The 113,387-nt window shown below is 61.9% G+C and carries 107 protein-coding genes and 1 tRNA gene (1 of these 108 cut by a window edge); 43 read left to right on the top strand and 65 right to left on the bottom strand.

Going from position 1 to position 113,387, the window contains the following annotated elements; genetic code table 11:
- Positions 1-465 carry the beginning of a histidine kinase gene (locus AC3IQ7_RS01990; RefSeq protein ID WP_099377762.1) on the bottom strand. Its footprint begins 795 nt before the window's first position, so only the first 465 of its 1,260 coding nucleotides appear in the window; the start codon lies at positions 463-465; its stop codon lies beyond the left edge, outside the window.
- 285 nt (positions 466-750) lie between these two features.
- Between AC3IQ7_RS01990 and AC3IQ7_RS01985 the strand changes: the two genes are divergently transcribed.
- From AC3IQ7_RS01985 to AC3IQ7_RS01975, 3 genes are all read left to right on the top strand, one after another.
- Positions 751-1,176, top strand: coding sequence for an organic hydroperoxide resistance protein (locus AC3IQ7_RS01985; protein ID WP_099377761.1), 426 nt, complete (start codon positions 751-753; stop codon positions 1,174-1,176).
- A 229-nt stretch (positions 1,177-1,405) separates the two neighbouring features.
- Positions 1,406-1,882 carry a GNAT family N-acetyltransferase gene (locus AC3IQ7_RS01980; RefSeq protein WP_489208215.1) on the top strand — a complete coding sequence of 159 codons (477 nt, stop codon included), beginning with the start codon at positions 1,406-1,408 and terminating at the stop codon, positions 1,880-1,882.
- Entirely contained in the window at positions 1,879-2,550 is a 672-nt protein-coding gene (locus AC3IQ7_RS01975) for a Dph6-related ATP pyrophosphatase (protein ID WP_489208214.1), read from the top strand. Before AC3IQ7_RS01980 ends, AC3IQ7_RS01975 begins: the two co-directional genes overlap by 4 nt.
- 66 nt (positions 2,551-2,616) lie before the next feature.
- Here the strand turns inward: AC3IQ7_RS01975 and AC3IQ7_RS01970 are convergent, their stop codons facing one another.
- On the bottom strand, positions 2,617-3,093 hold the full coding sequence (locus AC3IQ7_RS01970) for an FKBP-type peptidyl-prolyl cis-trans isomerase (RefSeq protein WP_099377758.1): 477 nt from the start codon (positions 3,091-3,093) through the stop codon (positions 2,617-2,619).
- Positions 3,094-3,238: 145 nt separating this feature from the next.
- Complete coding sequence (locus AC3IQ7_RS01965) at positions 3,239-5,116, bottom strand: potassium transporter Kup (RefSeq protein WP_099377757.1); 1,878 nt, start codon at positions 5,114-5,116, stop codon at positions 3,239-3,241.
- 238 nt (positions 5,117-5,354) lie between these two features.
- On the opposite strand from AC3IQ7_RS01965, the gene rarD reads away from it, so the two are divergent.
- Both rarD and ettA read left to right on the top strand, forming a co-directional pair.
- On the top strand, positions 5,355-6,239 hold the full coding sequence (rarD, locus tag AC3IQ7_RS01960) for an EamA family transporter RarD (protein ID WP_489208212.1): 885 nt from the start codon (positions 5,355-5,357) through the stop codon (positions 6,237-6,239).
- A 93-nt stretch (positions 6,240-6,332) separates the two neighbouring features.
- Positions 6,333-8,000, top strand: coding sequence for an energy-dependent translational throttle protein EttA (ettA, locus tag AC3IQ7_RS01955; RefSeq protein ID WP_034783756.1), 1,668 nt, complete (start codon positions 6,333-6,335; stop codon positions 7,998-8,000).
- 71 nt (positions 8,001-8,071) lie between these two features.
- Here the strand turns inward: ettA and AC3IQ7_RS01950 are convergent, their stop codons facing one another.
- Complete coding sequence (locus AC3IQ7_RS01950) at positions 8,072-8,653, bottom strand: porin family protein (protein ID WP_034752848.1); 582 nt, start codon at positions 8,651-8,653, stop codon at positions 8,072-8,074.
- Between the two features lie 235 nt (positions 8,654-8,888).
- Between AC3IQ7_RS01950 and AC3IQ7_RS01945 the strand changes: the two genes are divergently transcribed.
- Complete coding sequence (locus AC3IQ7_RS01945; RefSeq protein ID WP_099377755.1) at positions 8,889-9,470, top strand: putative pterin-binding protein; 582 nt, start codon at positions 8,889-8,891, stop codon at positions 9,468-9,470.
- Between the two features lie 15 nt (positions 9,471-9,485).
- Here AC3IQ7_RS01945 and AC3IQ7_RS01940 read toward each other — a convergent pair whose 3' ends face one another.
- Positions 9,486-9,848: a hypothetical protein gene (locus tag AC3IQ7_RS01940; protein WP_034783761.1), complete on the bottom strand. Its 363-nt coding sequence runs from the start codon at positions 9,846-9,848 to the stop codon at positions 9,486-9,488.
- Positions 9,849-10,113: 265 nt separating this feature from the next.
- Here AC3IQ7_RS01940 and AC3IQ7_RS01935 point away from each other — a divergent pair, with 265 nt between their 5' ends.
- Positions 10,114-11,568: a sensor domain-containing diguanylate cyclase gene (locus AC3IQ7_RS01935; protein WP_489208211.1), complete on the top strand. Its 1,455-nt coding sequence runs from the start codon at positions 10,114-10,116 to the stop codon at positions 11,566-11,568.
- Between the two features lies 1 nt (position 11,569).
- Here AC3IQ7_RS01935 and AC3IQ7_RS01930 read toward each other — a convergent pair whose 3' ends face one another.
- The 7 genes from AC3IQ7_RS01930 to AC3IQ7_RS01900 all read right to left on the bottom strand — a co-directional run bounded on the left by AC3IQ7_RS01930 (position 11,570) and on the right by AC3IQ7_RS01900 (position 18,652).
- Positions 11,570-12,397, bottom strand: coding sequence for a Rossmann-like and DUF2520 domain-containing protein (locus tag AC3IQ7_RS01930; protein WP_489208210.1), 828 nt, complete (start codon positions 12,395-12,397; stop codon positions 11,570-11,572).
- Between the two features lie 9 nt (positions 12,398-12,406).
- Positions 12,407-12,994: a DUF924 family protein gene (locus AC3IQ7_RS01925; protein ID WP_489208209.1), complete on the bottom strand. Its 588-nt coding sequence runs from the start codon at positions 12,992-12,994 to the stop codon at positions 12,407-12,409.
- A gap of 16 nt (positions 12,995-13,010) precedes the next feature.
- Complete coding sequence (locus AC3IQ7_RS01920; RefSeq protein ID WP_099377751.1) at positions 13,011-13,751, bottom strand: MgtC/SapB family protein; 741 nt, start codon at positions 13,749-13,751, stop codon at positions 13,011-13,013.
- Complete coding sequence (locus AC3IQ7_RS01915) at positions 13,752-14,006, bottom strand: hypothetical protein (protein ID WP_077398459.1); 255 nt, start codon at positions 14,004-14,006, stop codon at positions 13,752-13,754. It abuts the gene before it with no gap.
- Positions 14,006-15,817, bottom strand: coding sequence for an aminopeptidase P family protein (locus tag AC3IQ7_RS01910; RefSeq protein ID WP_489208208.1), 1,812 nt, complete (start codon positions 15,815-15,817; stop codon positions 14,006-14,008). The genes AC3IQ7_RS01915 and AC3IQ7_RS01910 overlap by 1 nt, the downstream gene beginning before the upstream one ends.
- A gap of 101 nt (positions 15,818-15,918) precedes the next feature.
- Positions 15,919-17,967, bottom strand: coding sequence for a DUF4132 domain-containing protein (locus tag AC3IQ7_RS01905; protein ID WP_489208207.1), 2,049 nt, complete (start codon positions 17,965-17,967; stop codon positions 15,919-15,921).
- Positions 17,954-18,652, bottom strand: coding sequence for a Crp/Fnr family transcriptional regulator (locus AC3IQ7_RS01900; protein WP_099401140.1), 699 nt, complete (start codon positions 18,650-18,652; stop codon positions 17,954-17,956). Before AC3IQ7_RS01900 ends, AC3IQ7_RS01905 begins: the two co-directional genes overlap by 14 nt.
- Positions 18,653-18,832: 180 nt before the next feature.
- On the opposite strand from AC3IQ7_RS01900, the gene AC3IQ7_RS01895 reads away from it, so the two are divergent.
- The 9 genes from AC3IQ7_RS01895 (at position 18,833) to AC3IQ7_RS01855 (ending at position 28,185) form a co-directional block, all read left to right on the top strand.
- Positions 18,833-20,764 carry an AMP-binding protein gene (locus tag AC3IQ7_RS01895; protein ID WP_489208206.1) on the top strand — a complete coding sequence of 644 codons (1,932 nt, stop codon included), beginning with the start codon at positions 18,833-18,835 and terminating at the stop codon, positions 20,762-20,764.
- Positions 20,765-20,778: 14 nt separating this feature from the next.
- Entirely contained in the window at positions 20,779-21,594 is an 816-nt protein-coding gene (locus AC3IQ7_RS01890) for an ABC transporter ATP-binding protein (RefSeq protein WP_035828489.1), read from the top strand.
- A gap of 19 nt (positions 21,595-21,613) precedes the next feature.
- Positions 21,614-22,510 carry a branched-chain amino acid ABC transporter permease gene (locus tag AC3IQ7_RS01885; protein ID WP_322426878.1) on the top strand — a complete coding sequence of 299 codons (897 nt, stop codon included), beginning with the start codon at positions 21,614-21,616 and terminating at the stop codon, positions 22,508-22,510.
- Positions 22,511-22,553: 43 nt separating this feature from the next.
- A complete protein-coding gene (locus AC3IQ7_RS01880) occupies positions 22,554-23,612 on the top strand; it encodes a branched-chain amino acid ABC transporter permease (protein WP_034752817.1) in 1,059 nt (352 codons plus the stop codon).
- Positions 23,613-23,677: 65 nt separating this feature from the next.
- Positions 23,678-24,997, top strand: coding sequence for an ABC transporter substrate-binding protein (locus tag AC3IQ7_RS01875; RefSeq protein WP_489208205.1), 1,320 nt, complete (start codon positions 23,678-23,680; stop codon positions 24,995-24,997).
- A gap of 67 nt (positions 24,998-25,064) precedes the next feature.
- Positions 25,065-25,910 carry an ABC transporter ATP-binding protein gene (locus AC3IQ7_RS01870; protein ID WP_099377745.1) on the top strand — a complete coding sequence of 282 codons (846 nt, stop codon included), beginning with the start codon at positions 25,065-25,067 and terminating at the stop codon, positions 25,908-25,910.
- A gap of 17 nt (positions 25,911-25,927) precedes the next feature.
- Positions 25,928-26,287, top strand: coding sequence for an MmcQ/YjbR family DNA-binding protein (locus AC3IQ7_RS01865; RefSeq protein WP_489208204.1), 360 nt, complete (start codon positions 25,928-25,930; stop codon positions 26,285-26,287).
- The gene (locus tag AC3IQ7_RS01860; RefSeq protein ID WP_489208203.1) at positions 26,284-27,540 is read left to right on the top strand and encodes a phenylacetate--CoA ligase family protein; all 1,257 of its coding nucleotides are present in this window, start codon (positions 26,284-26,286) and stop codon (positions 27,538-27,540) included. The genes AC3IQ7_RS01865 and AC3IQ7_RS01860 overlap by 4 nt, the downstream gene beginning before the upstream one ends.
- Positions 27,541-27,603: 63 nt before the next feature.
- Positions 27,604-28,185, top strand: coding sequence for a hypoxanthine-guanine phosphoribosyltransferase (locus AC3IQ7_RS01855; RefSeq protein ID WP_099377742.1), 582 nt, complete (start codon positions 27,604-27,606; stop codon positions 28,183-28,185).
- A 48-nt stretch (positions 28,186-28,233) separates the two neighbouring features.
- On the opposite strand, the gene AC3IQ7_RS01850 is transcribed toward AC3IQ7_RS01855, so the two are convergent.
- The 3 genes from AC3IQ7_RS01850 to AC3IQ7_RS01840 all read right to left on the bottom strand — a co-directional run bounded on the left by AC3IQ7_RS01850 (position 28,234) and on the right by AC3IQ7_RS01840 (position 30,398).
- Entirely contained in the window at positions 28,234-29,187 is a 954-nt protein-coding gene (locus tag AC3IQ7_RS01850) for an NAD(P)H-dependent flavin oxidoreductase (protein WP_099377741.1), read from the bottom strand.
- A 99-nt stretch (positions 29,188-29,286) separates the two neighbouring features.
- On the bottom strand, positions 29,287-30,210 hold the full coding sequence (locus AC3IQ7_RS01845) for an MBL fold metallo-hydrolase (protein WP_489208202.1): 924 nt from the start codon (positions 30,208-30,210) through the stop codon (positions 29,287-29,289).
- 8 nt (positions 30,211-30,218) lie between these two features.
- Positions 30,219-30,398, bottom strand: coding sequence for a DUF1289 domain-containing protein (locus AC3IQ7_RS01840; RefSeq protein WP_489208201.1), 180 nt, complete (start codon positions 30,396-30,398; stop codon positions 30,219-30,221).
- Between the two features lie 332 nt (positions 30,399-30,730).
- Here AC3IQ7_RS01840 and AC3IQ7_RS01835 point away from each other — a divergent pair, with 332 nt between their 5' ends.
- Positions 30,731-31,144, top strand: coding sequence for a CopG family transcriptional regulator (locus AC3IQ7_RS01835; RefSeq protein ID WP_034783786.1), 414 nt, complete (start codon positions 30,731-30,733; stop codon positions 31,142-31,144).
- A 54-nt stretch (positions 31,145-31,198) separates the two neighbouring features.
- Positions 31,199-32,458, top strand: coding sequence for an extracellular catalytic domain type 1 short-chain-length polyhydroxyalkanoate depolymerase (locus tag AC3IQ7_RS01830; RefSeq protein ID WP_233516114.1), 1,260 nt, complete (start codon positions 31,199-31,201; stop codon positions 32,456-32,458).
- On the opposite strand, the gene AC3IQ7_RS01825 is transcribed toward AC3IQ7_RS01830, so the two are convergent.
- The 3 genes from AC3IQ7_RS01825 to AC3IQ7_RS01815 form a co-directional block, all read right to left on the bottom strand.
- Positions 32,451-33,602, bottom strand: a complete 1,152-nt coding sequence (locus AC3IQ7_RS01825; protein ID WP_099377737.1) for a response regulator — start codon at positions 33,600-33,602, stop codon at positions 32,451-32,453. The two genes, AC3IQ7_RS01830 and AC3IQ7_RS01825, sit on opposite strands and share 8 nt — an antisense overlap.
- A 31-nt stretch (positions 33,603-33,633) precedes the next feature.
- Positions 33,634-36,690, bottom strand: coding sequence for a response regulator (locus AC3IQ7_RS01820; RefSeq protein ID WP_489208200.1), 3,057 nt, complete (start codon positions 36,688-36,690; stop codon positions 33,634-33,636).
- Positions 36,691-36,787: 97 nt separating this feature from the next.
- Entirely contained in the window at positions 36,788-36,985 is a 198-nt protein-coding gene (locus AC3IQ7_RS01815) for a cysteine-rich CWC family protein (protein ID WP_489208199.1), read from the bottom strand.
- A gap of 231 nt (positions 36,986-37,216) precedes the next feature.
- On the opposite strand from AC3IQ7_RS01815, the gene argB reads away from it, so the two are divergent.
- Positions 37,217-38,110: an acetylglutamate kinase gene (argB, locus tag AC3IQ7_RS01810; protein ID WP_010393729.1), complete on the top strand. Its 894-nt coding sequence runs from the start codon at positions 37,217-37,219 to the stop codon at positions 38,108-38,110.
- A gap of 65 nt (positions 38,111-38,175) precedes the next feature.
- Positions 38,176-38,250: transfer RNA gene (locus tag AC3IQ7_RS01805), tRNA-Thr, on the top strand.
- 67 nt (positions 38,251-38,317) lie between these two features.
- Here AC3IQ7_RS01805 and AC3IQ7_RS01800 read toward each other — a convergent pair.
- Entirely contained in the window at positions 38,318-39,187 is an 870-nt protein-coding gene (locus tag AC3IQ7_RS01800) for a TraB/GumN family protein (protein WP_322426554.1), read from the bottom strand.
- 95 nt (positions 39,188-39,282) lie between these two features.
- Between AC3IQ7_RS01800 and AC3IQ7_RS01795 the strand changes: the two genes are divergently transcribed.
- The 3 genes from AC3IQ7_RS01795 to pabB all read left to right on the top strand — a co-directional run bounded on the left by AC3IQ7_RS01795 (position 39,283) and on the right by pabB (position 42,560).
- Entirely contained in the window at positions 39,283-40,017 is a 735-nt protein-coding gene (locus tag AC3IQ7_RS01795; RefSeq protein WP_489208198.1) for a pyrimidine 5'-nucleotidase, read from the top strand.
- A 101-nt stretch (positions 40,018-40,118) separates the two neighbouring features.
- Entirely contained in the window at positions 40,119-40,694 is a 576-nt protein-coding gene (slmA, locus tag AC3IQ7_RS01790) for a nucleoid occlusion factor SlmA (protein WP_034752791.1), read from the top strand.
- 21 nt (positions 40,695-40,715) lie between these two features.
- Entirely contained in the window at positions 40,716-42,560 is a 1,845-nt protein-coding gene (gene pabB, locus AC3IQ7_RS01785; RefSeq protein WP_489208197.1) for an aminodeoxychorismate synthase component I, read from the top strand.
- Between the two features lie 84 nt (positions 42,561-42,644).
- Here the strand turns inward: pabB and AC3IQ7_RS01780 are convergent, their stop codons facing one another.
- Positions 42,645-43,004: a DUF1428 domain-containing protein gene (locus AC3IQ7_RS01780; RefSeq protein ID WP_070258351.1), complete on the bottom strand. Its 360-nt coding sequence runs from the start codon at positions 43,002-43,004 to the stop codon at positions 42,645-42,647.
- A gap of 115 nt (positions 43,005-43,119) precedes the next feature.
- Positions 43,120-43,713 (bottom strand): glutathione peroxidase, encoded by a 594-nt coding sequence (locus tag AC3IQ7_RS01775; RefSeq protein WP_489208196.1) that lies wholly within the window; start codon positions 43,711-43,713, stop codon positions 43,120-43,122.
- Positions 43,714-43,894: 181 nt separating this feature from the next.
- Here AC3IQ7_RS01775 and AC3IQ7_RS01770 point away from each other — a divergent pair, with 181 nt between their 5' ends.
- On the top strand, positions 43,895-45,031 hold the full coding sequence (locus AC3IQ7_RS01770) for an extracellular catalytic domain type 2 short-chain-length polyhydroxyalkanoate depolymerase (protein ID WP_489208195.1): 1,137 nt from the start codon (positions 43,895-43,897) through the stop codon (positions 45,029-45,031).
- 5 nt (positions 45,032-45,036) lie between these two features.
- On the opposite strand, the gene gabD is transcribed toward AC3IQ7_RS01770, so the two are convergent.
- The 15 genes from gabD to AC3IQ7_RS01695 all read right to left on the bottom strand — a co-directional run bounded on the left by gabD (position 45,037) and on the right by AC3IQ7_RS01695 (position 61,904).
- Positions 45,037-46,491, bottom strand: coding sequence for an NADP-dependent succinate-semialdehyde dehydrogenase (gene gabD / locus AC3IQ7_RS01765; RefSeq protein WP_489208194.1), 1,455 nt, complete (start codon positions 46,489-46,491; stop codon positions 45,037-45,039).
- 92 nt (positions 46,492-46,583) lie between these two features.
- Positions 46,584-47,426, bottom strand: coding sequence for a PPK2 family polyphosphate kinase (locus AC3IQ7_RS01760; RefSeq protein WP_099377730.1), 843 nt, complete (start codon positions 47,424-47,426; stop codon positions 46,584-46,586).
- Positions 47,423-47,845: a CoA-binding protein gene (locus AC3IQ7_RS01755; protein WP_489208193.1), complete on the bottom strand. Its 423-nt coding sequence runs from the start codon at positions 47,843-47,845 to the stop codon at positions 47,423-47,425. The genes AC3IQ7_RS01760 and AC3IQ7_RS01755 overlap by 4 nt, the downstream gene beginning before the upstream one ends.
- 64 nt (positions 47,846-47,909) lie before the next feature.
- Entirely contained in the window at positions 47,910-48,563 is a 654-nt protein-coding gene (locus AC3IQ7_RS01750; protein WP_099377728.1) for a bifunctional 2-keto-4-hydroxyglutarate aldolase/2-keto-3-deoxy-6-phosphogluconate aldolase, read from the bottom strand.
- A gap of 13 nt (positions 48,564-48,576) precedes the next feature.
- A complete protein-coding gene (locus AC3IQ7_RS01745; protein WP_489208192.1) occupies positions 48,577-49,473 on the bottom strand; it encodes an SMP-30/gluconolactonase/LRE family protein in 897 nt (298 codons plus the stop codon).
- Between the two features lie 14 nt (positions 49,474-49,487).
- Positions 49,488-51,218, bottom strand: a complete 1,731-nt coding sequence (gene araD, locus AC3IQ7_RS01740) for an L-arabinonate dehydratase (protein ID WP_489208191.1) — start codon at positions 51,216-51,218, stop codon at positions 49,488-49,490.
- Positions 51,215-52,228, bottom strand: coding sequence for a 2-dehydro-3-deoxygalactonokinase (locus AC3IQ7_RS01735; RefSeq protein ID WP_099377726.1), 1,014 nt, complete (start codon positions 52,226-52,228; stop codon positions 51,215-51,217). Before AC3IQ7_RS01735 ends, araD begins: the two co-directional genes overlap by 4 nt.
- A gap of 84 nt (positions 52,229-52,312) precedes the next feature.
- Positions 52,313-53,086: an aldose epimerase family protein gene (locus AC3IQ7_RS01730; RefSeq protein WP_322426548.1), complete on the bottom strand. Its 774-nt coding sequence runs from the start codon at positions 53,084-53,086 to the stop codon at positions 52,313-52,315.
- Positions 53,083-54,282 carry a XylR family transcriptional regulator gene (locus tag AC3IQ7_RS01725; protein WP_035823502.1) on the bottom strand — a complete coding sequence of 400 codons (1,200 nt, stop codon included), beginning with the start codon at positions 54,280-54,282 and terminating at the stop codon, positions 53,083-53,085. Before AC3IQ7_RS01725 ends, AC3IQ7_RS01730 begins: the two co-directional genes overlap by 4 nt.
- Before the next feature lie 32 nt (positions 54,283-54,314).
- Positions 54,315-55,457 (bottom strand): sugar ABC transporter permease, encoded by a 1,143-nt coding sequence (locus AC3IQ7_RS01720; RefSeq protein ID WP_034783811.1) that lies wholly within the window; start codon positions 55,455-55,457, stop codon positions 54,315-54,317.
- Complete coding sequence (gene xylG / locus AC3IQ7_RS01715; RefSeq protein ID WP_322426546.1) at positions 55,454-57,025, bottom strand: D-xylose ABC transporter ATP-binding protein; 1,572 nt, start codon at positions 57,023-57,025, stop codon at positions 55,454-55,456. The genes AC3IQ7_RS01720 and xylG overlap by 4 nt, the downstream gene beginning before the upstream one ends.
- A 76-nt stretch (positions 57,026-57,101) precedes the next feature.
- A complete protein-coding gene (gene xylF / locus AC3IQ7_RS01710; RefSeq protein ID WP_099377905.1) occupies positions 57,102-58,076 on the bottom strand; it encodes a D-xylose ABC transporter substrate-binding protein in 975 nt (324 codons plus the stop codon).
- Positions 58,077-58,167: 91 nt separating this feature from the next.
- Positions 58,168-59,955 (bottom strand): IlvD/Edd family dehydratase, encoded by a 1,788-nt coding sequence (locus AC3IQ7_RS01705; protein WP_489208190.1) that lies wholly within the window; start codon positions 59,953-59,955, stop codon positions 58,168-58,170.
- Complete coding sequence (xylB, locus tag AC3IQ7_RS01700; RefSeq protein ID WP_489208189.1) at positions 59,952-60,719, bottom strand: D-xylose 1-dehydrogenase; 768 nt, start codon at positions 60,717-60,719, stop codon at positions 59,952-59,954. The genes AC3IQ7_RS01705 and xylB overlap by 4 nt, the downstream gene beginning before the upstream one ends.
- Before the next feature lie 27 nt (positions 60,720-60,746).
- The gene (locus AC3IQ7_RS01695) at positions 60,747-61,904 is read right to left on the bottom strand and encodes a fumarylacetoacetate hydrolase family protein (RefSeq protein ID WP_489208188.1); all 1,158 of its coding nucleotides are present in this window, start codon (positions 61,902-61,904) and stop codon (positions 60,747-60,749) included.
- A 430-nt stretch (positions 61,905-62,334) separates the two neighbouring features.
- On the opposite strand from AC3IQ7_RS01695, the gene chvE reads away from it, so the two are divergent.
- The 3 genes from chvE to mmsB all read left to right on the top strand — a co-directional run bounded on the left by chvE (position 62,335) and on the right by mmsB (position 66,219).
- Positions 62,335-63,357 (top strand): multiple monosaccharide ABC transporter substrate-binding protein, encoded by a 1,023-nt coding sequence (gene chvE, locus AC3IQ7_RS01690; RefSeq protein WP_223278970.1) that lies wholly within the window; start codon positions 62,335-62,337, stop codon positions 63,355-63,357.
- Positions 63,358-63,470: 113 nt separating this feature from the next.
- On the top strand, positions 63,471-65,012 hold the full coding sequence (gene mmsA / locus AC3IQ7_RS01685) for a multiple monosaccharide ABC transporter ATP-binding protein (protein ID WP_489208187.1): 1,542 nt from the start codon (positions 63,471-63,473) through the stop codon (positions 65,010-65,012).
- The gene (gene mmsB / locus AC3IQ7_RS01680) at positions 65,002-66,219 is read left to right on the top strand and encodes a multiple monosaccharide ABC transporter permease (protein WP_489208186.1); all 1,218 of its coding nucleotides are present in this window, start codon (positions 65,002-65,004) and stop codon (positions 66,217-66,219) included. The genes mmsA and mmsB overlap by 11 nt, the downstream gene beginning before the upstream one ends.
- A 64-nt stretch (positions 66,220-66,283) precedes the next feature.
- On the opposite strand, the gene AC3IQ7_RS01675 is transcribed toward mmsB, so the two are convergent.
- Positions 66,284-67,915 (bottom strand): NAD(P)-binding protein, encoded by a 1,632-nt coding sequence (locus AC3IQ7_RS01675; protein WP_489208185.1) that lies wholly within the window; start codon positions 67,913-67,915, stop codon positions 66,284-66,286.
- Positions 67,915-69,426, bottom strand: a complete 1,512-nt coding sequence (locus AC3IQ7_RS01670) for a polyamine aminopropyltransferase (RefSeq protein ID WP_489208184.1) — start codon at positions 69,424-69,426, stop codon at positions 67,915-67,917. Before AC3IQ7_RS01670 ends, AC3IQ7_RS01675 begins: the two co-directional genes overlap by 1 nt.
- 59 nt (positions 69,427-69,485) lie before the next feature.
- On the opposite strand from AC3IQ7_RS01670, the gene AC3IQ7_RS01665 reads away from it, so the two are divergent.
- From AC3IQ7_RS01665 to rsgA, 7 genes are all read left to right on the top strand, one after another.
- Positions 69,486-69,872, top strand: a complete 387-nt coding sequence (locus tag AC3IQ7_RS01665; protein WP_034783828.1) for a DUF350 domain-containing protein — start codon at positions 69,486-69,488, stop codon at positions 69,870-69,872.
- 27 nt (positions 69,873-69,899) lie between these two features.
- Positions 69,900-70,940, top strand: coding sequence for an SPFH domain-containing protein (locus tag AC3IQ7_RS01660; RefSeq protein ID WP_489208183.1), 1,041 nt, complete (start codon positions 69,900-69,902; stop codon positions 70,938-70,940).
- A gap of 10 nt (positions 70,941-70,950) precedes the next feature.
- Positions 70,951-72,414 carry a DUF4178 domain-containing protein gene (locus tag AC3IQ7_RS01655; protein WP_489208181.1) on the top strand — a complete coding sequence of 488 codons (1,464 nt, stop codon included), beginning with the start codon at positions 70,951-70,953 and terminating at the stop codon, positions 72,412-72,414.
- A complete protein-coding gene (locus AC3IQ7_RS01650) occupies positions 72,411-72,581 on the top strand; it encodes a hypothetical protein (protein WP_199534316.1) in 171 nt (56 codons plus the stop codon). Before AC3IQ7_RS01655 ends, AC3IQ7_RS01650 begins: the two co-directional genes overlap by 4 nt.
- Positions 72,582-72,583: 2 nt before the next feature.
- On the top strand, positions 72,584-72,955 hold the full coding sequence (gene speD, locus AC3IQ7_RS01645) for an adenosylmethionine decarboxylase (protein WP_489208180.1): 372 nt from the start codon (positions 72,584-72,586) through the stop codon (positions 72,953-72,955).
- Positions 72,956-73,018: 63 nt separating this feature from the next.
- Positions 73,019-73,573, top strand: coding sequence for a hypothetical protein (locus tag AC3IQ7_RS01640; RefSeq protein ID WP_099377711.1), 555 nt, complete (start codon positions 73,019-73,021; stop codon positions 73,571-73,573).
- Positions 73,574-73,848: 275 nt separating this feature from the next.
- Positions 73,849-74,913, top strand: coding sequence for a ribosome small subunit-dependent GTPase A (gene rsgA, locus AC3IQ7_RS01635; RefSeq protein ID WP_489208178.1), 1,065 nt, complete (start codon positions 73,849-73,851; stop codon positions 74,911-74,913).
- Positions 74,914-74,972: 59 nt separating this feature from the next.
- Here rsgA and AC3IQ7_RS01630 read toward each other — a convergent pair whose 3' ends face one another.
- The 13 genes from AC3IQ7_RS01630 to mnmG form a co-directional block, all read right to left on the bottom strand.
- Positions 74,973-75,392, bottom strand: coding sequence for a F0F1 ATP synthase subunit epsilon (locus AC3IQ7_RS01630; RefSeq protein ID WP_058050961.1), 420 nt, complete (start codon positions 75,390-75,392; stop codon positions 74,973-74,975).
- Between the two features lie 62 nt (positions 75,393-75,454).
- Positions 75,455-76,855, bottom strand: coding sequence for a F0F1 ATP synthase subunit beta (gene atpD, locus AC3IQ7_RS01625; RefSeq protein ID WP_010393778.1), 1,401 nt, complete (start codon positions 76,853-76,855; stop codon positions 75,455-75,457).
- 29 nt (positions 76,856-76,884) lie between these two features.
- Entirely contained in the window at positions 76,885-77,760 is an 876-nt protein-coding gene (atpG, locus tag AC3IQ7_RS01620) for a F0F1 ATP synthase subunit gamma (RefSeq protein ID WP_046681852.1), read from the bottom strand.
- 62 nt (positions 77,761-77,822) lie between these two features.
- Complete coding sequence (atpA, locus tag AC3IQ7_RS01615) at positions 77,823-79,364, bottom strand: F0F1 ATP synthase subunit alpha (protein WP_077398373.1); 1,542 nt, start codon at positions 79,362-79,364, stop codon at positions 77,823-77,825.
- Positions 79,365-79,442: 78 nt separating this feature from the next.
- On the bottom strand, positions 79,443-79,988 hold the full coding sequence (locus AC3IQ7_RS01610; RefSeq protein WP_034783838.1) for a F0F1 ATP synthase subunit delta: 546 nt from the start codon (positions 79,986-79,988) through the stop codon (positions 79,443-79,445).
- A 2-nt stretch (positions 79,989-79,990) separates the two neighbouring features.
- Entirely contained in the window at positions 79,991-80,461 is a 471-nt protein-coding gene (locus AC3IQ7_RS01605; protein ID WP_034752697.1) for a F0F1 ATP synthase subunit B, read from the bottom strand.
- Between the two features lie 43 nt (positions 80,462-80,504).
- Positions 80,505-80,783 (bottom strand): F0F1 ATP synthase subunit C, encoded by a 279-nt coding sequence (gene atpE / locus AC3IQ7_RS01600; protein ID WP_034752695.1) that lies wholly within the window; start codon positions 80,781-80,783, stop codon positions 80,505-80,507.
- A gap of 59 nt (positions 80,784-80,842) precedes the next feature.
- Complete coding sequence (gene atpB / locus AC3IQ7_RS01595; RefSeq protein ID WP_051959258.1) at positions 80,843-81,652, bottom strand: F0F1 ATP synthase subunit A; 810 nt, start codon at positions 81,650-81,652, stop codon at positions 80,843-80,845.
- Positions 81,653-81,703: 51 nt separating this feature from the next.
- Entirely contained in the window at positions 81,704-82,072 is a 369-nt protein-coding gene (locus AC3IQ7_RS01590; protein WP_099377709.1) for an ATP synthase subunit I, read from the bottom strand.
- Between the two features lie 270 nt (positions 82,073-82,342).
- Positions 82,343-83,227, bottom strand: a complete 885-nt coding sequence (locus AC3IQ7_RS01585) for a ParB/RepB/Spo0J family partition protein (protein WP_099377708.1) — start codon at positions 83,225-83,227, stop codon at positions 82,343-82,345.
- Positions 83,228-83,291: 64 nt separating this feature from the next.
- Positions 83,292-84,062 (bottom strand): ParA family protein, encoded by a 771-nt coding sequence (locus AC3IQ7_RS01580; RefSeq protein WP_046681849.1) that lies wholly within the window; start codon positions 84,060-84,062, stop codon positions 83,292-83,294.
- Between the two features lie 158 nt (positions 84,063-84,220).
- Entirely contained in the window at positions 84,221-84,865 is a 645-nt protein-coding gene (gene rsmG, locus AC3IQ7_RS01575) for a 16S rRNA (guanine(527)-N(7))-methyltransferase RsmG (protein WP_099377707.1), read from the bottom strand.
- Positions 84,862-86,811 carry a tRNA uridine-5-carboxymethylaminomethyl(34) synthesis enzyme MnmG gene (gene mnmG / locus AC3IQ7_RS01570; protein WP_099377706.1) on the bottom strand — a complete coding sequence of 650 codons (1,950 nt, stop codon included), beginning with the start codon at positions 86,809-86,811 and terminating at the stop codon, positions 84,862-84,864. The genes rsmG and mnmG overlap by 4 nt, the downstream gene beginning before the upstream one ends.
- 316 nt (positions 86,812-87,127) lie before the next feature.
- Between mnmG and sugE the strand changes: the two genes are divergently transcribed.
- From sugE to AC3IQ7_RS01550, 4 genes are all read left to right on the top strand, one after another.
- Complete coding sequence (gene sugE, locus AC3IQ7_RS01565; RefSeq protein ID WP_035823456.1) at positions 87,128-87,448, top strand: quaternary ammonium compound efflux SMR transporter SugE; 321 nt, start codon at positions 87,128-87,130, stop codon at positions 87,446-87,448.
- Positions 87,449-87,459: 11 nt separating this feature from the next.
- Positions 87,460-87,819 (top strand): NADH-quinone oxidoreductase subunit A, encoded by a 360-nt coding sequence (locus AC3IQ7_RS01560; RefSeq protein ID WP_099377705.1) that lies wholly within the window; start codon positions 87,460-87,462, stop codon positions 87,817-87,819.
- A gap of 85 nt (positions 87,820-87,904) precedes the next feature.
- Complete coding sequence (locus tag AC3IQ7_RS01555) at positions 87,905-89,062, top strand: iron-containing alcohol dehydrogenase (RefSeq protein WP_489208177.1); 1,158 nt, start codon at positions 87,905-87,907, stop codon at positions 89,060-89,062.
- 44 nt (positions 89,063-89,106) lie between these two features.
- The gene (locus AC3IQ7_RS01550; RefSeq protein ID WP_489208176.1) at positions 89,107-89,898 is read left to right on the top strand and encodes an EAL domain-containing protein; all 792 of its coding nucleotides are present in this window, start codon (positions 89,107-89,109) and stop codon (positions 89,896-89,898) included.
- Between the two features lie 46 nt (positions 89,899-89,944).
- Here AC3IQ7_RS01550 and AC3IQ7_RS01545 read toward each other — a convergent pair whose 3' ends face one another.
- The 7 genes from AC3IQ7_RS01545 to AC3IQ7_RS01515 form a co-directional block, all read right to left on the bottom strand.
- Positions 89,945-92,014 carry a 3-hydroxybutyrate oligomer hydrolase family protein gene (locus tag AC3IQ7_RS01545; protein WP_489208175.1) on the bottom strand — a complete coding sequence of 690 codons (2,070 nt, stop codon included), beginning with the start codon at positions 92,012-92,014 and terminating at the stop codon, positions 89,945-89,947.
- 76 nt (positions 92,015-92,090) lie between these two features.
- Complete coding sequence (locus AC3IQ7_RS01540) at positions 92,091-93,071, bottom strand: branched-chain amino acid ABC transporter permease (RefSeq protein WP_035823444.1); 981 nt, start codon at positions 93,069-93,071, stop codon at positions 92,091-92,093.
- A 31-nt stretch (positions 93,072-93,102) separates the two neighbouring features.
- Entirely contained in the window at positions 93,103-93,987 is an 885-nt protein-coding gene (locus AC3IQ7_RS01535; protein ID WP_034752662.1) for a branched-chain amino acid ABC transporter permease, read from the bottom strand.
- Between the two features lie 164 nt (positions 93,988-94,151).
- Positions 94,152-95,360 (bottom strand): ABC transporter substrate-binding protein, encoded by a 1,209-nt coding sequence (locus AC3IQ7_RS01530; RefSeq protein WP_099377701.1) that lies wholly within the window; start codon positions 95,358-95,360, stop codon positions 94,152-94,154.
- A 76-nt stretch (positions 95,361-95,436) separates the two neighbouring features.
- Entirely contained in the window at positions 95,437-96,159 is a 723-nt protein-coding gene (locus tag AC3IQ7_RS01525) for an ABC transporter ATP-binding protein (RefSeq protein ID WP_099377700.1), read from the bottom strand.
- Complete coding sequence (locus tag AC3IQ7_RS01520) at positions 96,159-96,929, bottom strand: ABC transporter ATP-binding protein (protein ID WP_034783853.1); 771 nt, start codon at positions 96,927-96,929, stop codon at positions 96,159-96,161. Before AC3IQ7_RS01520 ends, AC3IQ7_RS01525 begins: the two co-directional genes overlap by 1 nt.
- A 133-nt stretch (positions 96,930-97,062) precedes the next feature.
- Positions 97,063-98,688 carry a GMC family oxidoreductase gene (locus AC3IQ7_RS01515; RefSeq protein WP_489208174.1) on the bottom strand — a complete coding sequence of 542 codons (1,626 nt, stop codon included), beginning with the start codon at positions 98,686-98,688 and terminating at the stop codon, positions 97,063-97,065.
- A gap of 1,452 nt (positions 98,689-100,140) precedes the next feature.
- On the opposite strand from AC3IQ7_RS01515, the gene AC3IQ7_RS01510 reads away from it, so the two are divergent.
- Positions 100,141-100,917 carry a 5'-methylthioadenosine/adenosylhomocysteine nucleosidase gene (locus AC3IQ7_RS01510; protein WP_489208173.1) on the top strand — a complete coding sequence of 259 codons (777 nt, stop codon included), beginning with the start codon at positions 100,141-100,143 and terminating at the stop codon, positions 100,915-100,917.
- A 75-nt stretch (positions 100,918-100,992) separates the two neighbouring features.
- Here AC3IQ7_RS01510 and putA read toward each other — a convergent pair whose 3' ends face one another.
- The gene (putA, locus tag AC3IQ7_RS01505; RefSeq protein WP_489208172.1) at positions 100,993-104,646 is read right to left on the bottom strand and encodes a trifunctional transcriptional regulator/proline dehydrogenase/L-glutamate gamma-semialdehyde dehydrogenase; all 3,654 of its coding nucleotides are present in this window, start codon (positions 104,644-104,646) and stop codon (positions 100,993-100,995) included.
- A 206-nt stretch (positions 104,647-104,852) separates the two neighbouring features.
- On the opposite strand from putA, the gene AC3IQ7_RS01500 reads away from it, so the two are divergent.
- Positions 104,853-105,308, top strand: a complete 456-nt coding sequence (locus AC3IQ7_RS01500; protein ID WP_010393827.1) for an Lrp/AsnC ligand binding domain-containing protein — start codon at positions 104,853-104,855, stop codon at positions 105,306-105,308.
- 205 nt (positions 105,309-105,513) lie between these two features.
- On the top strand, positions 105,514-107,073 hold the full coding sequence (locus AC3IQ7_RS01495; RefSeq protein WP_322429095.1) for a methyl-accepting chemotaxis protein: 1,560 nt from the start codon (positions 105,514-105,516) through the stop codon (positions 107,071-107,073).
- Positions 107,074-107,124: 51 nt separating this feature from the next.
- Here AC3IQ7_RS01495 and AC3IQ7_RS01490 read toward each other — a convergent pair whose 3' ends face one another.
- The gene (locus AC3IQ7_RS01490) at positions 107,125-108,105 is read right to left on the bottom strand and encodes a LysR family transcriptional regulator (protein WP_034752642.1); all 981 of its coding nucleotides are present in this window, start codon (positions 108,103-108,105) and stop codon (positions 107,125-107,127) included.
- Between the two features lie 192 nt (positions 108,106-108,297).
- Here AC3IQ7_RS01490 and AC3IQ7_RS01485 point away from each other — a divergent pair, with 192 nt between their 5' ends.
- Positions 108,298-108,603 (top strand): hypothetical protein, encoded by a 306-nt coding sequence (locus AC3IQ7_RS01485; protein WP_099377695.1) that lies wholly within the window; start codon positions 108,298-108,300, stop codon positions 108,601-108,603.
- A gap of 80 nt (positions 108,604-108,683) precedes the next feature.
- On the opposite strand, the gene AC3IQ7_RS01480 is transcribed toward AC3IQ7_RS01485, so the two are convergent.
- The 5 genes from AC3IQ7_RS01480 to AC3IQ7_RS01460 form a co-directional block, all read right to left on the bottom strand.
- Positions 108,684-109,280: a chalcone isomerase family protein gene (locus tag AC3IQ7_RS01480; RefSeq protein WP_489208171.1), complete on the bottom strand. Its 597-nt coding sequence runs from the start codon at positions 109,278-109,280 to the stop codon at positions 108,684-108,686.
- Between the two features lie 112 nt (positions 109,281-109,392).
- Positions 109,393-109,656, bottom strand: a complete 264-nt coding sequence (locus AC3IQ7_RS01475) for a YfhL family 4Fe-4S dicluster ferredoxin (protein ID WP_035823425.1) — start codon at positions 109,654-109,656, stop codon at positions 109,393-109,395.
- Between the two features lie 14 nt (positions 109,657-109,670).
- Complete coding sequence (gene coaD / locus AC3IQ7_RS01470; protein ID WP_034752633.1) at positions 109,671-110,168, bottom strand: pantetheine-phosphate adenylyltransferase; 498 nt, start codon at positions 110,166-110,168, stop codon at positions 109,671-109,673.
- A 112-nt stretch (positions 110,169-110,280) separates the two neighbouring features.
- Complete coding sequence (gene rsmD, locus AC3IQ7_RS01465; RefSeq protein ID WP_489208170.1) at positions 110,281-110,940, bottom strand: 16S rRNA (guanine(966)-N(2))-methyltransferase RsmD; 660 nt, start codon at positions 110,938-110,940, stop codon at positions 110,281-110,283.
- Positions 110,941-111,010: 70 nt separating this feature from the next.
- Entirely contained in the window at positions 111,011-111,916 is a 906-nt protein-coding gene (locus tag AC3IQ7_RS01460; protein WP_489208169.1) for a DUF6279 family lipoprotein, read from the bottom strand.
- Between the two features lie 25 nt (positions 111,917-111,941).
- On the opposite strand from AC3IQ7_RS01460, the gene glmU reads away from it, so the two are divergent.
- On the top strand, positions 111,942-113,318 hold the full coding sequence (gene glmU / locus AC3IQ7_RS01455; protein WP_489208168.1) for a bifunctional UDP-N-acetylglucosamine diphosphorylase/glucosamine-1-phosphate N-acetyltransferase GlmU: 1,377 nt from the start codon (positions 111,942-111,944) through the stop codon (positions 113,316-113,318).
- Positions 113,319-113,387: the final 69 nt, after the last annotated feature.

Below are 113,387 nucleotides of genomic sequence, written 5' to 3'. Positions count from 1 at the left end.
CGGCGTGACGGTGGCGAGGATCTGGTTCGGCCGCGGCTCGAGGAAGCCCAGCAGGCGCATGCGGGGCAAGCCCGTGTGCGTGTAGGGCGCGGCGCGGCGCACTCTAGCCTGCACCTGCAGGCTGTCGCGCGCGCTTTCGACCACTTCGCTGCCCGGCAGTTCGCGGATGGCCGCGTCGATCATGTCGAAGGCCTCGCCCGCCTCGAACGGAATCTCGATCTGGCGGCGCTGGCGGCTCGACAGGGTGCTGGCATTGACGGCGCCGGCGATCAGCCGCACGCGCCGCACATGGGAAAACGCATTCGTGATGACGGCGCTGGCCAGCAGCGCGCCAACGATGACAAAAAATCCTTCCGTCTGCCCGAAGATATAGCGCAAGAAATTCTCGACCAGAATCGCCATGGCGATGATGTAGGTGACCATCGTGGCCAGGGTGATGCGCAGGATAAAGAAGAGGCTAGTCATGATTTTTCCTTGGGGGGTGAAGTGGGGCCAAGCATAACTATCGGCGCCAGCGGCGGTGGCCATTATGCGATGGAAGGGCAATACTGGCGACAAAGGCATCAAAATAAAGCATCAATATGCGCCACATCGAAATAAAATCGCTTGCAATTAAATAGCACACGATATATATTGAGCACATGGACGCCGGCAAGTGCTTCTGCAGACGGAGATCCTGGGGCGACAGCCCACGAAACAAGTAGCACACTATTTAGTCGTTAACTATTTAACTCAACGAGGAAAACCATCATGTCGATCAAACAAGTCCTGTACCGCGCTCAAGCTACCGCCACCGGAGGCCGCGAAGGCCGTGCCGTATCGTCCGACAATGTGCTGGACGTCAAGCTGACCACGCCAAAAGAACTGGGCGGCAATGGCGCCGTTGGCACCAATCCGGAACAACTGTTCGCCGCCGGCTACTCGGCCTGCTTCATCGGCGCCATGAAATTCGTCGGCGGCCGCGACAAGATCGCCGTGCCGGCGGACCTGTCGATCGAAGGCAACGTCGGCATCGGCGCCATCGACACGGGTTTCGGCATCGAAGTGGAACTGAAAATCTCGCTGCCAGGCATGGAACGCGCCGCCGCCGAAGCGCTGGTCGCCGCCGCCCACATCGTCTGCCCGTACTCGAACGCCACGCGCGGCAATATCGACGTTACCCTGACCATCGTATGATGGCACCTGACATAAGCTACTGCGCGTCGCGCTTTGCGGCCGGCGATGCTCACCGTGCTCCAGCACGGTTGCGCTTCTCGGCCACAAATCACTGCCGCTCGCTACGCTTCTGTCAGGCGCGGTAAGCCAGAGGTTTACACATCAAAAGCCACGCTGCCCGAAAGGCAGCGCGGTTTTTTTTCGTCTGCCGCTTTAAAATGGCGCTTTTCCCTGACAACCTGGAACAGCGATGATCGCCTGGCAATGGAATACCTTCGACGAACTCGGCCCCCACGATTTGTACCAGGTGCTGGCCTTGCGCCAGCGCGTGTTCGTCATCGAACAGCAGTGCATTTACCCGGACCTGGACGGCCATGACCAGCAAGCCATGCATTTGCTGGGCTGGCAAACGGTCGATGGCCAGCGCCGGCTGGCCGCCTACCTGCGCGTGCTGGCACCGGGCGCCAAGTATGTGGAAATGTCGCTGGGCCGCGTGCTGACGGCGCCCGAGGCGCGCACCACGGGCGCCGGCAAGCAGCTATTGCTTGAGGGCATCGCGCGCGCCGAACGCCAGCACCCCGGCCACGCCATCCGCATCGGCGCCCAGCACTACCTGGAGCGCTTCTACCAGTCGTTCGGCTTTGTCACCGTCAGCGCACCGTACGACGAAGACGGCATTGAGCACGTCGACATGCTGCGCGCGGTGGCGCCGGGAGCGGCGGCATGACGACGGCCCTGATTTCCTGGAGCGGCGGCAAGGATTCCTGCCTGGCCCTGTGGCGCGCGCGCAACGCCGGCATGGCCGTTCCCCTGTTGATCACGGCCATGGATGAAGACGGCCGCAAGTCGCGCTCGCACGGCGTGCCGCCCGAGCTGCTTGAGGCGCAGGCGGCCAGCCTGGGCGCGCGTCTGCAGCGCTATCACGCCAGCTGGGCCAGCTACGAGGAACAATTCATCGCCATGCTGCGCGCGGCCAAGGCCGAGGGCATCGATCATGCGCTGTTTGGCGACATCGACTTGCAGCCGCACCGCGACTGGGAAGAAAAAGTCTGCGCCGTCGCCGGCCTGACGGCGCACCTGCCCCTGTGGGGCGAAGCACGGCGCGCGCTGGTCGATGAATTTCTCGCCGCCGGCTTCAAGGCCATCGTCGTCTGCATCAATGGCCAGCACTTGCCACGCGCATTTTGCGGGCGCGAGTTCGACGCCGCCTTTTTGGCCGACCTGCCGCCCGGCGTCGACGCCTGCGGCGAAAACGGCGAATTCCACACCTTCGTCTACGACGGCCCCGCCTTCAGCGCACCGGTGGCGCTGCGCCGCATGCAGGTGCTGCAATATGACGCGCCAGCCAATCTGGGCGGCGCCACGTACTACTTCCAGGAACTGGCGCCCGCCTGACTCCGCCGCAAAAGCAAAAAGGGCGACTCCATGGAGTCGCCCTTTATCCGTGCACCTTGCGCGTGCTTACTTTTTATCTACTTTACGCAGCGTGATGTCGAACACGAGGCCGGCGTAAGGCGGGATCACCACCGCACCCGTCGAGTCACGGGTGCCGCCAACGCCATAGCCCAGGTCATACGGAATGAGCAGGCGGCGCGTGCCACCCTCTTGCATGCCGACCAGGCCACGGTCCCAGCCCAGAATCATTTTGCCGATGCCGAGGATAAACGTAAAACTTTTGGGAGGGAGTGTCGCATCGAACTGCGCGCCTTTGCCGTCCGGCTTGCTCGCGTCATACAGCCAGCCCGTGTAGACCACCGTCAAGGTATCGCCCGCGGCGGCAACCGTGCCGGTGCCTTTCACCAGGTCAGGAAAGACGAATTCTTTGACTTGCGTGTTCGGGTCAAGCACGACCGGCTTCTCGGTGTTGGCAGCGGCGCCGCAAGCGGTCAGGGCCACGGCGCAAGCCAGGGTGGCGATCATTTGAAATACCGATTTCATGGTTTCCCTTTAAATATTGGTGTGTGGCTAAGCCCGTACGGTGCGGACCGGTACGGGCTGGAGTTTAACAGGACTCGCGTAGCCCATTTGTAAGCAGACGTAAGCAAGGCAATAAATGTGTCTCGATGCAACGTTGACACAATATCTATATTTCCACCTGCGTGCCCAGTTCGATCACCCGGTTACTCGGAATCTGATAGTAGTCGGCCGCCGTGCGCGCATTGCGCGACATGGTGACGAACAGGTGCTCGCGCCACGGCATCATGCCGGCACCGGGCGTCGAGATGATGGTCTGGCGCGCGATGAAGAACGACGTCTCCATCATCTCGAAATCGAGTCCCTGCTGCGCGCATTGCGCCAGCGCGGACGGGATGTCCGGCTCATCCTTGAAGCCGTAATGCACATTCACCTGGTAGCACTGGTGGCCCAGATCCACCACGCGCACGCGCTCCGATGGCGCCACCCACGGCTCTTCATGCATGAAGACAGTGAGGAAGATCACCCGTTCATGCAACACCTTGTTGTGCAGCAAGTTATGCAGCAGCGCATGCGGCACGCCATCCGTTTCGCCACGCAGGAAGATGGCCGTGCCCGGTACGCGCAGCGGCGGCGCGATGAACAGCGACGAGAGGAAATCGTCGAGCGGAATCGCATGCTTTTCCAGATTCTGGAACACCAGTTGGCGGCCCCGCTTCCAGGTCAGCATGACGATGAACAAAATCGAGCCCAGCAGCAGCGGGAACCAGCCGCCATGGAACAGTTTCAGGGCAGTCGCCGATACCAGGTTGACGTCGATGATCAGGAAAAATCCCGTGGCGGCCCAGCACAGGGCCAGGTTCATCTTCCAGCGGTAGCGGATGACGAAGAAGGTCAGGATGGTGGTCGACAGCATCGTGGCCGTGACGGCGATGCCGTAGGCGGCGGCCAGGTTTTCCGAGGAACCGAAGCCGATGACGGCCAGCAACACCACGGCCAGTTGCAGCCAGTTCACGGCAGGGATGTAAATCTGCCCGATTTCGCTTTCCGACGTGTGGCGCACGCGCATGCGCGGCAAGAAGCCCAGCGCGATCGCTTGCTTGGTCATCGAGAAGGTGCCGGAAATGGTCGCCTGCGAGGCAATCACGGTGGCCATGGTCGACAGGATCACCAGCGGATACACGCTCCACGCGCCCAGCTGCTGATAAAACGGATTCGAGACGGCTTCCGGATGGGCCAGCAGCAAGCCGCCCTGGCCCAGGTAGTTCAGCGCCAGCGCGGGAAAGGCGATCAGGAACCAGGCCAGGCGGATCGGCTTCTTGCCGAAGTGGCCCATGTCGGCGTACAGCGCCTCGGCGCCCGTCAGCGCCAGCACCACGGCGCCCAGGGCAACGAAGGCGACAAAACCGTTATTCATCAGGAAAGTGGCCGCGTGCAGGGGATTGAGCGCGGCCAGGATGGCCGGCGACTTGATGATGTTGACCACGCCCATGCCCGCCAGCGCGGCAAACCACAGCACCATGATGGGGGCAAAATAGCGGCCGATGCCGGCCGTGCCATGCGACTGCACCGAGTACAGCGCCACCAGCACCACCATCGTCAGCGGCACCACATACGGACTGAAGGCGGGCGTGGCCACTTCCAGGCCTTCGATCGCCGACAGCACGGAAATGGCCGGCGTGATCACGCTGTCGCCATAGAACAGGGTGGCGCCGAAGACGCCGATCACCATCAGCGGGAAATGCCAGCGCGACAGGCGGCTGACGGACGACAGCACCAGCGCCATCAGGGCCATGATGCCGCCCTCGCCACGGTTGTCGGCGCGCAACACCAGGGTCACGTACTTGAGCGAGACGATCAGGGTCAGGCCCCAGAAAATCAGCGAAACGATGCCCAGCAGGTTTTCATGCGAGAGCAACAGGCCATGGGCGGGGTCGAAGACCGTTTTAAGTGTGTACAGCGGACTGGTGCCGATATCGCCGTAAACGATGCCCACGGCCGCCAACGTCATGCCGGCAAGGCCGCTTTTTTTATGTTCCGACGTCAAGGTTGCACCCGTTTTTGTTTTGTTGCATCGCACAATATGATAGGTATTAGCAAATAGCAAGAGTATTTTTGCATGGTTCCGCAGCTGCCCCAAAGTCGTGGTTTTGTGCCGCTCCGCCTTGCTGCGCGGGCTTGCGGCCATTGATTTGTTGCCATTCTACGCCTCGCCAGCGGCGCCGGGCAGCCCCCGATGTTTTCAGCCATAATGACAGACTGTCTACTCTCCAGCGAAGCCCATCATGAATCCAGGCATGTTGTACGCCTCCCTCGCCTTCCTGTGCTGGGGCCTGTTCCCCCTGTACTTCCACGCCATCGGCGAGATTGCACCACAGGAAATCCTAGCGCACCGCATGGTCTGGTCGCTATTGTTCCTCGGCGTCGTGCTGACCGTGCGCCGGCAGTGGAGCTGGCTGGGCAGCCTGAAAGCGCAGCCCAGGGTGGTGGCCAGCTTCGTCGCCAGTGCGTTTTTACTCTCCGCCAACTGGTTCATCTATATCTGGGCCGTCAACAACGGCCACGTGGTCGACGCCAGCCTCGGCTACTTCATTACGCCCCTGATCAACGTCATGCTGGGCTTTTTGCTGCTGCACGAACGCCTGCGCCGCCTGCAGTGGCTGGCCATCGGCCTGGCCGCCTGCGGCGTGGCCTGGCTCACGTGGCAAGCGGGGCAAGTGCCGTGGACCGCCCTGCTGCTGGCGGCCACCTTCGGCGGCTATGGCTTGCTGCGCAAGACGGCCGCGCTGGGCGCGCTGGAAGGCCTGTCGTTCGAAACATTGATTCTGTTCCCGCTGGCACTGGCTTACATGCTGTGGCTGGGCTGGCATGGCCAGAGCGGCTTCGTCAATACAGATTCCACCGCCACGCGCGCGCTGCTGCTGGCGTCCGGCCCCATCACGGCCATTCCCCTGCTGCTGTTTGCCGCCGGCGCGCGCCGCCTGCCGCTGGCCGTGCTGGGATTGTTGCAATACATCGCTCCCACGGGCCAGTTACTGATCGGCGTGTGGGTCTTCCACGAATCGTTCACGCCCGAGCGCATGCTGGGCTTCCTCGTCATCTGGACGGCGCTGGGCCTATATGCGGCTGAAGGGCTGTGGAGCAGCCGCCGCGCGCGGCTGGCTGCGTAATCCGGTTTTACCCGCCCCGGCAGCGCGCAGCGCTGGCCGGAAGCGGGCGTTTACCGTATCCTGTCCGTCTTTGTATATCACCCGAGATTTCTAATGGCAAATTACGTCTACACCATGAATCGCGTGGGCAAAATCGTCCCGCCCAAGCGCCAGATTCTGAAAGATATTTCCCTGTCCTTCTTCCCAGGCGCGAAGATCGGCGTGCTGGGCCTGAACGGCTCCGGCAAATCGACCCTGCTGAAAATCATGGCAGGCATCGACACCGACATCCAGGGCGAAGCCGTGCCGATGCCGGGCCTGAACATCGGCTACCTGCCGCAGGAACCGCAGCTGGACCCGGAAAAAACCGTGCGTCAGGAAGTGGAATCGGGCCTGGGCGAAGTGTTTGAAGCGCAAGCCAAGCTGGAAGCCGTATACGCCGCGTATGCCGAGGAAGACGCCGATTTCGACGCCCTGGCCACGGAACAGGCACGCCTGGAAGCGATCATTTCGACGTCCGACGGCGGCAATCTGAATCTGCAGCTGGAAATGGCCGCCGACGCGCTGCGCCTGCCGCCATGGGACGCCAAGGTCGGCGTGCTGTCCGGCGGTGAAAAGCGCCGCGTGGCGCTGTGCAAGCTGCTGCTGTCGAAACCCGACATGCTGCTGCTCGACGAACCGACCAACCATCTGGATGCGGAATCGGTCGACTGGCTGGAACAATTCCTGCTGCGCTTCCCCGGCACCGTGGTGGCCATCACCCATGACCGCTACTTCCTCGACAACGCGGCAGAGTGGATCCTGGAACTGGACCGCGGCAGCGGCATTCCATGGAAGGGTAACTACTCGACCTGGCTGGAGCAGAAGCAAGCCCGCCTGAAGCAGGAAGAATCGACGGAATCGGCGCGCCAGAAGGCGCTGCAGAAGGAATTGGAATGGTCGCGCCAGAACCCGAAAGCGCGCCAGGCCAAGTCGAAAGCCCGCCTGGCCCGTTTCAACGAGTTGTCCGAGCACGAATACCAGAAGCGCAACGAAACGCAGGAGATCTTCATTCCCGTGGCCGAACGCCTGGGCAATGACGTCATCGAGTTCAAGAACGTGTCGAAAGCGTTCGGCGACCGTTTGCTGATCGACAACCTGAGCTTTACCGTGCCGCCAGGCGCCATCGTCGGCATCATCGGCCCCAACGGCGCCGGTAAGTCGACCCTGTTCAAGATGATCACCGGCAAGGAACAGCCGGACAGCGGCGAAGTGGCCATCGGCCAGACGGCGCGCGTCTCCATCGTCGACCAGAACCGCGATAGTCTCGCTGACAACAAGTCCGTGTTCGAGGACGTCTCCGGCGGCGCCGACATGCTGACGGTCGGCCGCTTTGAAATGCCGTCGCGCGCCTATCTGGGCCGCTTCAACTTCAAGGGTTCGGACCAGCAAAAAATGGTGGGCAACCTGTCCGGCGGTGAGCGTGGCCGTCTGCACCTGGCGAAAACCCTCTTGATGGGCGGCAACGTCCTGCTGCTCGATGAACCGTCGAACGATCTGGACGTGGAAACCTTGCGCGCGCTGGAAGACGCCTTGCTGGAATTTGCCGGCAGCGTCATGGTCATTTCCCATGATCGCTGGTTCCTCGACCGTATCGCCACGCACATCCTGGCCTTCGAAGGCAATTCGCAAGTCACCTTCTTTGACGGCAACTATCAGGAATACGAAGCCGACAAGAAGAAACGTCTGGGCGAAGAAGGCGCGAAACCAAAACGTATCCGCTACAAGCCCTTGACCACGTAATTTCGGTCCGGCCATGCAAAAAGGCAGTTACCTCGCGGTAACTGCCTTTTTTTCAGCAAACTTCCGGTGAATTAGAAGTTATAGCGTGCGCCAAGGGCCAGGCCGGTAGCCTTGCGGCCCTGGTCGGCGCTCTTGCCGAAGTGTTCCACTTCCGCCGTCAGCGAGACTTTCTCGTTGATCGCGTACTGGGCGCCAACGGAAGCGTACACGCCCGTCTTGTCGTTGCCGCTGATGCCGGTCGACAGGCCAGTGCCGCTCAAGCTGTTCTTGACCTTGGCCACACCGAGCTTGCCGAACACGCCGACCTTGTCGGTCACGGGCATGGTGGCCTTGCCGGCCAGGTAGTAGCCGTGCGAATCGCTTTTCACGGAACCGTTGCCGGCGCCGGTGACATAGCTGTAATCCTTGCTGCCGAAATCGGCATAGCCGCCTTCGACCGCCCAGGTTTTATCGAAATCGTAACCGGCGAAGATCTTGGCGCCGGCCTTGTAGCCGCTGTGATTATCGGCGCTGGTGGCGCCAGGAATATCGAAGTTATAACGGTTGCCCGTGACGCCAGCACCCACATACGCGCCTTCGGCGTGGGCGGCGCTCATGCCGGTCAGTGCGGTAACGGAAGCGATCATTGCAAACAGGATTTTCTTCTTCATCATGTTCTCTCTCTCAATTAGTTAATGTTCCTAGATTCGTGCCTGGATTCGCAGTTCAGCGAAGTGCGATGAGGACACAATAACAGCCGAAAAAAGCTACGTCTTTCTTCATTCCGTAAGAACTGTGACAAGATGTAAGTCAGCATTCCAAACTGACAATAACCGTACAATGCGCACCGTTGAGCGAACTTAAGATAGACTTAAGAGCATTAGCGATTTCAGTCCAGAGGAGAAGTGCATGCACAAACGTCAGTTTCTCGCCGCCGCCATGGCCGGCGCGGCCCTGCCCGCCATCGCCCGGGCGGCGCCCGCCGGCCTGCGCGGTCCTGCCCTGCTGACCATCACTGGCAGCATCGACAAGCCGAACCGCGGTCCATTCGACGCCGTGCGCGACCAGATGATGCACAAGCAAAAGATCAGTTTTGAGCGGGCGCGGGCCTTCGACTTTGCGGCGCTGGCGAACTTGCCGGCGCGCACCATCCACCCCACCCTGGAATACGATGGCAAGGCACACGCCCTGCGCGGGCCGTTGCTGGTCGATGTATTGAAGGCGGCGGGCGCGCCCGAGGAAGATGCCGTGCGGCTGCTGCTGCGCGCCGTGGATGGCTATGCGGCGGCGCTGACCATGGCGCAGGCGCGCGCACAGCGTTTTATTGTCGCCACCCACCTGGACGGGCAGGCGATGGCGCTGGGCGGACTGGGACCGCTATGGGCGATCCACGATGCGGACCGCATCGCGGCCGTGGCGGCCCTGCCCCTGGCCGAACGCTACACCAGCTGCCCGTGGGCGCTGTATCACATTGGCGTGGAGGCGGGTTGAAGCGGTTGAGGCAGATTAAGCGTAGGCTTCCGCCATCGACATCACGCGTGGGGCGATAGCAATGCCATGCTCCTCGAACAGCGCCGTGATGGCCGCCAGGTTGTGCGTGCACTCCTCGGTTTTCCAGCCCTTGAAGATATCCGTGCCATCCTTCTGGAAATGCAGGTCCAGCACTTTGCCCGCATCCTTGTGCAGATAAGGCGAACTATAGGTGTTCTCGAAGCCGAGCGCCTTCAATTGTCCCAGCAAGGCAAGGGGTGGATGGTCGGGATCGGTGGCGAGAAAAATGCCGAAGGTCTTGCCCGGTGGTTTGGCGGCGATGTCGACCTCGTAGATGCCGGGGGCCTTGCTGACAGACGTACTCTTTAAAAATAACATACAACACTCCCTGCGCGTAATGTCCCGCGCCTGAAACGGGCGGCAAGACAGGGGCGGTGCGCAATGATTCCCCTCGTCAAATCTTATTGCTAATTGGCATCTTTGTCGACAAATCGGCACTTTTATTTGGTAAGTCGTGGTTATCTTGTCGCGTTCGCCAGCGTAAATTATCAATAAAGCCAGTTATCATTGCGCCAATACCCGGCCTGCTGCATACTTTTGGCTTGCCTCACGATTGCCTTCCCGCCGGCCACCCCTCGTCTCCATGCGTCTTCTGTCGATCAAGTACCGCCTGCTCATCCTCCTCACCCTGATCCTGGGGGCGGGCTTCATGGCCACCAGCCTGGCCAGCTACCTGGCCTCGCGCCAGGCCATCGAGCATGGCATCGCCGACCAGACCCTGCCGCTGACGGGCGACAATATCTATTCGGAAATCCAGAAGGACATGCTGCGTCCCGTCTTCATTTCCTCGCTGATGGCGCACGACACCTTCGTGCGCGACTGGATACTGGCCGGCGAAAACAAGCCGGAACAGATCGTGCGCTACCTGGCCGAGGTCAAGAAGAAGTACGGCGCCATCACCAGCTTTCTCGTCTCGGACAAGAGCAGCAAATATTACTATGCGGAAGGCACCCTGAAATCCGTCAGCCCACAGGCCACGCGCGACATCTGGTACTACCGCGTACGCGCCATGGAGCAGACCGATTACGAGACGAATGTCGACGTGGACATGGCCAACCGCGACAGCATGACCATCTTCATCAACCACCGCGTTTATGATTACGATGGCCAGTTCATCGGCGCTACCGGCATCGGCCTGACCCTGGCGACCATGAGCCACATCATCGACCGCTACCAGGCGCGCTTCCACCGCAACATCTATTTTGTCGACGGCGCCGGCATGCTGGTGTTGGCGGGCAAGACCATGCGCAACGGGCACGGCAACATCCGCAGCCTGCCCGGCGTGAACGCCATTGCCGAGCAGATCATCAACCACCAGAGCGAACCGACGCATCTGTCGTACCAGCTGGGGCGCGCGCAAATCCTCGTCAATTCGCGCTTCATTCCCGAACTGGGCTGGTACCTGGTGGTCGAGCAGAATGTCAGCGACGAAGTCCAGTCGCTGCAGCGCGTCTTCATCTTCAACCTGGCTATCAGCTTTGGCGTCACCCTGCTGGTACTGCTGTTGACCTTGCTAACGGTGAACCGCTACCAGCGCCGCATCGAACGCATCGCCTCGACGGATGCACTGACGGGGCTATTGAACCGCCAATCGCTGGAATTGCTGTTCCAGCGCGCCATGCTCTTGTCCAAACGCAACGAACAACCGATGTCCGCCATCCTCTTCGACATCGATTTCTTCAAGCGCGTCAACGATACCCACGGCCACCTGTGGGGCGACAAGGTCATCCGGGGCGTGGCCGACGTGGCGCGCGCCACCGTGCGCGAAAGCGACGTCATCACGCGCTGGGGCGGCGAGGAATACCTGGTGCTGCTGAATAACTGCAGCCTGGCGCAAGCGGCGGAAGTGGCGGAAAACCTGCGCGCCGCCATCGAACGCCACGATTTCGGCCTGCCCGCGCCGCAGCTGCCCGTGACGATCAGCCTGGGCGTGGCCGAGTACCGGCCGGAGGAAAGCGAATCGGCCTTCTTTTCGCGCGCCGACAGCGCCTTGTATCAGGCCAAGCATCACGGCCGCAACGGCGTGCACGCCGCCTGAGTCACCCCCCGCGCTTGCGCCTGGCCAAATCCTGCGTGGGCGCCACCAGCGCCCGGTACAACTCGCCCGTGGCGGCATCCCAGCTTTGCACGGCCAGTTGCTGGCGTTGCACGGTGGCCGAGTCGCCGCGCACGATGGGACCGGACAGCGCGGGCGCGGCGCCCAGACGGAATACATTCGCCACCGCTTCCGTCACCAGGGGCTGCGCCAGTTCGCGCGCCACCGGCTCGGGAATACCGGCCGCCTGGTAGGCGCGCAAGGCCGCGTCGAGCACCGTCACCAGATAATTGCTGGCGAAGACGGCGGCCGCGTGATACAGGGTCTTGGCGGCCGGATCGATGGGAACGGGGCGCGCGCCGATGGCGTTCAAGGCCGGCGTGAGGAAGGCCAGCGCCAGCGGGTCGCCTTCGACGCCGCAAAACGTGCCGTCAAAGGTGACGGCCACTTGTGCCGGATCGGCAAAGCTGCGGATCGGGTGGGCGCTGGCGACAAACGCGCCGGCCTGCGTGGCCGCCAGCAGCACGTTCGAGGCCAGCGCGCCGCTGCAGTGAAACACGATGGCGCCCGCCTGGCGCCCTTCGGCCACCAGCGCCGCGCAGGCCGGACCGATCTGGTCGTCGGAGACGGCCAGCATGGTGACGTCGGCGTGGCGCAAGGCCGCATAGCTGTCGACGGGGGTTCCGGCGCCGATGAAGGCCACGGCCGCTTGCGCCGAGGCCATCGAGCGCGTGAGCACGTCCTGCACGGCGACACCTTCCACGTCGGCGAACAAACTGCCCAGCACGCGGCCCACGTGGCCGGCGCCGATGATATTCAAAGTGACGTTCATGATGATTTTCTAGAAGCTCGATCCCGGCTGGCGCAGAAATTCCACCTCTTGCGGCGTGGAAGCGCGGCCCAGGATGGCGTTACGGTGCGGGAAACGGCCAAAGCGGGCGATCACTTCCTGGTGGCGCTCGGCATAGTCGAGCATGCCGTCAAAACCGGGCCGCGCCTGTGACAGCAGCTGGAACAACTCGACGGCACGCGCCTGCATGGCCAGGTCTTCCGCGTGTTCGAACGGCAGGTAGACAAAAGCGCGCAGCATCGGCGGCAATTGCCCGTCCTGTCCCGCTTGCGTCAAGGCGATGGCCAGCGCCAGCGCCCGGGTATCGCCGGCAAAGGCGCGCGGCGTGCCGCGATACACATTGCGCGTGAATTGATCGAGCACGATGAGGCGCGCCAGCGCGCCGTGCGGCGTCGCATCCCATTCACGCAAGCCGCCGTCGATGGCGGCATCGATCAGCGCGCCGAAACGCTCGCGTATCTGCGCGTCAAAGCCGTCATCCTTGCGGAACCATTCCATGCGCGACTGGCCATAATCCGGGTTATCCGGCGGCAGGAACCAGAAATCGAGTACCGCTTGTGCCTGTGCATCCATATTCATTCTCTCGGCATCCGTATCAATTGCGGGCATGCGACAGCTGGAAGCCGGCGATGCCTTCGAAAGCGGCCAGTTCGGCCGACATGGCCGACAGGCTGGCGCCCGTGTTCTTGCCATGCGCGATGGCGACAAAACGCCATTCCTGCATGCCTTCGTTGCTGCCGATGGTCAGCGAGCCGCTGGCGATATCGTAGCCGCGCTTGGCCGCCATGCGCCGCAGCGCATCCTCACGGGGAATAAAGCCTTGCTTGAAGCGCATGGTGATGGCCACCGCGTGGCGCGACGGCAGCCAGTTCTCCAATTTTGACAGAAAAATCATCGCCATCGCGCACAGGAAGGCCAGGCCCATGGCCGACAGATAAAAGCCGATGCCGACCATGATGCCGATCACGGACGAGGCCCAGATCGAGGCGGCCGTCGTCAGGCCGCTGATATTGAACCCCTCGCGCATGATGACGCCGGCGCCGAGGAAACCCACGCCCGTGACGATGCCCTGGATGACGCGCGTGGGATCGCTGCCGACGATGGCGCCATGGCCGCCGTACCAAAATTCAGGATAGCCGCCCAGCACCGTCAGCGCGGCCGAGGCCATGCAGACAAGGCTGTAAGTGCGCATGCCGGCCGCGCGCCCGTGATAAGAACGCTCGTAACCCACCAGCAAGCCCAGCAGCAGCGCGCCCAGCAGGTTCAGCAGGATCACGCCATTCGTCGCCAGCTCGGCCGGCGACCAGTAGGCGCGCAGGAAGTCGATGGTCGGCATTTAATCCTGGGGCTTTTTGGTCAGCTGCTTTTCAAACGCCACGTCGAGCTTGCTGACGCGGCGCGCCTTTTGCGGTCCCAGGCCATTGACGAAGGCGACAAACGCATCGAGTTCCAGCGGCGGGCACAAAGGCGGCAAGCCGGGGCCTTCCGTGAGAAAGAACAGTTCATCGCCCGTGCGCGCCATCGTGTAGAGACGGTGGCCGGTGCGTTCCTTGAGCCGCTCGATGGCGGAGGTGGCGCGGGTCGAGCGCATCAGATGGCTCCCGTGCGCTGTTCCAGCCACGCCAGCGCATCGCCGGACAACAGCGGCGCCAGGCACGCGCGCACGGTGGCGTGATAGTCGTTCAGCCACGCCGCCTCGTCGTCGCGCAGCAGCGACCGTTCCACGCAGCGCGTGTCGATCGGGCACAGGGTCAGGGTTTCGAAGCGGAGAAATTCGCCAAACTGCGTCGTTTCCGCAGGCACGTTCAGCACCAGGTTCTCGATGCGGATGCCCCACTGGCCAGGGCGGTAGATGCCCGGTTCGATGGAGGTGATCATGCCCGGTTCCATGGCCGTCTGCGGCTCCGGCATGGCGGACTGGGAAATCGATTGCGGCCCTTCGTGGACGTTGAGGAAAAAGCCCACGCCGTGGCCCGTGCCATGACCGAAATCGATGCCCTCGGCCCACAGCGGCGCGCGGGCGATGGCGTCGAGCATGGGCGACTTCACGCCGCGCGGGAACTGCGCGCGCGACAGGGCGATCATGCTGCGCAAGACCAGGGTGAAATCGCGCCGGTGTTCGGGCGTGATCGTGCCGACGGGGACCACGCGCGTGATGTCCGTGGTGCCGCCCCAATACTGGCCGCCCGAGTCGATCAGCAGCAAGCCGTCGCCTTCGATGGTGGCGGCCGAATCCGCATGCGCGTGGTAATGCATGATGGCGCCATGCGCATTGAAGCCGGCGATGGTGCCGAAACTGGGGCTGACAAAACCGGCGCGGCGCGCGCGCGCGGCCGTCAGGTGTTCGTCGATGCCGATTTCCGTCAATGGCGCGCGCTGCGGGTCGGCCAGGGTGCAATCTAACCAGCTGAAAAATTCGCACAGGGCAGCGCCATCTTGCTCCATGGCGGCGCGCACGTGCGCCGCTTCGCTATCCGTCTTGCGCGACTTGGCCAGGGTGGTCGGGTTGATGGATTCGACCACCCGCACGCCCTCGGCCACGGCCTGGCGCGTGCCGAACGTGATGCGGCGCGGGTCGAGCAACAAGGTGGCGCCGGCCGGCAAGGCGGCCAATGCAACCGCCGTGCGGGCGTACGCGGCCACATCCACGCCTTCGCTTTCCAGGGTGGCGCGCAGGGACGCCGGCAGCTTGCCTTCGGCGATGAACAGCGTGGCGCGCTCCGGGCCCACCAGCGCATGCGCGAGGAAGACGGGGTTGTAGTGCACGTCGGCGCCGCGCAAGTTGAACAGATACGCGATATCGTCGAGCGTGGAAATCACGTGGTGGCTGGCGCCGTGCGCCGCCATGCCGGCGCGCAGGGCCGCCAGTTTCTGCGTGCGCGACAGCGATGGATACGCGGGCGCATGTTCATAGACGGGCGCGACCGGCATGGCCGGGCGATCGGGCCACACGGCTTGCAGCACGTCGATGTCCGTGCGCAGGGTCACTTGCGCGCCCAGCGCCTGCTGCAGCAGGCGCGCATTGGCCAGGCCCAGCACGGCGCCATCGACGGCCACCGTCTGCCCCGGCTGCATGGTCTCGCCCAGCCAGTCGATATACAGCACGCTGGCGCCGGACGGGATTTTTTTCAGGACGATGCCGCTGCCAGCCAGCTCGTCTTCCGCTTGTTCCCAGTAACGGCCATCGGTCCACACGCCGGCAAAATCCTGCGTCACGACCAGGGTACCGACGGAACCCGTAAAGCCCGACAGCCATTCGCGGCCCTGCCAGCGGGCCGGCAGGTACTCGGACAAGTGCGGATCGGCCGAGGGCACGATCAGGGCATCGATCTGCTGCGCGCGCATGGCGGCGCGCAGCAAGGTCAAACGGGAGGCGGGATTACTGTGAACGGATGTCTGCATGGCGGCGAAAAGGTGCTGTGCTGGGAAGCGCTCATGATACTCCGATTGCCGGCAATGCAGTACTCACGCAGCCCAGGCCAGGATCAGGATGCGGCTCGTCTTCAATGCTGGAGCAGCTGGCCGGCGAGGCCGACGATTTTTTCCAGCAGCGCCTCATCGTGCGGCAGCCACGGCACGGCGCCCAGCTTGCTCCCCTTCGCTGCCACCTCGCTCGCTACCTCGGCGCCGTCCAGCGTGACCCTGCCGGTAGTCAGATGAATCGCATGCCTGCCGACCATCAGGTGGCGCGCTTCGAGCGCCATGCGCCCGTCCTCGATCTGGTTCGCGAATACCTGTTCCAGCACCGTGCGCCGCATGCCCGCCATCGGCCCCGGCGCCAGATTGGCCAGGTAAAACAGGCGCTCTGCGCGCTGCACGCTTTGCTCTTCTTCCAGCAGCGCCAGGGCGCTGGCGCTGACCAGGAGGTCCACCGCGCGGCACGCTTCCGAATACGCCACCGGCGCCATCGGCATCATCTGCGCGGGCGCCAGCCCGTTGGATGTGCAGGCACCGCCCGCGCCTGGATAGACGTGTCCCCCGAGGCGCAGCAATACGCGCCAGGCGCCGAACTGGCGCGACAAGCCTTCATCGTAATCGAACCGCCAGCCTTCGCGGCGGGCCAGTCCCAGCAAGGTAGGCAGCGACAACTGGTAGCCGGCAAATGGGGCGCCGCCATCGCCGGGCGGTACATATATTTCACGATACACCTGGCGCAGCGGCTGGCGCACGCGCCGCCGCGCGAGCAGCGCCTGCCAGGCGGCGCGCTGCTCCCCGCTGCCGTGCAGGGGATGCCACAGGCCGATGTCGCCTTGCTCAGGCAATGCCACTGGCTGCCCCTGCGCATCGATGGCGCCCTTCCCGTCGAGCATGAAGACCAGCCCATCGCCCGTGCGCCAGACCAGCGCGCGCGCCACCGTCTCGATATCGGCATCGTCGCGCAAGGCGCGCCATTGGTCCAGGCCAAACCACACTTCGCTGGCGTAGCCCGCTTCCAGGCGGCGCGCCAGCATGGCCTGGCGCCGCTTGCCCATGGGGCCGGGCATGCCGACCCTCCAGGCGATATCGGGCCGTTCGGCCAGCGCCCGTTCGGCCGGTTTCAGATTGCGCTCCAGCTTCTTGCGGATGCCCGCATGGCGCACCTGCGCCAGCGCCGTGCGCAGGGCCAGCAAGCTTTCCGGCGTGGGGATGGTTTCCACCGCATGGCCCAGCGCCATCGCCAGCGACTGCGACGGCGCGCTTTTTGCCGCGCCGGGCGCCACGCATGCCAAGGGCAGCAAGACGGCGATCACGGGACGGAACCATCCATCATCGCGGTAGGCGGCGACCCGCGCGGCGCGCGCCAGCACCGGAGAATCTGCCGTGGCAAAGGCGGCATCGGCCGCATACGGCACGCTGCCGTCGTGGATGGCGGCGATATGGCGCGCCGCCTGTTCCAGTATCGTGCGCGCAAAAGCGGCATACGCCGCATCGTCGGCCAGCACGGCGGCGGGATCCGCCTCGCCGATACTGTCGCGGTTCCAGTAGCCGCTGTAGCGCGAACCGGCCAGCGCCAGCAGGGACGCCTGCGCCAGCTGCGGCAGCAGTGCCAATTCCTGCAAGGTCAATGGCATCGGATAACGGGCGTGACGCTCCTCCATCAGCTGCGCGAATTGGGCAGGGGCGTCGCCGCCGGCAAGACGCGCCAGCAGCCAGGCCTGGTAGGGCCGCTCGGCCCAGCCCGAGGTTTCGCCGAGAATGCGCCGCGCCTGCCCCGCCGTGCCTGCCGGTGCCTCGCCCTGCAGGCTGGCCAGGCAGCCGATGACGTACTCCCATTCCCGGTTGTAATCACCGGCCGCGTCGAGTGCGTCGAGGAACACGGCGCCGGCCAGCAATGGCGCCAGTCCGGCCTCAGTCACCTGTTCCAGCAGCGTGTGCGCCAGATTGAACCGCGCGATATCGTCATGGCCGAAGCGCGCCGCGCGGTGCAGCGCCCCCCAGACGGCGCCCAGTTCTTCAGGCGTCCAGTCGTTGAAATCGACGGGCGGCCCCGTGAAACGCGCATGGTCGACGGCAGTACCCTCGAGGCGAGCCCGCAGCGCTGCGGCGCGGCTGGAGATTTCAGTCTGCATCATCGGCCTCGTAGCGGCGCAAGCCTTCCAGGTCCAGCACGCGGATGCCGCCGTAATCGAGGCGCAATAGCCCCTTTTTTTCCAGCACCTGCAAGGCCTGGTTGGCGCGCTGGCGCGAAGAGCCGGACAACAGGCCGATTTCCTCTTGCGACAGCTGCACCAGGGTTTCCACGCCCGGGTACAAATGCGAATTGAACATCGAGGCCAGGCAGCGCGCCACGCGCGTGTTCAGGTCCAGCAGGCGCTCGTTTTCCACCATGCCGATGAACTGGCCCAGGCGCTCGTTGAGCTGCATCAGCAAAAAGCGCGTAAATGGCAGGCTCGTTTCCAGCAGCCAGTGGAAGGTGGCGCCGGGCAGGCGCGCCACGCGCGTGTCCCGCAGGGCCATGGTGTCGTATTTGCGGATTTCATTCTTCAGCAATGAACCTTCGCCGAACCAGCTGCCGGGCGGCACGCCGATAAAGGTCATCGCCTTGCCGGAAGCGGAAAAATTATTCATCTTGACCATGCCGCTGATGACGCCGATCCAGTTGTCCACCGGTTCGCCCTTGCGGCACACGAAGCCGCCTTTCGGCACGAAAGTCTCGAACACATCCGCTTCGACCCGGGCCAGTTGCACGGGGTCGAGCAGCTGCGCCCAGTGGGCCGCGCGCACGGCATCCTTGAGACTGATATCAGGGTAGGTCATTGTGCGATGCACCATCGAAAAGTGGGTAAATGTCCCCGAAAAGACAACTTGGCAAACTAACGCAAGCTACTATCATTGCATAAACGCCTGACACATAAAAAACACAGAGCGCCATCCAACGAGGTGGGGCCTGAGACAAGCAACAGGGAGACACTGGTGCAAACGAATACCACAGCAGCAATGCCGACTTTTCCACGGCGCTTATTGCAACACGGGACAGTACGATCCGACAAGCCCGCCTTTCGCGAAAAACACCTGGGCATCTGGCAAACCTGGACCTGGCGCGAGGTCAACGACGAGGTGCGCGCGCTGGCCTGCGGCCTGGCCGCCATCGGCTTCCAGCGCGGCATGAACCTGGCCATCATCGGCGACAACCGTCCCCGCCTGTACTGGGCCATGCTGGCGGCGCAAAGCCTGGGTGGCGTGCCCGTGCCACTGTACCAGGACGCGCCGGCCGCCGACATGGCCTATGTGCTGCAGGATGCGGAAATCCGCTACGCCATCGTCGAAGACCAGGAGCAGGTCGACAAGCTGCTCGAACTCAAGGCCCTGTATCCGCACGTGGCCCACATCGCGTATGACGATGAACGCGGCATGCGCCATTACCGCCAGCCGGAACTGATGTCCTTTGCCGCCCTGCAGGTGCTGGGCCGGGCCTACGACCGCGAACATCCGGGCTTTTTTGACGCCGCCGTGGCAGCGGGCCAGGGCAGCGACTCCGCCGTGATCCTGTACACCTCGGGTACCACGGGCAAACCGAAGGGCGTGTGCCAGAGCCACACGGCCCTGCTGGCCGCGGGCGTTGGCGGCGTCGCCTTCGACAAGCTCACCGACGAGGAAGACATCCTGTCCTACCTGCCCATGGCATGGGTCGGCGACTGCCTGTTCTCGCTGGCGCAGGCCATGGTGGCAGGCTTCACCGTCAACTGCCCCGAGTCGGGCGACACGGTGATGATCGACATGCGCGAAATCGGCCCCACCTGCTACTTTGCGCCGCCGCGCGTGTTCGAGAACATGCTCACCAGCGTGATGATACGCATGGAGGACGCCAGCAGCATCAAGCGCCACATGTTCAGCCATTTCATGGATGTGGCCAAGCGCTGCGGCGCGCAGATTTTGGATGGCAAGCCCGTCGCGCTGGCGGACCGCCTCAGCTACAAGCTGGGCGAGCTGCTCGTCTACGGCCCGCTGAAAAACGTGCTGGGACTGTCGCGCGTGCGCGTCGCTTATACCGCCGGCGCCGCCATCGGCCCCGATCTGTTCCGCTTCTACCGCTCCATCGGCGTCAATCTCAAGCAGCTGTACGGCTCCACCGAAACCTGCGCCTATGTGTGTCTGCAACCGGACGGCAATATCAAGTTCGACAGCGTCGGCTTGCCGGCGCCCGGCGTGGAGGTGAAACTGGCGCAAAACGGCGAAGTGCTGGTCAAGTCGCCGGCCACCATGAGCGGCTACTTCAGGCGTCCCGACGCCACCGCCGAAGTGATCGACGACGACGGCTATTTCCATACGGGCGACGCAGGCGTGTTCGACGGCGAAGGCCACCTGAAAATCATCGACCGCGCGGCCGACGTGGGCAAGATGAATTGCGGCGCCATGTTCGCCCCCAACTACATCGAAAACAAGCTCAAGTTCTTCCCCTTCATCAAGGAAGTGGTGGCCTTCGGCCACGCGCGCGACCAGGTCTGCGCCTTCATCAATATCGACATCGAAGCGGTGGGCAACTGGTCCGAGCGGCGCGGCATCGCCTATTCGGGCTACACGGACCTGGCGGCGCGCGCCGAAACCTATGGCCTGATCCGCGACTGCATCGAGCAAGTCAACGCGGAACTGGCGGCCGACCCGCTGATGGACCGCACGCAGGTGCACCGCTTCCTCGTGCTGCACAAGGAGCTCGATCCCGATGACGATGAACTGACCCGCACGCGCAAGGTGCGCCGCAAATTCATCGCTGAAAAGTACGCAGTGCTCATTTCCGCCCTGTACGAGGGCAAGGCAACGCAATACATCGAGACCCAGGTGAAATTCGAGGATGGCCGCCTTGGCTCGACCAGCGCCAACCTACAGATCTGGGACAGCAAAACGTATCGGCCCCAGGGCCTGGCCGCATGATGGAGCACAGCACGATGCAAATGAACGAACCCGACGCCCATTTCGGCACGGCCCGCAAGACGGGTCCCGTGATCCTCGACCTGAAGAATATCTCGCTGTCGTTCGGCGGCGTGAAAGCGCTGACCGACATCTCGTTCGACGTCAAGCAGCATGAAATCCGCGCCATCATCGGCCCGAACGGCGCCGGCAAAAGCTCGATGCTCAATGTGATCAACGGCGTGTACCGCCCGCAGCAGGGCGAAATCATCTACCGGGGCGAACACCGGCGCGGCATGGATTGCTATGCGGCCGCCAAATCCGGCATCGCACGCACCTTCCAGAACATCGCCCTGTTCAAGGGCATGACGGTGCTGGACAACATCATGACGGGCAGGAACCTGAAGATGAAGTCGAATTTCCTGCTGCAAGCCCTGTACTGGGGCCCGGCGCGGCGCGAGGAAATCGAGCACCGCAAGAAGGCCGAAGAGATCATCGACTTCCTGGAAATCCAGGCCATCCGCAAGACGCCCGTGGGGCGCCTGCCCTACGGCTTGCAAAAGCGGGTGGAGCTAGGCCGCGCGCTGGTGGCCGAACCGGACATCCTGCTGCTGGACGAACCCATGGCAGGCATGAACGTGGAAGAAAAACAGGACATGTGCCGCTTCATCCTCGACGTCAACGACCAGCTGGGCACGACCATCGTGCTGATCGAGCACGACATGGGCGTGGTGATGGATATCTCCGACAGGGTGGTGGTGCTCGATTACGGCAAGAAGATCGGCGACGGCACGCCCGACGAGGTGCGCAGCAACCAGGATGTCATCAACGCCTACTTAGGTGTGGCGCACTAGACGAGGAATAGCAATGAATATCAATTTTTTCTTTGAAGTGCTGATCGGCGGCCTGCTGTCGGGCGTCATGTACGCGCTGGTGGCGATCGGTTTTGTGCTGATCTACAAGGCCTCGGGCGTGTTCAACTTCGCGCAGGGAGCGATGGTATTTTTCGCCGCCCTCACCTGCGTCGGCATCATGGACAAGTTCGGCCTGTCGCTGTGGCTGGCCATCCCGCTGACGATGGTGACCATGATCGTGCTGGGCATGGCGATTGAACGCGTGGTCTTGCGCCCGCTCGTCAACCAGCCGGAAATCACGCTGTTCATGGCCACCATCGGCCTGACCTTTTTCATCGAAGGCCTGGCGCAGCTGATGTGGGGCTCGCAGGTGCACAAGCTGGACCTGCCCATCGAAGACGTGCCGATGCCCTTCCTGATGGAGCATTTCAATATCATCATCTCGCAGTTCGACATGGTGGCGGCCGGCATCTGCGCGCTGCTGGTGATCTGCCTGGCCTTGCTGTTCTCGAAAACCAAGGTGGGCCGCGCCCTGCGCGCCGTCGCCGACGACCACCAGGCGGCGCTGGCGGTCGGCATCCCGCTGCAGCGCATCTGGGCCGTGGTGTGGGGCGTGGCGGGCCTGGTGGCCATGGTGGCCGGCTTGCTGTGGGGCGCGCGCAACGGCGTGCAATTCGCCCTCACCTTCATCGCCTTGAAAGCGCTGCCGGTGCTGATCCTGGGCGGCTTTACGTCGGTGCCGGGCGCTATCGTCGGTGGCCTGATCATCGGCGCGTCGGAAAAGCTGGCCGAAGTCTACCTCGGCCCGATGGTGGGCGGCGGCATCGAAGGCTGGTTCCCGTATGTGCTGGCCCTGCTGTTCCTGCTGGTGCGTCCGGAAGGATTGTTCGGCGAGAAGATCATCCGGCGCATCTGACGCCGCACCATGCATACGATGCACCCATCACAAAGGACACGCCATGATTTACCGTGAAGCAGGACAATTCAAGACCAGCTACCAGGCTGACAACCAGATTTTTCCGATCCGGCAAGACCGCCTGGCGCTGACGGCCACGCTCCTCGTCGCCGTCTTCCTCCTGCCGTATTTCGCCTCGCCCTACATGCTGTCGGCGATCCTGATCCCCTTCCTGATCTTCGCCCTGGCGGCGCTGGGCCTGAACATCCTGACCGGTTACGCGGGCCAGCTGTCGCTGGGCACGGCCGCCTTCATGGCCGTGGGCGCCTTTGCCTCGTATAACTTCATGGCCCGCCTGCCTGGCCTGCCGCTGCTGGTGTCCTTCATCCTCGGCGGCCTGTGCGCGGCCATGGTGGGCATCGCCTTCGGCCTGCCCTCCTTGCGCATCCGCGGCTTTTACCTGGCCGCCTCCACCCTGGCGACGCAGTTTTTTGTCGTCTGGTGCCTGACCAAGATCCCGTATCTGACCAACTACAGTTCCTCGGGCGTGATCACGGTGCAGAAGATGACCATCCTCGGCTACCAGTTCGACACGCCGCAAAGCAAATACCTGCTGGTGCTGGCCATCGTTGCCGGCATGGCACTGCTGGCCAAGAACATGATCCGCTCGAACGTGGGTCGCTCGTGGATGGCCGTGCGCGACATGGACATGGCGGCCGAAGTGATCGGTTTCAGACTGATGCGCACCAAGCTGCTGGCGTTCGCCGTCAGCTCGTTCTACTGCGGCGTGGCCGGCGCGCTGTATGCCTACGCCTACCTGGGCACGGTGGAGCCGGAAGCGTACAACCTGGACCTGTCCTTCCGCATCCTGTTCATGATCATCATCGGCGGCGTCGGCTCGATTCTCGGCTCCTTCCTCGGCGCGGCCTTCATCGTGCTGCTGCCCGTCTTCCTGAACACCATCGCGCATGGCCTGGCATTGCCCACCAGCGTGGCCTCGAACCTGGAACTGATGGTGTTCGGCGCGCTGATCATCTTCTTCCTGATCGTCGAACCGCACGGCCTGGCCAGGCTGTGGCAGATCGCGAAAGAGAAATTACGCCTGTGGCCTTTCCCGCACTAGGAATTTGTACCTTGCAGTCTGATGTCGGTTGACTTGAAATCAAATAAAACAAGAGGAGACACACAATGAAACACATCAAATCGCTCATGCTGGCCGCCGCCATCGCCAGTGCCGCACTCACCATGGCCGGCAGCGCCCAGGCCCAGGACAAGGAACAGTACATCGCCCTGCCGTCCTACCGCGTGGGTCCCTACGCGGCTGGCGGTTCCGGTTTCTACGGCGGCATCATCGACTACTTCAACCTGGTCAACCAGGCCGGCGGCGTCAATGGCGTCAAGATCAGCTGGGAAGAATGCGAAACCGAATACAACCCGTCGCGCGGCGTCGAATGCTATGAACGCCTGAAAACCAAGCAGGGCGGCGCCACCCTGGTCGAAACCCTGTCCACGGGCGTCGCCTACGGCATCCTGGACCGCGTGGCGCAAGACAAGATCCCCATGACGATGATCGGCTACGGCCGCTCGGACGCCGCCAACGGCAAGGTCTTCCCCTACGTGTATCCGCTGATCTCCAGCTACTGGAGCCAGGCCGCCGCCATGATCAAATACCTTGGCGACAAGGATGGCGGCATGGACAAGCTGAAAGGGAAAAAAATCGTCCACTTGTACCACGATTCGGCCTTCGGCAAGGAACCGCTGCCCGTGCTGGAAGCGCTGTCGAAACAGTACGGCTTCGAGCTGGTGAAAATTCCCGTCGCGCCGCCCGGCAGCGAACAGCAATCGCAGTGGCTGCAGATCCGCCAGGCCAAACCGGACCACGTGATCCTGTGGGGTTGGGGCGTGATGAATTCCGTTGCCATCAAGACGGCGCAGCGCAACGGCTTCCCGCGCGACAAAATGCTGGGAGTCTGGTGGGCCGGCTCCGAGGAAGACACGATTCCATCGGGCGATGCGGCCAAGGGCTACACGGCGATGACGTTCAATACGCCGGGCAACTACCCCGTGCTTGACGACATCCGCAAGAAACTCTACGCGTCCGGCAAGGGCAACCTGTCCGACCAGTCGCGCATCGGCTCCGTCTACCACATGCGCGGCGTGACGGCCGGCATCCTGTGGGTCGAAGCGATCCGCGTGGCGCAGGAAAAATTCGGCAAGGGCAAACCGATCACGGGCGAGCAGATGCGCTGGGGCCTGGAAAACCTGAACGTCGACGATGCGCGCCAGAAGGCCGTGGGCGCGCTGGGCATGTTCCCCACCGTGAAAACCAGCTGCGATGACCATGAAGGCTCGGGCGCCGTGAAAGTGCAGCAGTGGAATGGCAAGAAATGGACCGCCATCACGCCGAAATGGATCGTCGGCGACAAGGCCCTGGTGCGTAAACTCGTCGAGGAATCGTCGGGCAAGTACGCCGAAGAGAAAAAGATCACGCCGGCGTGCATGAAGTAATGCAGTAGGCGAGAGGAACCGGACCGGCTACCGCCGGTCCCGTGTTTAACATTTTAAAGAAGCAGCCATGACCCACACTGCCACGCAAGCCCCGCCCCAGGCGGACACGCCGCCGCCCTACCTGTCGGTGAACAATATCGAAGTCATCTACGACCATGTGATCCTGGTCCTGAAGGGCGTGTCGCTGCAAGTCCCGCAAGGCAAGATCGTGGCGCTCCTGGGCGCCAACGGCGCCGGCAAGTCGACCACCCTGAAGACCATCTCGACCCTGCTGCGCGGCGAACGGGGCGACGTCACCAAGGGAGAAGTCCAGTTCAAGGGCGAGCGCGTGGATCAATTGACGCCGAATGAACTGGTCAAGCGGGGCCTGTCGCAAGTGATGGAAGGGCGCCACTGTTTCGGCCACCTCACCATCGAGGAAAACCTCCTGACGGGCGCCTACACGCGCAGCCTCTCGCGCGGCGAGCTGAAAGACGCGCTGGAAAAGGTCTACCACTATTTCCCGCGCCTGAAAACCCGGCGCAGCAGCCAGGCCGGCTATACCTCGGGCGGCGAGCAGCAGATGTGCGCCATCGGCCGCGCGCTGATGGCCAAGCCGTCGATGATTTTGCTGGACGAACCGTCGATGGGCATCGCGCCGCAGATCGTTGAAGAGATCTTCGGCATCGTCAAGGATTTGAACCACAAGGAAAACGTCTCTTTCCTGCTGGCCGAGCAGAACACCAACGTGGCGCTGCGCTACGCCGACTTCGGCTACATCCTGGAAAACGGACGGGTCGTGATGGAAGGGCAAGCGCAGGAACTGGCCAGCAACGAAGACGTCAAAGAGTTTTACCTGGGCGTGTCCAGTGCCGGGCGCAAGAGCTTCCGCGACATGAAGTTCTACCGCCGCCGCAAGCGCTGGCTGGCCTGACATCGGGAGTTGCCGTCATGGATCTGGAACGGGCGAAGCAAGTGTGCCGCGGCTTTCCCGGCGCGGCAGAAGACATCAAGTGGAGCAACGTGCTGGCGTTTTCCGTCGGTGGCCGCCTGTTCGCCCTGTGCGGCGCGGAAGCGCACAGCACGCGCGGCATGAGCTTCAAGGTCGATGCGGAACGCTTCCTGGAATTGACGGACCGTCCCGGCTTTCGCCCGGCGCCCTACCTGGCGCGGGCCAAATGGGTGCTGGTCGCCAGCCCAGACGCCCTCGACGACGACGAAATGGCTACCCTGCTGCAGCGCTCATACAGCCTGATTGTTGCGGGACTGACGAAAAAAATGCAACGTGACATTGGAGAATCAGCAACATGACCGATACGCTCGATAGTCTGGAAGCACGCGCCCCCGAAGCGCGCGAACGCGAATTGATGGCCGGCCTGCCGCAGCTGATCGCGCGCGCGCAAAAGGCGCCGGGCTGGGCCCGCATCCTCGACGGCGTCAACGCAGCCGACATCACCAGCCGCGCCGCGCTGGCGCAGCTGCCCGTGACGCGCAAGTCCGACCTCAAGCAATTGCAGCACGACGCGCTGCCGTTCGGCGGCTTGAACACGACGCCGAAAAACGCCCTGTCGCGCGTGTTCGTCTCGCCCGGCCCCATCTTCGATCCCGAAGGCCGCGGCCCCGACTGGTGGCGCTTCGCGCGTCCCATGTATGCGGCCGGCGTGCGCGCCGGCGGCTTGCTGCAAAACTGCTTTTCGTATCACTTCACGCCGGCCGCCTTCATGGTCGAAGGGGGCGCCGCGCGCATCGGCTGCACCGTCATCCCGGCCGGCATCGGCCAGACGGAAATGCAGGTGCAGGCGATGGCCGACCTGAAGCCCGACACGTATATCGGCACGCCGTCATTTCTGAAACTGATCATCGAAAAAGCGCGCGAGATGGGCGCCGACATCAGCAGCGTCACCAAGGCCGTGATGGGCGCGGAAGCCTTGCCCGAGTCCCTGCGCAGCTGGTTTGCCGAAAACGGCGTGCCACACGTGTTCCAGACCTATGCCTCGGCCGATATCGGCAGCATCGCCTATGAAACGGCCAGCAATGGCAAGCTCAATCCCGGCATGGTCGTGGACGAAAACGTGCTGCTGGAAATCGTCCATCCCGGCAGCGGCATTCCCGTCGCGCCGGGCGAAGTGGGCGAAGTCGTCGTCACCGTCTTCAATGTCGACTATCCGCTGATCCGCTTCGCCACGGGCGATCTGTCGGCCGTGTTGATCGACGCGCCGGATTCGCCGTGCGGCCGCACGAATACGCGCATCAAAGGCTGGATGGGACGCGCCGATCAAACCACCAAGGTGCGCGCCATGTTCGTGCACCCATCGCAGGTGCATGAGATCGCGCGCCGCCACCCGCACATCAAAAAGGCGCGGCTGGTGGTGTCGGGGCGCATGGCCAACGACGAGATGACTTTGCATTGCGAAGTCGACGATCCGACGGACGCCAGCGGCACCGAAGCCATCATCGGTTCGATCCGCGAACTGACCAAGCTGCGCGGCGATGTGCTGCTCGTGGCCGTGGGCAGCCTGGCGCAGGATGGGAAAATCATCGACGACATGCGCGATTACAAATAAGGCCGATTTGCGGGATAATACCGGCATTGACCATCAGCCCCATTCATCGCCATGCAAGAGTCCATGCAAGAATTTCATCACAACCGTGCCCGTGACCTGATCAAGAACGCGGAACTGCTGTTCGACCAAGACGCCGTGCAGGCGTCGATCACGCGCATGGCCGATGTGCTCAACACGCGCTTCAACGCCGAGGACTCGAAAGAGTTCCCGCTGGTGCTGGGCGTGATGGGCGGCGCCGTTGTATTTACGGGCAACCTGCTGCCGCAACTGAGCTTTCCACTCGAATTCGACTACATCCACGTCAGCCGCTACGGCGACGACGACAAGGGTGGCGAGGTGGTGTGGAAAGTCATCCCCCGTTCGAACGTGGCGGGCCGCACCGTGATCGTGCTCGACGATATTCTGGACGAAGGCGAGACCCTGGCGCACGTCAAACAGCGCTTGCTGGACATGGGTGCCTCGGAAGTCATCCTGGCCGTGTTCGCGGACAAGGCCATCGGCAAGAAGAAGCCGGTACAAGCCGACATCGTCGGCCTGGTGATCCCGAACCGTTTCGTCGTCGGCTTCGGCATGGATGCATATGGCTACTGGCGCAACCTGCCGGGCCTGTGGGCCATCAAGCCCGAGGATTTGAAGCAGGAATAAGGATGGCCTGGATGACGCGACATGCCGCGTCATCCGGCAGCAGCAAGGTTACAGCTTCAAGCGCGCGCGCGCCGCATCGTATTCGGCTTTCAGGCGCGCCACCATCTCTTCCACGCTCGGCACGTCATCCATCAAGCCCACACCCTGGCCCGCGCCCCAGATGTCGCGCCAGGCTTTGGCGCTACCTGAGCCGAAGTTCATCGCGCTCTTGTCCGCTTCGGGCAACGCTTCCGGATCGAGTCCGGCCGCTTCGATCGATTTTTTCAGGTAATTGCCGTGCACGCCCGTAAACAGGTTCGTGTAGACGATGTCCGCCGCGCTGGAATCAACGATGGCGTCGCGGTAGCCCTCGCTGACGTTCGACTCCTTGGTCGCCAGCCAGCGCGAGCCGATGTAGGCAAAGTCGGCGCCCATGGCTTGCGCGGCCAGCACGGCGTCGCCCGTGGCGATGGAACCCGACAACGCCAGCGGACCGTCGAAGAATTTGCGCACTTCGCCCACCAGCGCGAACGGCGACAGGGTGCCCGCATGGCCGCCGGCGCCGCTGGCCACCAAGATCAAGCCATCGACACCGGCTTCCAGCGCTTTTTTCGCATGGCGGATCGAAATCACGTCATGCAGCACGATGCCGCCATAGCTGTGGATGGCGTCGAGCATTTCCTTCGGCGGCGCGCGCAGCGAGGAAATGATGATGGGGATCTGGTGTTTCACACACACTGCCACGTCATGCGCGAGGCGGTCATTCGACTGGTGCACGATCTGGTTGACGGCGATCGGCCCGACCTTCTTGTCCGGATTGGCGGCCTGGAAGGCAGCCAGTTCGGCCTGCAAATCCGTGAGCCACGTGTCGAGCAATTCGGCGGGTCGCGCATTCAGGGCCGGGAAGGAACCGACGATACCGGCCTTGCACTGTGCCGCGACGAGGGCCGGGCCGCTGGCGATGAACATCGGCGAGGCGATTACGGGTAAGGAGAGGTTTTGCAACGCAACAGGCAATGCCATGGCGGACTCGCTGGAAAGTTGATCGGGATGAGAAATACACTGAACGTTGATTATAGTGCAGAAAAAGTACGATCGTGCTGAATTTATCGCCTGACCGTTTCAGCCTTCGTTAAGCAAGTACTCACCCTCGACCTGTGCCGCCGTGGCCCTCACCAGCTGCGACACGGCCCACTCGGCCAGCGCGGCCGCTTCCTGGCGCAGAAAGCGCCGGTTGGCCTCTTCGAAGATGGGCATGCCGCGCAGCAGCGCCGGTATCTCGGCGATGGCGATGCGCTGGCGTTCCAGCAGCAGGAACTTGAGCAGCACTTTTACCGCGTTCTGCGCATTGCGCACGGGATCGGACGCCAGGTAATCGAGGCGCGACCAGGCGCGCTGCAGGGCGCCGGCGGCGTCCTGGAATGGCCGTCCATGGCCAGGGATCACCACGCGCACGTCCAGGCCGGCGATCAGGTCCAGCGTGGCGCGCGCTTCCAGAAAACCGGAGCCGCCATCGAGTTCGGGGAAGATCACGCCAAAACCGTTTTCCCACAGGGCGTCGGCGGAGATCAGGATGCCCTCGTCGGCGCAGTAAAAAATCAGCGAGTGCGGATCGTGGCCCGGTGCGCCCAGCGCTTGCCAGCGCATGTCGGCCAACGTCAACGTGTCGCCCGGCGAGACGGTGGCGTCAAAGCCGAAGCGCGGGCATTGCTGGCCCGTGGCCTGAAAACTCAGGGCGTCGACGTCCCACGCGCGCACCTTGTCCGCTTCCGAGACGGGAATGGCCGTGTGGCAGCCGTATTGCGCTTGCAGCAGCGCGTTGCCGCCGCAATGGTCGGAATGCAGATGCGTATTGAACAGGCGGTCCAGCGGCCGGCCATCGAGACTGTGGCGCAGCAGGGCCAGGGTTTGCGGTGCATGCGTGACGTAGCCGCTGTCGATCAGCGCCGTGTCGTCCCGCCCCTGGAACAGGATGTTATTCGACGACAGCCAGCCGCGTTCGAACACCTGCATGGCATCGGGGAACAGCGCTGGCGATCGCGGCATTGGCTTCCTCAGTAGTCTGGCTCGAAGTCGAGCAGGGATACACGTCCTGGCAATTCGGCCAACACGGCGCGCTTGAAGTCGTCGTCGGCCTTGCTCCAGGCGATGATCTCGTCAAGCGTGCGCAGGCAGCCTTCGCACAAGCCGCTGTTGCGGTTCATCTTGCACAGGCTGACACAGGGTGAAGGCACCGGTGACGGCAAGGGGAGCGGAACGGCTGGCGGAGGTGGGGTAGCGACCATCATGGAGCGGCATCGGTAAACGTGTAGGCTTTCATTATGCCGCGAAACGGCGCCGGCGAGTCGGCGGCATCGCCATGCAATGTTTCTGTGAATAAATTTTCAAGTGAAAACATGATCAAAAAATCATTTTCTGGAAATTTATTTTGCAGCCCATTCTCACTCTGCGGGTGCCCGTCCTACAGCGTTATCAGACCAAATCCTGCTTGACTTGAGATACTACACAACTATACTACCATCCATACAGATGGCAAATGGATGCCAAGTGGAGTTTTTGGAGAGATATGGCCAAGCAAGACAGCAAGCCCAAAATTGGGGAATCCGAGAAAATCACGATCAACCTCGGCTTGATCGACCTGGGGCAGATCGATTTGCTGGTCCAGGAAGGATTTTATTCCAACCGCACGGATCTGATCCGTACGGCCATACGCAACCAGCTGGGTATCCACGCCGACGTGGTGAAACAAACCGTCGCCCGTAAAAGCCTGGTATTGGGCATGCAGCATTATTCGCGCGCCGACCTGGAAGCGATCCAGGCAGCCGGCCAGCGCCTGCAAATCCAGGTGCTGGGACTGGCCAGCATTGCCAGCGACGTCTCCGTGGAACTGGCACTGGCCACCATCGAGTCGATTTTCGTATTAGGTGCCCTGCACGCCAGCACCGTCGTCAAGACGGCGCTCGCAGGGCGAATTCACTAGCGTATTGGTTCGCGGCGATGACCCGGCCGATGCGCGGCACCGTTAAGGATGGTCATGAAACTACCTCTCAACATGTTGGCGCAGATGCGCGCCGCAACCCGCAATCTGATGGGCGGCGGTCCCGCCGCCGCCACCGAAGCGATCCAGCAGGCGCTGTCTGCCGCCGGCCTGACGCCGCCGGCGGCAGCCACGCAAGCGCCGCCACCGCAGCCGATGCGCGATATCAATCCACCACCTGCGTCACCACCTGCGCAGGCCCGAGCCGAGCAACCGCAAGCTGACGCCGCGCCACCCACGCCCGCGCAGGCGGCGCAGGACTTCGCGCAGGATTTCATGGCGCGCCTGGGCGTGCCGGCCGGCCTGGGCCAGCACAGCTTCGACATGCCCAGCTTCGAGCTGCCGAATTTCCACCCACCTGGCTTCAACACGCCGGCCGCCACGCCGGTGGAGATGCCGGCCGGTGCGCAATTCATCGACGGCGTGTACCGCAACCATGCGGGCACGCGCTCCTATAAACTGTATATCCCCAGCAGCTATCACGGCCAGGCCATGCCGCTGATCGTCATGCTGCACGGCTGCACGCAAAATCCCGATGATTTCGCCGCCGGCACGCAGATGAATGCGCTGGCCGAAGAAAAGGAATGCTTTGTCGTCTACCCGGCGCAAACGCAGGGCGCCAACAGTTCGCGCTGCTGGAACTGGTTCAATGCCATCGACCAGCAGCGCGACCAGGGCGAACCATCGCTGATCGCCGGCATCGCCCGGCAAGTCATCGACGAATATCCAGTGAATGAACGCGAAGTGTTCGTCGCCGGCCTGTCGGCGGGCGGCGCCATGGCCGTCATCGTCGGTACCCTGTACCCGGACCTGTTTGCCGCCGTCGGCGTGCATTCGGGCCTGCCCTTCGCTTCGGCGCAGGACTTGCCATCGGCGCTGGCCGCCATGAAGGGCGGCGCCATGCCCAATGCCCAGCGCAAGGCGCCGGCCGGCGGCGTGCCCATCATCGTCTTCCACGGCGACCGCGACACCACCGTCAATCCGCGCAATGGCGATGAACTGATCGCCCAGGGCGTGCGCAGCCAGGCAGGCGGCAAGGCGGCCAAGGCCGCATCCATCGACGGCAGCGTGCCGAATGGCCACCGCTACACGCGCACCACGCACAGCCAGGCCGATGGCTCCCCGCTGGGCGAACACTGGGTCATCCACGGCGCCGGCCATGCCTGGTCCGGCGGCAGCCATAACGGCAGTTATACGGATGGAAAAGGGCCGGACGCCAGCCGGGAAATGCTGCGTTTCTTCAAGACCGTCAGTTGATATTGTCGGTGTAGGGCGCGATCTGCCGCTGCTTGTCGGCGATCTCGCATACGCCGTCGGCATAGCGGGTGGAGATGGCGATGAACTGCTCCTGGATCTGCAGGAAGGCATCGACGATCTCGGCGTCGAAGTGCGAACCGCGTCCTTCGACGATGATCTGCACGGCCTGTGCATGGTCCATGCCCTGCTTGTAGATGCGCCGGCTGATCAGGGCGTCATACACGTCGGCCAGCGCCATCAGGCGCGCCGAAATCGGGATGGCTTCGCCGGCCAGGCCTTGCGGGTAGCCGCTGCCATCCCATTTCTCGTGGTGGCTGTAGGCGATCTCTTTCGCGTACTTGAGGAAATCGACTTCGATGCCCAGCTCGTGCTCGGCCGCCAGGATGGCGTCGCGCCCGAGCGTGGTGTGCGTCTTCATGATGGCCATTTCGTGCGGCTCGAAACGTCCGGGCTTGAGCAGGATATGGTCGGGGATGCCCACCTTGCCGATGTCGTGCAGCGGCGCCGTCTTGAACAGCAGTTCGATATTCTTGTCCGTCAAAAAATCGCGGAAGCGCGGCAAGCCGCGCACCTTCTCGGCCAGCGCCTTCAGGTAGTGCGAGGTACGGCGGATATGGTTGCCCGTCTCGCTGTCGCGCGTCTCGGCCAGCGAGGCCATGGCGTGGATCGTGACGTCCTGCAGCGCCGCCACTTCCTGCACCCGGCGCTCCACCTCCGTTTCCAGGTATTGGTTCTGGTCGCGCAAGAAATCCTGCATCTGCTTCATCGCCAGTTGCGTCCTGATGCGCGCCAGCACGATGGGCGCCGAAATCGGCTTGGTGATGTAATCGACGGCGCCCAGGGCCAGGCCCAGCTGCTCGTCCGCCACTTCGCTCATGGCGGTGACAAAAATCACGGGGATGCCGGCCGTGGCGGGATCGGCCTTCAGCGCGCGGCACACGTCGTAGCCGCTCATGCCCGGCATCATGATGTCGAGCAGGATCAGGTCGGGCTGGTCGCTGCCGGCGGCGATCTTCAGGGCGCGCTCGCCATTCACGGCGATCTTGGTGCGGTAATCGTCTTCCAGCACCGCGCGCAGCAGGTCGATATTGTCTGGCGTGTCATCGACCACCAGAATGGTTGGCTTGCTTGCCGGCGCTCTCATGCCCGTCCTTCGCTCTGCATAGTTATCCTTGTCACAGTGTCAGCTCCAGCGCATCGGCCACCTCGCCCAGCTGCGCCAGCGCACCTTCGAAATCGTATTGTCCCAGCATGCGCTTCAACTGGCGCGCGTGTTCCGCCTGCCCGGCCGCGACCAGCACGGGGCCAATGCCGTCCAGGTGCTTGACGGCCTGCGCATCGTCCTGCAGCAGCAGCTGCGACAATTCGCGCAAACCCGCTTCCAGGTGCGCCCGGTCCACCGGCGCCACGTACGCCACCGCCGCGCCGCCCGCCTCGGCCGCATTGCCACGCAACTGCATGGCCAGCACGACTTTCGGCACCAGCTCGTCGAGCGCCAGGGCGCAGGCGGCCAGCGCCTGCGGCAAGCCGTCGTGCGAACCCAGGCTGAGCAAGTGCTCGACCCGCGCAGCGCTGTCGGCCAGGCCACCGGCACCGATATTGCCCGCCAGGCCCTTCAAGGTATGCGCTTCGCGGATCGCGGTTTCCAGCTGGTTGTTCTCGATGGCGGCAATGATGCGCTGCATGGCGTCGAACTGGGTTTCCACAAAACGGTCCAGCAATTTTCGCATCAAAACGGCATTACCGCCCACGCGACGCATGGCTTCCGCCATTTTCAGGCCGGCGATCACGGGCAGCTCCGCTTCCGGCTGCGGCATCACCGCCGTCATTGCCTGCGGCGTGGCCGGTGCGATCCAGCGCGCCAGGGTACCGAACAGCTGCGCCACGTCGATCGGCTTGGCGATGAAATCGTTCATGCCGGCATCCAGGCATTTTTCCTTGTCGCCCACCATGGCATTGGCCGTCATGGCGATCACGGGCAAATTCGAATAGCGGGGATCCTGGCGCAGCTTGCGCGTCGCCTGGTAGCCATCCATCACCGGCATCTGGCAATCCATCAGCACGCCGTCATAGGCGTTTTCCTCGATCTTCGCCAGCGCGATGGCGCCATTGCTGGCGATGTCGACGCGGATGCCGGCGTCGTTGAGAATATGCTGTGCCACTTCCTGGTTCACTTCATTATCCTCCACCAGCAGCAGCCAGGCGCCGCGCAAGGCGCGCTCGTCATCGCGGTAGCTGCTCTGGCGCTGCGTCTTGCGGCTCTGTCCCGTCACACCGCCAAACACGAACGATATCTGGTCGAGCAGGGTCGAGGCGCTGACCGGCTTGTTCAAGACGCCGTCGAACGGCAAGTCCCGCTGGCGCGCCGCTTCCAGCAGCGCTTCGCGATGGAAGGCCGTGACCATGATGCAGGCCGGCGTCGCATCGATGCCGGCGGCATCGGCGCGGATGCCGGCCAGGGTATCGAGGCCGTTCATGCCCGGCATTTTCCAGTCCATCAGTACCAGTCCGTACGCTCGCCCCTCGGCGCGCGCCTGCGCCACGGCGCCGATGGCCAGCACGCCGCCAGACACGGCACGCGCCTCGAAGCCCAGCGCCGTCAGCATGCTGACGAAGATTTCACGCGCACTGGGGTTGTCATCGACCACCAGCACGCGCAGGCCCTGGAACTGCTGCTGATGCTGCAGTTGCGGCAGGCTGTCGCGCGGCACGGCGGCCAGGCCGAAGCGGGCCGTGAAGAAAAAGGTGCTGCCCACGCCCGCTTCGCTGACCAGGTCGATCTCGCCTTCCATCATTTCCACCAGGCGCTTGCTGATGGTCAGGCCCAGGCCCGTGCCGCCATGGTGGCGCGTGGTCGAGGTGTCGGCCTGGGTAAAGGCCTGGAACAATTTGCTGCGCTGGGGCGGCGTCAGGCCTATGCCCGTGTCGCGCACATCCACGCGCAAGACAGCCGCACGTTCTTCCAGCTGCTGCAAGCGGATGGTGACGACGATCTCGCCCTTGTCCGTAAACTTGATCGCGTTGTTGGTGAGATTGATCAGCACCTGGCCCAGGCGCAGCGGGTCGCCCTGCAAGGCGTTCGGCACGTCGGGGGCGATGTCGAACAGCAGTTCCAGTCCCTTGTCCTGGGCACGCATCACGGACAGGTCGGCGATCTGCGCCAGCACGTCCTCGAGGAAGAAATCGACTTTTTCAAAGGCCATCTTGCCCGCCTCGATCTTCGAGAAATCGAGGATGTCGTCGATGATGGCCAGCAGGTTCTTCGAAGCCGACTCCACCTTCTCCAGGTAGTTGCGCTGGGTCGACGTGAGGTCCGTCTGCAGCGCCAGGTGGGTCATGCCGATGATGCCGTTCATCGGCGTGCGAATTTCATGCGACATATTGGCCAGGAAGTCCGATTTCATCTTGGTCGCATCCTCGGCCACTTCGACGGCGTGGCGCAGGTCCTGCTCGACGGCCAGGCTGGTGCTCATGTCCTTGAGCGCCTGCAGCAATTCGCCCGTCTCGTCGCGCGACGTCACTTCGATGACGGAACTGAGGTCGCCATTGGCCACGCGCGTGGCGATCGCCACCGCCTCGCCCAGCGGACGCGTGATCGAGCGCGCCGACCAGGCAAAGGCGAGACCCGTCAGCAAGGCTGCCAGGCCGATGCCGCCCATCAGCAGCAGCGAGGTATCGATGTCGTTGCGTATCCTGGCCGCGCTGTCGCGGATCAGCTGCTGCTGCAGGTCGTCGAGCTGGCCCACGTACAGCAGCACTTTTTCCAGCACCGGCAAGGTCTGCGTCTGTATGGCCTGCTCGGCGCGGGCATCCTCGCCGCGCTCGATCAGTTCGAACATCGTCTTGAGCGAAACATAGTAATCGGCGCGGGCCAGGTGCATCTGCTCCAGCAGGCGCCGTTCCTCGGGCCGCGCATCGAGACCGTCGAGAATGCGCACCTGCTCATCGATGCCCTGCTTGATCGCTTCCAGGCGCGCCTGGTTTGCCTGGCGCAGCGCCGGCTCGTGCTGGTTCGGCAGGTTGCCGATGCGCGTGGCCGCCTCGCGCGCCAGCCCGTGGATCTTGCTGGTCGCCTTGGCGGCGACCCAGTCGCGCTGCAGGATATCGTCGGTCTCGGCGCGGATGGCATAGATGCGGCTCCCCGCCAGGACGATAACGACCAGCATCAGCACGATCAACATGGCATAACCGGCATTGATGCGCACGCCGATGCGGATATCCCTGAAACGCATGAGAGTTTCCTATCAGAAATTCTTAAAAACCGAAGTCTGAACGTATTCCCCTACAAAATGCAAGGTCTTTTGCAAAGGAAAAAGCGCGCCGATAGGCTTATTTGGCCGGCGTTGCTGCCGGGGGCGTCAAGCTGGCGATATGGGCTTGCAGGCAGGCGGGACACCAGCAGCCCGCGGCGGCGCTGCCGGGCACGGGAACGGCTGGCGGCAGGGCCAGGCACCAGCAGGGTTCCTTGGCGTCCGGATCGCGCTGGCCACACTGGAAGGTGGCGCCGCAGAGAGTGCACTGGCTCATGGCTGTGTGTGAATTGGCAAGTGTGTGTCATGCTGCGCCGGGATGCGACGCAGATGTAACTGGCAGTAAAAGGGCTGGCTGGGGAACATATCGGGCCAGACTATAGGATCATCAGGGAAAATACAACAAGATCGCCCTATAATGCCTCCAAGATTTTCTTCTTCCCTGTAAAATCTCACAAATCTATTTTCCGGACTCGCCATGAATCAACTAGCTAACTTGAACCTGGACATGAATGACGACTTGACGGCGGTGTCGCCACAAATCAAGGCGCAGATTCTGGCCGAGGCCCTGCCCTACATCCGCAATTTCCATGGCAAGACCATCGTCATCAAGTACGGTGGCAATGCCATGACGGACGAACGCCTGAAGCACGGCTTCGCGCGCGACGTCATCCTGCTCAAGCTGGTCGGCATGAACCCGGTCGTGGTGCACGGCGGCGGACCGCAGATCGATAATGCGCTGAAAAAAATCGGCAAGCAAGGCACCTTCGTGCAAGGCATGCGCATCACCGATGAAGAAACCATGGAAGTGGTGGAGTGGGTGCTGGGCGGCGAAGTGCAGCAGGATATCGTCATGCTGATCAACCATTACGGCGGCCAGGCTGTGGGCCTGACGGGCAAGGATGGCGGCTTGATCCGCGCGCGCAAGATGCAGATGCCGGACCGCGAACATCCGGGCGAATTCCTCGATATCGGCTTCGTCGGCGAGATCGACGCGATCAACCCGGCCGTCGTCAAGGCGCTGCAGGACGACGCCTTCATTCCCATCATTTCGCCGATCGGTTTCGGCCAGGATGGCCAGGCCTACAACATCAACGCCGACGTGGTAGCCGGCAAGATCGCGGAAATCCTGAAAGCGGAAAAACTGATCATGATGACCAACATCGCTGGCGTCCAGGACAAGCAGGGTAACCTGGTGACCGACCTGTCGGCACGTGAAATCGACGAGATGTTCGCCGATGGCACGATCTCGGGCGGCATGCTGCCGAAGATCTCGTCCGCGCTCGACGCCGCCAAGTCCGGCGTGAACACCGTGCACATCATCGACGGCCGCATCGAACACTCATTATTGCTGGAAGTGTTGACCGAGCAGGCTTTTGGTACTATGATCCGTTCGCACTAAAAAAATCGCAATGCATCACAGCGAGTAGTTTGGCGGCGCAGATCACCTGGCGCCGCTTTTAATTTGCCCTTGTAGCTCAGTGGTAGAGCACTCCCTTGGTAAGGGAGAGGCCACGTGTTCGATCCACGTCAAGGGCACCAGTATCCTTTCCCCGCAGCTAAAAAACTGTCCATGGCGGCGTTGTCCTTCCTCGCCGTACATTCAGCGCTAATACACCCGCTCGACCTTCAAGCCCTTCTGACGCAATAGCTCCGGCACGCTTTTCGTTCCGACCAGGTGCAGCACGCCGATGGCGGCCAGGCTGGACTTTTCGCGCGCAAGCAAGTTGGCGATGCCGTCGGCCAGGGCCGGGTTGCGGCCATCTAACAATACCTTTTGCACGAACTGCGCGGCGAACGAGGGGTCTGTTGCCGCCTTGGCCGCCAGCTTGTTGAAGGCGGCCGCGTCGGCCGTGCGCCATGCGTTGGCGATGTCGCGCGCTTCCTGGCTTTGTTCCTGATCCTCGATCGACGCCACGCCGTCTTCCAGGAAGCGGCACTGGTCTACCGGCGACATGGCGCCGAACAGCGCCATCTGGCCTTCCATCGATTCGAGCTCCAGCACGGGGATCTTGCGCGCCCTGGCCTGCTGCGACAGATAATTGTCGACGGCCAGGTCGGAGCGGTAGCCCAGGGTGGAAAATTCGCCGATGGCCAGCATGCTGGCCAGCATCCACGGCTTCATCGGCGCCACCGACTCGGCTGGAATGCCGTATTTTTGCAACAGCGGCGCCAGGCGTGGCGCCAAGGTCTGGCGGCAATCGGTAGGTACTTTGCTGCCCGGCGCCTCCATGCCGTATTTCAGCACGGCGCCCAGGGCGGCACGCGGATCGGCGCCCGGATCGATCTCCAGCGCCAGCGCGCCAGCCTGATGCAGCGCCTGCGTCACGGTCGGCTCGAGCGGATAAAAGTCGGGTGCGCCGACGTGGATGGTACCGAACAGATACAGGGTATGGCTGGCATCCTGCACCTTGAACAGGGCGCCCCGGTTTTGCGCCACGGGCGGCGCTTCGGCAAAGGCCGCCGGCAACGGCAGCAAGAATAATCCGCAAAACATCACTATAATCTGGCGTCGCATGGTTTTCCTGATTGTTGAATTTTTCATCCTGCTTATCATCTTGCCTAAAGACTCCTGTGCCTGTGTCCCATCTTAACCGCTCGTCGCCGGTCTGGCTGTTTGACCTCGACAACACGCTGCACAATGCCTCGCATGCCATCTTCCCCACCATCACGGCCAATATGAACACGTATATTGCCCGCGTGCTGGGCGATGGCGTCACGCCGGCCGACGAAGCCATCGTCAATGCGGCGCGCGCGGCCTACTGGCGCCGCTATGGCGCCACCTTGCTGGGCATGGTCAAGCACCACCAGGTGCAAGCCGCGCATTTTTTGCACGAGACGCACGCGTTCGACGATTTGCCGGCCATGATACGCGCCGAGCGGGGGCTGGGGGCTTTACTCAAGCGCCTGCCTGGCCGTAAAATTTTACTCACCAACGCGCCGCTGCGCTATTCGAGCGACGTGATGCGCCACCTGGGCTTGCGCCAGCATTTTTCACACCACGTCGCCATCGAAGCGATGCATGTGCACCGCCAGCTGCGGCCCAAGCCATCGACCCTGATGCTGCGCAAACTGATGCGCAAGCACCACATCCGCCCTGGCCGCTGCATCCTGGTGGAAGACACCCTGGCCAACCTGAAGGGTGCGAAAAAACTGGGCCTGCGCACGGCCTGGGTCACGCAATACCTGAAAATGGCCGATCCGATCGGCGTGGCGAAGTTGCCCAAGGCGTTAAATCGCCCCGCTTATGTCGATGTCAAAGTAAAATCTGTCCGGCATTTGGCACGCCGCCTTCACCGTCTGCGTTGAAGGGGACTCCTGGGCTTCCGGTTGACGCCGGAAGCCGCACCGCTAGCGGCGGTGACGGACCTCCCATCAAGGCAGCATTTTTTTTAACGACAAGAGAAAATATGGCAAGCACACCGCCGGGCCAACGCAGGCTACAAATTCTTCAGGCCCTCGCCGCAATGCTGGAGCAGCCGAAAGGCGAAAAGATCACCACTGCCGCACTGGCAGCCAGACTGACCGTGTCGGAAGCGGCCCTGTACCGCCATTTCGCCAGCAAGGCGCAAATGTTCGAAGGGCTGATCGAATTCATCGAGTCGAGCGTCTTCGGCCTGATCAACCAGATCGCGGAAAAGCACAGCGACGGCATGACGCAAACGCGCGACATCATCGGCATGCTGCTCAATTTCGCCATCAGCAATCCGGGCATGACGCGCGTATTGATCGGCGATGCGCTGGTCAATGAGGACGAGCGCCTGCAAGTGCGCATGAACCAGTTCTACGACCGCGTGGAACTGGCGCTCAAGCAGGCCTTGCGCGTGGCCGCCGCCGAGGGCCATGGCAAGGAAAGCGAAGTGGCGGCGCGCGCCACCCTGATCGTCAGCTTCGTCATCGGACGCTGGCACCGCTACGCCAAGAGCGGCTTCAAGATCAATCCCTCCCAGGAAGCGGCGCTGCAAATCGCCATGCTGCTGGGGTAAGTCACCGCTGCGGCTGTCCCCATGCACACCGACTGTTTCGCCCTGCTCGACGACGCCAGCACTCCGGGCGCCGGTTCGCGCCTGTACACGGGCCTGGCGGCAGTCTTGCAGTGCACCGAGGGGCGACAGTGGCCGGCCCTGCTTGAAGGGCTGCAAGAGGCCTTACATCGCGGCCAGTACGCCGTCAGCGTGTGCAGCTACGAGCTGGGCGCGCATTTGCTGGCCATGCCGCCGCGCGCGGCAGGCATCAACGCGCCGCCGCTGGCGCAAGTGCTCGTCTTCGAGCATTGCACGCAGCTGTCGCAGGACGAGGTGGCGCAGTGGCTGGACGAGCGCGTCAGCGCGGACGCCGCGCCGGCCGGCGTGGCCGATATCCGCGCGAACGTGGATCAAGCCGAATTCACGCAGGCACTGCACCGCATCCACGACTATATCGTGACTGGCGACACCTATCAGGTCAACTACACGTATCGCTTGCGCTTCGATGCTTTCGGCTCGCCCCTGGCCCTGTATGCGCGGCTGCGTGCGCGCCAGCCCGTGCCCTACGGCGCGCTGGTAATGCTGCCCGATGGCGGCGCCCTGCTGTCGCTGTCGCCCGAACTGTTCGTGCGCCATGCGCAAGGCGAGCTGATGGCGCGTCCCATGAAGGGCACGGCGCCGGCCGCCCCACCTGAACAAACGGCAGAAAACGCGCGCCGCGCCGCGGCCTTGTCTGCCGATCCGAAGAACCGCGCGGAAAACCTGATGATCGTGGACCTGCTGCGCAACGACATCGGCCGCATCGCCGTCACGGGTTCCGTCAAGGTACCGGCGCTGTTCGAGGTGACGCGCTACAGCAGCGTGCTGCAAATGACCTCCACCGTGCAGGCGCGCTTGCGCGGCGACGCCAGCCTGGCCGACATCTTCCAGGCCTTGTATCCATGCGGCTCGATCACGGGCGCGCCAAAACGCCGCACCATGGAAATCATCGCCGAACTGGAACCAGCGCCACGCGGCATCTACACGGGCGCCATCGGCTGGTTCGATCCGCCAGCCGCCGGCGCCGCCCACGCCGTGGGCGATTTTTGCATGTCCGTGCCGATCCGCACCCTGGCCTTGCAGCCGGCTGGCCCTGACGGCATCCGGCGCGGCGAGATGGGCGTGGGCGCCGGTATCGTCCTGGACAGCGACCCGCATGAGGAATTTGCGGAATGCCAGCTCAAGGCCCGCTTCCTCACGGGCCTCACGAACGACTTCGAACTGTTCGAGACCCTGCACGCCAGCCGCAACGATGGCTGCCGCCAGCAAGAGCGCCACCTGGCACGCCTGGCCGCCTCCTGCGCCTACTTCGGTTTTGCCTGGGACCAAGATGCCGCCCGCGCCGCGCTGCAGACAGCCTGCGCGGCACGCCCCGATGATGTCCCGTTCCGCCTGCGCCTGGCGCTGCGCCAGGATGGCCGGTTGACGACGCAAAGCGGTGCCCTCACCGCCTTGCCGGAGACAGTCAACATCCTGCTGGCGCCCGACGCCACGACTGCCGACGACCTGTTCCTGCGTCACAAGAGCAGCGTGCGCGCGCGCTACGATGCGGCCTGGCGCGCGGCCGAAGCGCAAGGCGGCTTCGACATGCTGTTCTTTAACGAACGGGGCGAGCTGACGGAGGGTGGACGCAGCAATGTCTTCGTCCGCCTGGACGGCCGCTGGCACACGCCGCCCCTGTCCTGCGGCCTGCTGCCCGGCGTGCAGCGCGCGGCCATGCTGGCCGATCCTGCCTGGAACGCGCAGGAAACCATCATCACGCGCGCCATGCTGGCGCGGGCCGAAGCGATCGTCGTGTGCAATGCGCTGCGCGGGGCGCTGCCGGCACATATTATCGCTAGCGCCTGAAACCGTTCAAGGCAAGGCACATTGCCGAAGGCAGTGCAACGGCACGACGAGGCATTGCAACGCCGCCATGGACTGTTTCAGTCGCTAGAGATCTACCTGCATCTCGTAACCGCCGTAGATCATCCGCTTGCCATCGAACGGCAGCTTGGCCGGGTCCATCATCTCGGCCAGGCGCGGGTCTTTCATGACCTTGTCGTTGATTTCATCGCGCTTGGCGCGCGACGCATACACGATCCAGGAAAACACCACCACTTCGCCATCTTGCAAGTCCACCGCCTGCGGGAACGAAGTCAGCTTGCCTGGCTTGACATCGTCGCCCACGCATTCGCGAAATTCCAGCGCGCCATATTCGCGCCAGACGGCGCCGCAACTGCGCGACATGGCCAGATAGGCATCGAGCTTGGCCTTCGGTACGGGTACCACAAATCCATCGACATACGCCATGATGTTCTCCTTGGTTGTGACAAACGCGAACAACCAGCTTAGGACAATGATGGCAAGACGACAAGCGCGGCATTAAAAAAAAGCAGGCGATCAAGCCTGCTTGCGTCTCGGCAACTTACAGCGCCAGCGCTTTTTCCACCGCGCCAACGAGTTTCTTGTCGTCCGGCGTCACCTTGCTGGGGAAGCTTTCCACCACTTTACCGTGGCGGTCGATCAGGTATTTATGGAAATTCCAGGCCGGGGTCTTGCCCGTCTGCTTGATCAGGTCCACGTACAGCGGATTCGGCGTAGGACCGGAGACGACGGACTTCGAAAACATGGGGAACTTCACGCCATAGGTGTTGTAGCAGAAATCGGCGATTTCCTTGCTGCTGCCGGGCTCCTGCTTGCCGAAATCGTTCGACGGGAAGCCCAGTACTACCAGGCCCTTGCTGCCGTACTTGGCGTACAGCGCCTCGAGCCCTTCATATTGATTGGTAAAACCACAATAACTGGCCGTATTGACCACCAGCACGACCTTGCCCGCATACTGGCACAGGTTTTGCGGCGCTTCATCCTGCAGGCGGTTGAAAGTCTGCTTGAGGATGGCGGGGCAGGCCGCTGACGCGGCGGCAGCTGGCGCGGTGTCGGCGGCATGGGCCGGCATGGCCAGGCTGGCGCCAGTGGCAAGGGTGGTGAGCGCAAACAGCTGGGCAAGGGTCTTGGACATGAAGGGCACCATGGTTGAACGGAAAAAAACCATTCTATGTCAAACGCCGCGCGCGCGTATGAGACGGACAACAACAGCGATTGCTTGAGCGACATCAACGACGGTGCAGTACTTGCCCAAAGCACAGTTTTTTTACCTATGCTCGGCCTTCCTGTCCCTTTCCTTGCCTTCTGGAGTCGCCATGCCCTTCCCGCACCTGACCGCGCACCTGACTACACTAACCACCGCTCTGCTGGCCGCCAGCCTGCTCATCCTGGCGCCAGGCGGCGCGCACGCCGCCACGACGGCCAAGGCCGTCAAGCCCGCCGCGACCAAGGACGCCCCCGCCCTGCCCGGCTACCAGGCTGACCTGAGCCAGACCACCGTGTCCGGCCTGTCCTCGGGCGGCTTCATGGCGGCGCAGTTTGCCGTCGCCTACTCGGCCACGGTGGCCGGCGCCGGCATCATCGCGGGCGGTCCGTATTTCTGCTCGGGCCAGCCGGGCCGCTTCCCCTACATCCCCTACCTGACGAATGCCCTGACCACCTGCATGAATCCCGGCAGCGCGCAGGTGGCGCCGCCCGTCGCCAGCGAATTGCTGCGCGCGGCGAACGATTTTGCGCGCGCCCGTCTCATCGACGACACGGCCAACCTGAAACGCCAGCGCGTGTATCTGTTCAGCGGAACGAAAGACCAGACCGTGACGCGGCCGGTGGTGGAGCAGGTGGGGAAATTCTACCAACTGGCGGGCACGCCGGCCGAGCAGATCCGCTTCGTCGACAATGTCGGCGCAGGCCATGCCATCATCACGGACAACAACCAGGACAAGCCTTGCGCCGTGACGGAGTCGCCCTTCATCAACGATTGCGACTACACGCAGGCGCGCGACATCCTGCAGCACCTGTACCCGGACCTGCAACCGTCGGCGACCACCTTGACGGGAAAGCTGATCGCCTTCAACCAGCGCAGCTTCATCCAGAACGCGTACTCGAGCATGAACAATACGGGCTACGCCTACATCCCGAAAGCCTGCGACAGCGAGAGCTGCCGCGTGCACGTGGTGTTCCACGGCTGCCTGCAAACGACGCAGGCCATCGGCGACCGTTTCTATACCAGCACCGGCTACAACCAGGTGGCGGACGCCAACAAGATCATCGTGCTGTATCCGCAAGCCGAACCGAGCCCCGTCTACCCGTACAACCCGAAAGGCTGCTGGGATTTCTGGGGCTACACCAGCATCAATCCGATCGACCCGGATTTCTACCGCAAGAGCGGCACGCAGATGGAAGCGGTCAAGGGCATGCTGGACCGCCTCGCCGCGCGCCGCGGCTCGCGTTAAGCTGCCTAGATACCGCCCATGCAGATATATTTGATGACTAAATAATCTTCAATACCGTAGGTCGACCCTTCACGGCCCAGGCCCGATTGCTTGACGCCGCCGAAGGGCGCGATCTCGTTCGAGATCAGGCCCGTGTTGACGCCGACCATGCCCGTTTCCAGGCCTTCGGCCACGCGCCAGATACGGCCGATGTCGCGCGAATAGAAGTAGGCGGCCAGGCCGAATTCCGTGTTGTTGGCCAGGGCGATCACTTCATCGTCCGTCTTGAAGCGGAACAGGGGCGCCAGCGGGCCGAAGGTTTCCTCGGTGGCCACGCGCATGTCGTTCGTCACATCGGCGATGATGGTCGGCTCGAAGAAGCCGTTACCCAGCGCATGGCGCTTGCCGCCGGCCAGCAGGCGGCCGCCCTTGCCCAGCGCGTCGGCCACGTGTTCTTCCACCTTGGCGACAGCCTTGGCGTCGATCAGCGGGCCTTGCGTGACGCCCGCCTCGATGCCATTGCCGACCTTCAGCTTGGCCACGGCGGCCACCAATTTTTCGGCAAACGCGTCATACACGCTGTCCTGTACGTACAGGCGGTTGGCGCACACGCACGTCTGGCCCGCATTGCGGTATTTCGAGGCGATGGCGCCTTCCACAGCCGCATCCAGGTCGGCATCGTCGAAGACGATGAACGGCGCATTGCCGCCCAGTTCCAGCGACAGTTTCTTGATCGTTGGCGCACACTGTTCCGCCAGCAGGCGGCCCACCTGGGTCGAGCCAGTGAACGTCAGCTTGCGCACGATGGGATTCGACGTCATTTCGCCGCCGATGTCTTTCGGCGCGCCCGTAACGATGCTGAACACGCCGGCAGGCACGCCCGCGCGCTCGGCCAGCACGGCCAGCGCCAGCGCGGAAAACGGCGTCGCTTCCGCCGGTTTCAGGACCATCGGGCAGCCCGCGGCCAGGGCCGGGCCGACCTTGCGGGTGATCATGGCGGCGGGGAAGTTCCACGGCGTGATGGCGGCGCACACGCCGATCGGTTCCTTGGTGATGACCAGGCGGCGGTCCGGCCATGGCGATTGCAGGGTGTCGCCCGCAACGCGCTTGCCTTCTTCGGCAAACCACTCGATAAACGAGGCGCCGAACTGCACTTCGCCCTTCGCTTCCGGCAGCGGCTTGCCCTGCTCGGTGGTCATGATCAGCGCCAGGTCGTCGGCGTTTTCCAGGATCAGGTCATGCCAGCGGCGCAGCACGGCCGCGCGTTCCTTGGCCGTCTTCTTGCGCCAGGCGGGCCAGGCGGCATTGGCCGCTTCGATGGCGCGGCGCGTCTCGGCTGCGCCCATCAGGGGCACCGTGCCGATATGCTCGCCGGTGGCGGGATTGTTCACATTGATCGTCTGGCCACCATCGGCATCCGCCCAGGCTCCATTCACGTAAGCTTGGTGACGCAACAAGGTAGGATCTTTCAACTGCAGCATATGGATCTCCGGTCTGGTTTGAATTATCGACGAGGGATACTATGCCACAGCGCGGCCGATTCCGCAGGCTCGGCGCTGAATTGGCCTGACCTCTACTCGACCTTGAAAGACGACAGTTTCGGGTCCGGCGCCGGGTATTCCAGCTTCATGCCCTGCAGGGTTTCCAGCAGCAGCGATGCGACCACGAGGTTGCGCTGCGTCTTGGAGTTCGACGGCACCACGTACCATGGCGCGTGGTCAGCATCCGTCTCGCGGATCGCCGTTTCATAGGCGCGCTGATAGCCATCCCACTTCTTGCGCTGGGCGATATCATTGGGATCGAACTTCCACTGGCGGTCGGGATCATCGAGCCGCTCCTGCAGCCGTCCCCGTTGCTCGTCCTTCGAGATGTGCAGGAAGATTTTCAGGATGACGGTGCCCGTCTCGCTCAGCATGCGCTCGAAATCGCGGATCTGCGCGTAGCGGCGCTGGCATTCGGCCTTGTCGATCATGTCCTGCACGCGCGTGATCAGCACATCCTCGTAATGGCTGCGGTTGAAGATGGCGATCTCGCCCTTGACGGGCACGTGCTGGTGCACGCGCCACAGGTAGTCGTGCGCCAGTTCGATATCGGTGGGTCCCTTGAACGCCACGGCGCGGATGCCCATCGGGTTGATGTTGCTGAAGATGGCCTTGACCGTGCCATCCTTGCCCGACGTATCCATGCCCTGCAAGACCAGCAACAGCTTCTTTTTGTGCTGCGCATACAGCATGCTCTGGCACTCGGCGATCTGCGCCGTCAGGGCCACGGTTTCCTCGCGATCGATGGCCTTGCACTGGGCCGGCGTCAGCTTCTTGTTGGCCGCCTTGGTGGCGGCGCCCAGCAGGCGCTTGCCGGCGAAATCCTCGCTCAGGTCAAAACCCTTGCCGGCGCGAAATTGCGTGCGCGCCTTCATGCCGCCACCGCCAGCTTGCGGTGCTCGATTTTTGTGCAATGATCCATCACCACATCGAGTCCCGCCGCCCGCGCCATCTGCGCCGCCTGCTCGTTGACGATGTCGAGCTGCAGCCACAGACAGCCGGCCTTGACGGCAATGGCTTCCTCGGCGATGGGCAGGATATCTTCCGACTTGCGGAAGCAGTCGACGATGTCGATGCGCGCCGGTGCCACCGCCGCCGCAGCCTCCGTCAGGGTGGCGTAAGCGCGCTGCCCCAGCACGTCGCGCCCGGCGAGCGCCGGATTGACGGGCAACACGCGGTAGCCATGCCGCAGCAGGTAGTCGGCCACTTCATGGCTGGCGCGTTCGGGCTTGTCGGACATGCCGACGATGGCGATGATGCGGCTGTCTTGCAGGATGCGGGCGATGTTGGACATATTCTGGTCTATGAGGCGTGCGACATTGCCCGCCTAGCGTAGCAGATTCCCGTCCCGCCGGGAGCTAGCCAGAAGACTTAGCCTTGCGCACGGCCGCCATCTTCGCCACGAAAGCTTGCGCGCGCGCCGTCACGGACGCGTAATCTCCCGTGGCGCCCGGACCACTGAGGCTGCTGCCAATGCCCACGGCCACGGCGCCGCTGGCAAACCATTCATGCAGGTTCTCCACCGTCACGCCGCCCGTCGGCATCAACGGCGCTTGCGGCAAGGGTGCCCGCAGGGCCTTGATGTAAGCGGGGCCGAACATCTCGGCGGGGAAGACCTTGACGATGTCGGCGCCGGCCTGCAGGGCCGTGACGATCTCCGTCGGCGTCATCGCCCCCGGCATGGACAGCACCTGGTAGCGCTGGCACAGCGTGATGGTTTCCACGTTGACGCTGGGTGAAATGATGAACTGGGCGCCGGCCAGGATGGCGGCGCGCGCCGTTTCCGTATCGAGCACCGTGCCCGCGCCCAGCAGCACGTCATGACCATGGCGTTCGCGCAGGGTACGCAGCACGCCCAGGGTGTCGGGCGTGGTAAACGCCACTTCCAGCGCCGTGATGCCACCGGCGATGCACGCCTCGGCGATCTGCAGCGCCACATCGGGCGAGTCGGCGCGCACGATACCGACCATGCCCCGTGCGAGGATGCCCTCGAAAACCGTATGTTTTTGCATATGCTCTCTCTTTTCAGGCCGGCAGGGCGCCAAAGCGCACTTCCGGCAAACCGCGCACGCCCGTCTGGCGCGCGTGGAACAATCCGCCGGCCAGCGGTTCGCTCGCCAGCTGGGCCGGGGTCAAGCTCTCCTGCGCCGTCGTGACGAACAATTCGTCGTAGTGCGGGCCGCCCAGGCTCACGCAGCTGGGCTGCGAGACGGGCAGGCTGATCTTGCGCTCGACGCTGCCGTCCGGCGCGAAGCGCAAGACCGTGCCGGCGCCCCACTGCGCGCTCCACAGGTGGTCATCCGCATCGATGGTCGCGCCATCGGCGGCACCCGGTCCCGGATCGAGCACGGCAAACACGCGCACACGGCTGACGTCGCCCCCCAGGTAATCGTCCCAGCGGTAGATCGCCTTTTTCATCGAATCGCAGAAGTACATGGCCGTGCCATCGACGCTGAAGCAGATGCTGTTCGAGATGGCGATCTGCGGCAGCGGCAATCGCTCCAGCGTCAAGTCCAGGTTGAGGCGGTAAAAACTGGCGATGGCATCGCGGCACGGACGTTCATCGAGCGTGCCGAAGACAAAACGCCCCTGGCGGTCGCAGCGGCCATCGTTCAGGCGCGTCATGGGCAAGTCCCCCTCCACCGTGTGCAAGGACGTGACAGCCCCGCTACGCGCGTCAAACCAGGCCAGGCGCGAGGCCAGTCCCAGCAGCAGCACGTCGTCGCTGTCCGTCAGCGCGAAGCACGCCAGGCGCTCGGGCATGGCCCAGCTCTGGCGTTCGCCCGTGGCCAGCACCAGCGCATGCAGCTGGCAGCCTTCGATATTCGTCCAGAAAACGCGGCCGCTGCGTTCGCACCAGCGCACGCCCTCGCCGAGAAAATTTTGTGCATCGACCAGTAATTGGGCCTGTGTCCCCATCATTTTTTTCCTTGTTTTCAGTGAGATTCGCGCGGAACGGCCGAACCGCGGCAGCCGACGAGGAAATCGAGATCCGCGCCTTCATCGGCCTGCGTCACGTGCTTGATGTACATGGACTGGTAGCCGCCCTTCATGGCCGGCGGCGGTGCGCTCCACTCTTCGCGCCGGCGCGCCAGTTCGGCCTCGTCGACGTCCAGGTGCAAGCGGCGTCCGGCCACATCGAGTTCAATCATGTCGCCATCGCGCACCAGGGCCAGCGGCCCGCCCACGGCCGCTTCCGGCGCCACGTGCAGCACCACCGTGCCGTAGGCCGTGCCGCTCATGCGCGCGTCCGAGATGCGCACCATGTCGCGCACGCCCTGTTCCAGCAGTTTTTTCGGCAGTCCCATATTGCCCACTTCCGCCATGCCCGGATAGCCCTGCGGGCCGCAATTTTGCAGCACCATCACGCAACTGGCGTCGATATCGAGGGCGGGATCGTCGACGCGCTTTTTATAATGCTCGATGCTGTTGAAGACGACGGCGCGGCCACGGTGCTGCATCAGCTCGGGCGAGGCGGCGGAAGGCTTGATGACGGCGCCGCGCGGGGCCAGGTTGCCATGCAGGACGGCGATGCCGCCCTCGTCCTTGAAAGGCTGCGCCAGCGGCGTGATCACCTCGGGATTGAAATTTTCGGCTTCGGCCACGTTGACGGCCATGCTGGCGCCCGTAACGGTGAGCGCCTCGCCGTGCAATTTACCCAGCAAGTCGCGGATGATCACGGGCAGGCCGCCCGCATAGTAAAAATCCTCCATCAGGTACTGGCCCGACGGCATCAGGTTCAGCAGGCAGGGAATGTCGCGGCCCAGGCGGTCCCAGTCGCCCAGGCGCATGTCCACGCCGATGCGCCCGGCAATGGCCAGCAGGTGGATCACGGCATTGGTCGAGCCGCCGATGGCGCCGTTGACCATGATGGCGTTTTCAAACGCTTCGCGCGTGAGGATCTGCGACAGTTTCAGGTCTTCATGCACCATGTCGACGATGCGCCGGCCCGTCAGCTGCGCCTGCAGCTTGCGGCGCGCATCGACGGCGGGAATGGCCGCGTTGCCGGGCAAGGTCACGCCCAGCGCTTCCACCATGCTGGCCATGGTGGAAGCCGTCCCCATGGTCATGCAGTGGCCGGCGGAGCGCGACATGCACGATTCGGCCTGCTTGAATTCGGCGGACGTCATGCGCCCGGCGCGCACGTCTTCGGAAAATTTCCATACGTCCGTGCCCGAACCGATCGGTTTGCCGCGGTAATTCCCGTTCAACATGGGGCCGCCCGACAGCACGATGGTGGGCAAGTCCACGCTGGCCGCGCCCATCAGCAGGGCCGGGGTGGTCTTGTCGCAGCCCGTCAGCAGCACCACGCCGTCGATCGGGTTGGCGCGGATCGATTCTTCCACATCCATGCTGGCCAGGTTACGGAACAGCATGGCCGTCGGGCGCAGATTCGTCTCGCCCAGCGACATGACGGGAAACTCGACGGGGAAGCCGCCCGCCTCGAGCACGCCGCGCTTGACCATCTCGGCCAGGTCGCGGAAATGGCCATTGCAGGGCGTCAGCTCGGACCAGGTATTGCAGATGCCGATGACGGGACGGCCATCGAAGGCGTCGCTGGGATAACCCTGGTTCTTCATCCAGCTGCGGTGAATAAAACTGTCCTTGTCGTCGCCGCCAAACCACGATTGCGAACGCAAGGGACGCTTGTTCTTGTTGCTGCTCATACTGTCTCCTGCGGGAAAATCAAGCCGCGTGCGGCGGCGATCAGCAGCGCACCGTGACCGGCCAGATAGTCTTGCTGCTGGTCGTCGACGATGATGCGCTTGCCATAAAAAAATCCGTGTTCTTCGATCAGCAGCCCGAGCGCCTGGCGCAGCATGGGTTTACCTGTAATGACGAGCGGGCTATCGGGCCGCATCTGGATGGCGGTGCTGTTGCGCAGCGCCAGCAGGTCGCCGCTGAGGACGGCGCCCATCAGGAAATTGGCCCGCTCATTGCATTCGACGGCGCTGAACTGGCCCAGCGTGCGCACGCTGAAGCAGGCGCGCGCCAGCCCCGTTTTTTGCGCCGCCGCCGCGCCGGCCAGCAGCATTTTCGGCACCAGGGTCTGGGCAAAACCGCCCTCGACCGATTGCTTGATCAGCGTGTGCTGCGTGATCGCCTGCAGCAGCTCGCCCGCGATGGTGGTGCTGCAGCCGAGGATGCGGCGCTGCTCGTCCACGCTGATCAGTTTGGTATGCGAACCGGGCATGATCAGGGTCGCCGCGCCGCGTAATTGCAGGCGCTCGAGCAGCGCGACGACTTCCGTCTCTTCGCCGCGCATCATGTCCATCGCTTCGACGTTGTGCAGGCCGACGGCGCCATGCTGGTTGCGCACGCCGGGAATCAGCCACAGGGGCTGCGCCAGCACGTCGGGCAAGTCCACCGCCTGCATGCCTTGCGCCAGCTGGGCCAGGCCCGCGGGCGCCGGCAAATGCGGCACCTCCTGCACCCCCATGGGCGATGTGATCATGCCCGAGGCCAGCGCCAGGTCCACCTCGGACGGCGCGATGCCGGCGCTGGCCAGCACGCTGGCGATGGTGTCGCGCAGCGCCTGTTTCAGCGCGCCGTTATGGCCATCGATGGCGGTATTGCGCACGCCCGTTTCCAGCTGCGCCTGGGCGACGACGACGCCTGCGCGCCACAGCAAGGTACGCGTATTGGTGGTGCCGGCATCGATGGTGAGTATGTTCATGGGCAGGTTCGCAGCGTCGGTCAGGACAAAAATAAATGAGGGAAAAACTACCCCATGGTAGAACTGCCCCGCATATCTGACCAATCACTTATTTGACATCATTGATACCGGTTCCGATATGTCAAACGCATCAATATCCTGCACACCCAAACGGTAGGCGAGCTTGAAGCGCATCACCTGTCCCGGCTGCAATTGCACGCCCTGCGCCAGCAGGGAAAAACAGCGCGCATCGGAATACAAATGGCAGCTGTCCTGGGTGCTGGAAAAACGCAAGACCCGGCCGGACGCAGGGTCGGCAACCCGCGCCGCCTCGCGCAGCTGCCCGCTGCCCGTCCAGTAAAAGTCATGCCGGAATCCCGGTAAATGCACGAGCGCGGGCCAGGCCAGGCGTGTAGCGAGCGGCGCCGGCTGGCGGAAGTCAAACGCGCTGCCAGCCACATCGAGCGGCGAGCCGTCCGCGCAGCCACCTGGCCAAGGCCGGTAACGGTCGGCGGCCAGGCGCAGCACATGATCGCCCACGGCGGCACGGCCGCCCTGCAGGTTGAACAGGGGCGCGGCAAGCGCAAAACGGGAAAGCGTCTCAGCCGAGGCATCGCAGTCGAGCTGCAGGCTACCATCGTCATCCAACCGGTAGGTCAGCCGCACCGACAGGCCGTCCTGCAGCAGGCACAACCGCAAGTGGCCGTCTTCCGGCGGCGCGCACTGCCAGCCCGTGGAAGACCGCGCCGCAGGGGGCGCCGCGCCCAGCACATCGGCCAGTCGGCCATAGCGGTCGGGCGCCCACCAGGCCCGCACGCTGGCATCGTGCGCGTCGATGGCCACGCGCATGCCGCGCGCATTGCGCAGCAGATGCATCATGGCGCCTGCCCGGGCGCTGGCGGCGGCCGGCTGCGCTGCTGGAATTCGCGCGGCGTGCAACCGAGTTCGCGCTTGAAGACGGCATGCATGTACTGCACCGTGGTAAAGCCGCAACGCACGGCCACCTCGGCCACCTGTCCCGGCCCGCGCGCCAGCAAGGTCTTGGCCGCATCGAGCTTGAAATGCAGGATTTCGTCGTGCACACTGCGTCCCAGCTCGTGGCGGAAGTGCGCTTCAAGGGACGAGCGCGACACGCCCACGTAATCGGCCACCTGCTCCGTCTTGATCCCCTGGCAGGCGTACTGGCGGATGAAGTGGCGCGCCTGCATTACCTGCGGATGCTGGAAAGGCTGGTGGCGCGTGGAGGCGAGCACGTTCAGGCCGGCCGGCGGCACGAGGATGCGCGTGCCGGACAGGCGCGCGCCATTCAACATCTGGTGCAGCAGATGCGCGGCCGTGCGGCCCATTTCCTCGGTGCCCTGGATCACGGAACTCAATGGAATGCGCGTGAGCATGCGCGCCAGCGGGTCGTTGTCGATACCGATCAGGGCGACCTGCTCCGGCACGGCGATCCCCGCGTGCATGCACGCTTGCAGCAGCTGGCGCGCACGCGCGTCGCTGACGGCGATGATGCCGACGGGTTTTTCCAGGCTGTTGAGCCAGGCAATCTGCTGCTCCACCGCTTCGTCCCACGAGGGCGCGCTGGTGGCGACGCCCCGGTACACGTCGGCCCGCATGTGGTCGCGCTCCATCAAGGTGCAAAACGCCGTTTCGCGCTCCTGCGCCCAGCGGTTGACATCGGCCTCGGGCAGGCTGAAACAGGCGAAACGCGTCAGGCCCGCTTCCACCAGATGTTCATAGGCCAGCTTGACGATCTTGAAATTGTCGGTCGCCACGTACGGGATGCCGGCCGGGTAATCCTCGGCGCGCGCATACGAGCCGCCCACGGCCACCACGGGCAGGCGGCTGTGCGCCAGCGCTTCGCAGACGGCGGGATCGTCAAAATCGGCGATGATGCCGTCGCCCTGCCAGCGCTCGATGCCTGGCAGGCGGCAGCGAAAATCCTCTTCCAGGAACAGGTCCCACGACACGCGCGTGGTGTTCAGGTAGGCGGCGATGCCCGCGATGATGTCGCGGTCGTAGATCTTATTCCCGTTAAACAGCAGCGCGATCCGGTGCGCGGTCGGCATCTTCATGGTGTCTCCTCCCGTGCCAGATCGTTTCACGGCTATCTACGCCCCGCTCGCGTGCTGACATCGACCCACACGGCCAAAGTGAGGATACTGCCTTTCACGATCATCTGCCAGTAGGTGTCCACGTCTAGCATGGACATGCCGTTATCGAGGCTGGCCATGACCAGCGCGCCGATCAGGGCGCCGTACACGGTGCCGGAGCCGCCGCGCATCGAGGTGCCGCCGATGAAGCAGGCGGCGATGGCATCGAGTTCGCTGAAGGTGCCGGCCGAGGGCGAGCCTGCCGCCAGGCGGCCCGTGTTGATCAGGCCAGCCAGCGCGCACATCAGGCCCATGATGCCGAAGATCCACAGCTTGACGGCTTTGACGTTGATGCCGGACAGGCGCGTCGCTTCCATATTGCTGCCGACGGCGTAGATGCGGCGGCCGAACACGGTCTGGCTGGTGATATAGCTGAACAGTCCCAGCAAGGCCAGCAGCAACAGCACGGGCAGCGGGATGCCTTCATAGCCGTTCAGGGTTTGCACGAAGGCATACAGCACGGCGCCGATGACGGCCAGGCGCAAGCCGTCGGCCCAGGGCGCCGTCTGCGGCAAGCCATGCTGCGCGCGGCTGGCGCGCGCGCGCCACGTCAGGAAGGCGGCCAGCAGGAACAGGCCGATGCCCAGCACAATGCCGGGCACCGCGGGCAGGTAGCCCTGCCCCAGGTAGACCATCGGCTCGGAAACGGGCGCGATCGTGATGCCGCCCGTGATGCCCAGCAGGATGCCGCGATACGCCAGCATGCCGCCCAGGCCCACGATGAAGGACGGGATGCCGCGGTACGCCGTCAGGTAGCCATTCAGGAGGCCGATCACCAGGCCGCAGCCCAGCACGGCCGCCAGATTCAAGGCCAGCGGCCAGTGCTGCGTGACGTCCAGCACGGCGGCGATGCCGCCGAGTAGCCCCAGCAGGGAACCGATCGACAGGTCGATCTCGCCGGCGATAATCACCAGCACCATGCCGCAGGCGAGGATGCCGGTGACGGACATCTGGCGCAGCAGGTTAGACAGATTGCGCGGCGTGAGGAAACTGCCCTCCGTCTTCCACGAAAAGAAGGCCCAGATCAAGGCGACCGCGATCAGCAGGGCCAGCATCTTGTATTGGGTGAACAGCTGTTTGATACTGTGCGGTTTCATGCTGCGGTTTCCTTGTTTGCGGTGTTGGCGGCGGGTGCCGGGCGCTGGTCGAGCGCCGCCGCCAGCACGGTTTCCTGGCTCAGGCCATCGTTGATAAAGTCGCCGCGCAGGCGGCCTTCGCCCATCACCAGCACGCGGTCGGACACGCCCAGCACTTCGGCCAGTTCCGACGAGACCATGATGATGGCCACGCCCCGGTCGGCCAGTGCCAGCATCAATTTGTAGATTTCATATTTGGCGCCCACGTCCACGCCGCGCGTGGGTTCGTCGAGAATCAGCACGCGCGGGCGCGTCAGCAGCATCTTGGCTAGCACGGCCTTTTGCTGGTTGCCGCCCGACAGGCTCGTAATGGGCAGCGACGGGCTGGCCGCCTTCAGTTCCAGCTGGGCGATCTCGCCGCGCACGGCCGTCAATTCCGCCTCGCCATCGATGCGCGTGGCGCGCGCGAATTCCTCCAGCACGGCCAGGGTGATGTTCTGCCCCACGTCGAGGTCGGGCACGATGCCGTGGTGCTTGCGGTCTTCCGGCACCATGGCCAGGCCCATGGCAATGGCTTTTTGCGGCGAGCGGGTATCGATCTTGCGGCCATCGAGCCACACCTCGGCCTGGCATGGCCCCTGGTAAGCGCCGAACAGGGCCGACACGAGCTCCGTGCGCCCCGCCCCCACCAGACCGGCGATGCCGAGGATCTCGCCCTTGCGCAGGGTGAACGACACATCGTCGACCCGCTTGCGCTGCGGGTTGTCGGCATCGATGCAGGTCACGTGGCGCGCCTCGAACAGCACTTCGCCGATAGGCGCCGGCTGCACGCGCTGCGGGTACAGCTGGCTCATTTCGCGGCCCACCATCTGCGCGATGATGCGCTCGACGTTCATCTGCGCCATCGGCGTGGTGGCGATATGCTTGCCGTCGCGGATGACGACGATGGTGTCGCAGATTGCCGCGACTTCATCGAGCTTGTGCGAAATGTAGATGCAGGTGACGCCCTTGGCCTTCAACGCGCGCAGGATATCGAGCAGCACGGCGATTTCCGACGCCGTCAGCGACGACGACGGCTCGTCGAGGATCAGCAAGCGCGCATTCTTGTTGAGCGCCTTGGCAATTTCCACCAGTTGCTGGTGGCCGCCGCCGTAATTCATCACGGGCTGCGCCACGTTCAGTTCGGGAATTTTCAGTTCGCGCAGCAGCTCGTCGGCGCGCTTGTACATGGCCGCGTAATGCATGCGCCCGCCGGGCAGGGTCAGCTCGCGGCCCATGAAGATATTCTCGGCCACGGACAGCTGCGGCACCAGCATCAGTTCCTGATGGATGATGATGATGCCCGCGTCTTCCGTGTCGCGGATCGATTGCGCGCGCAGGGGCTGGCCCTCCCACAGGATCTCGCCCTCCCAGGTGCCGTGCGGGTACACGCCGGACAGCACCTTCATCAGGGTCGACTTGCCGGCGCCATTCTCGCCGCACAAGCCGATGCACTCGCCGGCCCGCACCTGCAGGTCGATGCCGTCAAGCGCGCGGACACCGCCAAACTGTTTGACGATGCCTTTCATTTCAAGCAGATATTCAGACATCTGAGCTCACATTCAGTCACCAGGAAGGAGTAGGTCGGGTTAGCGCGCAGCGCGTAACCCGACATCAAGCGGGTGATCAATTACCCAGCTGCGCCTTGGTATAGAAGCCGTCATCGACGAGAATGTTCACATTCGCCTTGGTCAGCGGCGTAGGCTTCAGCAGCACCGTGCTGACTTTTTTCAGGCCGTTGTCATAGCTGGAGTTATAAGCCGGCTTTTCATTGCGCGCCAGTTGCACGGCCAGCTTGGCCGCTTCGGCAGCGATGGTTTTCAACGGTTTGTAGACCGTCATCGACTGCGTGCCGGCGATGACGCGTTTCACGGCCGCCAGGTCGGCGTCCTGGCCCGACACCGGCACCTTGCCGGCCAGTTTTTGCGCGGCCAGGGCCTGGATGGCGCCGCCGGCCGTGCCGTCGTTGGAGGCGACGATGGCGTCGATCTTGTTGCCGTTGGCCGTCAGCGCGTTTTCCACGATGGACAGCGCTTCGGTGGCGCTCCAGTCCTTCACCCACTGCTGGCCGACGATCTTGATGTCGCCCTTGTCGATGAACGGTTTGAGTACCTTCATCTGGCCTTCGCGCAGCATCTTGGCGTTGTTGTCGGTCGGCGAGCCGCCCAGCAAATAGTAATTGCCCTTCGGCTGCAGCTTGGTCACGCCTTCGGCCTGCATTTCTCCCACTTTCTCGTTGTCGAACGAGATGTACGCGTCGATATCGGCGTTCAGGATCAAGCGGTCATACGACAGCACCTTGATGCCGGCCTTTTTCGCTTCCTTGACGGTGTTGTTGAGGACAGTGGCGTTGAACGGCACGATCACCAGCACGTCCACGCCGCGCGAGATCAGGTTTTCGATCTGCGAAATCTGGCGCTGTTCGCTAGCGTCGGCCGATTGCACGAAGACCTTGGCGCCCTGCTTCTCGGCGGCGGCGATGAAGAAATCACGGTCGCGCGTCCAGCGCTCCACGCGCAAATCGTCGATGGAGAAGCCGATTTTCGGGTTTTTCGCATCGGCCAGGGCGGCGCTGCTGCTCAATGCCAGCATGGCGGTCATGATGGCTGCACTGATGATCTTGTTCATTGTGTGTCTCCTTGTGGATTTTATTAACTACGTTTTTTCACTACGGGTGTTGCTGCTTCAAAAATCAATGATTGTGGCGTGGCAGGGTCTGTCCCACGGCGCGGTATTTCAGCGCCAGCTCCATGCAGGCGCCCGTTTCCAGCTGGCCCACGCTGGCGCGGTAGATTTCCTGCCACGGCGTGGCGCTGTCGTTGACAGGCGGCGGCAGTTCCTGGGCGCGGCGTGCCAGTTCGTCTGCATCGACCAGCATGTCGCAGCTGCCCCCGTTCAAGTCCACCCGGATGATGTCGCCCGTGCGCAGCAGCGCCAGGCCGCCGCCCACGGCGCTCTCGGGCGAGGCGTTCAGGATCGAGGGACTGTCCGAGGTACCCGACTGGCGCCCGTCACCCAGGGTCGGCAGGTTCAGAATTCCCGCCTTGAGCAAGGCATCGGGCGGCTGCATGTTGACCACTTCGGCCGAACCGGGCCAGCCGACAGGGCCGGCGCCGCGCATGACCAGCATGCAGCTGTCGTCGATATTGAGCGCCGGGTCGTTGATGCGCGCGTGGTAGTCGCTTGAACCGTCAAAGACGATGGCGCGCGCCTCGAACACGCCTTCGCTGCCGGGACGCGACAGGTAGCGCTCGCGGAAAGCGGGCGAGATCACGCTGGTCTTCATGATGGCGAAGTCGAACAGGTTGCCCTGCAAGGCCATGAAACCGGCCTTTTCCTTCAGCGGCGCTGCAAACGGGCGGATCATCTCGCGGTCCGCGCTCTCGCGCCCCGCCAGGTTCGCCGCCATCGTCTGGCCCGTCACCGTCAACCGGTCCGCGTGCAGCAAGCCCGCCTGCTGCAGCTCCCACATCACGGCCGGCACGCCGCCGGCCCGGTGGAAGCGCTCGCCCAGATACTTCCCGGCCGGCTGCATGTTCAACAGCAGCGGCACGTCATAGCCGTGCGCCATCCAGTCGCTCGAGTGCAGTTCCACGCCCGCATGGCGCGCCATGGCCATCAGGTGCGGCTGGGCGTTGGTGGAACCGCCGATGGCCGCGTTGACGATGATGGCGTCCAAAAACGCTGCGCGCGTGAGAATGCTCGACGGGCGCACATCGTCATGCGCCATGCCGACGATGCGGCGCCCCGTTGCATAGGCGATCTGGCCCCGTTCGCGATACGGCGCGGGGATGGCCGAGCAGCCCGTCAGCGACATGCCCAGCGCTTCGGCAAGCGCATTCATGGTCGATGCCGTGCCCATGGTGTTGCAGTGGCCGGCCGACGGCGCCGAGGCGGCCGCGATCTGCAGGAATTTGTCGTTGTCGATCAAGCCGGCGGATAGCTGGCGGCGGCCTTTCCAGATGGCGGCGCCGGAACCGACCAGTTCGCCGTCCATCCACCCGTCGAGCATGGGACCGCCCGACAGCACGATGGCGGGAATGTCCACCGTGGCGGCGGCCATCAATTGCGCCGGCGTGGTCTTGTCGCAGCCCGTCGTCAGCACCACGGCGTCGATCGGATAGCCGTGCAAAATCTCCACCAGGCCCAGATACGCGAGGTTACGGTCCAGCGCGGCCGTGGGACGACGGCAGTTTTCAAAAATCGGGTGCAGCGGGAATTCCATCGGGATACCGCCCGCATCGCGGATGCCGTCGCGCACGCGCTGGGCCAGTTCCAGGTGGATGCGGTTGCAGGGACTGATGTCGCTGCCGCTTTGCGCGATACCGATGATGGGCCGGCCCGAGCGCAGCTCCTCGGCCGTGATACCGTAGTTCATGAAGCGCTCCAGGTACAGCGCCGTCATGTCGATATGGTCGGGATTGTCGAACCAGTCCTGCGAGCGGAAGCGCCGCGCCATGGGTTGGGCGGGAATGCTCATGCGCCGTACCAGCCAGCGTCGACGTAGTACTCGCGTCCGGCGCACTTGGCCGCATTGTCCGACGCGAGGAACAGCGCCAGCGCCGCCACGTCTTCCGGCTCCACGCGCAGCTGCAGGCATTGTCCCTGCAGGATCACGGCTTCCGCTTCCGGCGTATGCCACAGCTTTTCCTGGCGCGGCGTGCGCACGGCGCCGGGAATGATGCAGTTGACGCGGATGCCGTCGACACCGAGGTCGCGCGCCAGGCCGCGCGTCAGGCCCTCGATGCCGGCTTTGGCCGTCATGTAGATCGACAGGCGCGCTTGCGCCAGGTGCCAGGAAATCGATCCCAGGTTGAGAATCACGCCACCGCCCTTGGCGCGCATGGCGGGCGCCACTGCCTGAGCGCAGAAATACTGGTGGCGCAGGTTGACGGCCATGCGCTCGTCCCAGTAGGCGGGCGTGACGTCCTGCAGTTCGTGGCGGTCGTCATTGGCCGCGTTGTTGATGAGGATATCCGTGGTGCCCGCGCTATGCTCGATCTCGGCGAAGGTGGCGGCCAGGGCGGCCAGATCCGTCAGGTCGCAATAGCGGAAAACGGGCGGCTGCGGCAGGTGGGCCAGCTTTTCCTGCAGCGCCAGCGACGCCTCGCGGGCGATGTCGAGAAAAGTGACGTGGGCGCTCTGGCGCGCGAACGCCTCGACGATGGCCACGCCGATGCCGGTGCCGCCGCCCGTGATGACGACGCGCTTGCCAGACAGGCTTGGGTAAGTTGCATGCTGCATGGTGTCTCTCTTTTTAAAATAATCGGATCAAAGCAAACCGCGTTTGGCCAGGTTCTGGTACAGCGCGCGCACGCCGAACGTCCAGGGAGTAATCGCATCGCAGCGCTGCACTTCGTTGACCAGCGCGCCCAGCGAAGCGCTGGCAATGGTGACCCGGTCGCCCAGGTGGTGCGTAAAGCCGCCGCCCTGCGCGCCGCGGTCCTTCACGGGCGAGAACATGGTCCCCAGGAACAGCATGAAGCCGTCCGGATACTGGTGGTACTGGCCTGCCGTCTGGCGCACCAGGTCGAGCGGGTCGCGGCTGATTTCGCGCATGAAGCTGGCGCCTTCGAGCACAAAGCCGTCGTCCGCGCCCTCGATCAGCAGCGACACTTCCGCCTGGCGCACGGTGTCGAGCGTGAAGTGTTCGTCAAACAGGCGGATGAAGGGGCCGATGGCGCAGGAACCGTTGTTGTCCTTGGCCTTGCCCAGCAAGAGGGCGCTGCGCCCTTCGATGTCGCGCAGGTTGACGTCGTTGCCCAAGGTCGCCCCCAGCACCTCGCCGCGGCTGTTGACGGCCAGGACGATCTCCGGCTCCGGGTTGTTCCAGGCGGACGATGGCAGCAAGCCCACCTGCGCGCCGCAGCCCACCGACGACATCGGCTGCGCCTTGGTAAACACTTCCGCATCGGGGCCGATGCCCACTTCCATGTATTGCGACCAGGCGCCGCGCTGCTGCAACTGCTGTTTCAGGCGCTGCGCCGCGTCCGAGCCGGGCTTCAATGCCGACAAGTCGCCGCCCAGGGTCATTTGCAATGCAGCGCGCAAGCTCGCCGCGCGCGCCGCGTCGCCGCCGGCCTGTTCTTCGATCACGCGTTCGAGCAGGCTGACGGCGAAAGTCACGCCGCATGCCTTGACGGCCTGCAGATCGCACGGCGCCAGCAGCAGCTCGCCTGCCGGTGCGGCCAGCGCCTGCTCCAGCAGGGCCTGCACGGAGCCAAGCGCGATGCCGGGTGCATGGCGGGCGATATCGAGCGCATCGCTGCGCTCGAACAGCTCGGCCACCGTCGCTACCGTCTGCGTGATGTCGACCACCTCGCCGCCGCGCACGGCGACGACGCAGGGGCCGTCACGCCAGATGCGGCCAACAAGGAGGGCCTGCGCCAGGTCGGCGGGCAACAGGGAGGCGGGTGAAATCGGCTGCATGGCAAGCTTTCAAAGGAGCGTGATGGGAAGGCAATTGGTCAAGTTCGGAGCGATTCTGCGCGCCACCCTGTGTCGCCGCAATTACGAAAATCACCAAATTGAATGATGATTATTGGTATTGCAGTGCACCAAAAAAAGCCGCCACCCGCCCTCCATTTCCGCCCTGTGCGCAGGCGAAAAGGCACGCCATGGCGCATTGCATCAATTGGCTTATCGATACCGTTTTGGATATCGGCTATGCAAAAAAAGTGATTGGTGAGGGATGGATGGACAAACTAGTATCAGCCGTGGCCTGCAATCGGCCATCCGCACGGAGCCCGCCCACTGGGACGACGGCCCTGGCACATTCAACTATCGAAGACGGTGGAGACCTGAAATGAAAACAACAATGAAAATGCTGACCGCGAGCCTGGCGCTGGCCATCTCCGGCATGGCGGTAATGCCCGTGGCAAGCGCCGCCGACAAGGGCGCGATCGGCATCTCGATGCCGACCAAGTCGTCCATGCGCTGGATCGCCGATGGCGACAACATGGTCAAGGTATTCAAGGAGCGCGGCTACAAGACGGACCTGCAGTTTGCCGACGACGATATCCCGAACCAGCTGGCGCAGGTGGAAAACATGATCACCAAGGGCGCCAAGGTGCTGGTGATCGCCGCCATCGACGGCACCACCTTGTCGAACGTGCTGCAAAAGGCGGCCGACAAGGGCATCAAGGTCATCTCGTATGACCGTTTGATCCGCGGCACGAAAAACATCGATTACTACGCCACCTTCGACAACTTCCAGGTCGGCGTGCTGCAAGCGGGCTATATCGAATCGGCGCTGAAACTCAAGGAAGGCAAAGGCCCGTTCAACATCGAACTGTTCGGCGGCTCGGCCGACGACAACAATGCGCACTTCTTCTACAACGGCGCCCTGTCGGTGCTCAAACCGTACATCGACAGCGGCAAGCTGGTGGTGCGCTCGAAGCAGATGGGCATGGAAAAGGTCGCCACCCTGCGCTGGGATGGCGCCGTGGCGCAAGCCCGCATGGACAACCTGCTCAGCGCCTACTACGGCAATGCGCGCGTCGATGCCGTACTGTCGCCATATGACGGCTTGAGCATCGGCATCCTGTCCTCGCTCAAGGGCGTCGGCTACGGCACGCCGAAACAGCCGTTCCCCGTCGTGACGGGCCAGGATGCGGAAATCCCGTCGGTGAAATCGATCATCCGCGGCGAACAGGCATCGACCGTGTTCAAGGACACGCGCGAACTGGCCAAGGTGACGGCAAACATGGTCGACGCGATGATGAGCGGCAAGACGCCAACCGTCAACGACACCAAGACCTATAACAACGGCGTCAAGGTGGTGCCATCGTACCTGCTCAAACCCGTCACCGTCGACAAGGCGAACTGGAAGCAGGTGCTCGTCACCGGCAGCGGCTACTACACGGAAGCGCAAGTGAAATAAGCAATCAAGGTACTGAAGGCCCGGCGCTGCCGGGCCTTTCGCTTCATGCACGATCAAGAACAAAACTGCCGCACGACCGGCGCCGACCAGCGCGGCCGTGCCAGAGAGGTTATATGACGAACACCATCCTGGAAATGCGCGGGATACGCAAAACATTCCCGGGCGTCGTTGCGCTCGACAATGTCAACCTGCGGGTACGCAGCGGCGAGATCCACGCCATCGTCGGCGAAAACGGCGCCGGCAAATCGACCCTGATGAAAGTGCTGAGCGGCGTCTACGGCCATGGCAGCTATACGGGCGACATCGATTACCTGGGCCAGACGCGGCACTTCCGCGGCATCAAGGACAGCGAAGAAATCGGCATCATCATCATCCACCAGGAACTGGCGCTCGTACCCCAGCTGTCGATCGCCGAGAATATCTTCCTCGGCAACGAACCGTCCCGCAGGGGCGTCATCGACTGGGAATACGCGCAAGCGAAAACACGCGAACTGCTGCAGAAAGTCGGCCTGAAAGAGTCCCCGGACACCCTGATCACCAACCTGGGCGTGGGCAAGCAGCAGCTGATCGAGATCGCCAAGGCGCTGTGCAAGGACGTCAAGCTCTTGATCCTCGACGAGCCGACGGCCAGCCTGAACGAAAGCGACAGCGCGGCCCTGCTCGACCTGCTGCTGGGCCTGAAAGCCCAGGGCATCGCCTCGATCCTGATTTCGCACAAGCTCAATGAAATTTCACGGGTCGCCGATGCCATCACGGTGCTGCGCGACGGGAACACGGTCGACAGTTTCGACTGCCGCGCGGAGCCCGTCAGCGAAGACCGCATCATTGAAAAAATGGTCGGGCGCGAAATGGCCGACCGCTATCCGCCGCGCACGCCCACCATCGGCGAGACCATTTTCGAAGTGCGCGACTGGCGCGTGTTCCATCCCGAGCATGCCGACCGCCCCGTCATCAAGGGCATCAACATGCATGCCAAAAAGGGCGAGATCATCGGCATCGCCGGCTTGATGGGCTCGGGGCGCACGGAACTGGCGATGAGCATTTTCGGACGCGCCTACGGCCAGCGCATCAGCGGCACGGTGCTCAAGAATGGCCAGGAGATCGACGTCAGCACCATCGGCAAGGCGATCGCCCATGGCCTCGCGTATGTCACGGAAGACCGCAAGGGCCTGGGCCTGATCCTCGAGGAAGACATCCAGAAGAACACCAGCCTGGCCAACCTGGACGCGATTTCCAAGCGTATGGTGATCGACGAGCAGCGTGAATTCGGCGTGGCCGAGGAGTTCCGCCGCAAGCTCAAGACCCGTTGCTCGAGCGTGGCGCAGAAGGTGGTCAATCTGTCCGGCGGCAACCAGCAGAAGGTGGTGCTGGCGAAGTGGCTGTTTTCGCGCCCCGACATCCTGATCCTCGATGAACCGAGCCGCGGCATCGACGTGGGCGCCAAGTACGAGATCTACAGCATCATCAGCGAGCTGGCCGCCGAAGGCAAATGCATCATCATGATTTCCTCGGAAATGCCGGAATTGCTGGGCATGTGCGACCGGATCTATGTCATGAACGAAGGTCGCTTCGCGGCCGAATTAAGCGCAGCAGAAGCGTCGCAGGAGCGGATCATGCGCGCGATCGTTACACACGGAGAAAACAATGGACAATAAATTGACAGCGGGCGCGCCGGCAGCAGCAGCGCCAGCGGCCGCACCGCAAGCGAAAAGCTATGCCGGCTTTTTGAAGAACAATATGCGCGACTACGGCATGCTGCTCTCGCTGATCGTCATCATGGGCTTTTTCCAGTACATGACCGACGGCACCCTGATGCAGCCGCTGAACCTGACCAACCTGGTGCTGCAAAACAGCTACATCGTCATCATGGCGCTGGGCATGCTGATGGTCATCGTGGCCGGCCATATCGATTTGTCCGTCGGCTCGGTGGTCGGCTTCGTCGGCGCGCTGGCGGCCGTCCTGATCGTCAACTACAACATGAATTTTGTCGCCGCCAGCATCATCTGCCTGCTGGCCGGCGCCGTCATCGGCGGCGCGCAAGGCTATTTTGTCGCCTTCTTTAAAATCCCGTCCTTCATCGTCACCCTGGCCGGCATGCTGGTATTCAAGGGCCTGACCCTGGCGCTGCTGGCTGGCCAGTCGGTCGGTCCTTTCCCGGAAGGCTTCCAGATGCTCAGCTCGGGCTTTTTGCCCGATCCGTTCGGCGGCGAAAACCTGCGCGGCCTGTCGTTGCTGCTGGGCGTGATCGCCGCTGCGGCGCTGATCGTCACCTCGCTGCGCAGCCGCGCCAAGCAACTGAAACACGGTATGGAAAACGAGCCGCGCGCCTTCTTCCTGCTGAAAAACGCGATCTTCGCCGCCGTAATGGTGTATTTCAGCTACCTGCTGGCGTCGTACCGCGGTTTTCCCAACGTGCTGGCCGTGATGTCGCTGCTCATCGTCGCCTACACCTTCATTACCAACCGCACCGTGCTGGGCCGCCGCGTGTATGCCGTGGGCGGCAACGAGAAGGCGGCGCGCCTGTCCGGCATCAAGACGGAACGGGTCAGCTTCTACACCTTCGTCAACATGGGCATGCTGGCCGCGCTGGCCGGCCTGATCTTCGCGGCGCGCCTGAACACGGCCACGCCGAAGGCGGGTACGGGTTTCGAGCTGGACGTGATCGCCGCCTGCTTCATCGGCGGCGCCTCGGCCTCGGGCGGCGTGGGCAAGGTGATGGGAGCCGTCATCGGCGCCTTCATCATGGGCGTGATGAACAACGGCATGTCCATCATGGGCATCGGCATCGATTACCAGCAGGTGATCAAGGGCCTGGTGCTACTGGCAGCCGTGTTCATCGACGTCATTAATAAAAATAAATGAGAAGAACAAGGAAGCACAGGTTCGAGCCTTAGGGGGCTCTGGCCGGCGCTTGCGCCGGCCTTTTTTATGCGGCAGCCAATCGGGCCGCCCGATCCCCCCACCACGCCGCCTCTTCAAATACGGAAAAGCCCGACAGATCGGCATGCGCAAACAGAATCGCGCCATCGTGCTCGCGCAGCGCCTTCAAACCCGCATTGCTGCGAAATCCCGGCAACGGCGCCGCCATGGCGTGGCCGCGCACGGTGATATCGACGCGCTCGACGCAGCTGGCAAAATCGCGTCCATACGCCGTCTTCAAATCGACGCTGGCCAGCGCCAGCAATTCTTCGGGCGTGGCCACGTCTAACCATTTGCGCGCTTCCTGCGGCGTGCGGTCGGACAGGGCCACGTAGGCGCTGAAGACGGTTTTTTCGGGCGGACGCACGCGGATGTCCTGGTGCGTGGAGACGACATAGCCGAGGCCCGGTTCCTGGTACACCACGTTGTCCCAGCACAGGGGCGCATGCGGCAGTTCGTCGGGAAAGCGTTTCAGTAAAAAATTCGCCACCATCCACGGCGCATACGCGGGCGTATCGCGCTTCGCGTCAAAGCCATAGCCGGCGATATTCTTCACTACGCGCGCCGCTACATACAGCGGCATGGCGCAGATGGCCTTGCGCGCCTTGACCAGGTAGGTGCGCGGCTGGCCGTCGACCAGTTCCAGGCACAGCGCTTCCACACCCTGGGCTGTCGTCTGCACGGAAACCACCGTGCCCGCATGACGTTTGACGCCCGACGCCTGCTCCATGGCCGTGGCCACCGGCTGCATGCCGCCCGGCCAGGTCAGCCAGGCGCCATTGCCCGCATTCGCCGCCTGGCCCCAGCGGCTGCAATAGTAGTGCAAGCCGGCCCAGGCCGACACCTGGTCGTAGCGCGTGCCGTAGTCGTCGCGGCAGCAGTAGTTCAGATACCAGTGCAGGGTGGGCGAGGTATAGCCTTCGCGCTCCATCCACTGCTTTAACGTGATGGTGTCGAGCGCCTGCCAGGCCGGGTCTTGCGACGATCCCACGGTAGGAAAAACGAAGACGCGCTTGCCGTCGTTGCCATGCGCCTGGCGCAGGCGCCGCACCTCGGCAAAGAAGCGCTCGTGCTGCGCCAGTTCCGCAGGCGGCACGCCTTCGGTGGGAATGAAGCCCTCCTGCCAGTGGCCGTTGAACAGCAGGCGTTCCTCGGGCGCGTGCAGGATGTAGCGCTCGTCGTAGTACGGCTTTTCCGCCTGTGGATCGCGCTGGATAATCCCCAGATCGAACAGGATTTCGCGCACATGGGTCGATTCAGGCGAAGGCAGCGGCAAATAATGGCCGCCCGTAGGATAGGCCAGGTCGCCGAAGTGGCCGCCCGCCGCGTTGCCATATGGCTGCGGCCCATCGATCATGAGGAAATCCTTGTGCCCCAGCTTGTTCAAGCGCCAGGCCGCCGTCAGGCCGGCGATGCCGGAGCCGAGGATGGCCACGTCTGTGGTGATGGTGGCCGAGGGCGCCGGCAGCGCCGTGCGCTCGCGCAGCAGCTTGCGCAGATAGTGCCCCTCTTCCCGGCCCGGATACAGCACCTTCGGCGTGATTTCCTGCCAGCGCAGGTAGGCGGCGATGCTGCCGATACCAGCGGCGGCCGCCGCCGTGCCGCCGGCGGCCCACAGCATGAAGGAACGGCGCTGCATCAGCGGATCACCCGGTTCCAGTCCTGCTCAAATTCATGCACGAGCGACTGGGTATTCAGGCGATTCGGCGCCATCGGCAGCGGTTGCATGTCGGGCGGGAAGATGAACATTTCGCGTGTGGTGTCCGCGTTCAGGTAGCGCATGGGCAGGCGGTATTTCGTCGGCGGTGTGTAGTCGAGCTGGGGCGAAGCGAGGATAAAACCCCATTCGCCGAACGAGGGCACGTAGGCGTGATAGGGCCAGGTGCGCATGCCCACTTCACGCAGGGTCGAATTGATGGTCCAGTAGGCGTGCGGGGCAAAGAACGGCGACGTCGATTGCACCACCATCAGGCCCTTGGCCGCCAGGTGCTTTTTCACCAGGTCGTAGAACGGCACCGAATACAGCTTGCCGAGCGCAAAGCTGGACGGGTCGGGGAAATCGACGATGGCCGCGTCGAACATATCGCCGTTGTTGCGCAGCCAGACGGCGGCATCGGCATTGACGACGGTGACGCGCTTGTCGGAGAACGAATTATTATTTAACTTTGCCAGTTCCGGGCGCGTGGTAAACGCGGCCGTCATGGCCGGATCAAGGTCGACCACGGTGACGTGTTCGATGTGGGGATAACGGAGGATTTCGCGCAGCGCCAGGCCATCGCCGCCACCGAGCACCAGCACGCGGCGCGCCCACGGCAAGGCTTCCAGCACGGGGTGCACGAGCGCCTCGTGGTAGCGGTATTCGTCGCGCGAGGAAAACTGCAAATTGCCGTTGATGTACAGCCGCGTATCGTCCTTCCAGCGCGTGATCACCAGGCGCTGGTAAGGCGTGGTGGTGGAATACACGATCTGGTCGCCGAACAGGCCGTGCTCGCCCCAGGCCACCATGCGGTCCGACATGGCAAAGCCGGCGATCAGCAGCAGCATCACGGCGCAGGCGCGCAGCAAACGCCCGGTGAGATTTTTCAGCTCGGCGCGGAACACATAAATGCTCCACAGGCCCACGCCCACGTTGAGCATGCCGAACAGGAAGCCCGTGCGCACCAGACCCAGGTACGGCGACAGCACCAGCGGGAACAGCAGGGAAACGGCCAGCGCGCCCAGGTAATCGAAGGTCAGCACGCGGCTGACCAGCTCGGAAAATTCCGTCTGGCGCGTGTTCAGGGCGCGCATCACGAGCGGCACTTCCATGCCGACCAGTGCGCCGATCAGGAACACCATCACATACAATAAGGTGCGAAATGGCGCGGCCATCCACGAAAAGGTCATGAACAGGATGGCGGCCGACAGGCCGCCGATCAGGCCCACGGCCAATTCGATGTCGACGAAGCGCGAAAGCACGTCGTCGTCGTGTACATACTTTGAAAAGTGAGCACCCACACCCATGGCGAACAGGTAACAGCCAATGATGGTGGAAAACTGCAGGATGGAGTCACCGAGCAGGTAGCTGGACATGGCGCCGGCGATCAGCTCATACGCGAGGCCGCAGGAAGCGACCACGAAGACAGACAAAATCAGAATCTTTTTGTTCATTGGACTTTTTTTGTTCTAATATGCGTTGACGTTATCAAATACTCATTGTGAGGAATGCCGTGCCCGCCATCCTAAACTATCTGATCCACCTTTTACTGGCCGCCGGGCTGCTGATTGTATTTTTTATCATCTACACGCGCGTTACGCCGTATAACGAAGTGCTGCTGATCCGCCAGGGCAACCAGGCGGCGGCCCTGTCGCTAGGCGGCGCCATGCTGGGTTTTTCCGCCACCATCGCCTCGTCCCTGATGCACACGGCCGACTACCAGCAGTTTTTCGCCTGGGCTTTCGGCGCCATGGTGGTGCAATTGCTCGCCTATGTGGTCACCACGCGCCTGCTGCGCATGTCGAAAGACCAGATCGAATCGAACAACAGCGCTTTCGGCGGCCTGCTGGCCGCCATTTCCCTGTCGATCGGCGCCATCAACGCCGCCTGCATTTCCTGACGTTTTACCTCATTCAAGGACACCATCATGAGCCTCGGCAGCTTTATCAAGAAGCAGTTTATCGATGTACTGCAATGGAACGAAGAGACGGAAGGCGTACTGGCCTGGCGCTTCCCCATGCAGGATTTCGAGATACAGAACGGCGCCATCCTGAATGTGCGCGAATCGCAAGTGGCCGTCTTCGTCAATGAAGGCAAGATCGCCGACGTCTTCGGTCCCGGCACGCACAAGCTGACGACGCAGACTTTGCCGCTGCTGACCAACCTGAAAAACTGGGACAAGCTGTTCGATTCGCCGTTCAAGTCGGACGTGTATTACTTCAGCACCCGCGTGCAGACTGGCCGCAAGTGGGGCACGCCGCAGCCGATTACCATCCGCGACAAGGATTTCGACATGATCCGCGTGCGCGCCTTCGGCATGTACTCGTACCGCATCGCCGACGCCCGCACCTTCTTCACCGAGATCAGCGGCACGCGCGAAGTCTATACGCGCGACGAGGTGGAAGATCAATTGCGCGGCATTCTGATGTCGAGCATGGCCAGCTCGCTGGGCGGGGCAAATGTCCCCTTCCTCGACATGGCGGCCAACCAGGCGCTGATGGCGCAGGAAGTCAAGGATGGCCTGGCGCAGGCGTTTGCCCGCTATGGCGTGGGCCTCGATGAATTCAACGTGGCCAGCATCAGCCTGCCCGAAGAATTGCAGGCGGCGCTCGACGAGCGCATCTCGGCCGGCATGAAGGGCGGCCTGGGCGCCGACAAGATGAGCGGCTTTACCAAATTCCAGGTGGCCAACGCGATCCCGCTGGCGGCGCAAAACGAGGGCGGCATGGCCGGCATCGGCGCGGGCCTGGGCGCCGGGCTGTCGATCGGCCAGGTGATGGCGCAAAGCATGGGCGGTGCGCTGCAGCAGCCCGCCCCGGCGCCAACTCCGGCTGCACCACCGGCCCCCGCGGAAGAAGCGATCGAGACGCGTCTGGAAAAACTCAAGGGCTTGCTCGACAAGGGCCTCATTTCGCCGGCCGACTACGACGGCGCCAAGGCTGAACTGCTGAAAAAACTGATCGGCTAAGCGCGACTGCATGCAAACTGTTTCCTGTCCCAGCTGCGGTGCGGAAGTCCACTTCCGCTCGCATGCTTCCGTGCTCGCCGTGTGCGAGTACTGCCACAGCACCATCCTCAAGGACGCCGATTCCGTCAGGGACGTGGGCAAGATGTCGGCCGTCCTGGAAGATTATTCGCCGATCCAGATCGGCACGGCCGGCGTGCACGATGGCGTGCACTTCACGGTCGTCGGCCGCATCCAGCAGCGCTACAGCGCCGGCACGTGGAACGAGTGGTATCTGCTGTTCGACGACGCCAGCACGGCGTGGCTGGGCGACTCGTCCGGCCTGTACACCTTGACGCGCGAACGCAGCACACAAGGTACCTTACCCGTCTTTGGCGAGCTGGCGCCGGGCAAGCGCTATACGATCTGCGGCGAGCCGTACACGGCGGCCGAGATCCGCAGCGCCGAATGCATCGCCGGCCAGGGCGAATTGCCGTTCAAGGTGGGCGCCGGCTGGCGCATCCAGGTGGCGGACTTCCGCAACTACGCCAGCTTTGTCACGCTCGACTACACGGATGGCCCGCAACCCGTCGTCTACCAGGGCGTCGCCGTCACCTTGGACGGTTTACAGTGCCAGCTGCTGCGCGACGACGACGCCATCGCCAAGAGCGCCGGCAAATACCGCGGCAAGCTCGACGCGCTCGACTGCCCGTCCTGCGGCAGCGGCATCAAGTACGTACCTGGCGCGGCGGCGCAACTCGTGTGCCCCGCCTGCCATGCGCAGCTCGACGCCAGCGGCCCGGAAGCGCAGGTGCTGGCCATCGGCAAGCAAGTGCACGACAACGCCGACATCACGCTGGAGCTGGGCGCCAGCGCGAAGATCAGCAATGTCGACTTCACAGTGATCGGCATGATGCGCCGCGCCGACGACGAGGGCAGCGAGTGGAATGAATACCTGCTGTACAACGCGCGCGCCGGCTTCTTCTGGCTGGTGGAGACGGACGATGGCTGGTCGCGCTCGAATGTGCTGCCGAACTGGCCCAACTGGGCCTCATTGGACGCCGCTACCTGCACGCTCGATGGCGCCACCTACCGCAAACTGTATGACTACGGCTCGCAGGTCGTGTACGCGGCCGGTGCCTTCAACTGGAAAGTGGCCGTCGGCGACAGCACGCATGTCCATGAATTCGAGCAGGGACAGACCAAACTGGCGGCGGAGCTCACCGGCGAGGAAATGACGTGGTCGCGCTCCGTGCCCGTCGCCTATGACCAGATGGCCGCCTGGTTCGGCGCCGCCTTCCATGGTGGCACCAAAGCGCAGAATATCCAGCTGAGCCATCGCGGCATCGCCAAGGTCTTCATCGTCATCGTGCTGGTCTTGAATGCGATCCCCATGTTTGTCTCGTTCTCCAGCACCTTGATGTGGAGTTTGCTTGGCTGCCTGGCGCTGTTCCTGCCCGCCGCTTTTCTCGACAAGAATGCAAAGAATCCCCCATGAGTAAATACGTGATCTATGCCCTGATGGTGACCTTCAGTGTCACGGCCGCCAACTGGGTGCGCATGTTCAAGGTAGCCGGCAGCAGCAGCGGCAGCAGCTGGAGTTCGCGCACGGGCGGCGGCGGCGGCAGCTATGGTGGCGGCTCCAGCGGCGGCAGCCACAAGTAAGCATGGCAGCCACACCGCATCTGCCCCTGGGCACCCATTTGCTGGCCGATTTGTCTGGCATCGTGCCGGAACGCCTGCGCGAGAGCGCGGCGCTCGAGCGTCTGCTGCGCGAGGCGGCCGTCGCGGCCGGCGCGCAAGTACTGCACAGCCATTTCCACAGCTTTGGCGCCGGCCAGGGCGTCACCGGCGTGGTGCTGCTGGCCGAATCGCATATCTCCATCCACACCTGGCCGGAATGCGGCTTTGCCGCCGTCGATATCTTCATGTGCGGCGCGGCGCAGCCGCAGCTGGCGCTGGACGCCATCAAGGACGCGCTGCAGGCGGCGCACTGCCAGCTGCAATCGGTGCGGCGCGCGCCACCCGGGCATTCCTAGCGTCGCTGGTGGATCGCGGAGGGATCGCTTACACTGTCGGCTCATATCCCAACCGTGACTCCCATGCACCGTTCCGCCCTCCTCGCCCTACCCCTGCTGCTGCTGGTCTCCGCCTGCAACGACTACACGGCGCCCAGCCTGTACCAGGCCACCACGCCCGAGTGCAAGACGTGGACGGAGGGTTCGCGCTTCGAACTGCCGCGCGGTATCAGCGTGTATGCCACGCCACCCGTCACCTTGAAGGAAGGCGGCACGGAGCTGGCGCTGATTTTTACGCTTCCCATCGGCACGCAAGCCAGTTTTACGCGCCTGTCCTTCCTGCTGGAAGAACCACACAAGCAGCCATTTGCCGAAGCCAAGGTGCTGACCATCTACCAGCGCGGCATGAACCGCAAGGCGGAAATCGTCGACGTCATCGAGCAGCTGCCCATCATGTTTTCCGCCGTCGGTTCGAGCGCCGAAACCCAGTGGCGCTTGCGCCTGCAACTGCCGCGCCAGCTGCCGCAGCGCTTTGACCTGTCGATGCCCGACATGCTCGTCGCCGGCAAGCGCTACCCGGTGCGCACGTTTACCTACCGCTACTTCCCCGAGCGCCAGGCTTACGGCATGTGCAGCTGAGCCACACGCTCCATTGACGGCGGCGCGCGCCGCTGGCACACTGGCGTTTTTCACCATACAACAGGAGTCAACAACATGCGCCATTCGGATACTGCCGTGCTGTCGGCTGCCTGATCACTGTTTTCCCCTGCTAAGCCTTTTTAGCTCGCACTTCCCATACGCGTGATCGCGTAGCCGACTTCCCTTTCTTTCGTGCCAGTCATAGCGACTGGCGGTGCCTGCTCGCGCAGGCTACACGTCCGCACGCGGACGACAGAATCTGGAATCACGCTACCATGATCGCATTCGATTTCGCGCAACTACGCCTTATCGGGCTGCAGCAGGCCATCGCCAGCGCAGCCACCCAACTCGACCTCTCTTGCCCTGCCACACAACTGCTGCGCGTGAGCGCCGTACACCGCGACAGCATCGGCGTGCACGACGGCATCCGGGAACACCCGGCGTACATCGTGCCGCGCCTGTTGCACGAGCTGTTGGCCCAGGACACCGTCCTCACGGTGGGTGACTGGATCGCCGCCGAACCCGATGCGCACGGCACGCTGTGGATAACGGCGCACTTATCCCCGGTCACGCAAATCGCCCGGCGCGGCAATGACGGCCGGCGGCAAGTGCTCGCCAGCAATGTCGATACGGCCTTGCTGGTGATGGGACTCGATGGGGATTTCAACCCGCGCCGCCTGGAACGCTACCTGGCCATCGTGCTGGCGGCCCAGGTCAGCCCCGTGGTGGTGCTGAGCAAGGCCGACGTGGCCGAGGACGTGGCTGGCAAGCTGGCGCAGCTCAAACAGCGCCTTCCGCCTCACGTGCCCCTGTTTGCTATCGATACGCGCCATGCGTATGACGTGGCCATCCTGGAACCCTGGCTGGATGCTGGCCAGACCCTGGTGCTGCTCGGCTCATCGGGCGCCGGCAAGTCCAGCCTGACCAACACCTTGTCAGCGGCGCAGCAAACGACCAATGGCGTGCGCCATGGCGACGGCCGTGGCCGGCACACGACGACGGCGCGCTCGCTGCACCTGTGCGCCAGCGGCGCCTGCATCATCGATACGCCGGGGCTGCGCAGCTGGCGCGCGGACGCCGACGCGCAGACCCTGGCGGCCACGTTTGACGACATCGCGGCGCTGGCGGCGACATGCCAGTTCCGCGATTGCCGGCATGCCAGCGAGCCTGGTTGCGCCGTGCGCGGCGCCGTCGATGCGGACCGCTTGCGCAATTATCACAAGCTGCTGCGCGATGCGCACCGCAGCGAGGAAACGCCGCTCGAGCGCATTGCCGCGCGCGCCAAGTGGAAGACGGTATTAAAGGCAGGAATGGAAAGGGGAAAGGACAAGCGCCGCTGATTTTTGCTGAAAAAAAAGGCAGCCCGAAGGCTGCCTTTCTTGTGCGGCGCAGATTGAAATTAAATCTTGCGCAGCTTCTGGATCGCTGCCAGCTGCGCAATCGCGCTGGCCAGCTCGGCTTGCGCTTGCGCGTAGTCGATGCCCGAATCCTTGTTGTGGATATTTTCTTCCGCCAACTTCTTCGCTTCCAGCGCTTTCGCTTCGTCCAGGTCGTGACCGCGGATCGCGGTATCGGCCAGGACGGTCACGGTATCCGGTTGCACTTCCAGCAGGCCGCCGGCAACGAAGACGAACTCTTCTTCAGCCTGGCCGACTACCTTGATGCGGACCGCGCCCGGACGGATGCGGGTAATCAAAGGCGTGTGGCGTGGGTAGATACCCAGCTCGCCCTGTTCACCCGGCAACGCGACGAATTCTGCTTCGCCTGAAAAAATCAGTTCTTCAGCGGAAACCACGTCAACGTGAATTGTGTGTGCCATGTGTGTCCTATCGGGTTGAAGAACCCCGCCTTGTAAGGGGCAGGGTTAGGCCCAGACTTAACTTAGTTAAGTTTCTTGGCTTTTTCGATTGCTTCTTCGATCGTGCCGACCATGTAGAACGCTTGTTCCGGCAGGTGATCGAGTTCGCCCGAAGCGATCATTTTGAAGCCCTTGATCGTGTCTTTGAGCGAAACGTATTTACCAGGCGCGCCGGTAAAGACTTCAGCGACGTGGAAAGGCTGCGACAGGAAACGCTGCATCTTACGTGCGCGGGCAACCAGCAGTTTGTCTTCCGGTGCCAGCTCGTCCATACCCAGAATCGCGATAATGTCGCGCAATTCCTTGTAGCGTTGCAGGGTCGTTTGCACGGCACGCGCGGTGTCATAATGCTCTTGACCAACGATCAACGGATCGAGCTGACGCGAGGTCGAATCGAGTGGGTCCACGGCTGGGTAGATACCCAGGGAAGCGATGTCACGCGACAGCGCAACGGTCGAATCCAAGTGAGCAAACGTGGTAGCAGGCGACGGATCGGTGTAATCATCGGCTGGAACGTAGACGGCCTGGATCGAGGTGATCGAACCGGTCTTGGTCGACGTGATACGCTCTTGCAGACGGCCCATTTCTTCAGCCAGGGTCGGTTGGTAACCCACAGCCGACGGCATACGGCCCAGCAGTGCCGATACTTCGGTACCTGCCAGCGTGAAGCGGTAGATGTTGTCGACGAAGAACAGAACGTCCTTGCCTTCATCACGGAACGATTCAGCGATCGTCAGGCCGGTCAGCGCAACGCGCAGACGGTTACCTGGCGGTTCATTCATCTGACCGTAGACCATCGCCACTTTGGAGTTCTCTGGGTTTTCCAGATCGACCACTTTCGCGTCAGCCATCTCGTGGTAGAAGTCGTTACCTTCACGAGTACGCTCACCAACACCGGCGAACACGGACACGCCGCTGTGCGCTTTAGCGATGTTGTTAATCAGTTCCATCATGTTGACGGTCTTGCCTACGCCAGCGCCGCCGAACAGACCAACTTTACCGCCTTTTGCAAACGGGCAAACCAGGTCGATCACCTTGATGCCGGTTTCCAGCAGTTCTTGCGATGGCGACAGTTCGTCGTATGCAGGAGCGGTGCGGTGGATCGATGCGACTTGCTCGTGCGACACTGGGCCGCATTCGTCGATCGGGTTGCCCAGCACGTCCATGATGCGACCCAGGGTTGCTTTACCGACTGGCACCATGATAGGTTTGCCGGTGTTCTGGATCATCATGCCGCGACGCAGGCCATCGGACGAGCCGAGTGCAATGGTACGGACAATGCCGTCGCCCAACTGCTGTTGTACTTCCAGGGTCAGTTCCGAGCCTGCCATCTTCAAGGCATCAAATACCTTAGGCATCGCGTTGCGGGGAAACTCAACGTCCACCACAGCGCCGATACACTGAACGATTTTGCCATCAGCCATGTTCGTTCCTTCAATATAGTTAAATTCGTTTAAACCGCAGCCGCACCGGCGACGATTTCGGAGAGTTCTTTGGTAATCGCAGCTTGGCGGGTCTTGTTGTAGATCAGCTTCAATTCGCCGATCACACTACCCGCGTTGTCGCTTGCAGCTTTCATCGCGACCATCCGTGCCGATTGCTCGGACGCCAGATTCTCCGCGACTGCCTGGTACACCAGCGCTTCTACATAGCGCTCCAGCAATTCGTCGATCACGCTTTGCGCGTCCGGCTCGTAGATATAATCCCACGAGTGGGCACCCTTGTCGGCGACCATCTTGTCGGCCGTCAGGGGCAGCAATTGCTCCACGACTGGTTCCTGTTTCATCGTGTTGATGAATTTGGTGTAGCACAGGTACACTGCATCGATCTTGCCTGCCTGGAACTCTTCGAGCATGACCTTGACGGGTCCGATCAGCTTGTCCAGGTGGGGCGTATCACCGGTCTGAATGGCAGAGGCGACGATCTTGACGCCGATGCGATTCAAAAAACCCAAACCCTTGTTACCGATGGCAACTGCTTCAACCCGGTTGCCAGCTGCTTCCAGCTCGCGCGACTTCGACGTCACCTGGCGCAGGATGTTGGTGTTCATGCCGCCGCACAGACCTTTGTCGGTCGTGACAACGATGAAACCCACTGCCTTCGCTTGCGTACCCTGGGCAGCTGCCAGGAACGGGTGCGTGTATTCCGGATTGGCGGTCGCCAGATTGGCGGCGATATTCCGAATCTTGTCACTGTAGGGACGAGCGGCCCGCATCCGGTCTTGCGCCTTGCGCATTTTGGACGCGGCGACCATTTCCATCGCCTTGGTGATCTTCTTCGTATTCTCTACGCTCTTGATCTTGCCTCGTATCTCTTTGCTTGATGCCATGAGTCCTTACTCCTTCTGCGCGTAGGGCGGCGCCTCACTCGAGGTGGGCGCCGCCTGGCCGCTTAATATGCGCCGGATTTCTTGAAATCAGCAATGGCCGCCGACAGAGTTGCTTCGCTGTCTTTGTCGAGTTGCTTGGTTTCTTCGATCTTGGCCAGCAGAGCAGCTTGCTTGGTCTTCATGTAAGCGTGGACACCAGCTTCGAACGACAGCACTTGCTTGACTGGCACGTCGTCCATGAAGCCTTTGTTCACCGAGAACAGCGATACGGCCATCAGCGAGATCGACAGTGGCGAGTACTGGGCTTGCTTGAGCAATTCCGTTACGCGGGCACCACGGTCCAGCTGCTTGCGGGTCGACTCATCCAGGTCCGAAGCGAACTGCGCAAACGCGGCCAGTTCACGGTACTGCGCCAAGTCGGTACGGATACCGCCGGACAGGTTTTTGATGACCTTGGTCTGGGCGGCGCCACCGACGCGCGATACGGAAATACCGGCGTTAATCGCAGGACGGATACCGGCGTTGAACAGCGAGGTTTCCAGGAAGATCTGACCGTCGGTAATCGAAATCACGTTGGTTGGAACGAATGCGGACACGTCGCCAGCTTGCGTTTCAATGATCGGCAGCGCCGTCAGGGAACCGGTCTTGCCTTTGACGGCGCCATCGGTGAACTTCTCGACGTAGTCGGCGTTCACGCGTGCTGCGCGTTCCAGCAGGCGGCTGTGCAGATAGAACACGTCGCCTGGGTACGCTTCGCGACCTGGTGGACGGCGCAGCAGCAGCGAGATTTGACGGTATGCAACAGCTTGTTTGGACAGATCATCGTAGACGATCAGTGCATCTTCACCGCGGTCACGGAAGTATTCGCCCATGGCGCAACCGGAGTACGGCGAGATGTATTGCATGGCGGCCGATTCCGAAGCGGAAGCGGCGACAACGATGGTGTATTCCATCGCGCCGTGCTGTTCCAGCGAGCGCACGATGTTCTTGATCGACGAGGCTTTTTGGCCAATCGCGACGTAGATACACTTCATGCCCTGGCCTTTTTGATTGATGATCGCATCAATCGCCACAGCCGACTTACCGGTTTGACGGTCGCCGATGATCAGTTCGCGCTGGCCGCGGCCAACTGGAACCATCGCATCGATCGACTTCAGGCCGGTTTGCATTGGTTGCGAAACGGACTCACGGGCGATCACGCCCGGCGCGATTTTTTCAATCGCGGCCGTCAGTTTCGTGTCGATGGCGCCTTTGCCGTCGATTGGCTGACCCAGCGCGTTGACAACGCGGCCGAGCAGCTCAGGACCGACTGGCACTTCCAGAATGCGGCCGGTGCATTTCACCGTATCGCCTTCGGAGATGTGCTCGTAGGCACCCAGAATCACGGAACCGACGGAGTCGCGTTCCAGATTCATTGCCAGGCCAAACGTGTTGCCTGGGAATTCCAGCATCTCGCCTTGCATCACGTCCGACAAACCGTGGATGCGGCAGATACCGTCGGCGACGGAAATAACCGTGCCTTGATTACGCACTTCAGCGCCGCCGTCAAGACCTTGGATCCGGCTCTTGATCAACTCGCTGATTTCAGATGGGTTGAGTTGCATACTAACTCCTAAAAGTGTTTCTCTCAGCTTGCGCGAGGGGTAAGGGTCTGTCTAAGCTGGCCTGCCGAAGCGCGTGTCTTACGACACCAGTGCAGCATGCAGTTGCTGCAACTTGGCGCGCACCGAGGTATCGAGCACTTGGTCGCCAACGACCACGCGCACGCCGCCGAGCAGCGATGGATCCACTGTGACGGCAGGGTTGAGCTTACGACTGAATTTCTTTTCCAGCGTTGCGACCAGCTCGGCCGTTTGGCCTTCGCTCAGATCGAAAGCGCTCGTGATCTCGGCGTCAGCCGCACCTTCCAGACCGTTTTTCAACGTATGGAATTGCGCGCCGATTTCCGGCAGCAGGCTGATGCGGCCATTTTCGATCAACATCGTGACGAAGTTTTTCACTTCCTCATTGAGCGGCGATTTCAACAACGACAGGATGGTGGCGGCGACGTCGCTTTCCGAAACTTTCGGATTGCGCGCGTACGCCTGTACCTCGGGGTGGCTACCGATCTGTGCCAGTTCGGACACCAGTTCGGACCACGCCGCGAGGTTGCTTGACTCCTTACCAGCTTGGGCTACGCGGAACAAAGCTTCCGCGTAGGGACGGGCGACGGTTGCGAGTTCTGCCATGATTACAGCTCGACAGCAAGACGCTGCAACATTTCGGCGTGAGCCGTAGCGTTTACTTCACGCTTCAAGATCTGCTCGGCACCCTTGACAGCCAGGTCAGCCACCTGAGCGCGCAATTGTTCGCGTGCTTTCGACAGTTGCTGTTCGGCGTCCGACTGGGCTTGCGCAATGATACGCGCAGCTTCAGCTTGTGCATTTTGCTTGATCTCTTCAGCAACCAGCTGCGCGCGCTTTTCAGCGTCCGCAACGCGTTGCGACGCTTCTTCACGTGCACTGTTCAATGCCTCTTGCGCACGCTTTTCAGCGACTGCCATCGAAGCCTGACCTTGATCGGCCGCAGCCAATCCATCCGCGATTCGTTTGGCACGCTCATCCAGCGCATTGTTCAGCGCTGGAAATACGAACTTCATCGAGAACCAGACCAACACCGCGAAGGTGATCATCTGGCCGATGAGCGACATATTGATGTCCATACCTTTGCTCCTAACTAAAAGTTTCTCCTAGGGTTGGAGCGAATTACTGAGCAACAGCCGTCAGAGCGGACAGGAACGGGTTAGCGAACGTGTACAGCAGAGCAACACCAACGCCGATCATCGAGATAGCATCCAGCAGACCAGCGATAACGAACAGTTTGGTTTGCAGTTGTGGCATCAGTTCTGGTTGACGTGCCGAAGCTTCCAGGAATTTGCCACCCAAGATAGCGAAGCCCAGAGCGGTGCCGATTGCGGCCAGGCCGATGATGATTGCTGCTGCCAGAACGGTCATGCTTTGTACTTGTGCGATCAGAGCTTGCATAAAATTCTCCTAAATTTAAAAACGAAAGATACTAAAAAAACAAAATATAAAGTTAATGATTAATGTTTCTCAACCGCGAGGCTCAGATACACAACCGTCAACGCCATAAACACAAAAGCTTGCAAAGTTACAATCAAGATATGGAAAATTGCCCATGGACCACCCAACGCCCACTGTGCCCACCAAGGCAACAACGCGATCAAGATGAAAATCAGTTCGCCGGCATACATATTGCCGAACAGTCGCAGCGACAGGGAGATCAGTTTTGCAACCAGCTCAACCATTTGCAACAAGAAATTGACAGGTGCCAGGGCGATCGTGGCGATCAGGCCATTCGCATGGAACGGTGCCGTGAACAGTTCCTTGATCCAGCCGCCCAGGCCCTTGGCCTTGATCGAGAAGGCGATCACGCACAGCACGACCGACAGCGACATGGCGAAGGTGTGGTTGACGTCGGCGGTCGGCACGGCGCGCAGTTTATGCACGCCAAACCAGCTCAGGATCTTCGGCAACAGGTCAACCGGCAGGAAGTCCATCGCGTTGAGCAACCAGACCCACACAAAAATAGTGATGGCCAGCGGCGCGATGACCTTGCTTTTCGCGTGGAAGGCCCCATTAATAGTGTCATTGACGATTTCCATGACCATTTCGACGAAGTTTTGCAACTTGCCAGGGACACCAGCCGTCGCGCGGCGCGACGCCATATAGAAAACAGCCAGGAAAACAAAGCCCAGAATGGCCGAAATCCAGAACGTATCCAGATTGATCATGCCGTCGGCACTTCTCAGGTGGGCCAGATGGTGACTGATGTATTCTGTGGCGTTGGCCGGGGCAGCATGGCCCGCTTCAATAGCGTGTTCTGTGGTCATAATGAATTTAGATTTGTCGTTTCAGAGCTCAACAGGCCCCAAAACCAATGATTAAACAGCGAGCAATGAAAACCAGTATGCTAAGGTTGCCACCGCGAAACCCAAGATCAGCCATAACCAGGCGGCCGACTGAAACAACACCAGTGCCAATATAAACAGCACCGCTGTGATAAATATTTTCACCACTTCTGCGCGCAAATGCGCCCGGAATGCCTTGTTGGCGTCGCTAGAACCGCGAACGACCAACAGGGCATACACCAGGCTACCGATGACTGCGATAGCGCCGCCGTATGCGGCGGACCAGCCTCTGACATGACCACCGAAAAACAGGGTGACCGTGGCAAAGCTGATAGCGATTGCTAGCTGCAATGCAACTACTTTGTAGACTGGCTTGGCAATACTTTGTTGTGAATCACTCAATTGCCAAGTTCCCAGAAAAATCTACACACGCAAAGACACGGGATTATAGTTGGCTTTGATCTATAGAGTCAAACGTTGCTGCACCGCAGCAGGGCAATTGCTGCGTGAAACTGACGCTTTACCGACTATTCGCCGCCATTTGCACCACTATATGGCAAAGTCGCTTGTCTGGCCGCTTCCAGCCGTGTTATCAAGGAATTACGTGGTGCATCTGGAAAGCATGGCCGGATTGTCCACACCCGCATGGCCCCTGCCTTTGCAGCTTGCTATTTAACCACGCAAGCGGGTCAACAAACCATCGAGCACGTCAAGATCGGCAAAATCAATCACCAATTGGCCACGGCCCTTGTTGCCCATCTTGAACACCACGGGGGTGGCCAGCGCATCGGACAGCTCTTCTTCCAGGCGCGCGATGTCGCCCGATTTTTCCTTCTGACGCGGCTCGACCGGGTTGGCCGCTTCCTCGACCGTGCGCGTCACGAGCTTTTCCGTTTCGCGCACCGACAGGCGCTTGGCCACGACCTGATTCGCCAGCGTGATCTGGCTGGCCGCATCGACGGCCAGCAGCGCGCGCGCATGACCCATGTCAATATCGCCGGCCATCAGCATGGTCTGCACGGGATGGGCCAGGTTCATCAAGCGCAACAGGTTCGACACGGCGCTGCGCGAGCGTCCCAGCGCAGTGGCCGCTTGCTCATGCGTAAAACTGAAGTCGGCGATCAGGCGGTGGATGCCCTGCGCTTCTTCCAGCGGATTGAGGTCTTCGCGCTGGATATTCTCGATCAGCGCCATGGCGGCGGCGGCCAGGTCGTCCACATCGCGCACCAGCACTGGCACTTCCGTCAGGCCGGCCAGTTGCGAAGCGCGGAAACGGCGTTCGCCGGCGATGATTTCATATTTAACAAGTCCGCTCAAGGTATCTTGCCCGATCGGGCGCACCAGGATCGGCTGCATCAGCCCTTGCGCCTTGATCGAGGCGGCCAGTTCATTCAGCGCTCCCTCGTCCATGCGCGTGCGCGGCTGATATTTGCCGGCTTGCATTTGTGACACGGGCAAGTTCGACGGTTGATGCGTGTCCGGACTGGCGAAGTCGCCGCCGCCGCCCAACAGGGCGTCGAGTCCGCGACCCAGTCCTTTTAATTTTTTCGTAGCCATGCTGTCCTAATCGTGTTTTCAGAGTAAGCGCTCACATCATTATGTGCAGACGCTCGCTCCTTGTTTACATATGTTTGATGCGTTCGACCATCTCGGCGCCGAAGGCGATATATGCCTGGGCGCCTTTCGAGCTGGGGTCGAAGGTCACGCCGGGCAGGCCGTACGACGGCGCTTCGGCCAGGCGTACATTGCGCGGGATGATGGTATTGAAAACCTTGTCGCCGAAGTGCTGCTCCAGCTGCGCCGACACTTGTTGCGATAATGTCATGCGTGGATCGAACATCACGCGCAGCAGACCGATGATCTTCAGATCCGGGTTCAGGTTGGCATGCACCTTCTTGATGGTGTTGACCAGATCGGACAAGCCTTCCAATGCGTAGTACTCGCACTGCATCGGAATGATCACGCCATGCGCGGCGCACAGGCCGTTCAGGGTCAGCATCGATAATGCCGGTGGGCAATCTACCAGGATGAAATCGTATTCGCTGTCCACTTCGGCCAGCGCATCCTTCAGGCGGCGTTCGCGGTTGTCGAGTTCAACCATCTCCACTTCGGCGCCGGCCAGCTCGCGGTTCGACGGCAAGACATCGAAGCGCCCCGCTTCCGAACGCTGGCGTGCCGTTTTGACATCGGACTCGCCCAGCATGACTTCATAGGTCGATGCTTTCAAGCCGGCCTTGTTGATGCCGGCGCCCATGGTCGCATTGCCCTGCGGGTCGAGGTCGACCAGCAACACGCGCTGGTTCAACTTGGCCAGACCGGCGGAGAGGTTGACGCTTGTTGTGGTTTTACCAACACCACCCTTTTGATTTGCTACACAAAAAATTTTGGCCATGTATCTTCTAGTTGTAAAGAGATGCAAACTTCATCGTGCGCCCCGGCATCTGGCCGAAACGATTTATATTGTTTATTTCATTTATACGATATAAATCGTTTATACGGTTTATATTATTTATACCGTATAAATTGTTTATATCATTTATTCTTCGTCTTTTAAATTCTTGCTATAAAGACCAGATGACGCTCTGCATTTAGCCCTGGCACCTGAATTGCGCGTAATTCCGTCACTTTCCAGTCTGCCGGCAGTCGCTCGCGCTCGTCTGGCGGTGCCACCCCTTTCAAGGCGATGAATTGCCCGCCCTCGGCCAGCACGTGGTTCGACCAGTTGACGAAGTCAGACAGGTCGGCAAAGGCGCGCGAAGTGATCACATCGAATTTCTGCTGCACTTCCAGCTGTTCCACCCGTTTCGTGTACACGGTGACGTTGCTCAAACCAAGTTCCGCCTTCACTTGCGTCAAAAATGCCGTCTTCTTGTGCACGGTATCGATCATCGACACCTTCACATCCGGCCGCGCGATGGCCAGGACCATGCCCGGCAAGCCGCCGCCGGCGCCCACATCGAGCACATTCTTTGCATCCGCGAACGCCGGCACGGCGGCCAGCGAATCGAGCACGTGCAGGGTCAGCATCTGCAGTGGATCGCGCACCGACGTCAGGTTGTACACGCTGTTCCATTTGGCCAGCAAGGCCAGGTAATCGAGCAGTTTTTCCGTCTGATCCGCGCTCAGGTCGAGCCCCAGCGCGGCGATGCCTTCATTCAAAATCTGGGCCAATGCGGCCCGGTCAAACTGCTTCATTCAACAACCTCGTCCTTTAAAGTGGTGGTCTGTATTTCGGCCTGACCTGCACCAAAACCGCGCTTTTTCAGGTGTACCAGCAGCAGCGAAATCGCCGCCGGCGTCACGCCGGAAATGCGCGAGGCCTGGCCCAGGGTTTCCGGGCGCTGCTTGTCGAGTTTTTGCCGCACTTCGACGGACAGCGCGCCGATATCCAGGTAATTGAAACCTTCCGGCAAAGCCAGGTTTTCATAGTGTTCGTGGCGCTCGATTTCCTTGCTCTGGCGCTCAATGTAACCCGCGTATTTGAGCTGGATTTCCACCTGCTCGCGCACGGCCGGGTCAATCACGCCGGGGCCGGCCAGGGCCTGGCCTTCCATGCCCGTCATGCTCATCAAGGTGTCGTAGGCGACGTTCGGGCGGCGCAGCAAGTCCGCCAGGGAATACTCGCGCTCGATAGCCTGGCCAACGATGCGTTCCGATTCGGCGGCCGCCAGGATGCGCGGGTTGACCCACGTGGAACGCAGGCGCTCGAGTTCGCGCGCCACCGCTTCGCGCTTGGTCTCGAAGGCTTGCCATTGGGCGTCGCCCACGCAACCCAGGGTGCGGCCGATTTCCGTCAGACGCATGTCGGCATTGTCTTCGCGCAAGCTCAGGCGGTACTCGGCGCGGCTGGTGAACATGCGGTACGGTTCCTGCACGCCCTGGGTGATCAAATCGTCGACCAGCACGCCCAGATAGGCCTCGGAGCGGCCCGGTACCCAGGCTTCCTTGTCCTGCGTCAGCAAGGCCGCATTCAGGCCCGCCAGCATGCCTTGCGCGGCCGCTTCTTCGTAACCGGTAGTGCCATTGATCTGACCGGCGAAAAACAGGCCAGCGACGGCCTTCGTTTCCAGCGATGCCTTCAAGCCGCGCGGGTCGAAATAATCGTATTCGATGGCGTAGCCGGGGCGCAGGATGTGGGCGTTTTCCATGCCCTTCATCGATTGCACCAGGGCGATCTGCACGTCGAATGGCAAGCTCGTCGAGATGCCGTTCGGATAGAACTCATGCGTCGTCAAGCCTTCCGGCTCGAGGAATATCTGGTGCGATTCCTTGCCCGAGAAACGGTGGATCTTGTCTTCGATCGACGGGCAATAGCGAGGGCCGACGCCCTCGATCACGCCCGTGTACATGGGGCTGCGGTCCAGGCCGGCGCGGATGATATCGTGCGTCTGGCTATTCGTGTGCGTGACCCAGCACGGCACCTGGCGCGGGTGCATGGACGTGTTGCCCATGACCGAGAAGACTGGCACGGGATCGAGGTCGCCCGGCTGCTCTTGCATCACGGAAAAGTCGATCGTGCGGCCATCGATGCGCGGTGGCGTGCCTGTTTTCAGTCGCCCTTGCGGCAGTTTCAGTTCTTTCAAACGGGCGGACAGCGAAATGGCAGGCGGGTCGCCGGCGCGGCCAGCCGAGTAGTTATTCAAGCCCACGTGGATCTTGCCATCGAGGAAAGTGCCAGCCGTCAGCACGACGGCGCGCGCGAGAAACTTCAGGCCAATCTGCGTCACGGCGCCAACGACGCGGTCGCCTTCGACGATCAAATCATCAACGGCTTGCTGGAACAGCCATAAGTTCGGCTGGTTTTCCAGGCGCGTGCGGATGGCGGCCTTGTACAAAATACGGTCGGCCTGGGCGCGCGTGGCGCGGACTGCCGGGCCTTTCGAGGAATTCAAGATGCGGAACTGGATGCCGGACTCGTCAGTGGCAATCGCCATCGCGCCGCCCATGGCATCGACCTCCTTGACCAGGTGGCCCTTGCCGATGCCGCCGATGGAGGGGTTGCACGACATCTGGCCCAGTGTCTCAATATTATGCGTGAGCAATAGCGTCTTCTGCCCCATGCGGGCGGAAGCGAGGGCCGCCTCGGTACCGGCGTGACCACCACCGACAACGATGACGTCGAATTCTGTAGGAAATAACATGATAAATAGGTAACAGTGCAAGTAAAAATGCGGGAAGAGAGCTCCGATTATAGAGTCTTTTTGCAAGCGCAACCTTGCAACGGCCAATTTTTGCTTAATTTTTACTCAGCAGTGGCAAGTCAACGGAGATTTCTGTTTCACGTGGAACACGAATCGCATCCAGGATGGAGGTGCGGCACTGGACAATGTTTGCTACAATTGCCGCATCGTCTGCATTCGTGGTCACGCCAGTGGCCAACGGGACGATCATCCAGGAGGACGGCCTCCCCCATCATGGGAACACACCGGGACGGCCCGCTCTGTATAAGGAGCCGCCATGGCCTGGATACTATTACTGATTGCCGGCATGTTTGAAGTCGTGTGGGCATACTCGATGAAACTCTCCGAGGGTTTCACCAGACTCACTCCCTCCGTCATTACCATCGTCATGATGATCGCCAGCTTCGGCTTGCTGTCGCTTGCCATGCGCACCCTGCCCCTGGGCACGGCCTATACGATCTGGACCGGCATCGGCGCCGTCGGCGCCTTCATCGTCGGCATCGTCTTTCTGGGCGAGCAAGTCAATACCATGCGCGTGTGCGCCGCCGTCCTCATCGTGTGCGGCATCGTGCTGATGAAACTGTCGTCCAGTCACTGAGAGGAATTCCCATGCTCCTCGAAAACTATTTTCCCGTCCTCCTGTTCATTCTGATCGGCATCCTGGTCGGCATCGTGCCCATGCTGCTGGGACGCGTACTCGGTCCACACAAGCCCGATGCGCAAAAGCTGTCACCGTATGAATGCGGCTTCGAAGCGTTCGGCGACGCGCGCATGAAGTTCGACATCCGCTTCTATCTGGTCGCCATTCTCTTCATCCTGTTCGATATCGAGGTGATCTTCCTGATGCCCTGGGCGGCCAACGTGAACGAACTGGGCCTGCCCGGCTTCTGGGCCGTCATGGGTTTCCTGAGCGTGCTGGCCATCGGCCTGGCCTATGAATGGAAACGCGGCGCGCTGGAGTGGGAGTAACCCGCGCATCCTGTTCCACGTGAAACAGGCGCGGGGATGGAAAGCGGAGTAAGCTGGACTTCTGTCCTTACCGTCAGGAGAATGCATGTCCGCCTTCCAGTTCCGCACCGTGCCGCATCTGATCGTTGAAGCGGGCGCCGTTGCCCACCTGGGCACCCACATCGCCCACCACTTCCCCAGCGTGCGCCGCGCCCTGCTCGTCACCGATGCAGGCTTTTTGCGCATGGGGCTGGCCGATGCTCCCCTGCGCAGCTTGCAGGTGGCCGGCATCGAGGTCCACGTCTTTTCCGAGGTGCAAGCCGATCCACCCGAAGCCATCGTGCTGGCCGGCGTAGCGCAGGCGCAGATGTTTCACGTGGAACTGCTTATCGGCCTCGGTGGCGGCAGCTCCTTGGACGTGGCCAAACTGATCGCCGTGCTGGCGCCGGGCCGCCAGGAACTGGCCGAACTGTATGGCATCGGCAATGTCCACGGCCAGCGCCTGCCCCTGGTGCAATTGCCCACCACGGCCGGCACGGGTTCGGAAGTGACGCACATCGCCATCGTCACCACGGGCGCCACCAGCAAAATGGGCGTAGTCGCGCCGCAACTGTATGCGGACCTGGTCATCCTCGACGCCAGCCTGACCCTGGGCTTGCCATCGGCCGTGACAGCCGCCACCGGCATCGATGCCATGGTGCACGCGATCGAAGCGTACACCAGCCGCCTGCTGAAAAATCCCTTGTCCGACATGCTGGCCACCCAGGCGCTGTCACTGCTGTCGAGCAACCTGGTCACCGCCTGCCGCGATGGCAGCAACCTGCCGGCGCGCCAAGCCATGCTGCTCGGTGCCATGCTGGCCGGCCAGGCGTTTGCCAACGCGCCCGTGGCCGCCGTGCATGCGCTTGCCTATCCCATCGGGGGACTGTTCCACGTGCCACATGGCTTGTCGAATGCGCTGGTGTTACCGCACGTGCTGCGCTTTAATTTGTCCCATGCGGCGCCCCTGTATGCGCAACTGGCCGCCATCCTGCAGCCCGGTATCACGGGCAGCGAGGAAGCGCGGGCCGTGGCCCTGATCGATGCCATGCAGGAACTTGCGCACGCAACCGGCATTGCGCGCACCCTGCGCGAGGTGGGCATCGCGGCAAGCGACCTGGACCGGCTGGCCGATGAAGCCATGCTGCAAACGCGCTTGCTGGGCAATAATCCCCGACCCGTCACGCACAGCGATGCGCGCGCCATCTATGCTGCCGCACTGTGAGCCAGCAAACGGAGCCAGTTCCCCCACCCTGCTACACTGCCGCCATGACGCCTCCCGATATCCCCATTCATCCTGACGCCACCAGCTTTCCACACGGTGCCTGTGCAGGCTGCCATGACAGCGCGCCGCTGCCGTTTGCCTTCGAGTATGCCTATCAGCCCATCGTCGACCTGGTTACGCGCAGCATTTATGCGCACGAGGCGCTGGTGCGCGGCCCCAACGGCGAAAGCGCGGCCAGCGTGCTGGCGCAAGTCAACGATGCCAACCGCTACCGCTTCGACCAGGCTTGCCGCGTCAAGGCAGTGGCCGGCGCAGCCAGCCTGGGCATGCAGGGATTTCTGTCAATTAACTTCCTGCCCAACGCCGTCTACCGTCCCGAAGTCTGTATACGCAGTACCCTGGAAGCGGCCAAGCTGCATCACTTTCCTACCGACAAAATCATCTTTGAAGTGACGGAAGGCGAACGGGTGCAAGACCGTCCCCACCTCGTCGAAATATTCCGCGCCTACCGGCGCTTCGGTTTCCAGACAGCCATCGATGATTTCGGCGCTGGCTATGCGGGCTTGAACTTGCTGGCCGAATACCAGCCTGACATCATCAAGATCGACATGGACCTGGTGCGCGGAATCGATACACACACGCCACGCCAGGCGATCGTGCGGGCCATCGCCAGTCTGTGCCGTGAGCTCGGTATCCGCGTGCTGGCCGAAGGCATCGAGACACGCGCCGAGCGCGACTTTCTGGCCAGCTGCGGCATTTCGCTGATGCAGGGTTACTGGTTTTCCAAGCCTGTCTTCCAAGGACTGGGGCACATCGACGATACGGCCTGGGAATAAAAACGGCCACGTGAAACGTGGCCGCAGCGTCCACAGGCGAGACAGCCTAGTTGGGAATATCGACGACAGTCCCCGTCACGCTGATGGCATTGCCAGGTGCCGGCGTCGCCGCAATCGCCGGCACGTTGACATTCGTGATCAGGGTCGACGCATCGGCGCGCGTCACCGTCCGCACCACCTGCGATGGCGGCAAGGTTTGCTTGGCGGACAAATGCGCATACATGGCGTCGAGCGCCCGATTCAGGTAGACGTGCAGCGGCACGATCAGGGTCGGCAAGGCGCTGCTGAAGGAATCAAAGTGGTTGGCGTTCGTTACCTCGATATAGCGCAGCTTGCTATTGCTCCCCTCCACGGCAGCGTTCAAGCCCAGATAGGCGCGCGAAGCGTGATTCACGGGAATCAGGGTATCGCTGCGGCCGTGCACGATGATGGCCGGCTTGCCATTCAATTTGCCACTGGCAGCCACTTCGGCCATGCCTGCCCGCACGCGCACGCTTTGCCCGGCCAAGGTGCCTTGCAAGTTGGCGCCGCTGACGGTATCGCGTCCCGTCGCCAGGCTGCGCAGGCACAGGAAGCCATCGAGCGACTGGTCCGCCAGGCTGTTTGACGGCGATACGCCGGCCGTGTAGACCCTGGCGCCACCCACACTGTTCTCGTACACGACACTACCGAGGATGCCGTTTTGCGCGGCAAAGCTGGCCGCCTTCTGTGCCGAAGTAAACGCGATCGGATTGCCGCCGCCGTCCGTCTGCGCAAACGTGAAACCGCACACTTTATCGGTCACGGGGAATTTCCCGTAGGCATACGCATACGTGACGGCCACCAGGATATTCGTGCCCGCGTGCGCTGCCTGCAGCGGATCGGCATCAAGCAGCCAGCCATATGCGCGCAAGCGCTGCTTCGCATCCGCCTGCTGTGCGGCCAGGTCGGCGCCGTTCAATAGCCCCTTGCTGACGAGCGCCGTGCAGCGTCCCGCATTGCCGGCCACCGAGGCGATGCACGGTTGATACAGGGCCGCATAGGTGGCGTAGTCGAACAGCGCGCGGCCGGGATTGGCGACCACCGCCCCGCCCTGGCGCACGCTGTAGGCAGTCGATGCCGTCGGCTGGATCTGCGGCTCGCTGGCCGCCACGCCGCCGATCAAGCCTTGCGTATCCTGTTCCGCCGCCAGCAAGGCCGAGCCGGCGCCGTTGGAAATGCTCGAGGCGATCGTGATGGTGTTCTTCGGTGTCAGGCGCACCAGGTGAGAACTGCCGTCGCGGGCCAGCACGCCATAGCGCTCGTTCAACACATAATATGCCATCTCGACCGCCTGCAAGGTGACCTTGCCCCAGTCCTTCTCGGGATTCTGCTGCGAGTGCGCATGCTTGAAGGCGATGCGGTTCGGATTGCTGCCCGCCCAGGCCAGGCGGTCGGCATCGCTCAATTCCGGCGCGAAGAGCGCATTCTTGCCGGCGGCCACCCTGCCCGCGCGCACGCCATTTTGCAGGTTGACGCTGTCGTCCTCGAACACGTACAGGCCCGTGCCGGAACCCTTGTCGGCATACGCCACGGCGCAGCCTTTTTTCAGGCCCCATTCGCCTGAGCTGCCGATGGCGCCGTAAATGCCGCGCGAGCCGCTCGACGTGCCCGTGACGATGCAGGGGTGGTCCGGATCGAAGCTGGCCGGCACCTGTACCATCAAGGTGACATTCTTCTTGCCCGTGCCATCGTCGGCATAGGCGATGTATTCACTGCCGGCAACGAGGCCCTCGCCCGTGCCGATGCTACCGTTGGCATCGACATTTGGTCCGTACAAGGTGCCGTAGCCGCTGTTGGCAGCAATGTCGAGCACGGCTCGGTAATTGGCGTAGATCGCATTGCGGCGCAGTTCGAGCGGTGTCGGCTGTTCCACGTTCGCATACGCGGGAGTTGCTCCCGCCAGCCCCGTCTTGCCGAGGCCAGCCGTCAGCAGATCGTTCGTCTTGCCGTCATAGTCGGCCCGCGTGATGGTGCCCAGGTAGCCGGGCATCTGGTTCAGTTCTTCCGGCGCATGGTTGCTGCCGCAGGCTGCCAAGGCCAGCAGCGTGCACAGGCTGATGCCAGTAGTGCCCGCGCGCGTGATCGTCGTATGCATGGTGGTACTCTCCGTTGAAGTAACAGTGGACGCACAATGAAAAACGCCGGACGATCCGTCCGGCGTTGCTTGAAAATCAGACAGCGGCTTTGGCTGGCCTGCCGCCAAAGCGCGCGATGGCTTCGCCGACAATGCCGCGCCGGAACATCAGCACGCAGATGACGAAGATCACGCCGGTCACCATGCCCACCGATTCGCCCAAGGTGCCGAACCACTCGATGCCAGTATGCGTCGCCAGATAGGTACCGACATCGCCCAGCTTGTTTTCCAGCGCGATGATCAAGACGGCGCCGAGGATGGGACCGGACAAGGTGCCCATACCGCCCACCAGTGTCATCAGCACGACCAGGCCCGACATGCCCCAATACACGTCGGTCAACGTCTCAAAGCCCAGCACCAACGTCTTGGTGGCGCCGGCCAGCGCGGCCAAGGAGGCCGACAGGACGATGGCCATCAGCTTGTACTTGTTGACGTCGTAGCCGAGCGAGATGGCGCGCGGTTCGTTTTCCTTGATCGCCTTGAGCACCTGGCCGAACGGCGAGTGGATGGTGCGCACGATCAGGGCGAAGCCGGCCACGAAGATGGCCAGCACGACGTAGTACAAGACGGTGTCATTGCCCAGGTCTATCGTGCCCAGCAAGGTTCCACGTGGAACACCCTGCAAGCCATCCTCGCCGCCCGTGAATGGCAAGCGCAAGGCAAGGAAGTACACCATCTGTGCCAGCGCCAGAGTGATCATCGTAAAGTAGATGCCCTGGCGGCGGATCGCCAGACCGCCAATCACCAGGCCCAGCAAGGCACCCGTGGCGACGCCGGCCAGCAAGCCCAGTTCCGTCGGCCAGCCCCAGGTGCGCAGCGCGTAGCCGGTGACATAGCCGGCGCCGCCAAAGAAGGCCGCATGGCCGAACGACAGCAAACCCGTGTAGCCGATCAGCAAGTTGAAGGCGCAGGCAAACAGGGCAAAGCACAGCAGCTTCATCAGGAAGACGGGATAGCCGTAAAACGGGGCCGCCAACGCCAGCAGCAAGGCAATGGCGTAGCCTACATTCTTATTCATCGTGGTAGCTCCAATACATGACTGATGAGGATTACTTTTCTTTGCCGAACAGGCCGGCGGGACGCAGCAGCAGCACGATGACCATCACCACGAACACCACGGTGGCCGAGCCTTCCGGGTAGAACACGCGGGTCAGGCCCTCGATCACGCCCAGGCCCAGGCCCGTCAGGATGGAGCCCATGATGGAACCCATGCCGCCGATCACCACCACGGCAAACACGACGATGATCAGGTTCGAGCCCATCAGTGGCGAGACCTGGATGATCGGCGCCGCCAGCACGCCGGCGAAACCGGCCAGTGCCACGCCGAAGCCGAACGTCAACGTCACCATCAGCGGCACGTTGATGCCGAACGCTTCCACCAGTTTCGGGTTTTCCGTGCCGGCCCGCAGGTAGGCACCGAGCTTGGTTTTTTCGATGACGAACCAGGTCGCCAGGCAGACGGAGAGCGAGGCGATCACCACCCAGGCGCGGTAGTTCGGCAGGATCATGAAACCGAGGTCCGTGGCGCCGGCCAGTGCTTCGGGCACGGCATACGGCTGGCCCGAGACGCCATAGAAGGAGCGGAACACGCCTTCCATGATCAGGGTGATGCCAAAGGTCAGCAGCAAGCCATACAGGTGGTCGAGTTTATACAACCAGCGCAGCATGGTCTTTTCGATCAGGATGCCGACCAGGCCGACGAGGATCGGGGCGATGACCAGCATGGCCCAGTAATTGATGTCGAAATAACTGAGGCCCATCCAGGCCAGGAAGGCGCCCATCATGTACATGGCGCCGTGCGAGAAATTAATAACGTTAAGCAAGCCGAAGATGACGGCCAGACCGAGGGACAACATGGCATAGAACGAGCCGTTGACGAGACCCAGCAGCAGCTGGCTCATCATCGCTTGTATTGGAACGCCGAAAATTTCCATGGCATCACAGTATAAAAAGCACCGCCGAGTAGCGGTGTGGTATCAAGGGAAACGCGCCACCGCAAACGGGTGCGGCAGCGCAAGGCGAACCCTGCGAGCGAAGCGCATGCAGGACGGACCACCCGCGCACAGGCGGGCGATCCGCTGGAGGTATGGCTACAGCGTTACTTCCACAACGAACACTTCGACTCGGCCTTGGTCACATACGCCTGTGCGCCGGGCACGGTGGCGACCACCTTGTAGTAATCCCATGGATATTTCGACTCGGACGGTTTCTTGACTTCCATCAAATACATATCGTGCACCATGCGGCCATCGGGACGCACTTCGCCATTCTGGGTGAACATGTCGTTGATCTTGGTCTTTTTCAGATACGCCATGACCTTCTCGGTATCATCCGTGCCGATCGCCTTGACGGCTTTCAGGTAGTTGGCCGCGGCCGAATAGTCGGCCGCCTGCAGCATCGACGGCTCTTTCTTCATCTTGGCGAAATAGCGTTTCGACCAGGCGCGCGTTTCCGCATTCAAGTCCCAGTACCAGCCATCCGTCAGGTACATGCCCTGCGTCAGGTTCAAGCCCAACGAATGGATGTCATTGATGAAGATCAGCAGACCAGCCAGTTTCATCGATTTCGTCAGGCCGAACTCGTTGGCCGCCTTGATGCTATTGATGGCGTCGCCGCCCGCATTGGCCAGGCCCAGGATTTGCGGCTTGGCTGCCTGCGCCTGCAGCAGGAAGGACGAGAAATCGGAGGCGCCCAGCGGATGCTTGACGCTGCCCAACACCTTGCCGCCGGCCGCCTTGACGACTTCGGCCGTGTCTTTTTCCAGCGAGTGGCCAAACGCATAATCGGCCGTCATGAAGTACCAGCTCTTGCCGCCCTGCTTGACGATGGTGCCGCCCGTGCCGCGCGCCAGCGCCACCGTGTCGTAGGCGTAATGCACGGTGTAAGGCGTGCACTCTTCATTCGTCAGGCGCGAGGAACCGGCACCGATGGCAATGAAGATTTTTTTCTTTTCCGCCGCGACCTTGGCCATGGCCAGGCTGGCGCCAGAATTGGTGCCGCCGATCAGCATGTCGACGCCCTGCTGGTCGAACCATTCGCGCGCTTTCGAGGCGGCGATGTCGGCCTTGTTTTGATGGTCGGCGGAAATGAATTCCACCTTCTTGCCGGCCAGTACGACGCCGGCATCGGCGATCGCCATCTTGATGGCTTCCGCGCCCCCTAAGCCGTCGACGTCGGAATACACGCCCGACATGTCGGAAATAAAGCCGATCTTAATGGTGTCGCCCGATACCTGGGCATGCGCGGCGGCGGACAAGCCCAGTGCGCACAGGGTGGCGGTGGCAATGGCGATAGCGTTACGTTTCATAGTGTCTCCGTTGGGATTATTGTTTGCTATTCAGTCGATTGCTGGACGATGACGAGTACAACAGACTACATGGGGACTACACGCCAAGCAGCTCGGTCAATACCGGCATCTTGGCCTCCAGTTCGGATGCAGCAAAAGTCTCGACGATCTGACCGTGCTCCATCACATAAAACCGGTCCGCCAGCGGCGCGGCAAACCGGAAATTCTGCTCCACCATGACGATGGTGTAACCCTTCGCTTTCAGGGTGGTGATCATGCGCGCCAGCCCTTGCACGATGACGGGCGCCAGGCCTTCGGAAATTTCATCGAGCAGCAACAAACGCGCGCCCGTGCGCAGGATGCGCGCCACGGCCAGCATCTGCTGTTCCCCGCCCGACAGGCGCGTGCCCTGGCTGTGGCGGCGTTCCTGCAAGTTCGGGAACATGGCGTAGATTTCCTCCACCGACATGCCCTTCTCGCCGCTGGCCAGGGTCGGCGGCAGCAGCAGGTTTTCCTCGGTCGACAGCGAGGAAAAAATGCCGCGCTCTTCGGGACAATACCCGATGCCCAGGTGGGCGATTTTGTGCGTGGCCAAACCTATCGCTTCGACGCCATTGACTTTGATCGAGCCCGTGCGCGCGCCCGTCAAGCCCATGATGGCGCGCAAGGTGGTGGTGCGGCCGGCGCCGTTACGGCCCAGCAAAGTCACCACTTCGCCCTGCTCCACTTTCAGGTTGACGTCGTGCAGGATGTGCGATTCGCCATACCAGGTGTGCAGCTGTGCAATTTCCAGCGCCGGTGCCTTGTTGCTAGCGGTCATCAATGTGCCCCTTCCAGTTCGGCGTGGGTGGTGCCCATGTACGCTTCCATCACTTGCGGATTGCGCGACACTTCCGCGTAACTGCCTTCGGCCAGCATGGCGCCGCGCTGCAGGACAGAAATCTTGTCGCAGATGCCGGAAACCACGCTCATATTGTGTTCGACCATCAAAATCGTGCGGCCAGCCGACACCTTTTTGATCAGTTCCGTCACGCGGTGCACGTCTTCGTGGCCCATGCCTTGCGTCGGTTCGTCGAGCAGCATCATTTCCGGCTCCATCGCCAGGGTGGTGGCAATTTCCAGCGCCCGCTTGCGTCCGTAGGGCATGTCGACCGTGATGGTGTCGGCAAACTCCGTCAGGTCGACCTCGGCCAGCAAGGCCATGGCGCGGTCGTTGAGCTGGTTCAAGGACCGTTCGCTTTGCCAAAAGTGGAACGAGGTACCGAGCTGGCGCTGCAAGCCGATGCGTACATTCTGCAGCACGGAGAGATGCGGGAAGACGGCGGAAATCTGGAAGGAACGGATCACGCCCATGCGCGCGATCTGGGCCGGTTTGGCGGCCGTGATATCTTTCCCATTGAACAGGATCTGTCCGGAAGTGGGGACCAGGAATTTGGTGAGCAAGTTAAAGCACGTGGTCTTGCCGGCGCCGTTCGGACCGATCAAGGCGTGGATATGGCCCCGCTCTACCTTCAGGTTCACCTCGCTCACAGCGGTGAAACCCTTGAATTCCTTGGTCAAATTTCTTGTTTCCAAGATTACGTTTGACATCGTGTCTCCTAGTTGTACTTTTTGTACTACTTAGTCATTTTTATAATACACAACTTAAATTTAACGCACAATACAGTATAACTACGGGGATTTTTCGCCAGCCCGAATGGCGCAAACGCGCGCCTTTACTCAGCTATTTCCAGGCCGCGTGTATCATTTGCGCCGCTTTTTCCGCGATCATCACCGTGGGCGAGTTCGTATTACCAGAAGTAATGTACGGCATGATCGACGCGTCGACGACGCGCAGTCCAGCCACGCCAATCACGCGCAACTGACTGTCGACCACGCTCAAGGCATCGCTGGTCTGGCCCATGCGGCAAGTACCCACCGGGTGAAAAATGGTGGTACCGATCTGGCTGGCCGCCTGCGCCAGTTCTTCCTGGCTCTGGAATTGCACGCCGGGCTTGTATTCTTCCGGAGAGAATTGTTTCAGGGCCGGTGCGGCGGCGATGGCCCGCGTCAGGCGCAAGGCATCGGCCGCGACTTTGCGGTCCTGCTCGGTACTCAGGTAATTGGGCACGATCTTCGGCGCCGCATAACTATCGGCCGACGCGATCTGCACGTGGCCGCGCGAGGTAGGCCGCAAATTGCAGACGCTGGCCGTAAACGCGGGAAACGCATGCAAGGGTTCACCGAATTTGTCGAGCGACAGCGGTTGCACGTGGTATTGCAGGTTCGGCGTGGCTTGCAGCGGATCGGACTTGGCGAACGCCCCCAGCTGCGACGGCGCCATCGACATGGGCCCGCTCTGGAACAGCGCATATTGCAAACCGATCTGCATCTTGCCCAGCATATTGCCCGCCATGATGTTCAGCGTTTTCACGCCCTGCACCTTGTAAACCATGCGCAGCTGCAAGTGGTCTTGCAGGTTGCCACCCACGCCAGGCAAGTCCAGCACGGGAACAATCCCATGCTGCTGCAGCAAGGCGGCCGGGCCGATACCGGACAGTTGCAGCAATTGCGGCGAACCGATGGCGCCCGCCGTCAGCAAGGTTTCCCGCCGGGCCGTCGCTTGCCACTGCGTGCCGCCGCCCGTAAATACAATGCCTGTGCAACGGGGCCCCGACTCCGTCGTTTCCAGCAGCAATCGTTCCACGTGGCAGCCCGTCATGATGGTCAGGTTCGGGCGGCGCGATGCCGGTTTCAGGAATGCTTTTGAGGTATTCCAGCGGATGCCGCGGCGCTGGTTGACGTCGAAATAGGCGCTGCCGCTATTGTCGCCGCCATTGAAATCGCTGGTTTTCGGAATGCCGACCTGCTGCGCCGCATCGCGGAACGCGTTCAAAATATCCCACGACAGCCGCTGTTTTTCCACGCGCCACTCGCCACCGACACCGTGGTTTTCCGAGGCGCCGCCGTAGTAATCCTCGCTTTGCTTAAAGAGCGGCAAGACCTTGTCCCAGCGCCAGGAAGCATCGTCCGTCAAGTCGGCCCAGTGGTCGTAATCGCCGGCCTGGCCGCGCATATAGATCATGCCGTTGATGGATGAACTGCCGCCCAGGACTTTTCCGCGCGGATACATCAGGCTGCGCCCACCCAGTCCCGCGTCCGCCTGCGTGGAATACAGCCAGTCCGTGCGGGGATTGCCGATGCAATGCAGATAGCCGACGGGGATGTGGATCCACACGTAATCGTCCTTGCCGCCCGCTTCCACAAGTAAAACGCTGGCGTCCTTGTCGCGCGTGAGCCGGTTGGCCAGCACGCAACCTGCCGTGCCGCCGCCCACGATGATGTAGTCGTATTCGCCTGCCGATTCCAATGAAGCTCCTTTCGGTATGCCATCAAGCTGTCGCGCAGCGTGTCTCCCCGCCGCGTCCCATTACCAGAGTCTGTCTTTCTTCCTGCATGCATGGCTGCTGAGCCGCCTTGAGATTACCACCAGTACCGGGCCAGGGCGACATTAATCGTGGCCGACGATATGGGAAAAGGTCAAAAAGAACAGCAAAACAAGGGCTGCAAGCTGTGGATAACCGTATGGATATCCACAGGGACGATATGTGCGTAAACGAAAAATTTTTTCAGCAACATTTTTTTGTCCAGAAACCGTCCCAGGCAGATACAACGCTTACTCAGCGCTTATCCGTACGCCAAGCGATTGTTTACAAGGATAAATCAGGACTTATCCACAGAAGATGCGCCCGTTAACTACTATTACTATTCTTGTATACGAACTTATTAAGGTAAACCCGACAAGCTCGCTTTGCCTGCCCTTCCCTTGAAGAAGGTGTGCAAGCCTGTCTTCAAAAACAACTGCAAGCGCCTTTTGTTCTTAAAAAAAATCGAGCCAACAACTGAGCAACGAAAACCGGCGCGGCCAGCATCACGCGCACTGCACTGCCAAACCGTTTTGCAAAATGGAAACGTCAACAGACCTGAGCGGGCACAGTGCCAGCAAGCGGTTCGATGTTGAAAAGAGGGGAAATTTACAACGATTGTGGATAAGTCACTTGATATCCACAGGATGACTTGTGAGTAAACACGAAGTTATGCGCAGAGCCGCATTTTATACAATTTTGCTCCTCGCGTGATACAGCGATTATGCACGCTTTATTTTGCGCGTAAACGATTGATCCTGTTGAAAAAAAGCGACTTACCCACAGAAAAAAACGCGTTTACTATTACTACTATTTTTATATATGGATCTATTGTAAACCGACAAAAAAAGCGGAAGTCCGGGGATATTTCCCAAAAGTATGCAAAAACATCAAAAAAAGAAGTCAACGACGGACAGTACGACCCACTGCCAAACCGTCTTCAGAAATCACCTGGATGCCAAGGTGTATGAAAGAACAGCGCTCGTGGCTATTCAAGCTGGATTACCAGAGCACAATCAATGCAGACGAAGCACGTCAAACATGCCACTACAGCAAGAAAACCCGTGATTTTTGCTTGCTGGTGTGGATAAGTGCCTGCATATCCACAGGATGAGATGTGGGAAAAGTCGATCTTTGTCCACAGCCCGATTTTTATCCCAAACAAGTCCTCCGTAGATACAATGCTTGTGCGCCTACTTTTTTGGGTGCCAAGTTGATGATTCTTATACGGTATACCGACTTATCCACAAAAAAATGGCCGTTTACTATCACTACTATTTTTATGTATACATCTTTATTTAAAACACAGAGACAAACGCGAACGGTGGAAAAGTCGCCGAAACGGCTGTTTTCACCGTCTAAACCGTTTTGCAATCCCCAAAACCTGTAAAAAAAGCATGAATTCACACAAAAAAATGCGTTTAGGCATCATCAGTGCCTTGCACGAAGAACAGCAGGGGCTCGTAGAAGCCATGCAAGGCCCCCAGAGGCGTTCGCACGGCATGCGCGACTACACCCTGGGAATCCTGTGGAATATCGACGCTGTGTGCGTCCTGTCGCGTCTGGGCAAGGTTGCCGCTGCCATGACAGCTTCTATCCTTGTGGAAAAGTACGGAGTTACCCACATCGTCTTCACCGGCGTGGCAGGCAGTGGGGATAAACACGTGAAAGTGGGCGATATCGTGGTGGCCGAAGCGCTTCTGCAGCACGATATGGACGCCCGCCCTTTGTTTCCCCGCTTTGAAGTGCCGCTGACAGGCTTGCAGCGTTTTGCCACGGACCTGGAACTGAGCACGCATCTGGCTGGCGCCGCGGAAGATTTCCTGCGTGATGATGTTTCCAGCGTGCTCAAGGCGGCGGATATTGCGCAATTCGGTCTGCAACACGCACAAGTGCACCGCGGCCTGATCGCCAGCGGTGACCAGTTCATCAGCAGCGCCGCGCATGTGAACCAGCTCAAAGCTGATATCCCCGACCTGCTGGCCGTTGAAATGGAAGGCGCCGCCGTGGCGCAAGTGTGTTTTGAACTGGGCGTGCCATTTACGGTCATGCGCACCATTTCCGACAACGCCAACGAAGAGGCGGCAGTCGACTTCATGCGTTTTGTGCAAACCGTCGCCTCGCCGTATGCGTTGACGGTGATCCAGCAATTGTGCCAGCGCCTGGCTGGCTGATTTTTCAGCTAGCGTGCATAAAAAAAGGGCAGAACCACTGGTTCTGCCCTTCCGCGTTAACTGTCTGCTTAAAATTTAGACACTTAACATCATCAAGCTGGCATTTCCGCCTGCTGCCGTCGTATTCACGCACAGCGCCCGCTCAGCGACCAGGCGCCACAGGGGGATGGCACCCTCCTGCGTGGTGGCGATGGTGCCCACCAGGGCCCCTTCCCGTGCCGCCAGCAGCGGTTTGAGCTGGCCATCAAGGCTAGGCTCGATCATGGCGATCTGGAAATCATGCTTGACCGACTCCAGGTTGCTGACGACCTGGATGCGGTCTTTCAGCGCGGCCGGCAAGTCGCCCGGGATCAGATCCGGCGTTTGCGCCAGTACCAGGGCCTGATTACCGGTGGCCAGCACGGCCGCCAGCTGGTTCATCAAGGTGCCGGACGTGGCGGCAGCGCACAGTATCGTGCCGCGCGCGGCAAAGCTCAGGGTATTGCGCTCGCCGGTCGGGCCTGGCAAGACGGTGGTGCTGCCCAGCAAGGTGGTGCGCGCATAGTCCTGTGCCAGTTGCTCGACCTTGTCGTGGCCATGCATCTTCGCCCAGACGGTCAGCGCATCCAGGGCTGGCGGCGCTTGGCGCTGGTGCTGCGCGCCGGCCGGCGCATTGCGTTGCAGGCGTTTCAGGTACAGGGGGCCACCGGCTTTCGGTCCCGTGCCCGATTTGCCTTCGCCGCCGAACGGTTGCACGCCGACGACGGCGCCGACGATGTTGCGGTTTACATAAATATTGCCCACATGCGCGCGCTTGGTGATGAAATCGATGGTTTCATCGATGCGCGTATGGATGCCCAGGGTCAAGCCGTAACCGCTGTCGTTGATCGATTGCACCAGTTGCGGCAGTTCGGCCCGCTTGTAGCGGATTACGTGCAGCACGGGGCCGAAGACTTCCTGCGTCAATTGTGCCAGCGACTTGATTTCCAGCACGGTCGGGGCGACGAACGTGCCTTTGACGGTCGGCAAATCGAGCGAATAATGGTCGATGGCCATGGTTTTCATCTTGTTGATGTGCGCCAGCAAGTTACCTTGCGCTTCCGCATCGATGACGGGACCGATATCCGTGGCCAGGCGGTCAGGATTACCAACGCGCAATTCCTGCATGGCGCCCTTGAGCATGTGGATGGTCTTGTCGGCGATTTCCGTTTGCAGGAACAGCACGCGCAAGGCCGAGCAGCGCTGTCCGGCGCTATCGAAAGCGGACGACATCACGTCTTGCACCACTTGTTCCGGCAAGGCGGACGAATCGACGATCAGGGCATTCTGGCCACCCGTTTCGGCGATCAGGGGAATGTCGATGCCTTCGGCCACGGCGCGCGCAGCCAGGTTGCGGTTGATCAATTGCGCCACTTCCGTCGAGCCCGTGAAAATCACGCCTTTTACGCGCGTGTCATTGCACAGGCCCGCGCCAACGACCTCGCCGCTGCCGGGCAAAAATTGCAGCGCGCCGCGCGGCACGCCGGCCGCATGCAGCAATTGCACGGCGCGGTGGGCGATCAGCGGCGTTTGCTCGGCTGGCTTGGCCAGCACCACGTTGCCTGCTGCCAGTGCGGCGGCCAGCTGGCCCGTAAAGATGGCCAGCGGGAAGTTCCACGGGCTGATGCAGGTGACGGGACCGAGCGCCAGGGTATTCGGCGCGTGTTCCACCTGCGCCGCGTAGTAGCGCAGGAAGTCGACGGCTTCGCGGATTTCCGCGATCGCGTTCGGCAGGGACTTGCCCGCTTCGCGCACGGCCAGGGCCATCAGCTCGATGTGATGCTCTTCGAACAGGTCGGCCGCGCGCAGCAAGGCTTGCGCGCGGATCGACGGTTCCGTCGTTTGCCAATCCATGGCATACGCGCTGGCGCTGGCCAGGGCCGTTTCCACATCGGCCGGACCGGCTTCCATGACCTTGCCCACGACATCGTCGTGCTGGGCCGGGTTATGCAGCATGTGCGTGGGGCCGTTCAGGCTGACGGCGCCATCGATCAGCGGCGCGGCCTGCCAAGTCTGCTGCTGCGCCAGGCCGGTGGCCAGGGTGCGCAAAGTGTCTTCATTCGACAGGTCCAGGCCGGCCGAGTTCCTGCGTTCGCTGCCAAACATGTCCAGCGGCAGCGGAATCGACGGGTGCGGCAAGCCGCCCTGCAGGCGCGCCTGCTCGAGCGGATCTCGGATCAGGCTATCGATGGCCACGCTTTCGTCGACGATCTGGTTGACGAACGACGAGTTGGCACCGTTTTCCAGCAGGCGGCGCACCAGGTAGGCCAGAAGGGTTTCATGCGAGCCGACAGGGGCGTAGATACGGCACGGCTTGTCGAGGTTGTCCGGACCGACGACCTGGTCGTACAAGGTCTCGCCCATGCCGTGCAGGCACTGGAATTCATAGTCGGTAATGCCGTCGCGTTTCGCCCAGGTATAAATGGTCGACAGGGTTTGCGCGTTGTGCGTGGCAAATTGCGGATAGATCAGCTTGCTGGCGGCCAGCAGTTTTTGCGCACACACGAGGTAAGAAACATCCGTGTAGACCTTGCGCGTGTAGACGGGATAGCCTTCCTGGCCGTCGACTTGCGCGCGTTTGACTTCCGCATCCCAATATGCGCCTTTCACCAGACGCACCATGAACTTGCGGCCGCTGCGGCGCGCCAGGTCGATCAGGTAGTCGATGGCAAATGGGCAGCGCTTCTGATACGCCTGCACCACGTAGCCGATGCCGTCGAAGTCGGCCAGGTCCGCATCGAAAGCCAGTGCTTCCATCAGGTCGAGCGACAGTTCCAGGCGGTCCGTTTCTTCCGCATCGATGTTGAAGCCGATGTTGTACTGTTTGGCCAGCAACAGCAGCGCTTTGACTTTCGGCAGCAATTCTTCCATGACGCGGGCGCGCTGGGCACGGCTGTAGCGGGCGTGCAGGGCCGACAGTTTCACGGAAATGCCGGGGCCGTTCTTGATGCCGCGGCCGTTCGAGGCCTTGCCGATGGCGTGGATCGCCGTTTCGTACGAGGCATAGTAATTGGCCGCGTCCTGCTGAGTCAGGGCCGCCTCGCCCAGCATGTCGTACGAGTAGCGATAGCCGCGCGTTTCATTCTCGCGGCTGTTCTTCAACGCTTCTTCGATGGTTTGCCCCGTTACAAACTGGTTGCCCAGCATGCGCATGGCCAGGTCGACACCCTTGCGTATCAGCGGTTCGCCGCCTTTGGCGATGAGCTTGGTCATGGCCGAACCGAGGCCCGATTCGCTGCTGGTACTGACCAGTTTGCCCGTGATCAGCAAGCCCCAGGTGGCCGCGTTGACGAACAGCGACGGCGATTCGCCCAGGTGTTTCTTCCAGTCACCCTTGCTGATTTTGTCGGCAATCAGGCGATCGGCCGTTTGACTGTCGGGTATACGCAACAGCGCTTCAGCCAGACACATTAATGCAACACCCTCTTCCGACGACAGCGAGAACTCGTGCATCAGTGCATCGACGCCGGAGGCGCGTGTGCGTTTTTGGCGCACGTTCGAGACCAGACGGTGCGCTAGCGCTTGTCCTTCGGCCGTCGTTTCGGTGCTGCTGGGGCGCACTTGTTGCAACAGCCACTGCACGGCGGAAACCTCGTCGCGCCTATAGGCGGCGGTGATGGCGGCGCGTTGTGGTGTCGCTTCGGGCAGGATTTCTGCCTGGAACGCAGCAAAAGGAATCGGGGTAAAAGCCGAGGGGCCTGCAGGGTGCATAAGTGCTCTTTACAAGGAAAAGGGGACGAAAACTGACGTAATTCTTGCTCTTTTTTGGTGCAAAAAAATACAGAAAGTCGGACGTTAAGATGATTCGATTGTAAAGGGGATTCTTATGGATTAATTCTGGTAATACAGGGGACTAGCAATAGATAGTTTTTGATGCGACAATTTAACCAAATAATATTAATTTGGGGGTGATAGGAATGCTGGACAAGATCAGTAAGAAAATCTTGATGGAATTGCAGAGCGATGGACGCATCAGCAATGTGGAGCTGGCCGCGCGCGTGAACCTGTCGCCGGCCGCCTGCCTGGAGCGCGTGCGCAAGTTGCACGAATCCGGTTACATCATGGGCTATACGGCCCAGTTAAACCCGCAGCTGCTCGACGTGTCGCTGCTGGTGTTCATCGAAGTGGTGCTCGATCGCACGACACCGGAAGTGTTCGATGCCTTCAAGCATAGCGTACAAATCATTCCAGAGGTACTGGAATGTCATATGGTGGCCGGCGGTTTCGATTACCTGGTCAAGGCGCGCGTCAAGGACATGGCCGCCTACCGCGAATTCCTGGGCAAGACGCTGTTGCAGAAAGGTGTGCGGGAAACCCACACTTACGCCGTCATGGAAGAGGTCAAAAACACCACCAAATTGCCAATTAAGTGACCTTGGTGTAGCCGTCCCACTTTTCTGATTGAGCTATCGGAACAAATGTTGTAGGGTAGAACTACAATTCTGCTATCCGGTAGCCGCCTGAAACGCCGCGCAGACGGTCACTTCAGGGTGCAAGGTGGGCAATCGTGCCCGCCCCGCATACGGTTACAGCACGTCCCTTTCGCGGGACGTGACGGGTTCGCGCAGCGGGGGACAAATGAAGCAGTTGCAGCATCAGCTGGTGCGTTTCTTTGTATTCACGATCCTGGCCATGGCCATCGCCTGTTGCCTGGCCTATCTGCTGCTGCTGTCGGGCGGCGACCATCCCTATCTGATTGCCTGCGTGGCCGCCGCCATCGGCGCCGCACTGCTGGCGTTTGCTGGCCGGCCGCGCGGCGAGCCGGGCTTGCACCAGTTCGCCGACACGGTGGGCAACGCCATCGATGCCATCATGATCGGCGCGGCGGAAACCTCGTATTTTGTCGATTCCGTCAAACAGAAGGTGGAACTCGACGTGCGCACGGCCAGCGACATCGCCGACAGCTCCGTACAAAATGCCGCCATGACGGAAAAGATCGCCGCCAATGCGGAACGGGCCGCCAAAGTGGCCGCCGGCGTGCGCGTGGAAAGCGTGGCGGCGCGCGCCGAAGTGGACCAAGGCTTGCGTCGCATCAATAGCGCCCGCGAAGAAGCGCAAGGCGCTTCCAGCAACATGCTGAGCTTGCAGGAAAAATCCAAACGCATCACGGGCTTTACGGAAGCCATTTCCGATATTTCCGCGCGCACCAACTTGCTGGCGCTGAACGCCGCCATCGAGGCCGCGCGCGCTGGCGAACACGGCCGCGGTTTTGCAGTGGTGGCCGGGGAAGTGCGGCAATTGGCGCAGCGCACCAAGGAAGCCTCCGATGAAATCAGCGTGATGGTGCGCGAAATCAATGAACAGTCGGAAAAAGCCGCACGCGGCATGAGTTCGCTGGCGGCCGGCGTCACGGAAGCGGCGCGCAATGTGGAAAGCGTGCATGCCTCGCTCAGCCATATCGAAGAATCGTCGGGCGAGTCGGAGGACGAGATCGGGCAGATCGCCCGCGCCTCGCGCGAACACGTCGAGACGACGCAACTGATCGCCGACGCCATCCTGCAAATCCGCGACAGCATGCTGTCGACGAATGCCGAATTGCCACGCGCCACGCAGTCGGCCATGGCCCTGGCCGAGCGGGCCGAAGTGATCGCCGGCGCCCTCGGCGAATCGAGCGTGGCCACGCCGCACGACGAGATCCGCGAGGCGGCCCAGCGCGCCGCGCGCGAAGTGGGCAAATTGTTCGAGCAAGCCATCGCGTCGGGCCGCATCACGCGCGAAGCCCTGTTCGACCGCCACTACCGCCCCATCCCGAATACCAATCCGCCCAAGCACAACACGAAGTTCGACGCATTTACAGACAAGGTGCTGCCCGACCTGCAGGAAGGCGTGCTGGCGGCATTGCCCCATCTGGCGTATGCGGGCGCCGTCGACAACAATGGCTATTTTCCGACACACAACAAGAAATTCTCGCAGCCGCTGACGGGTGACTACGCCACCGATATGGTGAATAACCGCACCAAGCGCATCTTCAGCGACCGTACGGGCAAGCGCTGCGGCAGCAATACCAGGGCGTTCCTGTTGCAGACTTATAAACGCGACACGGGCGAAGTCATGCACGATTTATCCGTGCCCATCCACGTCGAGGGCAAGCACTGGGGTGGTTTCAGGATTGGTTACCGGTCCAGCAGCCACGCATAAAAAAAACGCCTGATGTCTGATCAGGCGTTTTTTTTGGTGCTGGCAGAAAACTTACTCAATATGCGGTTTCGGCGCCACGCCGCCGCCGGCCGCCGTCGCCGTCCGTAAAGTGGGCGTGTTCATGCTTTCCAGGTGATTACGCAGCCATTTGTGGGCGGGGCTGCGGGCGTCGCGCTCATGCCACAGCATGTCCAGGTGGACGGCTGGCAAGGTCAATGGCAAATCCTTGTACAGCAAGGACTCCGTCATGCCCGTCGAGGCGATCAGGTGGCGCGGCAAGACCGTGATCAGGTCGGAATTGGCGACGACTCTTCCAGCCGTGAAGAACTGGTTGACCGTCAACAAGATGCGCCGTTCGCGGTGGATCTGCGACAGCGCCTCGTCGATCAAGCCATGCGCGCGGCCGGAAAAACTCACCAATAAATGGTTCGCCGCGCAGTAGTTATCCAGGGTCAATTCCTTGTCGGCTAGCGGATGGCCGCGCCGCATCACGCACACATACTTGCCGGAATACAGGCGCTCGTGGCGGATGGGCGAACCCGTTTCGCTCGACAATTGCGCCGCCACGCCGGGAAAGAAGCCGACGGCCAGGTCGATATCGCCGCGCAGCAGCATCGGGCGCGGTTCGCGCGTGGTCAGCGGCATCATGCGCACGTTGACGCCCGGTGCTTCCCGTTCGATCGAGCGCATCAATGACGGCAGCCAGAAGGCGGCCGTCGCATCGGCCATGGCCATGCGGAAGGTGGCGTGGGTCTTCGACACGTCGAAGGTTTCCGGTGTGACAGCCGCTTCCAGGCTGGCCAGGGCCGAGCGCACGGATGGCCACAGCGCTTCGGCGCGGGGCGTGGGTTTCACGCCATACGCCGTGCGGATCAGCAATTCGTCACCGAGGCTCTCGCGCAGGCGTTTGATGGCGTTCGATACCGCCGGCTGCGTCATCGCCAGGTGGCCGGCTGCGCGCGTCAGGTTTTGTTCCGTCATGACGGCGTCGAAAACACGCAGCAAGTTCAGATCCAGCGTCAGAAAACTCATGGAAAGCCCAAGATAAAAGTTGAATTGATTACTTAAGAGTGTAAACCGCGCCGGGCACGAATATTTTCACTCGTCAAAAAATATTACAGTTTTCCATTCACGATTCATATAATTGGTATCAAGAAATGGAATTAGATTTATATGTTGCACTGCACTATAGTACTGGCAAATTCTATAATGCACTGGAACACTATGTCTACCTTCGCCTCCGCCCTGTACGCAGTATCCGCACCCGTGCTGGAGATTTCCCTGCTGAACGCCCTGCAACTCGTGCTGGTGATCGTCGCCGTGGGCGCCTTCGCCCTGCTGTTCAAGCCTTTGCTGGTGGGCATCGCCCGCGCCATGATGCTGGTGGTGCGTCCCAAGCTGAGCCGCGAAGAACGTTTGGCGCGCCAGCAGATGCGCGAAGCGCAAGCCTTGCAGCGCACCTTGGGCAAGATGGATGGTGTGTCGCCAAGCAACGCCGCCGAACTGCGCGCCCTGTCGACCCGCGCATAAGCTCGCTGTTGCAGATGACAAGCCGGCATGCGCCGGCTTTTTTTACGCCTGCGTTTTCGTGTAGGCCGCTTCAGGCCGCTTTAAGCCATATCGCCCAGCAAATGCGCGCGTAACAAGGTGTCGGCCGGATGGGCGCCGATCCAGATTTTCAGCAGCGCATTGTAAAAAGCCAGGTCCGGCACCGTGTCGCCCACCTGCTTGCCGTTCAGCTTGCACAACGTTCCCTCTTCCGGCAGCCAGTCCACGGTGAGAATGTCGCCCTTTTTCAGGCCGGGCACCATTTCGAACATGGCGCCGAACTGCATCGTCTGGCTCAGCAGGCGGGTGCGGTCGGCCTGCTCGGAACTGCGCTTCAAGCCCTGCATGAAGGCTTGCCCCAGTTCGTCGGAAGTGATGTCGCGCAGCATGACGATCTCCAGGCGGCGCGGTCCGGGCAGGGCCAGGATGTCGGCCAGCTGGGTTTTCTTTTCAGGCAGGTACAGCGCAATCGTGTAGACCTTGAAGATGACCTTGTAGCGCACCCCGGCGCCGTTGAGTTTTAATTCGCGGCTGGCCAGCTGCACCGTGTCGTCCAGCTTGACGCCGCCGATCTCGACGGCAAACGCTGCTTGTGCCAAGGCGGCGCTCAGGCAGGCGGCAGCGAGGGAGCGGCCCAAACGGGATGTGCTTATTTGCATCTTCTACCTCCGTGGAAACCATGGGCTGTGGATAAGTCAGCACACAGTGTAGAACAGTTGGCAGAAGCTGGCGCCACGCAGAAGTGGCCCAGAAGTGGCGCGGGAGAAAAGCTTAAGTCTTGGCGGGAAGTTCCGCTTGCAGGCGTTCGTACTTGGCCATCAATTGCTCCGGGCTTTCGCGCCAGGCGGGATTGAAGGGGATGCAGCTGACGGGGCACACTTGCTGGCATTGCGGCTCGTCAAAGTGGCCCACGCATTCGGTGCACTTGTTGGGATCGATTTCGTAGATTTCCGCGCCCATGTAGATTGCGTCATTCGGGCACTCGGGCTCGCAAATGTCGCAATTGATGCATTCGTCGGTGATCAGTAATGCCATGATTTCACTCTTACTTATTGCGATGATGCAGCGTTGGCGGCAATCTTGTTTTGCAGCCAGCGGTTCACCGAGGGGAAGACAAACTTGGAGACGTCGCCGCCCAGCGCCGCGATTTCGCGCACGATGGTGCCCGAAATGAACTGGTACTGGTCGGATGGCGTCAGGAACATGGTTTCGACATCGGGCAGCAGGTAGCGGTTCATGCCCGCCATCTGGAATTCGTATTCGAAGTCGGAAACGGCACGCAAGCCGCGCACGATGACCCGTGCTTCATGCTTGCGCACGAAATCCTTGAGCAAGCCGGAAAAGCTTTCCACTTGCACGTTCGGGTAATGGCCAAGTACTTCGTTGGCGATTTCCAGGCGTTCGTCGAGCGAGAAAAACGGTTGCTTGTTCTTGCTGTCGGCGACACCGACGATCAGCTTGTCAAACAGACCCGATGCGCGGCGCACCAAATCTTCATGACCGCGCGTGAGCGGATCGAATGTTCCTGGATAAACGGCTACAACCATTGCGGCTCCCTGACGATGCACCAATATAGACGCGCATTATGCCTGAAATTGGTGACCACCTTGGTGCCGCGCCTCGGGCCAGGGAGCTTTTTTGCTTCATTTATAGGCAGATTCAGGCAGTTGCGGGCACTTTGTTGTAAGTTAGCAAATGATAATAAACGGTGCCCGCCTTGTCGGCGCGGATGACTTCCCATGGCGCCATCCACTCCGGTTTTTCCAGTGCGCTGGCTTCATCGAAGACCAGCGGCAAGCCCGATTCCGCGTACACCATGCCGCCTTCCTTGAGCAGGTTGGCGCACAAGGGCAACACTTTCGCGAGGAAATCCTGCTGGTAGGGCGGATCGAGGAAAATCAGGTCGAAACGCTGGCCGCGCGCTGCCAGGCCTTGCGCCGTCAGCAGGGCGTCGCCGCGCAGCAGTTGGACATTGTCTGCGCGCAATTTCGTCTTGTTTTCTTCCAGCTGGCGGATCACGGGCGTGTGGGTGTCGACCATGGTGACGGAGCCTGCGCCGCGGCTGGCCGCTTCAAAACCCAGTGCGCCGCTGCCGGCGAACAGGTCCAGCACCTGGGCGTTGGCCCAGTCGCCGTCGCGCAAGTGATTGATCCAGTTAAATACGGTTTCACGCACGCGGTCCGGTGTCGGGCGCAGTCCCAGCGCCTGCAAAACAGGCAGCACGGAGCGCTTCCACTGCCCGCCGATGATGCGCACCTGGTTCGGTGGCGGCGCGTGGTGGACGGGGACTTTGGCGGGTTTTTTAATCTTCTTTTGCATGGGGGATTTCTTCAATTCGGTGGCGGCCACTATAGCATATGGCCCCCTCCCCCCTGCTGGCGCTGCCTGTCTATTTGGCTTGCGTGGCCAGGGAATTGAAATCGTCGATCCAGCCCTGCATGCGCTTGACGGCGTGGGCTTTTTGCGCCGGCGTGGCGCTCTTGATCACCGTCATGACCATCTGCGCCGTGCTGCTTTCGTAGGCATCGAAGAAGGCTTTGCGCTCGGAATGCTCAAGGCGCTCGAAACTGTCCTTGATCAGGGTCGTGATCAAGGCCGCGGTCGCTTCCTTGCCGAGCTTTTCTTGGTGGACTTTCTTGACCAGGTTCAACACGTTCTGCTGGCGCCGCATGCGTTCGTCGAGCCAGATCTCATTGTTCAGCGGACGCGCGTCGGACGCCTTGCGGATGATGGCTTCCTGCTCGCTGCTGAAGCTGCCGAACCACAGTTCGAATTGCTCCATGGCTTTCTTGTAGCGCAGTTTCTGGCGCTTTTCCTGGTCGCCGCTCAGGTATTTCTTGCGGTAATCCTCATTGTTCGACTTGAATTTCTTTTCCATCTGCGCGATCTGCTCGGGCTTGAGCGAGCGCGCCAGGTCGGCCAGTTCAGGCGCCGCCTTCAGCAACAGCGCCTGGGTGCGCTGCTTGATCTCGCTGTAGTCGGCCATCAGGTCCGCCTGCGTGGCATTGCCTTGCAGCTGCTTCTGGCCCGTGCGCAGGATTTCCACGTAATCCTTCAATTGCGTCTTGCGGTGCCAGTCGAACAGCTTGTCGATATCCTCGCGCACCCAGCCCTTCTGGTCGCGGTCCAGGTCGACATACGCGTTCAGCCACCAGTACAGCACGGTGTCGCCATTGTTGTAGGCCAGGCGCAAGCCGCTGCAACCGGCCATGACGACGAGCAGTATGGCCAGCACGGCATAAGTAAAGCGGCTGGAAGGCGTGGAAGACGGGGCCTGCGTGTTAAACTTTTTCATATTCTTAACTTATAAAAGACGGTCTATGAACGTTGTCATTCTCGCTGCCGGTATGGGCAAACGCATGCAGTCGGCACTGCCCAAGGTATTGCATCCGTTGGCGGGCAAGCCGCTGTTGTCGCACGTCATCGACACGGCGCGCGGCCTGGCGCCGTCCCGATTATGCGTGATTTACGGGCATGGGGGCGCAGCCGTGCTGAAGTTGCTTGACGGCTACAAGGTGAACCATGCCGTGCAGATCGACGCCGCCGAGCAGGCGCAGCAGCTGGGCACCGGTCATGCCGTGCAACAAGCGCTGCCTTTGCTCGATGACAGCGTGCCGACCCTGATCCTGTACGGCGACGTGCCGCTGACCAGCGCCGCTTCCCTGCAGCAACTGGTGCAGGCGGCCGGCAACGATAAGCTGGCGATCCTGACCGTGGAACAGGACGATCCCTATGGCCTGGGTCGCATCGTGCGCGAGCACGGCGCCATCGTGCGCATCGTCGAGGAAAAGGATGCCACGCTTGACGAGCGCGCCATCAAGGAAATCAACAGCGGCATCATGGTTGCGCCCACCGTCGCCCTGAAGCAATGGCTGTCGGCCTTGTCGAATGACAATGCGCAAGGGGAGTACTATCTGACCGATATCGTTGCCCAGGCCGTCGCCGATGGCGTGGCCGTCACCTCGGCTCACCCGGCCGCCGTGTGGGAAGTGGCGGGCGTCAACAGCAAGGTGCAGCTGGCCCAGCTGGAACGCATCCACCAGAACAATATCGCGCAAGCCTTGCTCGAGCGGGGCGTGACCTTGCTCGATCCGGCACGCATCGATGTACGCGGCGAACTGATTTGCGGCCGCGATGTCACCATCGACGTCGGCTGCGTGTTCGAAGGCCGTGTCGAACTGGGCGACGGCGTGCGCGTGGGCGCCAACAACGTCTTCATCAACGCCACGGTGGCCGCTGGCGCGCACATCAAGCCCTTCTGCCATATCGAGGACGCCGTCGTCGGCGCTGCTTCCATCATCGGCCCCTATGCGCGCCTGCGCCCCGGGACGGTCCTGGCGGAAGACGTGCACATCGGCAACTTTGTCGAAGTGAAAAACAGCCAGATCGCCGCACACAGCAAGGCCAATCACCTGGCCTACATCGGCGACGCCACCATCGGCTCGAAGGTCAACATCGGCGCCGGCACGATTACCTGCAACTACGATGGCGTGAACAAGTTCCGCACGGTCATTGAAGACGACGCCTTCATCGGCAGCGACAGTCAGCTGATCGCGCCCGTCACCGTCGGCAAGGGCGCCACCCTGGGCGCCGGCACGACCTTGTCGAAAGATGCGCCGGCCGGCAAGCTGACCGTCTCGCGCGCGCGCCAGGTGACCATCGACGGCTGGACGCGTCCCGTGAAAATCAAGAAATAAGCGCGCCGTCCTCGGTTCGCATGACGCCGTCAGCCTGTCCGGGCTGGCGGCGTTTTTTTACGCCTGTGG

This window comes from Janthinobacterium sp. GL_088 (assembly GCF_057837845.1).
This window is presented reverse-complemented; position numbering and strand designations above follow the sequence as displayed.

Coding starts and splice junctions, on each gene's coding strand:
- AC3IQ7_RS01985 (WP_099377761.1), top strand. CDS start 751: ATGTCGATCAAACAAGTCCTGTACCGCGCTCAAGCTACCGCCACCGGA.
- AC3IQ7_RS01980 (WP_489208215.1), top strand. CDS start 1,406: ATGATCGCCTGGCAATGGAATACCTTCGACGAACTCGGCCCCCACGAT.
- AC3IQ7_RS01975 (WP_489208214.1), top strand. CDS start 1,879: ATGACGACGGCCCTGATTTCCTGGAGCGGCGGCAAGGATTCCTGCCTG.
- AC3IQ7_RS01970 (WP_099377758.1), bottom strand. CDS start 3,093: ATGAAATCGGTATTTCAAATGATCGCCACCCTGGCTTGCGCCGTGGCC.
- rarD (WP_489208212.1), top strand. CDS start 5,355: ATGAATCCAGGCATGTTGTACGCCTCCCTCGCCTTCCTGTGCTGGGGC.
- ettA (WP_034783756.1), top strand. CDS start 6,333: ATGGCAAATTACGTCTACACCATGAATCGCGTGGGCAAAATCGTCCCG.
- AC3IQ7_RS01950 (WP_034752848.1), bottom strand. CDS start 8,653: ATGATGAAGAAGAAAATCCTGTTTGCAATGATCGCTTCCGTTACCGCA.
- AC3IQ7_RS01945 (WP_099377755.1), top strand. CDS start 8,889: ATGCACAAACGTCAGTTTCTCGCCGCCGCCATGGCCGGCGCGGCCCTG.
- AC3IQ7_RS01940 (WP_034783761.1), bottom strand. CDS start 9,848: ATGTTATTTTTAAAGAGTACGTCTGTCAGCAAGGCCCCCGGCATCTAC.
- AC3IQ7_RS01935 (WP_489208211.1), top strand. CDS start 10,114: ATGCGTCTTCTGTCGATCAAGTACCGCCTGCTCATCCTCCTCACCCTG.
- AC3IQ7_RS01930 (WP_489208210.1), bottom strand. CDS start 12,397: ATGAACGTCACTTTGAATATCATCGGCGCCGGCCACGTGGGCCGCGTG.
- AC3IQ7_RS01925 (WP_489208209.1), bottom strand. CDS start 12,994: ATGAATATGGATGCACAGGCACAAGCGGTACTCGATTTCTGGTTCCTG.
- AC3IQ7_RS01920 (WP_099377751.1), bottom strand. CDS start 13,751: ATGCCGACCATCGACTTCCTGCGCGCCTACTGGTCGCCGGCCGAGCTG.
- AC3IQ7_RS01915 (WP_077398459.1), bottom strand. CDS start 14,006: ATGCGCTCGACCCGCGCCACCTCCGCCATCGAGCGGCTCAAGGAACGC.
- AC3IQ7_RS01910 (WP_489208208.1), bottom strand. CDS start 15,817: ATGCAGACATCCGTTCACAGTAATCCCGCCTCCCGTTTGACCTTGCTG.
- AC3IQ7_RS01905 (WP_489208207.1), bottom strand. CDS start 17,967: ATGATGCAGACTGAAATCTCCAGCCGCGCCGCAGCGCTGCGGGCTCGC.
- AC3IQ7_RS01900 (WP_099401140.1), bottom strand. CDS start 18,652: ATGACCTACCCTGATATCAGTCTCAAGGATGCCGTGCGCGCGGCCCAC.
- AC3IQ7_RS01895 (WP_489208206.1), top strand. CDS start 18,833: ATGCCGACTTTTCCACGGCGCTTATTGCAACACGGGACAGTACGATCC.
- AC3IQ7_RS01890 (WP_035828489.1), top strand. CDS start 20,779: ATGCAAATGAACGAACCCGACGCCCATTTCGGCACGGCCCGCAAGACG.
- AC3IQ7_RS01880 (WP_034752817.1), top strand. CDS start 22,554: ATGATTTACCGTGAAGCAGGACAATTCAAGACCAGCTACCAGGCTGAC.
- AC3IQ7_RS01875 (WP_489208205.1), top strand. CDS start 23,678: ATGAAACACATCAAATCGCTCATGCTGGCCGCCGCCATCGCCAGTGCC.
- AC3IQ7_RS01870 (WP_099377745.1), top strand. CDS start 25,065: ATGACCCACACTGCCACGCAAGCCCCGCCCCAGGCGGACACGCCGCCG.
- AC3IQ7_RS01865 (WP_489208204.1), top strand. CDS start 25,928: ATGGATCTGGAACGGGCGAAGCAAGTGTGCCGCGGCTTTCCCGGCGCG.
- AC3IQ7_RS01860 (WP_489208203.1), top strand. CDS start 26,284: ATGACCGATACGCTCGATAGTCTGGAAGCACGCGCCCCCGAAGCGCGC.
- AC3IQ7_RS01855 (WP_099377742.1), top strand. CDS start 27,604: ATGCAAGAATTTCATCACAACCGTGCCCGTGACCTGATCAAGAACGCG.
- AC3IQ7_RS01850 (WP_099377741.1), bottom strand. CDS start 29,187: ATGGCATTGCCTGTTGCGTTGCAAAACCTCTCCTTACCCGTAATCGCC.
- AC3IQ7_RS01845 (WP_489208202.1), bottom strand. CDS start 30,210: ATGCCGCGATCGCCAGCGCTGTTCCCCGATGCCATGCAGGTGTTCGAA.
- AC3IQ7_RS01835 (WP_034783786.1), top strand. CDS start 30,731: ATGGCCAAGCAAGACAGCAAGCCCAAAATTGGGGAATCCGAGAAAATC.
- AC3IQ7_RS01830 (WP_233516114.1), top strand. CDS start 31,199: ATGAAACTACCTCTCAACATGTTGGCGCAGATGCGCGCCGCAACCCGC.
- AC3IQ7_RS01825 (WP_099377737.1), bottom strand. CDS start 33,602: ATGAGAGCGCCGGCAAGCAAGCCAACCATTCTGGTGGTCGATGACACG.
- AC3IQ7_RS01820 (WP_489208200.1), bottom strand. CDS start 36,690: ATGCGTTTCAGGGATATCCGCATCGGCGTGCGCATCAATGCCGGTTAT.
- AC3IQ7_RS01815 (WP_489208199.1), bottom strand. CDS start 36,985: ATGAGCCAGTGCACTCTCTGCGGCGCCACCTTCCAGTGTGGCCAGCGC.
- argB (WP_010393729.1), top strand. CDS start 37,217: ATGAATGACGACTTGACGGCGGTGTCGCCACAAATCAAGGCGCAGATT.
- slmA (WP_034752791.1), top strand. CDS start 40,119: ATGGCAAGCACACCGCCGGGCCAACGCAGGCTACAAATTCTTCAGGCC.
- pabB (WP_489208197.1), top strand. CDS start 40,716: ATGCACACCGACTGTTTCGCCCTGCTCGACGACGCCAGCACTCCGGGC.
- AC3IQ7_RS01780 (WP_070258351.1), bottom strand. CDS start 43,004: ATGGCGTATGTCGATGGATTTGTGGTACCCGTACCGAAGGCCAAGCTC.
- AC3IQ7_RS01775 (WP_489208196.1), bottom strand. CDS start 43,713: ATGTCCAAGACCCTTGCCCAGCTGTTTGCGCTCACCACCCTTGCCACT.
- AC3IQ7_RS01770 (WP_489208195.1), top strand. CDS start 43,895: ATGCCCTTCCCGCACCTGACCGCGCACCTGACTACACTAACCACCGCT.
- gabD (WP_489208194.1), bottom strand. CDS start 46,491: ATGCTGCAGTTGAAAGATCCTACCTTGTTGCGTCACCAAGCTTACGTG.
- AC3IQ7_RS01760 (WP_099377730.1), bottom strand. CDS start 47,426: ATGAAGGCGCGCACGCAATTTCGCGCCGGCAAGGGTTTTGACCTGAGC.
- AC3IQ7_RS01755 (WP_489208193.1), bottom strand. CDS start 47,845: ATGTCCAACATCGCCCGCATCCTGCAAGACAGCCGCATCATCGCCATC.
- AC3IQ7_RS01750 (WP_099377728.1), bottom strand. CDS start 48,563: ATGCAAAAACATACGGTTTTCGAGGGCATCCTCGCACGGGGCATGGTC.
- AC3IQ7_RS01745 (WP_489208192.1), bottom strand. CDS start 49,473: ATGATGGGGACACAGGCCCAATTACTGGTCGATGCACAAAATTTTCTC.
- araD (WP_489208191.1), bottom strand. CDS start 51,218: ATGAGCAGCAACAAGAACAAGCGTCCCTTGCGTTCGCAATCGTGGTTT.
- AC3IQ7_RS01735 (WP_099377726.1), bottom strand. CDS start 52,228: ATGAACATACTCACCATCGATGCCGGCACCACCAATACGCGTACCTTG.
- AC3IQ7_RS01730 (WP_322426548.1), bottom strand. CDS start 53,086: ATGATGCATCTGCTGCGCAATGCGCGCGGCATGCGCGTGGCCATCGAC.
- AC3IQ7_RS01725 (WP_035823502.1), bottom strand. CDS start 54,282: ATGAAGATGCCGACCGCGCACCGGATCGCGCTGCTGTTTAACGGGAAT.
- AC3IQ7_RS01720 (WP_034783811.1), bottom strand. CDS start 55,457: ATGAAACCGCACAGTATCAAACAGCTGTTCACCCAATACAAGATGCTG.
- xylG (WP_322426546.1), bottom strand. CDS start 57,025: ATGTCTGAATATCTGCTTGAAATGAAAGGCATCGTCAAACAGTTTGGC.
- xylF (WP_099377905.1), bottom strand. CDS start 58,076: ATGACCGCCATGCTGGCATTGAGCAGCAGCGCCGCCCTGGCCGATGCG.
- AC3IQ7_RS01705 (WP_489208190.1), bottom strand. CDS start 59,955: ATGAGCATTCCCGCCCAACCCATGGCGCGGCGCTTCCGCTCGCAGGAC.
- xylB (WP_489208189.1), bottom strand. CDS start 60,719: ATGCAGCATGCAACTTACCCAAGCCTGTCTGGCAAGCGCGTCGTCATC.
- AC3IQ7_RS01695 (WP_489208188.1), bottom strand. CDS start 61,904: ATGCAGCCGATTTCACCCGCCTCCCTGTTGCCCGCCGACCTGGCGCAG.
- chvE (WP_223278970.1), top strand. CDS start 62,335: ATGGCGGTAATGCCCGTGGCAAGCGCCGCCGACAAGGGCGCGATCGGC.
- mmsA (WP_489208187.1), top strand. CDS start 63,471: ATGACGAACACCATCCTGGAAATGCGCGGGATACGCAAAACATTCCCG.
- mmsB (WP_489208186.1), top strand. CDS start 65,002: ATGGACAATAAATTGACAGCGGGCGCGCCGGCAGCAGCAGCGCCAGCG.
- AC3IQ7_RS01675 (WP_489208185.1), bottom strand. CDS start 67,915: ATGCAGCGCCGTTCCTTCATGCTGTGGGCCGCCGGCGGCACGGCGGCG.
- AC3IQ7_RS01670 (WP_489208184.1), bottom strand. CDS start 69,426: ATGAACAAAAAGATTCTGATTTTGTCTGTCTTCGTGGTCGCTTCCTGC.
- AC3IQ7_RS01660 (WP_489208183.1), top strand. CDS start 69,900: ATGAGCCTCGGCAGCTTTATCAAGAAGCAGTTTATCGATGTACTGCAA.
- AC3IQ7_RS01655 (WP_489208181.1), top strand. CDS start 70,951: ATGCAAACTGTTTCCTGTCCCAGCTGCGGTGCGGAAGTCCACTTCCGC.
- AC3IQ7_RS01650 (WP_199534316.1), top strand. CDS start 72,411: ATGAGTAAATACGTGATCTATGCCCTGATGGTGACCTTCAGTGTCACG.
- speD (WP_489208180.1), top strand. CDS start 72,584: ATGGCAGCCACACCGCATCTGCCCCTGGGCACCCATTTGCTGGCCGAT.
- AC3IQ7_RS01640 (WP_099377711.1), top strand. CDS start 73,019: ATGCACCGTTCCGCCCTCCTCGCCCTACCCCTGCTGCTGCTGGTCTCC.
- rsgA (WP_489208178.1), top strand. CDS start 73,849: ATGATCGCATTCGATTTCGCGCAACTACGCCTTATCGGGCTGCAGCAG.
- AC3IQ7_RS01630 (WP_058050961.1), bottom strand. CDS start 75,392: ATGGCACACACAATTCACGTTGACGTGGTTTCCGCTGAAGAACTGATT.
- atpD (WP_010393778.1), bottom strand. CDS start 76,855: ATGGCTGATGGCAAAATCGTTCAGTGTATCGGCGCTGTGGTGGACGTT.
- atpG (WP_046681852.1), bottom strand. CDS start 77,760: ATGGCATCAAGCAAAGAGATACGAGGCAAGATCAAGAGCGTAGAGAAT.
- atpA (WP_077398373.1), bottom strand. CDS start 79,364: ATGCAACTCAACCCATCTGAAATCAGCGAGTTGATCAAGAGCCGGATC.
- AC3IQ7_RS01610 (WP_034783838.1), bottom strand. CDS start 79,988: ATGGCAGAACTCGCAACCGTCGCCCGTCCCTACGCGGAAGCTTTGTTC.
- AC3IQ7_RS01605 (WP_034752697.1), bottom strand. CDS start 80,461: ATGGACATCAATATGTCGCTCATCGGCCAGATGATCACCTTCGCGGTG.
- atpE (WP_034752695.1), bottom strand. CDS start 80,783: ATGCAAGCTCTGATCGCACAAGTACAAAGCATGACCGTTCTGGCAGCA.
- atpB (WP_051959258.1), bottom strand. CDS start 81,652: ATGACCACAGAACACGCTATTGAAGCGGGCCATGCTGCCCCGGCCAAC.
- AC3IQ7_RS01585 (WP_099377708.1), bottom strand. CDS start 83,227: ATGGCTACGAAAAAATTAAAAGGACTGGGTCGCGGACTCGACGCCCTG.
- AC3IQ7_RS01580 (WP_046681849.1), bottom strand. CDS start 84,062: ATGGCCAAAATTTTTTGTGTAGCAAATCAAAAGGGTGGTGTTGGTAAA.
- rsmG (WP_099377707.1), bottom strand. CDS start 84,865: ATGAAGCAGTTTGACCGGGCCGCATTGGCCCAGATTTTGAATGAAGGC.
- mnmG (WP_099377706.1), bottom strand. CDS start 86,811: ATGTTATTTCCTACAGAATTCGACGTCATCGTTGTCGGTGGTGGTCAC.
- sugE (WP_035823456.1), top strand. CDS start 87,128: ATGGCCTGGATACTATTACTGATTGCCGGCATGTTTGAAGTCGTGTGG.
- AC3IQ7_RS01560 (WP_099377705.1), top strand. CDS start 87,460: ATGCTCCTCGAAAACTATTTTCCCGTCCTCCTGTTCATTCTGATCGGC.
- AC3IQ7_RS01555 (WP_489208177.1), top strand. CDS start 87,905: ATGTCCGCCTTCCAGTTCCGCACCGTGCCGCATCTGATCGTTGAAGCG.
- AC3IQ7_RS01550 (WP_489208176.1), top strand. CDS start 89,107: ATGACGCCTCCCGATATCCCCATTCATCCTGACGCCACCAGCTTTCCA.
- AC3IQ7_RS01545 (WP_489208175.1), bottom strand. CDS start 92,014: ATGCATACGACGATCACGCGCGCGGGCACTACTGGCATCAGCCTGTGC.
- AC3IQ7_RS01540 (WP_035823444.1), bottom strand. CDS start 93,071: ATGAATAAGAATGTAGGCTACGCCATTGCCTTGCTGCTGGCGTTGGCG.
- AC3IQ7_RS01535 (WP_034752662.1), bottom strand. CDS start 93,987: ATGGAAATTTTCGGCGTTCCAATACAAGCGATGATGAGCCAGCTGCTG.
- AC3IQ7_RS01530 (WP_099377701.1), bottom strand. CDS start 95,360: ATGAAACGTAACGCTATCGCCATTGCCACCGCCACCCTGTGCGCACTG.
- AC3IQ7_RS01525 (WP_099377700.1), bottom strand. CDS start 96,159: ATGACCGCTAGCAACAAGGCACCGGCGCTGGAAATTGCACAGCTGCAC.
- AC3IQ7_RS01520 (WP_034783853.1), bottom strand. CDS start 96,929: ATGTCAAACGTAATCTTGGAAACAAGAAATTTGACCAAGGAATTCAAG.
- AC3IQ7_RS01510 (WP_489208173.1), top strand. CDS start 100,141: ATGAATTCACACAAAAAAATGCGTTTAGGCATCATCAGTGCCTTGCAC.
- putA (WP_489208172.1), bottom strand. CDS start 104,646: ATGCACCCTGCAGGCCCCTCGGCTTTTACCCCGATTCCTTTTGCTGCG.
- AC3IQ7_RS01500 (WP_010393827.1), top strand. CDS start 104,853: ATGCTGGACAAGATCAGTAAGAAAATCTTGATGGAATTGCAGAGCGAT.
- AC3IQ7_RS01495 (WP_322429095.1), top strand. CDS start 105,514: ATGAAGCAGTTGCAGCATCAGCTGGTGCGTTTCTTTGTATTCACGATC.
- AC3IQ7_RS01490 (WP_034752642.1), bottom strand. CDS start 108,105: ATGAGTTTTCTGACGCTGGATCTGAACTTGCTGCGTGTTTTCGACGCC.
- AC3IQ7_RS01485 (WP_099377695.1), top strand. CDS start 108,298: ATGTCTACCTTCGCCTCCGCCCTGTACGCAGTATCCGCACCCGTGCTG.
- AC3IQ7_RS01480 (WP_489208171.1), bottom strand. CDS start 109,280: ATGCAAATAAGCACATCCCGTTTGGGCCGCTCCCTCGCTGCCGCCTGC.
- AC3IQ7_RS01475 (WP_035823425.1), bottom strand. CDS start 109,656: ATGGCATTACTGATCACCGACGAATGCATCAATTGCGACATTTGCGAG.
- coaD (WP_034752633.1), bottom strand. CDS start 110,168: ATGGTTGTAGCCGTTTATCCAGGAACATTCGATCCGCTCACGCGCGGT.
- rsmD (WP_489208170.1), bottom strand. CDS start 110,940: ATGCAAAAGAAGATTAAAAAACCCGCCAAAGTCCCCGTCCACCACGCG.
- AC3IQ7_RS01460 (WP_489208169.1), bottom strand. CDS start 111,916: ATGAAAAAGTTTAACACGCAGGCCCCGTCTTCCACGCCTTCCAGCCGC.
- glmU (WP_489208168.1), top strand. CDS start 111,942: ATGAACGTTGTCATTCTCGCTGCCGGTATGGGCAAACGCATGCAGTCG.